At 64.7% G+C, this 110,005-nt stretch carries 115 protein-coding genes, 2 tRNA genes and 1 other RNA gene (1 of these 118 cut by a window edge); 44 read left to right on the top strand and 74 right to left on the bottom strand.

The features are described from left to right. The 6 genes from SPMU_RS15180 to SPMU_RS15155 all read right to left on the bottom strand — a co-directional run. On the bottom strand, positions 1-382 hold the 5' end (the start) of the coding sequence (locus SPMU_RS15180; RefSeq protein ID WP_088334963.1) for a DUF1800 domain-containing protein. The gene continues 1,058 nt to the left of window position 1, outside the view; only the first 382 of its 1,440 coding nucleotides appear in the window; its start codon is at positions 380-382; its stop codon lies off the left edge, out of view. An 88-nt stretch (positions 383-470) separates the two neighbouring features. Continuing rightward, positions 471-1,247 carry a metallophosphoesterase family protein gene (locus SPMU_RS15175; protein ID WP_088335157.1) on the bottom strand — a complete coding sequence of 259 codons (777 nt, stop codon included), beginning with the start codon at positions 1,245-1,247 and terminating at the stop codon, positions 471-473. A 62-nt stretch (positions 1,248-1,309) separates the two neighbouring features. Beyond that, on the bottom strand, positions 1,310-1,564 hold the full coding sequence (locus SPMU_RS15170) for a hypothetical protein (RefSeq protein ID WP_088334961.1): 255 nt from the start codon (positions 1,562-1,564) through the stop codon (positions 1,310-1,312). 69 nt (positions 1,565-1,633) lie between these two features. After that, positions 1,634-3,124, bottom strand: a complete 1,491-nt coding sequence (locus SPMU_RS15165; RefSeq protein WP_140418488.1) for an efflux transporter outer membrane subunit — start codon at positions 3,122-3,124, stop codon at positions 1,634-1,636. Positions 3,125-3,129: 5 nt separating this feature from the next. Beyond that, entirely contained in the window at positions 3,130-6,339 is a 3,210-nt protein-coding gene (locus SPMU_RS15160; protein ID WP_088334958.1) for an efflux RND transporter permease subunit, read from the bottom strand. Positions 6,340-6,345: 6 nt separating this feature from the next. Continuing rightward, complete coding sequence (locus SPMU_RS15155) at positions 6,346-7,548, bottom strand: efflux RND transporter periplasmic adaptor subunit (RefSeq protein ID WP_088334955.1); 1,203 nt, start codon at positions 7,546-7,548, stop codon at positions 6,346-6,348. Between the two features lie 154 nt (positions 7,549-7,702). Between SPMU_RS15155 and SPMU_RS15150 the strand changes: the two genes are divergently transcribed. After that, a complete protein-coding gene (locus SPMU_RS15150) occupies positions 7,703-8,260 on the top strand; it encodes a TetR/AcrR family transcriptional regulator (RefSeq protein ID WP_088334953.1) in 558 nt (185 codons plus the stop codon). Positions 8,261-8,281: 21 nt separating this feature from the next. Here SPMU_RS15150 and SPMU_RS15145 read toward each other — a convergent pair whose 3' ends face one another. Genes SPMU_RS15145 through otsB form a run of 4 tightly spaced genes read right to left on the bottom strand, consistent with a single transcriptional unit; the run spans position 8,282 to position 14,301 of the window. Then, positions 8,282-10,327: a TonB-dependent receptor gene (locus SPMU_RS15145; RefSeq protein ID WP_088334951.1), complete on the bottom strand. Its 2,046-nt coding sequence runs from the start codon at positions 10,325-10,327 to the stop codon at positions 8,282-8,284. A gap of 58 nt (positions 10,328-10,385) precedes the next feature. Next, positions 10,386-11,768, bottom strand: coding sequence for an alpha,alpha-trehalose-phosphate synthase (UDP-forming) (locus SPMU_RS15140; protein WP_088335153.1), 1,383 nt, complete (start codon positions 11,766-11,768; stop codon positions 10,386-10,388). Continuing rightward, positions 11,765-13,561, bottom strand: a complete 1,797-nt coding sequence (locus SPMU_RS15135) for a glycoside hydrolase family 15 protein (RefSeq protein WP_088334949.1) — start codon at positions 13,559-13,561, stop codon at positions 11,765-11,767. Before SPMU_RS15135 ends, SPMU_RS15140 begins: the two co-directional genes overlap by 4 nt. Further along, on the bottom strand, positions 13,558-14,301 hold the full coding sequence (otsB, locus tag SPMU_RS15130) for a trehalose-phosphatase (protein WP_088334947.1): 744 nt from the start codon (positions 14,299-14,301) through the stop codon (positions 13,558-13,560). The genes SPMU_RS15135 and otsB overlap by 4 nt, the downstream gene beginning before the upstream one ends. A gap of 110 nt (positions 14,302-14,411) precedes the next feature. Here otsB and SPMU_RS15125 point away from each other — a divergent pair, with 110 nt between their 5' ends. Further along, the gene (locus tag SPMU_RS15125) at positions 14,412-15,590 is read left to right on the top strand and encodes a vWA domain-containing protein (protein ID WP_088334945.1); all 1,179 of its coding nucleotides are present in this window, start codon (positions 14,412-14,414) and stop codon (positions 15,588-15,590) included. Between the two features lie 57 nt (positions 15,591-15,647). On the opposite strand, the gene SPMU_RS15120 is transcribed toward SPMU_RS15125, so the two are convergent. The 3 genes from SPMU_RS15120 to SPMU_RS15110 form a co-directional block, all read right to left on the bottom strand. After that, positions 15,648-16,358, bottom strand: a complete 711-nt coding sequence (locus SPMU_RS15120; protein WP_088335151.1) for a ribonuclease T2 — start codon at positions 16,356-16,358, stop codon at positions 15,648-15,650. 101 nt (positions 16,359-16,459) lie between these two features. Next, entirely contained in the window at positions 16,460-17,296 is an 837-nt protein-coding gene (nadC, locus tag SPMU_RS15115) for a carboxylating nicotinate-nucleotide diphosphorylase (RefSeq protein WP_088334943.1), read from the bottom strand. Beyond that, positions 17,293-17,796 carry an SH3 domain-containing protein gene (locus SPMU_RS15110; RefSeq protein WP_088334941.1) on the bottom strand — a complete coding sequence of 168 codons (504 nt, stop codon included), beginning with the start codon at positions 17,794-17,796 and terminating at the stop codon, positions 17,293-17,295. The genes nadC and SPMU_RS15110 overlap by 4 nt, the downstream gene beginning before the upstream one ends. Positions 17,797-17,887: 91 nt before the next feature. Here SPMU_RS15110 and SPMU_RS15105 point away from each other — a divergent pair, with 91 nt between their 5' ends. Together SPMU_RS15105 and SPMU_RS15100 are read left to right on the top strand one after the other, a co-directional pair. Next, positions 17,888-18,886, top strand: a complete 999-nt coding sequence (locus SPMU_RS15105) for a 2-hydroxyacid dehydrogenase (RefSeq protein ID WP_088335149.1) — start codon at positions 17,888-17,890, stop codon at positions 18,884-18,886. A gap of 88 nt (positions 18,887-18,974) precedes the next feature. Further along, the gene (locus SPMU_RS15100) at positions 18,975-19,169 is read left to right on the top strand and encodes a hypothetical protein (RefSeq protein WP_088335147.1); all 195 of its coding nucleotides are present in this window, start codon (positions 18,975-18,977) and stop codon (positions 19,167-19,169) included. A gap of 62 nt (positions 19,170-19,231) precedes the next feature. On the opposite strand, the gene SPMU_RS15095 is transcribed toward SPMU_RS15100, so the two are convergent. Both SPMU_RS15095 and SPMU_RS15090 read right to left on the bottom strand, forming a co-directional pair. Further along, entirely contained in the window at positions 19,232-20,635 is a 1,404-nt protein-coding gene (locus SPMU_RS15095) for an NAD(P)H-dependent flavin oxidoreductase (RefSeq protein ID WP_088335145.1), read from the bottom strand. 89 nt (positions 20,636-20,724) lie between these two features. Then, complete coding sequence (locus tag SPMU_RS15090; RefSeq protein ID WP_088334939.1) at positions 20,725-21,861, bottom strand: glycosyltransferase; 1,137 nt, start codon at positions 21,859-21,861, stop codon at positions 20,725-20,727. 281 nt (positions 21,862-22,142) lie between these two features. Between SPMU_RS15090 and SPMU_RS15085 the strand changes: the two genes are divergently transcribed. Then, positions 22,143-22,550, top strand: coding sequence for a DUF1801 domain-containing protein (locus SPMU_RS15085; protein WP_088334937.1), 408 nt, complete (start codon positions 22,143-22,145; stop codon positions 22,548-22,550). A 10-nt stretch (positions 22,551-22,560) separates the two neighbouring features. On the opposite strand, the gene SPMU_RS15080 is transcribed toward SPMU_RS15085, so the two are convergent. Genes SPMU_RS15080 through SPMU_RS15070 form a run of 3 tightly spaced genes read right to left on the bottom strand, consistent with a single transcriptional unit; the run spans position 22,561 to position 25,372 of the window. Further along, positions 22,561-23,691, bottom strand: a complete 1,131-nt coding sequence (locus SPMU_RS15080; protein ID WP_088334935.1) for a glycoside hydrolase family 130 protein — start codon at positions 23,689-23,691, stop codon at positions 22,561-22,563. Next, positions 23,688-24,461, bottom strand: coding sequence for an SDR family oxidoreductase (locus SPMU_RS15075; protein ID WP_088334933.1), 774 nt, complete (start codon positions 24,459-24,461; stop codon positions 23,688-23,690). The genes SPMU_RS15080 and SPMU_RS15075 overlap by 4 nt, the downstream gene beginning before the upstream one ends. Positions 24,462-24,496: 35 nt before the next feature. After that, a complete protein-coding gene (locus SPMU_RS15070) occupies positions 24,497-25,372 on the bottom strand; it encodes an alpha/beta fold hydrolase (protein WP_088335143.1) in 876 nt (291 codons plus the stop codon). A 37-nt stretch (positions 25,373-25,409) separates the two neighbouring features. Here SPMU_RS15070 and SPMU_RS15065 point away from each other — a divergent pair, with 37 nt between their 5' ends. The 8 genes from SPMU_RS15065 (at position 25,410) to SPMU_RS15030 (ending at position 33,012) form a co-directional block, all read left to right on the top strand. Beyond that, positions 25,410-26,768 carry a protein adenylyltransferase SelO family protein gene (locus tag SPMU_RS15065; RefSeq protein WP_088334931.1) on the top strand — a complete coding sequence of 453 codons (1,359 nt, stop codon included), beginning with the start codon at positions 25,410-25,412 and terminating at the stop codon, positions 26,766-26,768. A 58-nt stretch (positions 26,769-26,826) separates the two neighbouring features. Next, positions 26,827-28,236 (top strand): succinylglutamate-semialdehyde dehydrogenase, encoded by a 1,410-nt coding sequence (gene astD, locus SPMU_RS15060; protein WP_088334929.1) that lies wholly within the window; start codon positions 26,827-26,829, stop codon positions 28,234-28,236. 118 nt (positions 28,237-28,354) lie between these two features. Continuing rightward, positions 28,355-28,996 carry a hypothetical protein gene (locus SPMU_RS15055; RefSeq protein ID WP_088334927.1) on the top strand — a complete coding sequence of 214 codons (642 nt, stop codon included), beginning with the start codon at positions 28,355-28,357 and terminating at the stop codon, positions 28,994-28,996. An 84-nt stretch (positions 28,997-29,080) separates the two neighbouring features. Next, positions 29,081-29,872: a uroporphyrinogen-III C-methyltransferase gene (gene cobA, locus SPMU_RS15050; protein WP_088334925.1), complete on the top strand. Its 792-nt coding sequence runs from the start codon at positions 29,081-29,083 to the stop codon at positions 29,870-29,872. Then, positions 29,869-30,165 (top strand): DUF2849 domain-containing protein, encoded by a 297-nt coding sequence (locus tag SPMU_RS15045; RefSeq protein ID WP_088334923.1) that lies wholly within the window; start codon positions 29,869-29,871, stop codon positions 30,163-30,165. The genes cobA and SPMU_RS15045 overlap by 4 nt, the downstream gene beginning before the upstream one ends. 43 nt (positions 30,166-30,208) lie before the next feature. Then, positions 30,209-31,840 carry a nitrite/sulfite reductase gene (locus SPMU_RS15040; RefSeq protein ID WP_088334921.1) on the top strand — a complete coding sequence of 544 codons (1,632 nt, stop codon included), beginning with the start codon at positions 30,209-30,211 and terminating at the stop codon, positions 31,838-31,840. Continuing rightward, the gene (locus SPMU_RS15035) at positions 31,833-32,261 is read left to right on the top strand and encodes a DUF934 domain-containing protein (RefSeq protein ID WP_088334919.1); all 429 of its coding nucleotides are present in this window, start codon (positions 31,833-31,835) and stop codon (positions 32,259-32,261) included. The genes SPMU_RS15040 and SPMU_RS15035 overlap by 8 nt, the downstream gene beginning before the upstream one ends. Continuing rightward, positions 32,254-33,012: a phosphoadenylyl-sulfate reductase gene (locus tag SPMU_RS15030; protein ID WP_088334917.1), complete on the top strand. Its 759-nt coding sequence runs from the start codon at positions 32,254-32,256 to the stop codon at positions 33,010-33,012. The genes SPMU_RS15035 and SPMU_RS15030 overlap by 8 nt, the downstream gene beginning before the upstream one ends. A 278-nt stretch (positions 33,013-33,290) precedes the next feature. On the opposite strand, the gene SPMU_RS15025 is transcribed toward SPMU_RS15030, so the two are convergent. After that, a complete protein-coding gene (locus tag SPMU_RS15025) occupies positions 33,291-34,781 on the bottom strand; it encodes a replicative DNA helicase (RefSeq protein WP_088334915.1) in 1,491 nt (496 codons plus the stop codon). 98 nt (positions 34,782-34,879) lie between these two features. Between SPMU_RS15025 and SPMU_RS15020 the strand changes: the two genes are divergently transcribed. The 3 genes from SPMU_RS15020 to SPMU_RS15010 are packed head-to-tail and all read left to right on the top strand — an operon-like array spanning position 34,880 to position 36,496. After that, the gene (locus SPMU_RS15020; protein ID WP_088334913.1) at positions 34,880-35,362 is read left to right on the top strand and encodes a UPF0262 family protein; all 483 of its coding nucleotides are present in this window, start codon (positions 34,880-34,882) and stop codon (positions 35,360-35,362) included. Between the two features lie 7 nt (positions 35,363-35,369). After that, positions 35,370-36,044, top strand: a complete 675-nt coding sequence (locus SPMU_RS15015) for a GH25 family lysozyme (RefSeq protein ID WP_169715735.1) — start codon at positions 35,370-35,372, stop codon at positions 36,042-36,044. Continuing rightward, positions 36,041-36,496 carry a cytidine deaminase gene (locus SPMU_RS15010; RefSeq protein WP_088334909.1) on the top strand — a complete coding sequence of 152 codons (456 nt, stop codon included), beginning with the start codon at positions 36,041-36,043 and terminating at the stop codon, positions 36,494-36,496. The genes SPMU_RS15015 and SPMU_RS15010 overlap by 4 nt, the downstream gene beginning before the upstream one ends. A 242-nt stretch (positions 36,497-36,738) precedes the next feature. Here the strand turns inward: SPMU_RS15010 and SPMU_RS15005 are convergent, their stop codons facing one another. Continuing rightward, the gene (locus SPMU_RS15005; protein ID WP_088334907.1) at positions 36,739-37,518 is read right to left on the bottom strand and encodes an SDR family oxidoreductase; all 780 of its coding nucleotides are present in this window, start codon (positions 37,516-37,518) and stop codon (positions 36,739-36,741) included. 129 nt (positions 37,519-37,647) lie between these two features. On the opposite strand from SPMU_RS15005, the gene SPMU_RS15000 reads away from it, so the two are divergent. The 3 genes from SPMU_RS15000 (at position 37,648) to SPMU_RS14990 (ending at position 41,258) form a co-directional block, all read left to right on the top strand. Beyond that, the gene (locus tag SPMU_RS15000; protein ID WP_088334905.1) at positions 37,648-38,394 is read left to right on the top strand and encodes a helix-turn-helix transcriptional regulator; all 747 of its coding nucleotides are present in this window, start codon (positions 37,648-37,650) and stop codon (positions 38,392-38,394) included. Positions 38,395-38,430: 36 nt separating this feature from the next. Beyond that, a complete protein-coding gene (locus SPMU_RS14995) occupies positions 38,431-39,636 on the top strand; it encodes an acyl-CoA dehydrogenase family protein (RefSeq protein WP_342746451.1) in 1,206 nt (401 codons plus the stop codon). A 149-nt stretch (positions 39,637-39,785) separates the two neighbouring features. Beyond that, positions 39,786-41,258: a porin gene (locus SPMU_RS14990; RefSeq protein ID WP_088335139.1), complete on the top strand. Its 1,473-nt coding sequence runs from the start codon at positions 39,786-39,788 to the stop codon at positions 41,256-41,258. A 52-nt stretch (positions 41,259-41,310) separates the two neighbouring features. Here the strand turns inward: SPMU_RS14990 and SPMU_RS14985 are convergent, their stop codons facing one another. From SPMU_RS14985 to SPMU_RS14970, 4 genes are all read right to left on the bottom strand, one after another. After that, positions 41,311-42,057 carry an acyl-CoA dehydrogenase family protein gene (locus tag SPMU_RS14985; RefSeq protein WP_088334902.1) on the bottom strand — a complete coding sequence of 249 codons (747 nt, stop codon included), beginning with the start codon at positions 42,055-42,057 and terminating at the stop codon, positions 41,311-41,313. Next, positions 42,054-43,586: a fatty acid--CoA ligase gene (locus SPMU_RS14980; RefSeq protein WP_088334900.1), complete on the bottom strand. Its 1,533-nt coding sequence runs from the start codon at positions 43,584-43,586 to the stop codon at positions 42,054-42,056. The genes SPMU_RS14985 and SPMU_RS14980 overlap by 4 nt, the downstream gene beginning before the upstream one ends. A gap of 24 nt (positions 43,587-43,610) precedes the next feature. Then, the gene (locus SPMU_RS14975; RefSeq protein ID WP_245833386.1) at positions 43,611-46,148 is read right to left on the bottom strand and encodes a TonB-dependent receptor; all 2,538 of its coding nucleotides are present in this window, start codon (positions 46,146-46,148) and stop codon (positions 43,611-43,613) included. 91 nt (positions 46,149-46,239) lie between these two features. Continuing rightward, entirely contained in the window at positions 46,240-47,160 is a 921-nt protein-coding gene (locus SPMU_RS14970; protein WP_088334898.1) for an oxygenase MpaB family protein, read from the bottom strand. Between the two features lie 166 nt (positions 47,161-47,326). Here SPMU_RS14970 and SPMU_RS14965 point away from each other — a divergent pair, with 166 nt between their 5' ends. Then, positions 47,327-47,920, top strand: coding sequence for a CerR family C-terminal domain-containing protein (locus SPMU_RS14965; protein ID WP_169715734.1), 594 nt, complete (start codon positions 47,327-47,329; stop codon positions 47,918-47,920). 61 nt (positions 47,921-47,981) lie between these two features. Here the strand turns inward: SPMU_RS14965 and SPMU_RS14960 are convergent, their stop codons facing one another. The 8 genes from SPMU_RS14960 to SPMU_RS14925 all read right to left on the bottom strand — a co-directional run bounded on the left by SPMU_RS14960 (position 47,982) and on the right by SPMU_RS14925 (position 54,180). Continuing rightward, positions 47,982-48,785 carry an SDR family NAD(P)-dependent oxidoreductase gene (locus tag SPMU_RS14960; protein WP_088334893.1) on the bottom strand — a complete coding sequence of 268 codons (804 nt, stop codon included), beginning with the start codon at positions 48,783-48,785 and terminating at the stop codon, positions 47,982-47,984. A 10-nt stretch (positions 48,786-48,795) separates the two neighbouring features. After that, a complete protein-coding gene (locus SPMU_RS14955) occupies positions 48,796-49,992 on the bottom strand; it encodes a zinc-dependent alcohol dehydrogenase (protein WP_088334891.1) in 1,197 nt (398 codons plus the stop codon). Beyond that, on the bottom strand, positions 49,992-50,597 hold the full coding sequence (locus SPMU_RS14950) for an SRPBCC family protein (RefSeq protein WP_088334889.1): 606 nt from the start codon (positions 50,595-50,597) through the stop codon (positions 49,992-49,994). The genes SPMU_RS14955 and SPMU_RS14950 overlap by 1 nt, the downstream gene beginning before the upstream one ends. Positions 50,598-50,777: 180 nt before the next feature. Beyond that, entirely contained in the window at positions 50,778-51,206 is a 429-nt protein-coding gene (locus SPMU_RS14945) for a hypothetical protein (RefSeq protein WP_088334887.1), read from the bottom strand. Positions 51,207-51,486: 280 nt separating this feature from the next. After that, a complete protein-coding gene (locus tag SPMU_RS14940) occupies positions 51,487-52,404 on the bottom strand; it encodes a glycosyltransferase family 2 protein (RefSeq protein WP_088334885.1) in 918 nt (305 codons plus the stop codon). Further along, positions 52,401-53,267 carry a glycosyltransferase family 2 protein gene (locus SPMU_RS14935; RefSeq protein ID WP_088335135.1) on the bottom strand — a complete coding sequence of 289 codons (867 nt, stop codon included), beginning with the start codon at positions 53,265-53,267 and terminating at the stop codon, positions 52,401-52,403. The genes SPMU_RS14940 and SPMU_RS14935 overlap by 4 nt, the downstream gene beginning before the upstream one ends. Positions 53,268-53,272: 5 nt before the next feature. Further along, on the bottom strand, positions 53,273-53,824 hold the full coding sequence (locus SPMU_RS17565) for a CatB-related O-acetyltransferase (RefSeq protein ID WP_281250995.1): 552 nt from the start codon (positions 53,822-53,824) through the stop codon (positions 53,273-53,275). Between the two features lie 164 nt (positions 53,825-53,988). Then, the gene (locus tag SPMU_RS14925; RefSeq protein ID WP_088334881.1) at positions 53,989-54,180 is read right to left on the bottom strand and encodes a hypothetical protein; all 192 of its coding nucleotides are present in this window, start codon (positions 54,178-54,180) and stop codon (positions 53,989-53,991) included. A 51-nt stretch (positions 54,181-54,231) separates the two neighbouring features. Here SPMU_RS14925 and SPMU_RS14920 point away from each other — a divergent pair, with 51 nt between their 5' ends. Both SPMU_RS14920 and map read left to right on the top strand, forming a co-directional pair. Next, positions 54,232-55,041: a class I SAM-dependent methyltransferase gene (locus SPMU_RS14920; protein ID WP_088334879.1), complete on the top strand. Its 810-nt coding sequence runs from the start codon at positions 54,232-54,234 to the stop codon at positions 55,039-55,041. 14 nt (positions 55,042-55,055) lie between these two features. Continuing rightward, entirely contained in the window at positions 55,056-55,835 is a 780-nt protein-coding gene (gene map / locus SPMU_RS14915; protein ID WP_088334877.1) for a type I methionyl aminopeptidase, read from the top strand. A gap of 76 nt (positions 55,836-55,911) precedes the next feature. On the opposite strand, the gene phaR is transcribed toward map, so the two are convergent. Next, positions 55,912-56,451 carry a polyhydroxyalkanoate synthesis repressor PhaR gene (phaR, locus tag SPMU_RS14910; RefSeq protein WP_088334875.1) on the bottom strand — a complete coding sequence of 180 codons (540 nt, stop codon included), beginning with the start codon at positions 56,449-56,451 and terminating at the stop codon, positions 55,912-55,914. A 120-nt stretch (positions 56,452-56,571) separates the two neighbouring features. Between phaR and SPMU_RS14905 the strand changes: the two genes are divergently transcribed. Beyond that, positions 56,572-57,516: an alpha/beta hydrolase gene (locus SPMU_RS14905; RefSeq protein ID WP_245833384.1), complete on the top strand. Its 945-nt coding sequence runs from the start codon at positions 56,572-56,574 to the stop codon at positions 57,514-57,516. Here SPMU_RS14905 and alr read toward each other — a convergent pair whose 3' ends face one another. From alr to SPMU_RS14855, 10 genes are all read right to left on the bottom strand, one after another. Then, entirely contained in the window at positions 57,517-58,545 is a 1,029-nt protein-coding gene (gene alr, locus SPMU_RS14900) for an alanine racemase (RefSeq protein WP_088335133.1), read from the bottom strand. A 90-nt stretch (positions 58,546-58,635) separates the two neighbouring features. After that, positions 58,636-59,079, bottom strand: a complete 444-nt coding sequence (locus SPMU_RS14895) for a DUF3597 domain-containing protein (RefSeq protein ID WP_088335131.1) — start codon at positions 59,077-59,079, stop codon at positions 58,636-58,638. Positions 59,080-59,224: 145 nt separating this feature from the next. Continuing rightward, positions 59,225-59,683 (bottom strand): GreA/GreB family elongation factor, encoded by a 459-nt coding sequence (locus SPMU_RS14890; RefSeq protein ID WP_088334871.1) that lies wholly within the window; start codon positions 59,681-59,683, stop codon positions 59,225-59,227. After that, a complete protein-coding gene (gene mmsB, locus SPMU_RS14885) occupies positions 59,680-60,561 on the bottom strand; it encodes a 3-hydroxyisobutyrate dehydrogenase (protein WP_088334869.1) in 882 nt (293 codons plus the stop codon). The genes SPMU_RS14890 and mmsB overlap by 4 nt, the downstream gene beginning before the upstream one ends. 130 nt (positions 60,562-60,691) lie before the next feature. After that, positions 60,692-61,474, bottom strand: coding sequence for an enoyl-CoA hydratase-related protein (locus tag SPMU_RS14880; protein WP_088334867.1), 783 nt, complete (start codon positions 61,472-61,474; stop codon positions 60,692-60,694). 54 nt (positions 61,475-61,528) lie between these two features. Next, the gene (locus SPMU_RS14875) at positions 61,529-62,572 is read right to left on the bottom strand and encodes an enoyl-CoA hydratase/isomerase family protein (protein WP_088334865.1); all 1,044 of its coding nucleotides are present in this window, start codon (positions 62,570-62,572) and stop codon (positions 61,529-61,531) included. Between the two features lie 99 nt (positions 62,573-62,671). Further along, positions 62,672-63,817: an acyl-CoA dehydrogenase family protein gene (locus SPMU_RS14870; RefSeq protein ID WP_088334863.1), complete on the bottom strand. Its 1,146-nt coding sequence runs from the start codon at positions 63,815-63,817 to the stop codon at positions 62,672-62,674. 9 nt (positions 63,818-63,826) lie between these two features. Further along, entirely contained in the window at positions 63,827-64,678 is an 852-nt protein-coding gene (gene purU / locus SPMU_RS14865; protein WP_088335129.1) for a formyltetrahydrofolate deformylase, read from the bottom strand. 7 nt (positions 64,679-64,685) lie between these two features. Further along, complete coding sequence (locus SPMU_RS14860; protein WP_088334861.1) at positions 64,686-65,153, bottom strand: hypothetical protein; 468 nt, start codon at positions 65,151-65,153, stop codon at positions 64,686-64,688. 10 nt (positions 65,154-65,163) lie between these two features. Continuing rightward, a complete protein-coding gene (locus SPMU_RS14855; RefSeq protein WP_088334859.1) occupies positions 65,164-66,696 on the bottom strand; it encodes a CoA-acylating methylmalonate-semialdehyde dehydrogenase in 1,533 nt (510 codons plus the stop codon). Between the two features lie 125 nt (positions 66,697-66,821). Here SPMU_RS14855 and SPMU_RS16975 point away from each other — a divergent pair, with 125 nt between their 5' ends. After that, entirely contained in the window at positions 66,822-66,992 is a 171-nt protein-coding gene (locus SPMU_RS16975) for a hypothetical protein (protein WP_169715733.1), read from the top strand. A 6-nt stretch (positions 66,993-66,998) separates the two neighbouring features. On the opposite strand, the gene hemW is transcribed toward SPMU_RS16975, so the two are convergent. Further along, entirely contained in the window at positions 66,999-68,153 is a 1,155-nt protein-coding gene (gene hemW / locus SPMU_RS14850; protein ID WP_088334857.1) for a radical SAM family heme chaperone HemW, read from the bottom strand. A gap of 12 nt (positions 68,154-68,165) precedes the next feature. Here hemW and SPMU_RS14845 point away from each other — a divergent pair, with 12 nt between their 5' ends. Next, positions 68,166-68,729, top strand: a complete 564-nt coding sequence (locus tag SPMU_RS14845) for a CAP domain-containing protein (protein WP_088334855.1) — start codon at positions 68,166-68,168, stop codon at positions 68,727-68,729. Between the two features lie 22 nt (positions 68,730-68,751). On the opposite strand, the gene rdgB is transcribed toward SPMU_RS14845, so the two are convergent. Then, entirely contained in the window at positions 68,752-69,378 is a 627-nt protein-coding gene (gene rdgB, locus SPMU_RS14840; RefSeq protein WP_088334853.1) for an RdgB/HAM1 family non-canonical purine NTP pyrophosphatase, read from the bottom strand. Then, complete coding sequence (gene rph, locus SPMU_RS14835; protein ID WP_088334851.1) at positions 69,375-70,091, bottom strand: ribonuclease PH; 717 nt, start codon at positions 70,089-70,091, stop codon at positions 69,375-69,377. The genes rdgB and rph overlap by 4 nt, the downstream gene beginning before the upstream one ends. A gap of 168 nt (positions 70,092-70,259) precedes the next feature. Between rph and hrcA the strand changes: the two genes are divergently transcribed. Both hrcA and grpE read left to right on the top strand, forming a co-directional pair. Then, on the top strand, positions 70,260-71,303 hold the full coding sequence (gene hrcA / locus SPMU_RS14830) for a heat-inducible transcriptional repressor HrcA (protein ID WP_245833382.1): 1,044 nt from the start codon (positions 70,260-70,262) through the stop codon (positions 71,301-71,303). A 24-nt stretch (positions 71,304-71,327) separates the two neighbouring features. Further along, positions 71,328-71,885, top strand: a complete 558-nt coding sequence (grpE, locus tag SPMU_RS14825; protein ID WP_088335127.1) for a nucleotide exchange factor GrpE — start codon at positions 71,328-71,330, stop codon at positions 71,883-71,885. Positions 71,886-71,970: 85 nt separating this feature from the next. Here the strand turns inward: grpE and SPMU_RS14820 are convergent, their stop codons facing one another. The 8 genes from SPMU_RS14820 to ssrA all read right to left on the bottom strand — a co-directional run bounded on the left by SPMU_RS14820 (position 71,971) and on the right by ssrA (position 78,330). Then, positions 71,971-72,987 carry a 5-oxoprolinase subunit C family protein gene (locus tag SPMU_RS14820; RefSeq protein ID WP_088334847.1) on the bottom strand — a complete coding sequence of 339 codons (1,017 nt, stop codon included), beginning with the start codon at positions 72,985-72,987 and terminating at the stop codon, positions 71,971-71,973. Continuing rightward, positions 72,980-73,633 (bottom strand): 5-oxoprolinase subunit B family protein, encoded by a 654-nt coding sequence (locus SPMU_RS14815; RefSeq protein WP_211275826.1) that lies wholly within the window; start codon positions 73,631-73,633, stop codon positions 72,980-72,982. The genes SPMU_RS14820 and SPMU_RS14815 overlap by 8 nt, the downstream gene beginning before the upstream one ends. Positions 73,634-73,641: 8 nt before the next feature. Then, a complete protein-coding gene (locus tag SPMU_RS14810) occupies positions 73,642-74,409 on the bottom strand; it encodes a LamB/YcsF family protein (protein ID WP_088334843.1) in 768 nt (255 codons plus the stop codon). A gap of 48 nt (positions 74,410-74,457) precedes the next feature. After that, positions 74,458-75,213 (bottom strand): SDR family NAD(P)-dependent oxidoreductase, encoded by a 756-nt coding sequence (locus SPMU_RS14805; protein ID WP_088334841.1) that lies wholly within the window; start codon positions 75,211-75,213, stop codon positions 74,458-74,460. Between the two features lie 63 nt (positions 75,214-75,276). Further along, positions 75,277-75,351 (bottom strand) — tRNA-Glu (locus tag SPMU_RS14800). An 80-nt stretch (positions 75,352-75,431) separates the two neighbouring features. After that, complete coding sequence (gene recJ / locus SPMU_RS14795) at positions 75,432-77,177, bottom strand: single-stranded-DNA-specific exonuclease RecJ (protein WP_088334839.1); 1,746 nt, start codon at positions 77,175-77,177, stop codon at positions 75,432-75,434. A 4-nt stretch (positions 77,178-77,181) separates the two neighbouring features. After that, positions 77,182-77,862 carry a prolyl hydroxylase family protein gene (locus tag SPMU_RS14790; protein WP_088334837.1) on the bottom strand — a complete coding sequence of 227 codons (681 nt, stop codon included), beginning with the start codon at positions 77,860-77,862 and terminating at the stop codon, positions 77,182-77,184. A 118-nt stretch (positions 77,863-77,980) separates the two neighbouring features. Beyond that, positions 77,981-78,330, bottom strand: a transfer-messenger RNA (tmRNA) gene (gene ssrA / locus SPMU_RS14785). A gap of 43 nt (positions 78,331-78,373) precedes the next feature. Here ssrA and SPMU_RS14780 point away from each other — a divergent pair. Beyond that, positions 78,374-78,805: an RrF2 family transcriptional regulator gene (locus tag SPMU_RS14780; RefSeq protein ID WP_088334835.1), complete on the top strand. Its 432-nt coding sequence runs from the start codon at positions 78,374-78,376 to the stop codon at positions 78,803-78,805. 41 nt (positions 78,806-78,846) lie between these two features. Here SPMU_RS14780 and mscL read toward each other — a convergent pair whose 3' ends face one another. Continuing rightward, the gene (mscL, locus tag SPMU_RS14775) at positions 78,847-79,299 is read right to left on the bottom strand and encodes a large conductance mechanosensitive channel protein MscL (protein WP_088334833.1); all 453 of its coding nucleotides are present in this window, start codon (positions 79,297-79,299) and stop codon (positions 78,847-78,849) included. Positions 79,300-79,403: 104 nt separating this feature from the next. On the opposite strand from mscL, the gene SPMU_RS14770 reads away from it, so the two are divergent. The 7 genes from SPMU_RS14770 (at position 79,404) to SPMU_RS14740 (ending at position 85,459) form a co-directional block, all read left to right on the top strand. After that, positions 79,404-79,982 carry a LemA family protein gene (locus SPMU_RS14770; protein ID WP_088334831.1) on the top strand — a complete coding sequence of 193 codons (579 nt, stop codon included), beginning with the start codon at positions 79,404-79,406 and terminating at the stop codon, positions 79,980-79,982. 8 nt (positions 79,983-79,990) lie between these two features. Beyond that, the gene (locus SPMU_RS14765) at positions 79,991-80,914 is read left to right on the top strand and encodes a TPM domain-containing protein (RefSeq protein ID WP_088334829.1); all 924 of its coding nucleotides are present in this window, start codon (positions 79,991-79,993) and stop codon (positions 80,912-80,914) included. After that, positions 80,914-81,585, top strand: coding sequence for a TPM domain-containing protein (locus SPMU_RS14760; RefSeq protein WP_088334827.1), 672 nt, complete (start codon positions 80,914-80,916; stop codon positions 81,583-81,585). The genes SPMU_RS14765 and SPMU_RS14760 overlap by 1 nt, the downstream gene beginning before the upstream one ends. Next, on the top strand, positions 81,582-82,106 hold the full coding sequence (locus SPMU_RS14755; RefSeq protein WP_088334825.1) for an NUDIX hydrolase: 525 nt from the start codon (positions 81,582-81,584) through the stop codon (positions 82,104-82,106). The genes SPMU_RS14760 and SPMU_RS14755 overlap by 4 nt, the downstream gene beginning before the upstream one ends. A gap of 102 nt (positions 82,107-82,208) precedes the next feature. Continuing rightward, positions 82,209-83,546: a PQQ-dependent sugar dehydrogenase gene (locus SPMU_RS14750; RefSeq protein WP_088334823.1), complete on the top strand. Its 1,338-nt coding sequence runs from the start codon at positions 82,209-82,211 to the stop codon at positions 83,544-83,546. A 138-nt stretch (positions 83,547-83,684) separates the two neighbouring features. Then, entirely contained in the window at positions 83,685-84,998 is a 1,314-nt protein-coding gene (locus tag SPMU_RS14745; protein ID WP_088334820.1) for an alkaline phosphatase family protein, read from the top strand. Positions 84,999-85,009: 11 nt separating this feature from the next. Further along, on the top strand, positions 85,010-85,459 hold the full coding sequence (locus SPMU_RS14740; protein WP_088334818.1) for a MaoC family dehydratase: 450 nt from the start codon (positions 85,010-85,012) through the stop codon (positions 85,457-85,459). A 32-nt stretch (positions 85,460-85,491) separates the two neighbouring features. Here SPMU_RS14740 and SPMU_RS14735 read toward each other — a convergent pair whose 3' ends face one another. The 5 genes from SPMU_RS14735 to petA all read right to left on the bottom strand — a co-directional run bounded on the left by SPMU_RS14735 (position 85,492) and on the right by petA (position 89,710). Next, positions 85,492-86,154, bottom strand: a complete 663-nt coding sequence (locus SPMU_RS14735) for a peptidase (protein WP_088334816.1) — start codon at positions 86,152-86,154, stop codon at positions 85,492-85,494. A gap of 79 nt (positions 86,155-86,233) precedes the next feature. Beyond that, on the bottom strand, positions 86,234-86,818 hold the full coding sequence (locus SPMU_RS14730; RefSeq protein WP_088334814.1) for an adenine phosphoribosyltransferase: 585 nt from the start codon (positions 86,816-86,818) through the stop codon (positions 86,234-86,236). Between the two features lie 142 nt (positions 86,819-86,960). Further along, on the bottom strand, positions 86,961-87,803 hold the full coding sequence (locus SPMU_RS14725; RefSeq protein WP_088334812.1) for a cytochrome c1: 843 nt from the start codon (positions 87,801-87,803) through the stop codon (positions 86,961-86,963). A 24-nt stretch (positions 87,804-87,827) separates the two neighbouring features. Continuing rightward, entirely contained in the window at positions 87,828-89,114 is a 1,287-nt protein-coding gene (locus SPMU_RS14720) for a cytochrome b (RefSeq protein ID WP_088334810.1), read from the bottom strand. Between the two features lie 11 nt (positions 89,115-89,125). Next, positions 89,126-89,710 carry a ubiquinol-cytochrome c reductase iron-sulfur subunit gene (petA, locus tag SPMU_RS14715; protein ID WP_088334808.1) on the bottom strand — a complete coding sequence of 195 codons (585 nt, stop codon included), beginning with the start codon at positions 89,708-89,710 and terminating at the stop codon, positions 89,126-89,128. A 198-nt stretch (positions 89,711-89,908) separates the two neighbouring features. On the opposite strand from petA, the gene SPMU_RS14710 reads away from it, so the two are divergent. The 3 genes from SPMU_RS14710 to SPMU_RS14700 all read left to right on the top strand — a co-directional run bounded on the left by SPMU_RS14710 (position 89,909) and on the right by SPMU_RS14700 (position 91,869). Further along, positions 89,909-90,364 carry a tRNA (cytidine(34)-2'-O)-methyltransferase gene (locus SPMU_RS14710; RefSeq protein ID WP_088334807.1) on the top strand — a complete coding sequence of 152 codons (456 nt, stop codon included), beginning with the start codon at positions 89,909-89,911 and terminating at the stop codon, positions 90,362-90,364. A 78-nt stretch (positions 90,365-90,442) separates the two neighbouring features. Continuing rightward, on the top strand, positions 90,443-91,285 hold the full coding sequence (gene hemF / locus SPMU_RS14705) for an oxygen-dependent coproporphyrinogen oxidase (RefSeq protein WP_088334805.1): 843 nt from the start codon (positions 90,443-90,445) through the stop codon (positions 91,283-91,285). Then, positions 91,276-91,869 (top strand): GNAT family N-acetyltransferase, encoded by a 594-nt coding sequence (locus SPMU_RS14700; protein ID WP_088334803.1) that lies wholly within the window; start codon positions 91,276-91,278, stop codon positions 91,867-91,869. The genes hemF and SPMU_RS14700 overlap by 10 nt, the downstream gene beginning before the upstream one ends. Here the strand turns inward: SPMU_RS14700 and SPMU_RS14695 are convergent. Beyond that, positions 91,839-92,585 (bottom strand): hypothetical protein, encoded by a 747-nt coding sequence (locus tag SPMU_RS14695; RefSeq protein WP_088334801.1) that lies wholly within the window; start codon positions 92,583-92,585, stop codon positions 91,839-91,841. The genes SPMU_RS14700 and SPMU_RS14695 overlap by 31 nt on opposite strands. Further along, entirely contained in the window at positions 92,582-93,361 is a 780-nt protein-coding gene (locus tag SPMU_RS14690) for a hypothetical protein (RefSeq protein ID WP_088334799.1), read from the bottom strand. Before SPMU_RS14690 ends, SPMU_RS14695 begins: the two co-directional genes overlap by 4 nt. Before the next feature lie 131 nt (positions 93,362-93,492). On the opposite strand from SPMU_RS14690, the gene lipB reads away from it, so the two are divergent. The 3 genes from lipB (at position 93,493) to SPMU_RS14675 (ending at position 95,364) form a co-directional block, all read left to right on the top strand. After that, on the top strand, positions 93,493-94,137 hold the full coding sequence (gene lipB, locus SPMU_RS14685) for a lipoyl(octanoyl) transferase LipB (protein WP_088335125.1): 645 nt from the start codon (positions 93,493-93,495) through the stop codon (positions 94,135-94,137). Positions 94,138-94,237: 100 nt separating this feature from the next. Then, positions 94,238-94,492 carry a hypothetical protein gene (locus tag SPMU_RS14680; RefSeq protein ID WP_088334797.1) on the top strand — a complete coding sequence of 85 codons (255 nt, stop codon included), beginning with the start codon at positions 94,238-94,240 and terminating at the stop codon, positions 94,490-94,492. 167 nt (positions 94,493-94,659) lie between these two features. Beyond that, positions 94,660-95,364: a hypothetical protein gene (locus tag SPMU_RS14675; RefSeq protein ID WP_342746450.1), complete on the top strand. Its 705-nt coding sequence runs from the start codon at positions 94,660-94,662 to the stop codon at positions 95,362-95,364. Here the strand turns inward: SPMU_RS14675 and SPMU_RS14670 are convergent. The 4 genes from SPMU_RS14670 to SPMU_RS14655 all read right to left on the bottom strand — a co-directional run bounded on the left by SPMU_RS14670 (position 95,361) and on the right by SPMU_RS14655 (position 98,758). After that, positions 95,361-95,918 (bottom strand): asparaginase domain-containing protein, encoded by a 558-nt coding sequence (locus SPMU_RS14670; RefSeq protein ID WP_425442197.1) that lies wholly within the window; start codon positions 95,916-95,918, stop codon positions 95,361-95,363. The two genes, SPMU_RS14675 and SPMU_RS14670, sit on opposite strands and share 4 nt — an antisense overlap. A gap of 69 nt (positions 95,919-95,987) precedes the next feature. After that, a complete protein-coding gene (locus SPMU_RS14665) occupies positions 95,988-97,457 on the bottom strand; it encodes a flavin-containing monooxygenase (RefSeq protein WP_088334791.1) in 1,470 nt (489 codons plus the stop codon). 103 nt (positions 97,458-97,560) lie between these two features. After that, the gene (locus tag SPMU_RS16970; protein ID WP_169715732.1) at positions 97,561-97,728 is read right to left on the bottom strand and encodes a hypothetical protein; all 168 of its coding nucleotides are present in this window, start codon (positions 97,726-97,728) and stop codon (positions 97,561-97,563) included. A gap of 67 nt (positions 97,729-97,795) precedes the next feature. Further along, positions 97,796-98,758, bottom strand: coding sequence for a threonine ammonia-lyase (locus SPMU_RS14655; RefSeq protein WP_245833380.1), 963 nt, complete (start codon positions 98,756-98,758; stop codon positions 97,796-97,798). Positions 98,759-98,923: 165 nt separating this feature from the next. Between SPMU_RS14655 and SPMU_RS14650 the strand changes: the two genes are divergently transcribed. The 3 genes from SPMU_RS14650 to SPMU_RS14640 all read left to right on the top strand — a co-directional run bounded on the left by SPMU_RS14650 (position 98,924) and on the right by SPMU_RS14640 (position 102,034). Beyond that, entirely contained in the window at positions 98,924-100,156 is a 1,233-nt protein-coding gene (locus SPMU_RS14650) for a type III PLP-dependent enzyme (protein WP_088334785.1), read from the top strand. Between the two features lie 112 nt (positions 100,157-100,268). Next, entirely contained in the window at positions 100,269-101,348 is a 1,080-nt protein-coding gene (locus SPMU_RS14645; protein WP_076745423.1) for a 1,9-bis(guanidino)-5-aza-nonane synthase, read from the top strand. Positions 101,349-101,611: 263 nt separating this feature from the next. After that, a complete protein-coding gene (locus SPMU_RS14640) occupies positions 101,612-102,034 on the top strand; it encodes an MAPEG family protein (RefSeq protein ID WP_088334783.1) in 423 nt (140 codons plus the stop codon). Here the strand turns inward: SPMU_RS14640 and SPMU_RS14635 are convergent. The 8 genes from SPMU_RS14635 to SPMU_RS14600 form a co-directional block, all read right to left on the bottom strand. Continuing rightward, positions 102,031-102,615, bottom strand: a complete 585-nt coding sequence (locus SPMU_RS14635; RefSeq protein ID WP_169715731.1) for a GNAT family N-acetyltransferase — start codon at positions 102,613-102,615, stop codon at positions 102,031-102,033. The two genes, SPMU_RS14640 and SPMU_RS14635, sit on opposite strands and share 4 nt — an antisense overlap. Continuing rightward, positions 102,612-103,748 carry a calcium:cation antiporter gene (locus SPMU_RS14630; protein ID WP_088334781.1) on the bottom strand — a complete coding sequence of 379 codons (1,137 nt, stop codon included), beginning with the start codon at positions 103,746-103,748 and terminating at the stop codon, positions 102,612-102,614. The genes SPMU_RS14635 and SPMU_RS14630 overlap by 4 nt, the downstream gene beginning before the upstream one ends. A 131-nt stretch (positions 103,749-103,879) precedes the next feature. Further along, complete coding sequence (gene clpX, locus SPMU_RS14625) at positions 103,880-105,151, bottom strand: ATP-dependent Clp protease ATP-binding subunit ClpX (protein WP_088334779.1); 1,272 nt, start codon at positions 105,149-105,151, stop codon at positions 103,880-103,882. Between the two features lie 78 nt (positions 105,152-105,229). Further along, positions 105,230-105,919, bottom strand: a complete 690-nt coding sequence (locus tag SPMU_RS14620; RefSeq protein ID WP_281250994.1) for an ATP-dependent Clp protease proteolytic subunit — start codon at positions 105,917-105,919, stop codon at positions 105,230-105,232. Positions 105,920-105,990: 71 nt separating this feature from the next. Beyond that, the gene (locus SPMU_RS14615) at positions 105,991-106,782 is read right to left on the bottom strand and encodes a MipA/OmpV family protein (RefSeq protein ID WP_088334777.1); all 792 of its coding nucleotides are present in this window, start codon (positions 106,780-106,782) and stop codon (positions 105,991-105,993) included. Between the two features lie 43 nt (positions 106,783-106,825). Then, on the bottom strand, positions 106,826-107,755 hold the full coding sequence (locus tag SPMU_RS14610) for a glycosyltransferase family 2 protein (RefSeq protein WP_425442195.1): 930 nt from the start codon (positions 107,753-107,755) through the stop codon (positions 106,826-106,828). Positions 107,756-107,994: 239 nt separating this feature from the next. Next, positions 107,995-109,668: a trigger factor gene (gene tig / locus SPMU_RS14605; RefSeq protein WP_088334773.1), complete on the bottom strand. Its 1,674-nt coding sequence runs from the start codon at positions 109,666-109,668 to the stop codon at positions 107,995-107,997. A 62-nt stretch (positions 109,669-109,730) separates the two neighbouring features. Then, positions 109,731-109,815 (bottom strand) — tRNA-Leu (locus tag SPMU_RS14600). Positions 109,816-110,005 lie beyond the last annotated feature (190 nt).

Below are 110,005 nucleotides of genomic sequence, written 5' to 3'. Positions count from 1 at the left end.
AGGGTGTCCTGCTAACGAGTGCGGCTGCCACTCTTGCATTTACTGCATCGACATAGTGGAGCCGCAATGCACTACGGGCTCGCCTGCGCAGCGCCACTGCTGCATCGTCCCCAACCGCAACTGATGACGGCTCGGCTTGCCCAGAGACATCGGGCCGAAACTTGCTTGTTCTGACTGCTCGACCCTGAGCTTGGTAGTCGGCAATGTCGTTGAGGATCGCCGCGCTACCCGCAGCCTGCCGTAGTGGCGGCGGCTGCGGATCATAGGCAATCAGTTGAGCGGAAAGCCAATCACGCGCCGCCCCGGGAGCGTTCGCTATCTCCGGCTCGTCCGGCCGCGCGCCCAGGCCAAAGCGGTTTAGCGCGATCGATCGCTCACTCACTCAAGCCTCCATCGGCAGAGGAACTGGCTTTGCGGGCCTAGCTTTAACCGTAGGTCGACAGCGAAGCGCACTGATCATCGCCAATTACTTAAGAGAGGCCGGCGCGAGAGGTCCTGCTGATTTGATGCTTCGGCTCAGGTGACAAGGTACGCGCCAGTGTTTCGAACCGGCCGCCGTCGATTCGGATCTCATTGAATGCGGGCGGAGACATGCGGAGCCTCTTGGACAGGGTGCCGGCCCCAATCATCCGGACGGTCCAATCCCCCACCTGCACCGGCTTATCAAACGGATCATGAACATGCCCGGAAAGTATGGCATGAACGCCTGCGTCGGCTAACGCCGCCAGCGCTTTCTCGCCGTTACGCGTCTTGGCAGTACCGCGCGTCCCGCCTTCGATGAGGGGATGATGCCCCGCCACAAAGATCAAATTGCCCTTCGGCACGGCTTCGGCGAGGTCCAACGCGTCGCGGAGTGCTCCGGAACTCACATGGCCTTTCGACCAGTTCCAACGCCATTGCGCCCGGGCGGTGGTTTTCAGCGGGATGATCGAGACACCGGGCAGATCCAGGGTCCTCTCTATCAGCCGCTCGGCCGCACCATAGCGCTTGTAGGGACTGAGCAGGCGCCGCAACGGATCCCAATAATAGGGTAGGTCGTGATTGCCGACCTCGATTGTCACCGGCACTCCTAGCGACAGGAGCCACTTACCACCGGCATCAAACTCGCGCGGCTTGGCACGCATCGTGAGGTCACCGGTCATGATGACGGCGTCCGGCGCCTCATCAGCAACGCAGCGGGCGAACCAATCCAGCGCCTTCGGGTCTTCCGCTCCGAAGTGCACATCACTGACGTGAAATAGCTTCATCGACATGCCAACGCGCTGCCCGCAAGAAGGTTCGCGGGCAAGCACCGCTTCACAAAGCTGCCTTAGATGCGCCGATGCTTTCCACCGTAATGCGAGCCGATATATCCACCGATCCGCGCCATCTCCGCCGCGGCGTTACGCGCCGCCTCGGCAGCACATGGGAAGGGATCTCGTTCGGCCTGGCTTGCCCGCATCGCTACCCGTTCACACAATGTCTCGATATCTGCGCGGGTCAGCACGTTCTTTTCCCGGAGCAAGCAAAGCAAGCTTTGCAAGATCACCAGTGTTTCGTCGCCCGCGCGCTCTTTCGGCACCATCGGCTCTCTCCTCGTCCTATCTACGGGAGAGTATCCATTTCGTTCCCACTTGCAAGACCTTGCACTCGATCAGTTGAGCCCGCCCCCGAACGAGCGGTATAGTTCAACAAGATTATTCCCACGAGAGAGACGGGTGGCAATCAATTGCTGCTGCGCAGCATAAGCCGTGCGTTGAGCGTCAAGCGAGACCAGGAAGGAATCGATCCCTGCCTGGTAGCGTGCTTCAGAAAGCCGAGCCGCAACGCTGGCGGCTTCTGCGCGCGCGGTCTGCGCAGCGATCTGCTCATCGATCGTCCCACGCTGCGCCAAGGCATCAGAAACTTCACGAAACGCGGTCTGTACTGCACGTTCATACGTTGCCACCGCCACTTGCTGGGACGCTTTAGCGTACTCAAGGTTCGCGGCATTGCGCCCGCCGTCAAACAGCGGAAGCCCAATCGACGGGGCAGCATTGTAAGTGAAACTGCCGCCTGCGAAGAGGCCAGACAGGGCTGTCGAGATGGTACCAATCGTCGCGGTCAAAGAGATCCGTGGGAAGAACGCAGCGCGGGCCGCACCGATGTTGGCATTTTGCGCGATCAGTTGGTGCTCCGCCTGCAAGACGTCAGGCCGGCGCAACAGAATGTCGGACGAAAGATTACCCGGAAGCGCATCGCGGGTAACCGGCGCGGCACTGAGCCCCTGCGGTAAGAAGTTCGCTGGCACTGTCGCTCCAACCAGAAGGTTCAGCGCATTCTGATCCTGGGCCACGCGCGTCTGCAGCGTCGCGATATCGTTGCGGGCGGCCTGATAGTTCGTCTCCGCCTGCCGCGCTTCGAGCTCTGAAGCGACACCGATGCGGAACTGCGCCCGCGTAAGGTTCAGCGATTGCTCAAACGTCTTCAATGTCGCGCGACTGATACGAAGCTGCTCTTGGTCCGACGCCATGGTCAACCATGCGTTGGCGATCTCGGCAATAAGGCTGATGCGCGTCGCCCGCTGTGCTTCTTCGGTGGCGAAATATTGCTCCAGCGCCGCTTGAGACAGGTTACGCACGCGACCGAACAGATCGAGTTCGAACGCCGAAAAGCCAGCGTTGACCGAGTAGATCTCAAGGTTCGATGATCCGCCGCGTGCGCCGAGATTTCCAGGGCCCGCGCCGGCCCCCGCGCCAACCCCAGCTCCGCCGCCTATTGCCCCGGCTCCCGCCGCGCCGCCCCCCGCACCAAAGATATTGTTAGTAAAGGTACCAGAGCCGGAAACGGTCGTGCTTGGTACACGATCGGCGCGTTGGATTCGATATTGCGCGCGCGCCTGCAGCACGTTGCCGGCAGCAATCCGGAGGTTCCGATTGTTGGACAGGCCAGAATCAATCACCTGCTGGAGCCGCGGATCGAGGAAGAAATCACGCCAGCCAATCTGGCTGATATCCGGCGCGTCGCTGGCCGCCCGGGGATAGGTTCCCTCCTGCGGCAAGGCAGAAGGAACTGCGCCGATCGGGCGATCATAGTTCGGCGCCAGGTTACAGCCCGACAAGGCGGTCGCCATAGCCATCGCGGCCAGAATGGAACGGCTGTTCATTTCGATCATGCTCCTCGCGGCGCGGCAGGGCCGGCGCGCTCGCCGCCGCTCGCGTCATCAGGATCGCGCAGCGGCTCGTAGTTATTCTCGGTTTCCTCGTCTTCCCGCTCCTTGTCGTGACCGAACAGACGCGAGACCAAGACGAAGAACATCGGCACGAGGAAGATCGCCAGCACCGTTGCCGACAACATGCCGCCGACGACCGAACGACCGATCGCGTTCTGCCCACCGGCACCTGCACCGGTCGACAGCGCCAGCGGCAACACGCCGAAGACGAAAGCGAGGCTGGTCATCAGAATAGGGCGCAGTCGCAAACGCGCCGCTTCTACCGCAGCATCGAACGGCCGCATGCCCTCCACGATGCGTTCCTGTGCGAACTCGACGATGAGGATCGCGTTCTTAGCCGCCACCCCGATCGTCGTAATCAAGCCGACCTGAAGGTAGATGTCGTTGTTCAGCCCGGTCACCGTAGCCGCAAGAAGCGCGCCGATGACTCCAAGCGGCACCACCAGCATCACCGCCATCGGAACGGACCAGCTCTCATAAAGCGCCGCCAAGCAGAGGAACACGATGAGCAAGGAAAGGGCGTAAAGCGCCGGCGCCTGTCCTCCAGACAGCCGTTCTTCATACGAAAGGCCGGTCCACTGGAGACCCGTTCCCGGCGGAAGCTTGGCGTGCATCTCTTCGATGGCTTCCATCGCGCCGCCGGTGCTGACCCCCGCCCCGGGAGACCCCTGAAGCTGCATCGCAGGCTGCCCGTTATAGCGGGTCAGCTGAACCGGCGCATTCGCCCAAGAGATGGTGGAGAAGGCGGTGAACGGCACCATTTGCCCATCGGCGCCGCGCGCGTAGAAGCTTGCGAGGTCCTCGGGCTTCAGCCGGTACGGAGCGTCCGCCTGAACATAGACCCTCTTCACACGACCTCTATCGATGAAGTCGTTGATGTATGCGCCACCCCAAGCAGTCGAGATCGTCGAGTTGATTGAGGCAATATCGAGACCGAGCGCGCGCGCTTTGTCCTGATCGATCTCGATCTTCAGCTGCGGAGCATCTTCAAGGCTCAGCGGCCGCACTTGTGCCACCCGCGGCTCCTGCATCGCCATGCCCAGCAGCATATTGCGCGCCTGCGTCAGCCGTTCATGACCGATGCCGCCCGTATCGATGAGCTGAACGTCGAAGCCAGTCGCATTGCCGAGTTCCTGCACGGCGGGAGGAACCAACGCAAAGATCATGCCGTCCCGATACTGCGAAAAGGCACCCATGGCCCGCCCGACGAGAGACTGAGCGCCGTTCTCGGCCCCTTCCCGCTCGTCCCAAGGCTTGAGGCTCACGAAGGCCAAGCCCGCATTCTGCCCCTGTCCCGCGAAGCTGAACCCGTTGATCGTGAAGACTGATTGGACGCCGGGTTCTTTCAGGAAGTGACTGCGGATCAGATCAAGGCCCTTTTCGGTCCGCGCAGTGGTCGCGCCGGCAGGCCCCTGCACCAGCGCCACGACCGTGCCCTGGTCTTCATCGGGAAGAAAAGCCGTCGGGAGACGCATGAACAGGAACGCCATGCCGGCCACGATCAATGCGTAGATCAGCATCGAGCGCTTCCAGCTTCGCGCTGTCCGCCTGACGCCCTTCTCGTAGCGGATGGTACCCTTTTCAAAGGTGACGTTGAACCAGCGGAAGAACCGGGCGAAGATGCCGGTACCTTCATGCTTCGTGGTGTCGTGCGGCTTCAGGATCGTGGCGCAGAGCGCCGGCGTGAGGATCAACGCAACCAGCACGGACAGAATCATCGCCGATACGATCGTGATCGAGAACTGGCGATAGATCACGCCTGTCGACCCGCCGAAGAACGCCATCGGCAAGAACACCGCCGAAAGCACCATACCGATGCCGACGAGTGCGCTCGAAATCTCGTCCATCGACTTGCGCGCCGCGTCCCTCGGGCTCAGACCCTCCTCGACGATGAGGCGCTCGACGTTCTCCACCACGACGATTGCGTCGTCCACCAGCAATCCGATCGCCAGCACCATGCCAAACAAGGTCAAGGTGTTGATCGAATAGCCAGCGACCGCCATCACCGCAAACGTGCCGAGCAGCACCACGGGTACGGCAATCGTGGGGATGATGGTGGCGCGCCAGTTCTGCAGGAACAGGAACATGACAAGGAATACGAGCACCACGGCTTCGACGAGCGTGTGGACAACCTGCTCAACAGAAAGACGCACGAAAGGCGTCGTATCAAACGGATAAACTACCTTCACATCCGAAGGAAGCCCCTTAGCAATAGACTCGACCTCGGCCTTGACTGCATCAACAGTCGAAAGTGCGTTTGCGCCGGCCGCCAAGCGTACGCCGAAGCCCGACGCCGGCTTGCCATTGAAGAGCGAATCGAAGCCGTAGTTCTCGGCGCCAAGCTCCACACGTGCCACGTCACGCAGACGGACCACGGCACCGTCTACGTTGGTCTTCAGGCGAATGGCACCGAACTGTGCAGGCGTTTGCAGACGCGACTGCACGGACACGGTGGCGTTGAGCATCTGCTCCGAAGGCGCCGGCTGCGAGCCGATCTGACCAGCAGAGACCTGCGCGTTCTGCGCACGTACCGCAGCGGAGACATCAGCAATCGTCAGCTGATAGTTGTTGAGCTTAAGCGGATCGATCCAGATGCGCATCGCATACTGCGAGCCGAACACCTGAAGCTCACCCACACCGGTGACCCGGCTGACCGGATCCTGAAGACGCGCCACGACCATATCAGCAAGGTCCGTGGCGCTGTGCGAGCCATCCGCCGAGTACAGGCCGACGATAACAAGGAAACTGGCGGCAGATTTTTGAACTTGGATACCTTGCTGCTGCACCTCTTGAGGGAGCAGTGGAGTGGCCGCCTGCAACTTGTTCTGGACCTGCACCTGAGCAATGTCCGGGTCAGTGCCCTGCTCGAACGTCAGCGTGATGGTAAGTACGCCGGCTGAAGAAGACGAGGAGGAGAAATAGCGTAGATTATCGATCCCGCGGAGCTGCTGCTCGATGATCTGGGTGGTTGTGCGTTCGAGCGTTTGCGCGTCCGCGCCGGGGTAAATTGCCGTGATCGACACCGTGGGCGGCGCGATCTGTGGGAATTGAGCGACGGGGAGCGAACGGATCGCGATCACGCCCGCCAGCATCATGACGATCGCGATCACCCATGCGAAGATGGGCCGATCGATAAAGAAGCGTGCCATGTATGTTTACTTTGCTTGTGCCGAAGCGCCCTGCGGCGACTGGCCTTGGCCACCAGGCTGGGCAGGCTTGGCATTGGGCTTCCACGGCTGAGGCGTGACGGGCATGCCCGGGCGAAGCATGCTCCCTCCCTCGATGATCACGCGATCGCCCGGCTTCAGCCCGGCCGTGACTAGCCAATTATCGCCGATCGTCCGCGGTGCCGTAAGCGCGCGCTGTTCCACCTTGTTGCCCTGCCCTACGACCAGAACAGTGGGCTGACCCTTCTCATCCCGCTGAATGGCACGCTGCGGCACAAGCAGCGCATCAGGCTCAGTGCCTTCGACCAACTCGGCGCGAACGTACATCCCAGGTAAAAGCAAACCACGCGGATTATCGAAGATAGCGCGGATCGTCTGTGTGCCGGTGGCGGGATCCACGGTGACGTCTGCGAATTGCAACGTTCCCTCTACCGGGTAGATCGAGCCATCTTCAAGCCGCAGTCGAACACGAGCCGCTCCGCCGCCACGAGACAGATCGCCCGACGCAATCTGCTGACGAAGCCTCAGCAGATCTGCACTGGACTGCGGCACGTCGACGTAAATCGGGTCAAGACGTTGAATGGTGGTCAGCGGCGTTGCTTGACCTGATGTGACGAGCGCACCCGTCGTCGCGGCCGCGCGGCCGATGCGCCCGGAAATCGGCGCTCGGACGGTAGTACGCTCCAGGTCAATCTGCGCAGTTTGAAGCGCCGCCTGCTGCGCAGCAACATCGGCCTGTGCCTGCTGCGCCGAGGTGATCGAATTCTCATACTCCTGGCGAGAAATGGCGTTGATCTTCACCAGCTCACCATATCGCCGCTGAAGCGCGGCGCTCGAGGCGATCGCGGCACGTGCGCGGGCCAGTGATGCACGTGCGCTGGCGACCGCAGCACGATACGGCTGTTGGTCGATGCGATAGAGCGCCTGGCCGCGGCGCACCTGATCACCTTCACGGAACAGCCGCTCTAGAATCAGACCATTAACCTGCGGGCGCACTTCAGACGTTTCATAGGGGGTCGTCCGCCCCGGCAGCGTGGTCGTGAGCGTCACCGCCTGAGGCTGTACGCTTATGAACCCCACCGGCGGCGGCCCCGCCTGCTGCTGGCCCTGCTGCGTCTGATCACTATGGCCCCCGCATGCAGAAACAGAAGCCAGCAGGAGCGCAGAAAGCGCGACCCTCTTGAATGACATATGGTTCTCTGTGATAAGTGAGTGATCGTTCACTCACGTTTGCTGCTACTGCGAACGGGAGAGAGCGTCAAGTACAGGGAGAAGGATCATAGAGAGGTGCAGCGCTGCTCCAGTTGATGGCCGCGTCGGCCGGGCAAACGCACGGCGTGAAAACTTGATCCAGGCAGCGCGACAGGCGTTTGCTGCACACGGTTTTCACGGCACCGGCATTGCTCAGATCGCACAAGCCTCGGGCATCGCCGTCGGGCAGATTTATCGTGATTTCGCCAACAAGGAGGCGATTGTCGCGGCGATCGTGGAGCGCGACCTCGAAGAGTACCTTTCCGAGAGCGGATTATGCGCTGCGGGTGCGTCTGGCGATCCCAACGCGATACGGCGGTGGATTCGCGACTTTGTGGCGTGCGAGGAGCGACCCGAAGGCGGACGGCTGATTGCAGAGATCATGGCGGAAGCGTCGCGAAACGAGCGTATCGCCGAAATCACTCGCAACCTTCAGCAGCGATTGCGCCGTGAGCTTACCGCTGCTTTGCATCTGTTGGTACCAGTCTCTGGCGATCCGCAGCGGATGGATCGTGTGGCTGAGATGATCCAAACCATATCATCCGGCGTCTTTCACCGCCGTATCATCGATCCCGACGAGCCCTGCCCGGCGGTTATTGATACGCTAATGAGCTGTATCGACGCCGCCATCGATCAGCTTCGCGGTGAATAACGGAGCTGCGGCGACAACACATCAGCGCCGCACGCGTAGGCCAATCCAGAGAGTGCGCGGCGTCGCCCGTTCGATGACGTCAGCGCCGCTGATGCCTGCTTCTACGCGCTCGTCGAGAACATTTTCGCCTCGCGCTTCGATGGCGATACCGCGCGTGAGCGGGACGGCGAGATAAGCGTCCAACGTCGTCGCGGGAGCAAGTGACCGGATGTTTTGATCGTCCTCAAATTGCCGGGCGACGTGCCGCACAGTAGCAGAAGCGGCCCAATCCGCCTGTTGCCAGCCCAATGTTCCGGAGAGCTGGTCGACGGGCGTTTGCGCGGGTCGAAGACGATCAAGCGCTTCCGCGGCCCCAGACGCCTTCACTCGAGGATCCACGTGGCTCCACGAAGCAATTGCCATGATCGGACCGGAGTGCCAGCGGGCGTCCAGTTCCAAACCCCGGGACTCGATTTCGTCTAGGTTCTGCCTGATCCGGTAGCTACCGCTGACAAAGCCGACACCTGGAAAGGTACCCGGCCCCGCGCCGGCCGTGACGTTCGAAATCGCCCCCTGCAGTCGACTCCAGAAAACGGTCGCGTTAAGCGAGATAGTCGCAGCCGGCGCAATCGTCACGCCTCCGTCTACTCCGGTTAGCCGCTCTGGCGCCAGAAACGCGTTTGCCGCCGTTGCATCGGCCCCGACCCGGAATGGCCGGTATAGTTCGTTCAACGTTGGCAGGCGCCATCCCCAGTAGCCGCTCGCCCGAACGGTCAGCGCTTCTGCAGGATTGAACGCTGCTCCAACTCGGCCCGTCCACTCCGTGCCGTGACGATCAGCGAAGTTCGCGTCAGTGAGCGGCGCGCCCGTTGCGATCGTATATTCGCTCAGCCGGCCGCCGGCGACCCGCCAGCGATCTACGCGCCCGCCCAGCGTCCACGTCCAAGGGCCCGCCTCCACTGTCCCGTCGAAGAACAAGCCTGCCGTGCGACTGCTTCCTCCCGCGATCCGGCGCCGGGAGGGTAGACCGGCCACATAGGTGTAGTTCTCCTGTGTGCGACCTTCCAGATCTCGCAGATCTGCCCCGATCCGCGCATCACGTCCCGCACCGACTGGTGGCACAATCTCAAGCCGAACTCCGACGCCCGTGGCGGGCGTATTGTATTGATCAAGGCTCTGAGTAGCGCGGCTGCGATCAGCCGTGAGACTTGCAAACTGCGACGCGAACGTACGCGCTTGCAGATAAGCAAGCGCAGAAAAGCCCCACGCGCCGCGGCCGACGAGCCGAATACTCGCGTCGGCGCCTTCGCTACGGTTCGAAGTGAAGGCCGTTCCGCGATCGCGCTTGTCAGAGAAAGCGCTAACGTTCGCGTGAAGCTCGGTATCGGATGACACCTTCAATACGCCTCTTAACGCAGCTGACACTTGCTCGTAACCCGCCGGGCGATCTGCGGCTCCGCGTGAATTCGCTACAATCGGCACGAACCCGTCACCAGATGCATAAGCTGCGGACAACGTGGCGAATCCGGGGCCGGCGACTAGCGCGCCTGACGCTTGAGCATCAATGGCGTTCCGGCTCCCGTAAGCGGCGGTGCCAACAAAGCCAGGCTGCCCATGCGGGTCCGCGCTCTCCAACTCTACCGTGCCGGCTAGCGCGCCCGGACCGAAATAGCCGCTACCACCACCGCGCGTCACTCGAATGCGACCGAGCCGATCCGAGGCATAAGCGGGAAACGGCACCCAGCCACCAAATGGATCGGCTTGAGGAACCCCGTCTAGCACTAGCATGGCACGGCTGGACGCATTGCCGCCGATGCCACGAAGTGAGATGCCTTGGCTGGTCGGGTTGGCGGAACGAGAATCCGATCGGCGGAATTGCTGGAGGCCCGCCACGTCTGCCAAAATGCTTTCCAGTCGATCACTGGCGTTTGCCGCGATGCGTGCGGCATCGATCGTCACGACACTAGCGGCACGATCGCCTGGTCGGTCATCAAGGCCTCGGCCAGTGACGATGATTTCAGGAACGGTCTGCCCAAAGGCAGGGGTGGCGGCGAGCAAGGCTCCGAACGCGCCGAGTCGAAAGATCATGCGCTGTCTTGCCTATTACTCAATGCTTCGCGCAACCGATACTGCGTTCCGGCACGATCTATGCGGGCGCCACTTCAACCGCCGCCAGCGCGTCCGTGAAACGGCGTCTCCACCAAATCACGTCTTCGCAGCAGACGTCGTCATACATTTTACGCCAACGAGCGATCCGCTCGTCCCGCGGCATGGCCAGCGCTTGCTCGATCGCATCCGCCATTTCGTCAGGACTATAAGGGTTGATCAGCAATGCTTCGGCCAGCTGTTCCGCCGCGCCCGCGAATCGTGACAGCACCAAGACGCCGGGATCGTCTGGGTCCTGCGCCGCAACGAATTCCTTCGCGACGAGATTCATGCCGTCTCGCAACGGCGTCACGAGCGCGACACGGGCGGCGCGGTAGACGCCGGCAAGCACGTCGCGTGGTAGACCTCGATTGACGTAACGAAGGGGAACCCAATCGATCTCGGCGAAGGCGCCGTTGATTCGCCCCGACAGAGCGTCAAGCGTCCCCCGAATCTCCTGGTAACTTTGCACCGTCGCGCGCGAGGGCGGCGCAATTTGCAGGAGCGATACATTGGTCAGTTGATCAGGCCGCGTCTCAAGGAAGCGCTGATAGCCGTTGAAGCGCTCTTCGATGCCCTTTGAGTAATCGAGCCGGTCCACACCGACGATCAGGTTCCGCCCATGCACGCTCTCGATCATGCGATTGAGCGTCGCGACGGCTTTTTCGCCGTTTGCGGCAGCGATGAACTCTCGGGCGTCAATGCCGATCGGGCATGCAATCGCCTTTATGGTGCGTCCTCCGACGGTGACCTCGTCGTTCGGGCCGATTGTCCCGGCCATCTCGCGTTCCACGTAATCGTGGAACGTCTCGAGCCACTCCCGGGTTTGAAAGCCGACGACGTCGTAGGCAAACAGCGCCTCCACCAGGCGCCGGTGCTCCGGCAAGGCAATCAGCAGTCGCGTGGGCGGCCAAGGAATGTGGAGGAAGAAACCTAAGCGATTTCTGATTCCCTTCTGCCGCAGCATCCAGCCGAGCGGCACCATATGATAGTCGTGGACCCAGACCAGGTCTTCCGGTTCGATATGAGGACTGATGACTTCGCTGAAGAGGCGGTTGACCCGTTCGTAGCCGCCCTGAAAGTCTCGTTCGAACTCGGTCAGTCCAAGCCGGTAATGAAAAAGCGGCCAGAGCGTGCGATTTGCGTAACCGTCGTAATATTCCTCCACGTCCTGCTCAGGCAGATCGATTGTCGCCGAGGTGACGCCGTCATAGGTTTCGAAGCGAAGTTCGCCGGTTTCGCCCGTTTCACCGGACCAGCCAAACCATATCCCGTCCGCCTCTCGCAAGGCGGCCGTAAGAGCCACGGCGAGCCCCCCTTGGGCGCTTGGCTGTTGCGCCGTAGGCGCTGAGACCCTGTTCGATATCACGATCAGACGGCTCATCGTATGGCGCTCCACGGTTTGCTGAGCAGCACCGCGCAATTGATCACGCCCACCAGCGAATAGGTCTGAGGATAGTTGCCCCACAACTCGCCGGTCACGGGATCGATGTCTTCGGACAGCAGGCCAGCTGGGGTGCAGCGCGACAGCATCTCTTCAAATAACTCGCGCGCATCCGCATCACGGCCGGTGAAATGAAGAGCCTCGATCAGCCAAAAGGTGCACACATTGAACGCTGTATGCGGGAGACCGAAATCGTCCTCCGTCGCGTAGCGGAGCATGTGCGATCCGCGCCGCAACCCTCCTTCAACGGCGTCAAGCGTGGACCGAAAACGCGGATCGTCAGGCGCCAGGAAGCGCAAGTCGAGAAGTTGCAGAAGGCTGGCGTCCAGATCGTCGCCACCGAACGTTGCTGACATCCGCTGCGTTTCCGGGCGCCAAGCGGCTCCTTCGATCCTGGCCCGCATCTGGTCGGCGCGCTCACGCCAGAAGATGGCCCGTTCGAACAACCCGAGCGCCTGCGCAGCGTTCGCAAGCCGATCGCATGCAGCCCAGCACATCGCCGCGGAATATGTGTGGACATGACTCTTGGTCCGCAGTTCCCACAAGCCGGCGTCCGGCTTGTCGAACTTCTCCCAAGCGCGCTCTCCCACAGGCTCCAATGCTTCGAAATCATCTCTTCCCGCGACGCGTAACAGTCGATGATCGAAGAAAGCCTGCGCATTGGAAAGCACGATCTGCCCATAGGCATCGTGCTGGATCTGCTCATAAGCCTGATTGCCGACACGAACCGGCCCCATACCGCGATAGCCGTTGAGTGCTGGCGCCTCACGCTCAGTGAGGATCGCCTCCCCGCCTACCCCATAAAGCGGCTGGATATGGCCCTCCTTGGCGTTATCCACGATGTTGCGCAGATATTCGAGATAGCTTTCGAGAACGTCCAGAGCGCCGAGACGGTTAAGCGCCTGGACGGTGTAATAGGCGTCTCGCACCCAGCAATAGCGATAATCCCAGTTGCGCTGTGATCCGGCATGCTCGGGTATGGAGGTCGTCAGCGCCGCAACGATCGCCCCGGTTTCTTCATGCTGGCACAGCTTCAAGGTGATGGCGGAACGAATGACCGCTTCCTGCCACTCATGCGGCGTCGCCAAACTACGTGCCCAGTGCTGCCACTCCTCCACCGTCCTATCGAGCATATTCTCGAGCGACGCGGCGATATCGTCCGCAAAGCTCTCGTCAGGTCCAAAGAAGAAGTAGAGCGGGCGTTCGACACGAAACATGCGCTCGTCCTCGACCCAGCCCACGGGCGCCGTAGTGGACAGGCGCATGACGCCGTCGTCCAGCAGATAGCGGATGTGGTTTGAGCCGCGCGTGGTCTGTGCTTGCTTCTCGCCCCAATTGGTCGCGGGTCGAAGCCGAACACGCACGCGAGGGTTGCCCGCCACAGGACGCACAATGCGAACGAATGCTACCGGACGGTACTTGCGGCCGTTCCGTGCAAAGCGCGGACAGAAGTCGATCACTTCTATCGCGCTACCATTTTCGTCCTCGTGGCGAGTCACGAGCACGGGGGTGTTGCGCATGTAATATTGATCGGTCTTGCGCTGCCGATCGATGTCGATTTCCCAGAAACCGAACGCGTCCTCTCCGGCGGGCGGCTTGTCGTCAAGCAGCGAGCAGAACGCTGGATCTCCGTCCACGCGCGGCAAGCAACCCCAGACGAAGCGACCGGCGCGATCCACGAGCGCAGAAACCTGGCAGTTGCCGATTGGCCAAAGATCCATTGTCGCTGTCATGCCACTGCCCTTAACCATGTCCTTACCGCAGCCACGTCATCCAACCGGTAAGAGGCTGCGGTTTCTCTAATCGGCCCGACGAGGACTCCGACGCCGTTCAAACCTGCGACCGCCGCGAAGCCGGCTTCATCCGTCACGTCGTCGCCAACGAAGACCGGGATGCTACCCGCGAACGGCGGCTGCGCGAGCAGGGCGGATATGCCACTTCCCTTGTCATGACCCCCGGCCCGAAGCTCGACCATCATCTTGCCGGATTGAAGGACTAGACCGTCCGTTCCCGCATATCGTTCCGCTAGGCGGCGCGCTGCGGCGGCGTGATCCGGCGCCATACGGTAATGAACGGCAACGCCCAGGGACTTCACCTCGATCACCACCCCCTGCTCACCTCCGAATGCGGCGGCAAACGCCTGCTCCGCCTCGTCGAGAGCGGCCGGGCGAGCGGGCGTGATCCGCTCACCGGATAGCTGCAGCTCAGCCCCGTGGCTCCCCACAACCGCGATCCCCGTCGCTGATTTTCCAAGAAACCCCTCAATCTGAGCCACCGACCGTCCACTCACTAAGGCAAGACGGCCATCAAAGGTTCCAAGCAGGTGCTCCAACAGTGCGAGGAGTGCATGGTCCACCTCCACGGCATCGGGCCGGTCCACAAGGTCGACCAGCGTTCCATCGAAATCTAGCAGGAGACAGTGACCGGCCGCGGCCAGGGGCGGCGGCGGAGGGAGCGTGAGTGACGTGACCATATGCCCGGCTCTAGCGCCGGATCCTCCGCCAGTCAGCGTCTCGCGCGCTGGCGCCACGCCGCCAAGTCTGCCATCAGCGTGCGAAACACAGATGATGGGGCGGATGATCGATGTTCCTCAACTTCCTTGATGAGCTGCGCGTCGCAGGCATTCCCGCAAGCATGAAGGAGCATCTGCTCCTCCTTGAAGCGCTTCAGAAGGACGTCATCGATCGTACGCCCGAGGATTTTTATTATCTCTCGCGATCGGTGTACGTCAAAGATGAGGGCTTGCTCGATAAGTTTGACCAGGTGTTCGCCAAGGTATTCAAGGGTATCGAAACCAGCTTCGCCCAAGAAGGGGCGGAAATTCCTGAAGATTGGCTGAAGGCGGTAGCTGACAAGTTCCTTACGCCAGAGGAAATGGAAGCAATCAAATCCCTCGGCTCCTGGGATGAGATCATGGAGACGCTTAAGAAGCGCCTCGAAGAACAGCAAAAGCGGCATCAGGGCGGCAACAAGTGGATCGGCACAGGCGGCACGTCACCCTTTGGCAATGCCGGCTATAACCCTGAAGGCGTCCGGATCGGCGGCGAATCCAAGCAGAAGCGCGCGTTGAAGGTGTGGGATCAGCGCGAGTTCAAGAACCTCGACAGCACGCGGGAGCTTGGCACCCGCAATATCAAGATCGCGCTGCGGCGGCTTCGGAAGTTCGCCCGCGAAGGCGCCGCGGACGAGTTGGACATCGACGCCACTATCGACGGCACGGCGCGGCAGGGCTGGCTGGACGTCCACATGCGGCCGGAACGTCGCAATGCGGTCAAGCTGCTGCTGTTCCTTGACGTGGGCGGTTCCATGGATCCGTTCGTCAAACTCTGCGAGGAGCTTTTCTCAGCAGCGACGAGCGAGTTCAAGAACCTGGAGTTCTTCTACTTTCACAACTGCCCCTACGAAGGCGTCTGGAAAGACAACAAGCGCCGCTTTGCCGAGCGCACCCCCACCTGGGAGGTGCTTCACAAGTTTCCGCACGACTATAAGCTGGTATTTGTCGGCGATGCGTCGATGAGCCCTTATGAGATCACGCATCCTGGCGGCTCGGTTGAGCATTTCAACGAGGAGTCCGGCGCGGTTTGGATGCACCGTTTGACCACGACCTATCCGGCGGCGGTGTGGCTCAACCCGGTTGCCCAGGCACAATGGGGCTATTCGCAGTCGGTGAAAGTCATTCGTGAGTTAATGAACGACCGAATGTACCCGCTCACCTTAACGGGATTGGACGATGCAATGCGCGAATTGACGCGCAAGAGATGATGGAGTGGAACCAGGCCGGTGTGAAAGCCTGGCGCCATTACCGCTCCGTCACATGCATCAACGCGGGCCGCGCCAGATCCGGACGCGTGCGTTCGCTTTAACGCCACCCTGATGGGCCGGACAACGGGCGTATTGAAGACGCTTGTTCATACAGATCCAAACCTCGTCCAACCAACCTTGGCGATCCGTGGTGATCTTCATCATGTCGGCGCGCATGCCGGGGTTCACGCGAGCAAAAGCGGCCGCGAACTTGCCCGCTGAGAGAGGCCGGCGCGAGAGCGAAACCATATCTGGATAGCGAAGCCTGCCATAAAGGCCTGTCGCTTTGGCAAAGTAGCTGTCCGGCGTCTCGCCTGCCATGCAGGTGCCGTGCTTCGCCCACTCGTGCTGAAGCAACTGCGCCGAAGGCGTAGAGCATATGTTCGCCCGAACCGTACGCTCCGGAAGAAGCGACGTGGACTTACAATATTGTGGCCACTCCTTTCCGATACCGTCCGGCCAAAGCCCGTGCAGAACGAATCCGAAACGGTTTCTGCCGCCGCACTGAAAGCGTGATCGCGCCGCCCGATCTGGTTGGCGGCAATATTGCGGCGACCAGCTGATCGCGAGCGTATAGTGCCCAATCGGGAGCAGCCGTTGCGGTTCACGCTCACTTGGCAAGTCAGGCCGGACCTGAAGCATGCTGGCGTCTGGCACAGCGCATTGATACGCCTGCGCCGTCGCGACGCCCGGAACGACCGCGAGTGCCAGCCCGAACCATCGTATCATCAACATCACTCCGTGCTTTTAACCGGCCAAAGCGCAGTTGCGCGCTTTCGTCCGCCTTGTTTCAACATTAGTCGCCCGCTCTGGAGACTGACGATCAGCGTTCATGCGAGCGCGAAATCAAGGCCGATGTCCGCGGCCGGCGCGGATTGGGTAAGGCGGCCGACACTGATGAAGTTCACGCCGGTTTCCGCAATGTCGCGGATCGTATCGAGCGAGACACCTCCCGATGCCTCCGTCGGGACACGGTCCTCAATCAAGGCGAGCGCCTCGCGGAGCATAGCCGGCGGCATATTATCCAGCAGAAGACGCGTCGCGCCCGCGAGCAGCGCAGGTTCGATCTGGTCCGTTCGATCCACCTCGACGATGATCTCGGCGATGCCGGCCGCGCGGGCCCGACGTACCGCTTCCGCCACATCGCCCGCGATCGCGACATGATTATCCTTGATCATCGCCGCGTCCCACAGACCCATGCGATGGTTTTGCGCACCGCCCGTGCGCGTGGCATATTTTTCCAGCAAACGAAGGCCTGGAAGCGTCTTGCGCGTATCGAGCAGAACCGCGCCAGTACCGGCGATGCGATCGACGTAAAGGCTCGTCATCGTGGCGATGCCGGACAGGTGCTGAACGGTGTTCAAGGCGGAACGCTCGGCTGTCAGCAGCGCGCGAGCCTGACCCGCGATCCGCATCAGCGCTGTACGCGGCGCAACGCGAGCACCCTCCTTCACGAGCAGCTCCACGGTGGCTGCAGAGTCCAGATGGCGAAAAAATGCCGCGGCGATCTCCAGCCCGGCCACGGTGATCGGGTCACGCGTCACCATCACAGCGTTGAAACGAGCTTCCGCCGGGATCACCGCCTCGGAGGTGACGTCTACGCCCGAGCCCAGATCCTCGCGCAGCGTTGCCGACACAAAGGCCTGGATATCAAAATCCTGGATCACGGCAACGACTCCTCTGGCGAAACGCCCCACAGCCGACTTGCCTCAACGTAGCCTGCTTGCCCCCGAATATCGAAGCGGCACCAGCCGCGCGCGCACTGGCTGATGCGGCCGACCACGCCCGGCTCCGCACGCCAGAGCACCCGCGCACCGAAAGAAGGCCGCTCGCGAAGCTCAGTCACACCGCCTTGGACGATCCCCGTCCGCGTGCTGCTGATCAGAGTGCCAAGAAACCAACCCTGCTCTCCGGCCGGGTCCTCCACCTTGCGCCATTCCTTGAAGACATCAACCACGCGAACCGGAAGGTCCGGGCGTACGTAAAGCCATGTTGCCGGATACGACCGGCCGGGCCCGGAGCGCATCCGCGCCTTTCCGGCGCTGATCGATGCGAAATAGGGAGGTTTCGGCCTCTCTTTACCGGTTTGCGCAGCGACATCACCCGTCATCAACGCGACAAGAACGGCAATTGTCGTCACCCCCGCCGTCCACTGCCGCATCATCATCCCCCGTCTGCCACACCTCCCTCTAGCCGCGTGGAAGGCCTTGCTTCAACCGGTCGTTGACGCTGATGCGCAGCTTCGCCACATCGCGGCCATGGTCGACGCCCGCAAATGTCCCAATCCCCGGGTTATTGTGACCCGCGAACTGCCGAACGCCACCATGGATCGGTTGGAGGCGCTGTTCGATACGGTAAACAACCGCGCGGACCTGGCCATGTCGCGGGAGCAGCTTGCCGAAGCGATGGCGTACTGCGACGTGCTGGTTCCAACCGTGGTCGACGCGATCGACGCCGAACTTATCGCGGCCGCAGGCGATCGACTTAAGCTGATCGCCAATTTCGGCGCTGGCGTAAACCATATCGATTTGAAGGCCGCGAGAGCCCGCGGGATCATTGTCACCAACACGCCGGGGGTGCTCACCGAAGACACCGCCGACATGACCATGGCGCTGATCGTTTCTGTTCCGCGCAGGCTCGCGGAGGGTGAGAAGCTCGTCCGATCGGGAGAATGGAAGGGGTGGAGCCCCGGCGGAATGCTGGGGCATCGCATCGGCGGCAAGGCTCTCGGCATCGTCGGCATGGGGCGAATCGGCCAAGCGGTGGCGCGCCGGGCGCGCGCTTTCGGCCTGTCGATTCATTATCACAATCGCCATCGCCTGCCGAAGGTGGTCGAGGCCGAGCTACAAGCGCAGTGGCATCCCAATCTGGATGAGATGCTGGCCAACGTTGACATCCTGACCATCCATACGCCGCGCAATGCGGACAGCGAGAATTTGATCAGCGCGGAGCGGATCGGGTTGTTGCGCCCGCACGTGTACCTGATCAACGCCAGCCGTGGCGGTATCGTCGACGAGGACGCGATGATCGAGGCGCTGGAGGCGGGGAGCCTCGCCGGCGCTGGGCTCGACGTGTGGACGCACGAGCCGATGATCGATCCACGGCTGCTCGCCCTGCCGAACGTCGTCATGACGCCGCACATGGGATCGGCGACGTTCGAGGGGCGGCTCGCCACCGGCGAAAGGGTCATGACGAACATCCGCATGTGGGCTGACGGCCATCGCCCGCCGGATCAGGTGCTCGAAGGCTGGATCTGACGCCCGAAGTGTAAGGTTGCGTTTCCTGTCGGAACGGTACCCAGTGAAGCCGGATTATCCGATCGTTCAACCGATTGGAGTTTGCGAAATGAAGAAGGCAGTTCTTCTGCTGATGCTTGGCGTCACTGCAGTATCTACCTCGGCCTGTTCCACGCTTCGCGGCGCGGCGATCGGCGGTGCGGGGGGTGCAGGCGTGGCGGCGGTGACGGGCGGCAGCGTTGAGAAAGGCGCCGCGGTCGGCGGAGCCGGTGGCGCGGTCGTCGGCACAATCGTCGACAACTGAGCGAGCCGCGACGGGTGCCGCCCGCCAAGCCGAAAAGGCGTGGCGAGCGGCACCGCCGCTGATCAGTCGCCGGTCAGAATGCGGTCAACGAGCTGCTTCACCGTCGGTACGAAGCCGTTTGAATAGAATGGATCGCGCTTGAAGTTGTACGCGGCGTGGCCGGCGAACATCAGGTTCGCCTCCGTATCGCCGCCGTGCGCGATATCCTGCAGCGTCTTCTGAATGCAGAAGCTGCGCGGATCCGCCAGACGGCCAGTCGAATTGGTCTCCGTATCCGCCCAGCTCGAGAACAGGCACTGGCTGAGGCAGCCCATGCAATCGGCCTGGTCCTTGCGGATTTCGGCCTTCTCCTGCGGGCTGACGAACACCAGGGTGTTGTCCGGGGTCTTCAGCGCGTCGGTGAAGCCGTGGCCGAACCATTCACGCGCGCGAAGCAAATCGTTGCGAGTGACCCAGAAGTTTTTGCCCTTCACGCCCACGTCCAACTGGAAGACGTGATCGCCCGCCTCTTGTGTGGAAAAAGCGATCTGCCGCTCGGAACGCGCCTCAAGACTGCGCAGGAACGGGTTACGCACGGCGGAGGAATAGAAACCCGTCGGTGAGAAGCGATGCAGGAGGACGTCGCCCTCCTCGATCGTCATCAACCGCTCCTTCCACTCCTGCGGAATCGGGCTTTCCTGCGTGAGCAGCGGGCGCGTGCCATATTGGAAGGCGATGGCGCCAAGCTCGGGATTGTCGATCCAGTGGTTCCAGTCACGCAGATACCAGACGCCGCCGGCCATGATGATCGGAGTGGTATCGGGGATACCGCCCTCGCGCATCGTCTCGCGCAGCGCTTTCACGCGCGGATACGGATCCTCGGGCTTCAGCGGATCCTCGGCGTTAGACAGGCCATTGTGCCCGCCGGCCAGCCACGGATCCTCATACACGACCGCGCCGAGCAGATCGGCGACCTTCGAATAGGCACGCTTCCAAAGCGCGCGGAAGGCGCGACCGGAGGAGACGATCGGCAGATAATTGACGTTGTAGGAGGCCGCGATCTCACTCAGCTTGTACGGCATGCCCGCACCGCAGGTAACGCCGGCGACCAGCCCGCGCGTGCGCTCGAGCACGCCCTGGAGCACGCGCTGCGCGCCGCCCATTTCCCACAAAACGTTGATGTTGATCGCGCCCTTGCCGCCGGCGATCTCCCAGGCACGCTGGACCTGCTGGACGGCGCCTTCGATAGCATAGGCGATCAGCTCTTCATGGCGTTCGCGCCGGGTCAGGGCATGATACACCTGCGGCACGATCTTGCCCTCGGCGTCGTAGCTGTCCGCATTAACGGCGCTGACTGTGCCGATACCGCCAGCCGCGGCCCATGCGCCGGCCGAGGCATGGTTCGTTGCCGCAACGCCTTTTCCGCCTTCCACCAGCGGCCAGACTTCGCGGCCGTTGTAGACGATGGGCTGCAGCCCCTTGAACACGGCAGATGCCACGGCTTTGTTTTACCTCCAATGACACGGATAAGGCGCCCTAGCGAGAAAGGTTGCGTCGGGCGAGAAAATTACGTGGATCAGGAAAGCGCCCCCGGGCGCGCCATCGCCGCTTCGTACAGCGCAGCATAACGCGAGATCATGCGCCGCTCGTCATATTCCGCCTCAGCCTTGCGCCGGTTGGCCTCACCGACAGTGCGGCGGAGCTCCGGATCGGCGATCAGCTTCTGCATCGCGTCGCGCAGGCGAACCTCGCCGTGATATTCGGTGATGAACGGTGCGTTTTCGGCCGACACCATGGTGGGAACGTCGCCAACCGGCGGCGCGACGACCGGCAGCCCGGCGGCCATCGCCTCCACCACCGAAATGGGAAACTGCTCTGACCGCGACGAAAGCGCGAGCAGGTCGAAATGGCCGAGAAAACGATACGGCCGATCCAGGAAGCCTGGAAGGACCAACTGATCGTCGATCCCCATCGCCAGTGCCGCTTGCTCGATCGCAGCGCGCTCCGGACCTTCGCCGACGATTACCAACCGGAACCGACCGGACAAACCGCCTGCTGCGCGAACGAGTGCCGGCAGATCCTTGACGGCGCGCAATCCGGCAACCGTTCCGATCACCGTCTCCTTGGGCTTGCGCACGAAGCCTGGGATCGCCTTGGGCTCCGGCTTGCCGGCATACAGGCCCGTGGCGATACCGTTGATGATACGGTGAACCTTCGCCCGCGGCTGCTTCCATGTTTCCAGCGCGATCCGCTCCAGCGTGGTGGAGGGCACGGCAAGACCATGCGCCGCGCTGAGCGCCAGCCGGCGATAGAGGTTGCGTTCGCGCTTGAGCCCGCCAGCCTCATCCTCGTTGAAGCCATCTTCGTGATGCACGACCGGCGGCACGCCGCGGCCGAACACCCGGCGCGCCATGACGCCGTCGATCGCGCCCCAATTGTAGGTCAGCACCAGATCGAAGCGTCGCATGAACCGCGCGAGGGCATCGTACCGGGCAACCGAAGGGCGGCCCTGGAGCGGCGGGGGATCCTGCGCAATCTCGTATTTGATGCCCTTGGCGATCCGCTCACGCGCGCCATAACGACCGGGCATGCCCGACACGATCGTGTGCCGCGCGCGATCGCCGAAGGCGTTCATCAGCCGCGTGGCGCGCGCTTCCTTTCCGCCCAGATCGAAGGTGGAATGGAGGTGGAGGATGTTGATGGGCTGGGGCATCAGATCGACGACTTTGCTCGCGAATGTTGAGAAAGTTGAGACACTGGCGCGATCGCGCGGCGTGGCGAAAGTTCACAAAGATCGCGCTTATAAAGAACGTTTTCGCGGTGCGAAGTTTCGGAACTGACGGGTGTTGGGCGCTGGTCGATCATGGGCACGCCCATGACACAGATCGGGCGGCGTAGGACAGAGCGGCTGGGCTCCGCCACTGGGCTCAGGCGGGGCGATGTCGCTGGACGGTGCGCCAGCCATCGATCACAACGCGGACCGGAGGTGATGCCATGGCCGAGGTGAAGCTGTTGTCGGGCGGCAATCCGCAGATTCCCAAAGGCGACGGTGATGGGCCGGTGCAGGCCTATATCGATGCCATGCCGGGGTGGAAGCGGCGGGTGGGTGTGGCGCTTGCAGCGGCGATCGAGCGCGCGGTTCCGGGGACGGCGAAGGCGGTCAAGTGGAACACGCCGTTCTTCGGCGTCGAAGGCCAGGGCTGGTTCACCGCATTTCACTGTTTCGACAAATATGTGAAGGTCACCTTCTTCCAGGGTGCCTCGCTCGACCCCGTTCCGCCTGGCAAGTCCAAGCAGGACAATGTCCGCTATCTCGACATCCGCGAAACGGATGAGATGGACCTGGCGCAGATCGAGCGCTGGATGAAACAGGCCAGCACGCTGCCGGGCGAGCGCCTGTAGTCGCAGGGGATCAGACCCGGATCGCGCTCTTGGGCATGTGGGTGATGCGGCAGGCGAGGTCCGCCTCCCCGCTTGCCACGATCCAATGGTCGTCAGCATCCACGATGCCGGTCGTGAAGACGACATTGTCGAGGTACATCTGGTCCTTCAGTGGCTCGGTGAGCGCCGGATTGGGCTCGAGCAGCGGCTGATGCTGGGTGGCGATCGTGCGCCAGGGCTCGTCCTTGTCGAGCAGGGTCCAATAAGTGCGGTAGATACCGACGACCCCGGATGGTTCGACGCCGTGCCACAAGGTGAGCCAGCCTTCGCGGCCATCTACCGTGGTCAGCACCGGCTGCGCGCCGCCGCCGATGCGCGCCGTCGCGGTGGTCGCGGCATGGGGGCGGACGCCGGGATGGTCGCTCGGCTTCCAATGGAGCGCGTCAGGCGACGAGGCAAGGTTGATCGAGGGGCCGGCGCGCCATTCGCTGCTTGGTGGATAGGCGAAGTACAGATCGCCGAGCGGACGGGTCTGCGCCCAATATTTGCCGCCGATCAGCCCCTCGAAGATCAGCATGTCCTTGTTCTGATGATCAAGGACGATGCCTTGAAGCTGCCAGTCCAGCGCGTCCGTGCTGGTATATAGCGTGGTCGAGTGGCGTTCCGGGCTGACCGAGCAGGTCGTCATCAGGAAGCGGTCGCCGACGCGGCTGATGCGTGCGTCCTCCACGCCATAATTCTGGTAACTGGCCCGCGGCGCGATCGCGCGGTCGTAATGAACCGCCTCTACCCGGCGCCCCTCGGGATCAAGCTCGACCGGGAGCAGCCAGGACAAGGAGGTCAGCGCCATCACCTTCCACCCGCCGCCGCGCATCATGAACTTGCGCGGATCGGCGGTGTCGACGAGCTGAAGTGGCCATGGATCGAGCCGATACCCAGCCTCCTCCCAGCGGATCGCCCGCACATGACCGTCGCGAATGGGCGTGCGCAACGCCTCGGCAATCCGCACCATCAGAAGGAGGTTGCCGTTCGGCAGCCGGGTCATCCCCGGATTGAAGGCGCCCAGAACATAGGTGTCCTCATCGATATGCCCCGCGAGCGGCGAGCGGGACAGATCGACATCGTGCGGCGTGAAGACGAGGTGATCGAGCGGAAAGGTCATTCCTGATCCTGCATGCGCGGCGAAATGGTAACTTGCTGCACAACGGCGCGGCGCGGCTGGGTCAGCAGGTAATGCACACCGACCGCGATGTCCTCGGCGCGGAGCATTTCCTCCTTGTTGATCCGTTCGGCCTGTTCCTCGTTGGTGCCCTCCACCATGTCGCTGCCGGTGAGGCCCGGTTCGACGAGCGAGACGCGTACGCCCTTCTTGCCGAGCTCGCGGCGGAGCGCGATGGCGAAACCCTGGATGCCGTATTTGATCCCGGCATAGACGGTGGAACCGGGACCGAGGACATAGGCGCTCATCGAGCCGACCAGGACGATGTCGCCCTGCCCCTTTGCATCCTCGCCATAGGCGCCCATCGCCTTGGTGGCCGCTTGCGCGGAGAGCAGATAGGCAGTGAAGTTGCTGCCGATGGTATAGCGCAGGTCAGCCTCGCTCATTTCGGACAAGCCTTCGGCGCCGCGGGCTGCGTTAATCACGGCGACGTCCAGCCCACCGAGGTACGCGGTTGCCGCATCGAACAGGCGAGCGACGTTGCTTTCTTCCGCCAGATCGATGGACATGCCGTCGCCCTCGCCCACTTCTCGAATGCGCGTCAGCGCATCTTCGAGATGCTGCTCGTCCCGCCCACAGATGAAGACCTTGGCACCCTCGCTCGCGAGCAGCACCGCGATCGCGCGGCCGATACCGGTCGTGCCGCCAGTGACCAGCACACGGCGGCCGGCGAGCGGAGTCGTGGCGGTGTGCGCGTCGGATTGATCAGTCATGAAGGCTCCTCTTGGGCAGGAGTTGCCTTGACGCCTCAGGCGCTTGCCGGTTCCGCGGCGGCGCGGGCGAGCAGCCGGTCGATCGCGCCCTGCACCCCCGGCTCGGCAAGTGTCGGGGCATGGCCGATGCCCGGCAGCGTGATCAGCTCCGCATGGGGAAGCGCAGCGATCATGCGCTCAGCCACATCTGCGCGCAGAATGTCGGACCTTCCGCCCCGCACCACCAGCACCGGCGCGCTGCCCAGCGCCGCCATGGCGGGCCACATGTCCGGGCCGGCCTGATTGCCCGGAGCGCGGAAAGGCTCGGCGATCTTCAAATCATAGTCGATCACGATGCGACCGGCATTGTTGAGCCGGTACAGCCGCTTGGCCATCGCGAGCCAATCCTCGAAATTCCAGTCGGGATAGATGTCGGCATGCGCCTCCTGGATCGCGCGGGCGGCGTGCATCCAGGTGGGCCAGGTGCTGGAGCGGCTGACGTGGCCGCGCACGCGGGCGAGACCGGCGGGATCGATTTCGGGGCCCACATCATTCAGGAGAGCGCCGGCGATCCGCCCAGGCAACATGCCCGCGAGCAGCATGGCGACGATGCCGCCCAGCGACGTGCCGATCGCGATGAAGCGATTGACCTGCTGATCCGCCAGCAAGGCCGCAATATCCTGCGCATAGGTTAGCGGGACATAGCTCATCGGATCCTTGGCATAGGCGCTTTCGCCGCGACCCCGGAGATCAACCGCCAGCACGCGGTGGCGGCCGGCGATCCGCCGCGCCAGCACATCATAATCACGCGCGTTGCGCGTCAGCCCGGGAAGGCAAAGGACAGGAAGCGCGCCGGGCTCGCCGGGATAATCGCGCGCGTGCAGCCGCAAACCGTCGTTCGACCACCAATAAACATCTTTCCAGGCGGTCATGCTTGCACCTTCGCTCACCCGGGTCCCATATCGACGCATGGCCTTCGACCCGCAAGCGTACCGACCCGAGACGAGCCTCCTCGCGCTTGGGGATGCATTCTACGATCAGGTGGAGGGCGCGGCCTTTCCACAAACGATCATCCGGTTCCTCAACGAGCGCGCGGCGACGCAGATCGGCCTCGGCGGAATGGACGACGGCCTGTGGACGGAACATTTCGGCCTTTTCAAGCCGTTGCCCGGCTCACTCACCCATCCGCTGGCGCTGCGCTATCACGGGCATCAGTTCCGCACCTACAATCCTGACATCGGCGACGGGCGCGGGTTCACCTTTGCGCAGCTTCGCGACGACAAGGGCCGGCTGATGGATCTTGGCACCAAGGGATCGGGGAAGACGCCGTGGAGCCGATTCGGCGATGGCCGCCTCACGCTGAAGGGCGGGGTGCGCGAAGTGCTGGCGAGCGAGATGCTGGAGGCGCTAAACGTGCCGACATCGCGCAGCTTCTCGCTGATCGAGACCGGCGAAGCGCTGCACCGCGAGGACGAGCCCTCCCCTACCCGCTCCGCCGTGCTGGTGCGGCTGAGCCATAGCCACATCCGGATCGGCACGTTTCAGCGGCTGGCCTTCGGGCGGGAGGCGGACGCCATGCGCCGGCTGGTCCGCTATGTCATGGCGAACCTCTACGGCGAGGACAGCGACGATCCCGTGCGGCTGCTGGAGCTGGTGGTCGAGCGCACTGCGCGGCTTGCCGCGTCGTACATGGCCGCTGGCTTCGTCCACGGCGTGCTCAATTCGGACAATATCAACATCACCGGCGAGAGCTTCGATTATGGCCCCTGGCGGTTCACGCCGACGTGGGAGCCGGCCTTTGTCGCGGCGTATTTCGACCACAACGGCATTTACGCCTTTGGTCGGCAGCCCGAGGCGATCCATTGGGACGTGATGCAGCTGGCGTCGTCGCTGCGCCTGTTGACCGATGCCGACCCGCTGATCGCCGCGCTGGACCAGTTTGCCCCGGCGTATCAGCCGGCCATCACCGATGCGTTCCTTTGGCGATTGGGCCGGGCGAGCGTCTCGCCGGAGGCGGACCGCGCGCTGGTGCAGGCAACCGAGCGCGCGCTTCGGGAAACCGGCACGGGCATCGACCGCTTTTTCTTCGATGCCTTCGGCCAGCCGCTGCCAGACGGCTATGCGCCGGCATGGGACGAGGCGCGGGCACTGCTCGCCGCCGCGCCGCTACGCGCCGAGCGCTCGCATCCTTATTGGGCGGGCGAGCCGTGCGCGATGCTGATCGAGGAGGTCGAGGCGATCTGGTCGGCGATCAGGGACCAGGACGATTGGGCACCGTTCAACGCCAAGATCGCTGCGATCCGGAACATGGGCGAGGCACTTCGCTGAACTTGTTTCGGCCGGCCGAATTCCCATAAGGCCGGAATACGATTATTGAGGGCAATACGTGAGCGAAATCATCTCCTTCGAGCCCGCGACCGGCGCCGAACTGTGGCGCGGGGCGATCGGAGACGTGGATGCGGAAGTGGCCGCTGCGCGCGGCGGCTGGGCGGCCTGGGCGGCGCGCCCGCTCACCTATCGTATCGAGACGATGCGCCGGTTCGCGAATGTCATTCGCTCGCGGCAGGATGATTTCGCGGACCTGATCGCACGCGAGACCGGCAAGCCGCTGTGGGAAGCGCGCACCGAAGTCGACACCGTGATCGGCAAGGTGGACATTTCCGTCTCCGCTTATGCCGACCGTACGGCACAGCGCCGGCTCGACGCACCGATGGGATCGCGCATGGCGCTTCGCCACAAGCCACATGGCGTGCTGGCGGTGCTGGGACCGTACAATTTCCCGGCGCATCTGCCCAACGGGCACATCGTCCCGGCCCTGATCGCGGGCAATGCGGTGGTCTTCAAGCCATCGGAGAAAACGCCCGCCAGCGGCGCCTTTCTGGTCGATTGCTACCGCGCGGCTGGTGTGCCGGAAGAGTGCATCCGCCTGGTGATCGGCGGCCCCGAGGAAGGCCGGGCGCTGGCCGGGCATGACGGGATCGACGGGCTGCTCTTTACCGGGTCCGCCCGCACGGGCATCGCGCTGAACCGCGCGTTTGCCGAGAAGCCGGAGAAGATCCTGGCGCTGGAGATGGGCGGCAACAACCCCATCGTGGTGTGGGACACGCCGGATCTCTACACGGCGGCCGTCATTATCCTCCAATCGGCCTTCACCAGCGCTGGCCAGCGGTGCACCGCGGCGCGGCGGCTGATCGTCGATGAAAAGCTCTATGCGCCCTTGATCGAGCAATTGAACGGGCTGCTCCAGCGCCTGATCGTCGGCGCGCCGCATGATGACCCGGCGCCCTTCATGGGCCCGGTGATCGACAATGAAGCGGCCGACCAACTGACCGAGAGCTTCCTTGCGCTGCTGATGCGCGGCGGGCGGCCGATCCGCCATCTGGAGCAACCAGTACCGGACCGGCCATTCCTGTTGCCGGGCATTATCGACATGACGGCGGCCAGCGAGCGACCGGACCTGGAATTGTTCGGGCCGATCTTGCAGGTGGTGCGGACCAACACCTTTGACGAGGCGATCGCCGAGGCGAACAACACGCGCTACGGCTTGTCGGCATCGCTGATCAGTCAGACGCCGGCCTTGTACGACCGCTTCTGGGCAGGCGCGCGGGCGGGCATCGTCAACTGGAACCGGCCAACCAACGGCGCCTCCTCCTCCGCGCCGTTCGGCGGCATCGGCTGGTCAGGCAACCATCGCCCCAGCGCGTATTATGCGGCGGATTATTGCGCCTATCCCGTGGTGTCCAACGAAGCGGATGCGGCGCGGGCCTCGATCGGCATCGGTTTGCGCAACGCGTGAGCGGGGCGGCGGCGGGGCATGGCGCTGCCGCCGCCACGCCTGGGATCGAGCGGGCGCGAGGAACGTGAGAACAGCTGCCGCGACGAAACTTCCTGTCGACGCGCATGGTTGTGCGGGGATGCGAACATTCGTCTCCGCTCTCACCCTGAGCATCGCGCTGGTTGCCTGCTCCCCCGATCCCGATCCCGATCCCGATACGCCGAACGCGGCGCAGGCGCCGGAAGTGGTTCAGAGTGTACCTGAACCGGATGCGTCCGCGATGCCGGAGCAATCGCGCTCGCCAGCCGCGTCGACCCCATCACCAACGCCGACAACTGCGCCCTCCCCCGGCAAGGTCCTGGCGCTGGAGGGGCTGGGTGACCTACGCATCGGCGCTGCGCTCCCACGCGGCGGCAGTTGGGCGGAGCGCGGCGCGCAGATCGATGGCGATTGCCGCACGGTTAGTTCGCCGAGCTACCCCGGCGTGTATGCGATCGTGACGGACGGCAAGGTCCGGCGGATCACCATTGGCGAGCGATCGGACGTCAAGCTGGTCGAGGGCATCGGCGTTGGCGCAAGCGAGCGCGACGTGGTGCGCGCCTTTGGCGGTTTCCGGGCGGAACCGCACGAATATGTCGCCGCGCCGGCCAAATATCTGACGGCCCCCAATGCGGCCGGCGGCGATCCCGCGCTGCGCTTCGAGATCGGGCAGGACCGCAAGGTAAGCCTGATCCACGTCGGGACGATGCCGGCGCTCGGCTATGTCGAGGGCTGCGCGTAAGTTCCCCTAACGGCATAGCTATCCTACGGCATCGGCAAGCATCGCTCGGTTGATGCCGGGGGGCCGCGGCGCCATCTTTCGATCATGACGAGCCTTCTCGATCCCGACGCGCGTGGCCGCGTTATCCTTGTCGGCGCTGGCCCCGGAGACCCGGGGCTGCTGACGGTACGCGCCGTGGCGGCGCTGAAAGCCGCCGACGTGGTCGTCCACGATGGCCTGATCGATCCGCGCGTGCTGGAAATCGCGCCGGCGGAGGCGCATCGCATCTCGGTCGCCAAGCGGCGGGCGCGGCATACCTTGCCGCAGGACGCGATCAACGCGCTGATCGTGGCGCATGTGCGCGCGGGCAGCGTGGTGGTGCGGCTGAAGGGCGGCGACCCGTTCATCTTCGGGCGTGGCGGCGAGGAAGTGGAGGCGGTGCGCGCCGCTGGGCTGCCCGTCGAGGTGATCCCCGGCGTATCGGCGGCGCTTGGCTGCGCAGCGGAGGCGATGCTGCCGCTGACGCATCGCGATCATTCCAGCGCGGTGAGCTTCGTTGCCGGCCAGTGCAAGGGGCTGACCGAACAGGATTGGTCGGGGCTTGCCGGCCAGGGGCGTACCTTGGTGATCTACATGGGCGTCGCGACGGCGGACGCGATTGCAGACAAATTGATGGCCGATGGCGTCGCGCCCGATATGCCGGTCGCGGTGCTGGAAAAGGGCACCTGCCCCGGTCATCGTGCGCTGAAGACGCTGCTGGCGGATCTTGGCCCCATGGTGGGCCGCGAAAAGGTGGCCAGCCCGGCGATCATCGTCGTTGGCGAGGTGGTCGAATTATCAGACGCGGAGGATAAATTGGTGGCTTGGGCACGGGCGGCGGAGAGCATGAACGGATGAAATTGCTGACGGGAAATGATCTGGTGACGGGCGATGTCACGTGGTGGACCGGCAACGGCTGGTCCCGCCATGTCGAGGATGCCGCCGACGTGGGCGATCTTGGCGAAGCGATCGCCAAGGCCGAGGAAGGCGCCCGCCGGGTCAACGTGCCCTATGTGATCGATGCCGTGGCGACGCCCGAGGGGCCGCGGCCGGCGCATATCAAGGATCGCATCCGCGCGCTCGGCCCCACCGTTCGCCCGGACCTGACGCTGAAGCCGGCTGATCCCGATGCGGGCAGCTGGGTGATTTGACCTTCGATCTCGCCGGCAACCGGCGAGGGCCAGGAAGCATACGATGTATCAATATGACCAATATGACCAGTCGATGGTGGACGCCCGGGTCGAGGAATTCCGCGACCAGGTGAAGCGGCGCCTCGCCGGCCAGATGACCGAGGACCGGTTCAAGCCGCTCAGGCTGATGAACGGCCTGTATCTCCAGCTGCACGCCTATATGCTGCGCGTCGCGGTGCCTTATGGCACGCTGAGCAGCCGGCAGATGCGGATGCTGGGGCATGTCGCGCGTAAATATGACCGCGGCTATGGCCATTTCACCACGCGCCAGAACCTCCAGTTCAACTGGATCAAGCTGGAGGATGCGCCGGACATCCTCGCGGAGCTGGCGACGGTGGAGATGCATGCCATCCAGACCAGCGGCAATTGCATCCGCAACATCTCGTCGGACCAGTTCGCCGGTGCCGCCGCGGACGAGGTTACCGATCCGCGCCCCTGGGCCGAGCTGCTGCGCCAGTGGAGCACCTTCCACCCCGAATTCACGTACCTGCCGCGCAAGTTCAAGATCGCTGTCATTGCGGCGGCGGAGGATCGCGCGGCGATGCGGCTGCACGATATCGGCATCGAGCTGCTGAAGAAGGACGGCGTGCTGGGCGCCAAGATCTTCGTTGGCGGGGGCATGGGGCGGACGCCGATGATCTCGCACGAGATCCGCGACTTCGTGACCGCGGACGAGTTGCTGAGCTATCTCGAGGCGTGCCTGCGCGTCTACAATCGCTATGGCCGGCGCGACAATATCTACAAGGCACGGATCAAGATCCTGCTGCACGAGCTGGGGCCCGACGAATATCGCCGCCAGGTCGAGGAGGAATTCGCCCAGGTGAAGACGCTGGGCATCGATCCGCCAGTCGCTGAGCTGGAGCGGATCAGCGCCTTCTTCGCGCCACCGGCATTCGAGAGCGGGCTGAGCGAGGACCTGGATCGCAGCGATCCCGATTTCGCCGTCTGGCTCGACCAGAATGTGAAGCCCCACAAGCAAGCGGGCTATGCGATCGTCAACATCTCGCTGAAGCCGGTTGGGGGCATCCCGGGCGACGCCTCGGCCGACCAGATCGACGTGATGGCGGACCTTGGCGAGCGGTACTCGTTCGACGAGCTGCGCGTCACGCATGCGCAGAACATCGTGCTGCCGCATGTGCGCAAGGCGGACCTCTACGCGGTGTGGCAGGCGCTGACCGAGGCGGGGCTCGCGGAGGCGAACCTCGATCTCATCAGCGACATCATCGCCTGCCCTGGCCTTGATTATTGCAGCCTCGCCAATGCGCGCTCGATCCCGCTGGCGCAGAAGATCGCGGAGCGCTTCCGCGATCTCGACCGGCAGCGTGACCTCGGCGAATTGAAGCTCAAGATCTCGGGCTGCATCAATGCGTGCGGCCACCACCATGCCGGGCACATCGGCATCCTGGGGGTCGATAAGAAGGGCAAGGAGAACTACCAGCTCTCGCTCGGCGGATCGGGCGCGGAGGACGTGAGCCTCGCCAAGATCACTGGACCCGGCTTTGACGAGGATGGTGTGGTGGACGCGATCGAGCGCGTCACGGACCGTTTCGTGCAGGTGCGCGAACCGGGTGAGCGCTTCCTCGACACCTATCGCCGTGTCGGCTTCGAGACGTTCAAGGAGGCGATCTATGGATAATCTTCTGCGCTTCCGCGACGACGAGGCGCATGACGAGCCGGCGATCACGCTGGACTCGTTTCTCGACGGGCAGACCAATGCCGGCGCCGTGCGGCTGGAGGCGGGGGACGATGCGCGTGCGCTGCTGCCCTCGCTCGAGCAACTGGCGCTGGTGGAAGTGAGCTTCCCCAGCTTCCGCGACGGGCGCGGCTATTCCGCGGCGCGGATCCTGCGCGAGGGCGGCTATACCGGGGAGTTGCGGGCAGCGGGCGACGTGCTGGTCGATCAGATCCCGCACATGCGCCGGTGCGGCTTCGACAGCTTCGCGCCCGAGGCGCCGGTTGACGCGGAGACGCTGAAGCGCAGCCTCGATCGCTACGATCACCCCTACCAGCGCGCTGCGGACGCCGCGACGCCCATATGGAAGTTACGTCATGGCTAACGCCGCACGCCGCCTCGACATGATCGACGTCGCACCCGCGTTCACCAGCGGGGATGCGGCGGCGATGGAGGCGCGCTTTGCCGGCGTTTCGACACAGGACATGCTCGCCGAGCTGCTCGCCGGCGAGCTCAAGGGCCGCATCGCGGCGGTTTCTTCCTTCGGCACTGAGTCCGCCGTGCTGCTGCACATGGTGGCACAGGTTGACCGGGACGTGCCCGTCATCTTCACCAACACGCAGAAGATGTTCGGCGAAACACTTGAATACCGGGATGAATTGTCCGAGCGGCTCGGGCTGACGGACCTGCGCGTGTTTCGGCCCGATCCGCGCATCCTGGCCGCCAAGGACACGACGGGGCTGCGCTGGTCCTATGATCCCGATGGCTGCTGCGAGATCCGAAAGGTGGAGCCGCTGCGCCGGGCGTTGCTGCCGTTCGATGCGTGGATTTCCGGACGCAAGGGCTTTCAGTCCTCAACGCGCGCCGCGCTGCCGCGGTTTGAAGTGGATGAGGGACGGCTGAAGCTGAACCCGCTGGCCGATTGGAACAAGGAGCGGCTGGAGACCTATTTCGCGGTGCATGAGCTCCCGCGGCATCCGCTGGAGACGAACGGCTATCCCTCGATCGGGTGCAAGCCCTGCACGTCCAAGGTGCTGCCGGGCGAAGACCCGCGCGCCGGGCGCTGGCGCGGGTGGGAAAAAGTGGAATGCGGCATTCATGTTCCGGAGAAGCCGGGTGAAGAGCCGGCGTTCTGAGGCGTTGCGTGTGCTGGCTTGGCGGACGCTAATTAGAAGCTTCGTGTGAGGCGCTTAGCGTCATGCCAAACTTGTTCCGGTAATCAGGGTGCCGCGCACCTTCTGCACGGTTGAGTCCGCGGAGCACTGGACCCCGGCACAGGGCCGGGGTGACGGATCGTTAGTGGCGCGGTCACCTGCTACAATGAGCGCCATCGCCCGTGGCGCCATGGATCCCGGATCAAGTCCGGGATGACGCAGTGCGTGGCTAGGCCTCGCGATCACCGCGCAGGCAGCCCTCAATATCCCGCGTAATCGCTGAAGCGCGTTACTGACGGATCGAACTTCATCGTCACCTTGCCGGTGGCGCCGTGACGCTGCTTGGCGATGATCAGCTCGGCGAGGCCGAACACGCGCTCCATGTCGCTTGCCCATTGCGCGTGATCCTCGAAAATCTTGGCGGCGTCGCCTTCGGTGGGGCGCTTGGGCTCCTTCGCAGCGACGTAATAATCCTCGCGGAACACGAACCAGACCATGTCGGCGTCCTGCTCGATCGAGCCGGATTCGCGAAGATCCGAGAGCTGCGGGCGCTTGTCCTCGCGCTGCTCCACCGCACGGCTGAGCTGCGAGAGGGCGAGCACGGGCACGTGGAGGTCCTTGGCGAGTGTCTTCAGGCCGCGGCTGATTTCGGAGATTTCCTGCACGCGATTGCCGTCGCTGGCCTTGCCACTGCCTGAGAGGAGCTGGAGATAATCGACGATAACCAGGCCGATTTCATTGTTGTGACGGCGCTGGAGCCGGCGCACGCGGGTGTGCAACGCGCTGATCGACAGGCCGCCGGTGTCATCGATGAACAGGGGCAGCGTCTCGAGATCGGCGGCGGCGGCGGCGAGCTGGTGGAATTCCGCGCGGCTGATGTCGCCGCGGCGTAGCTTTTCCGAGGTGATGCGCGCCTGCTCCGCCAGGATACGCGTCGCCAGCTGGTCGGCGGACATTTCGAGGCTGAAGAACGCGACCTTCGCACCGATCGACTCGCTGGGCGCGATGCCCGCCTTCATGTCCATCATCCAGCGCTGCGCCGCGTTGAAGGCGATGTTTGTCGCCAGCGAGGTCTTGCCCATGCCCGGACGCCCGGCGAGGATCATCAAGTCCGAGCGGTGCATGCCGCCGATGCGCGCGTTGACGGTATCGAAGCCGGTGGTGATGCCCGATACCTTGCCGCCAGAGTTAAGCGCGGTTTCCGCCATCTTCAGCGCAACCTTGGTGGCCTGCGCGAAGCTCTTGATCGCATTCTCGGTCGTGCCGTCGGCGGCGACCTTGAACAATTCCTCTTCGGCCAGCTCGATCTGCGCGCGTGGGTTCACCTCCTCGGAGGTGTCCATTGCGCGGTCGACCAGGGTGCGACCGACGGTGACCAGCGAGCGGAGCATCGCAAGGTCGTAGATCTGCTGGGCGAACTGGCGCGCGCCGATGAGGCCGGCGCCTGAGCCGGTAAGCTGCGCGAGATACGCCGGACCGCCCAGCTCGCGCATCCCCTCGTCCGCGTCGAACATCGGGCGCAGCGTGACCGGGGTCGCCAGCATATCGTTGGAGCGCAGCGTCTTGATCGCGGCAAAGATGCGGCCGTGTACCGGCTCGAAGAAATGCGCGGGATCGAGCCGGTCGACGATATCGTCGGCGAGCCGATTGTCGATCATCATCGCGCCCAACAGCGCGGCTTCCGCCTCGACGTTGCGGGGCAGCTGAACGGGTTCGGCCGGGGCCGGTTGCGGGAATGCCAGAGTCGCCATGATTGGGGCCTTGTACCGCCCGCCGCGCCAAACGGGAACCGGCAGGGCTGTGGATTACGAGAATTGTCCCGGCGGGCTTTGGCCTCTATCGCAATTAGATGGCCGATCCGCGGATTATCGACATTGAACTGGACGAACGCACCATCCTGTGGCGCTCGGCCGATGTCGAGCAGGAGCGCCGAATTGCGATCTTCGACCTGATCGAAGGAAACCACTTCGCGCCGCAGCGGCAGCATCCGGACGGCTATGCCGGACCATATCGGCTGGCGCTTTCCGTCGAGGAAGGCCGGCTAATCATGCAGATCAAGCGTGAGGACGGGTCGCCATTGGAAGCGCTGATCCTGGGCATGGGTCGGTTCCGGCGGCCGATCCGCGATTATTTCGCGATCTGTGACAGCTACTTCCAGGCGATCCGGCAGGCGACTCCGCAGCAGATCGAGACGATCGACATGGCGCGCCGCGGCGTTCATAACGAGGCCGCCGAGCTGCTGATCGAGCGGCTCAAGGGCAAGATCGAGCTCGATTTCGACACCGCCCGACGGCTGTTCACGCTGATCTGCGTCCTCCATATCAAAGGCTGATTGTTACGTGTTTTCGGCGAGGCGTTTCCTCCTGATCATTGCCGTGCTCGCCGTGCTGGGCGCCTTTGCGTGGCGCGAGGCGGTGCGCTGGCGCCCGGCGAGCGAGACGTTCGCGGTGCAGGGCGTCGACGTTGGCGAAGCGAACGGCCCGGTGGAATGGAAGGTCGTGGCGGGCGCCGGTGCGGACTTCGCTTATGCCAACGCCACCTACGGCGCGCGCCGGCGGGACCGACGCTTTGAGGAAAACTGGCAGAACATGGCCGCCGCGGGCCTGCGGCGCGGCGCCGTTCACGTCTGGTCGCTGTGCGAGCCGGGCGTGGACCAGGCCAATGCATTCAACACGATGGTCCCGCGCGAGGACGATGCGCTGCCGGTGGTGATCGACTTCGATTACGCGGAAGGCTGCGGCACCCGGCCCGAGCGGCAGGCGCTGATCGATGACGTGAAGCACGCGGCGACGCTGATCGAGGCACATACAGGCAAGCCGGTGCTGCTGCGGGTGTCGCGCGCGTTCGAGGATGATTACGAACTGAGCGGCGCCGTGCCCCGCCCGATCTGGGCCACCGGCAATTTCTTCAAGCCCTACTATGCCGCGCGCCCGTGGCGCATGTGGCGGGCGAGCAACATCCACCGGATCGACGGGATCGTTGGGCCGGTGAACTGGAACGTGGCAGCATCATGAACGACGAGACGACCCGATTGATCGCCCTTGCCCGCACGGCGGCGGCCAACGCTCACGCGCCTTATTCCGGCTTCGGCGTGGGTGCGGCCGTGCTGCTGTCCGATGGATCGGTGGTGCATGGCGCCAATTTCGAGAATGCGAGCTACGGCCTTTCGCTCTGCGCCGAGACGGTGGCGCTGGCGACCGTCAACGCGCAGGGACGGCTGGCCGATGTGGTCGCGATCGGCGTGGTCGGCGGGATGATCCGCGACGGGGCGATCGCCGGCGAAGAGGTGGTGCGACCGTGCGGGCGGTGCCGGCAAGTGATCAACGAGGCGGCGCAGATCGGCGGACGCGACATCCGGGTGCATTGCGCCGGCGCGGAGGGCGAGGCGGTGACCAGCTATCTTCTGTCGCAGCTGCTTCCGGATGCCTTTGGGCCGGCGGATCTGGGGATCGGCGCGAAGAAGTAGGTCATTTGCCTCCCTCGGCGAAACGAGGGCTTCTGCGAAGATCATCCCAATCGCGTGCGTCACCCCGGCCTGTGCCGGGTCCAGGGTTCCGCACACCTACAGGCCTGAGGTTTGCGGAACCCTGGATGCCGGGACAAGCCCGGCATGACGAAGAGGGTCGCACGAAGGTTCCGATGGCGGCGGGCTGCGCGTTGAATCACGTGAGCCCACCCGTGGCCTGCGCGCCGCCGCTTCCCTTCGGATCAGCCGAGCGCGTTGGCGCTCGCATCACCCACGTCGTTGCCGCCATCCACGTTCAGGATCGTGCCGGTAACATATTTGGCGGCCGGGCTGGACAGCCATAGCGCCGCCTCTGCAACATCCGCCTTGGTGCCGTAATCGCGCAGCGCCAGCCGGTTCTTGATCTGCTGCTCGCGCGCCGGGTCGCCACCTAGGCGCTTCATGCCTTCGGTGTCGCCGATCGGACCGGGCGAAATGGCGTTCACGCGGATGCCGGCGGGGCCCCATTCGAGCGCGAGGCATTTGGTGACCATGTTGACGCCGGCCTTCGCGGCGCAAGCATGGATCTGGAACGCGGACGGATGCACCGCCTGCCCGGCCGTGATCGCGATCAGCGAGGCGCCTGGCTTGGTGAGGTGATCGAAGCTCGCGCGAAAAACGTTGAACGTGCCGAGCAGATCGATGTCCACGACCGTCTTGAAGGCATTCGCGGACAGCTTGACGGCCGGCGCCAGGAAGTTGCCGGCAGCGCCCGACACCAGCACGTCGACCGAGCCGAACTTGCCAGTCGCCTCGGCATAAGCGGCTTCCAGACCTTCATAGTCGCGCACGTCACACGAAATGCCGATCGCTTCGGCACCCGTTTCGCGAATGCCGGCAGCCGCGGCCTCTATCTTGTCCGCGCTGCGGCTCAGCACCGTCACCTTGGCGCCGGCACGCGCGAAACCGTGGGCGATTTCCAGATTGATCCCGCTTGATGCGCCAGCGACGAACACGTGCTTGCCTGCATAATCTGCGCTCATGCCTCTCCCTTTCGTACCATAACTATAGTTACGGCGTGTGGATGGCGCGATCTGGCGCACAAGGCAAGAGGCGGCCTTGTCGTGAGGTGGGGTGGCGGCTAGCGCTCCTTTCCGGGAGCGGGAGCACAGATGCAGTCTTTGGAGCGGGCAGCCCTGTCATGGGACGATGTGGACGCGCTGGCCGCTCAAGTGGTCGCAGCGGGTGCGCGCGCAAAGCTGCCCTTCGTGGCGGCCCAAAGCGACCTGGGCGATCCGTCGCCGATGGCCGATCGCTATGGGCGCGCTTATGCCGAGCGGATGCCATGGGTGGGATCGACATCCGAATATTGGCGCAACCGCAGCCTCGCATTGCGATCGACGTTCCTCCACGCGGCGCGCATCTTCGCCGAGCCGATCTGGTATGCCGACGGGCAGCTGGGATCGTGGCGCGCGACGAGTGCGCTGAGCGGGATCGATTGCTCGCACATCCAGGCAGAGTTCGGCTTCAGCGCTGCGCTGATCACGCCGGTTCACCTGTCAGGCGGACAGGTGGGCGCCGTCGTGTGGGTAGCCGTGGAGCCGATCGACATTGCCGCGATCTTCGCACGTCATGCCGAACCGATGTTCTCGCTCGCCTATCGGTTTCTCGCTGCGCATACCGAATTAACGACGCGCCGGGCACGAACGCCGCCAGGACAGCTGTCGGCGCGTGAGGCACAATGCGTGCGTTGGGCCGCAGCGGGGAAGACCAATGCGGAGATCGGCACGATCCTCTCGCTTTCGGTTTCGACGGTCCGGTTCCACCTGCGCAATGCCGCGGAGAAGCTGGGGGCGACGACGCGCGCGCGGATGATCCAGATCGCGACCGGGCACGGCTTCCTCGGGCCACACGCCTGAAGAGGGGCCTCTTCGGAAACCTGACAATAGCGTCAGGTGCGCCGCCCGGCGCCCAAGCGCACGGTGATCGACATGGAGAGCCTGAACAGCGCAGAAGCGCACGCCTTTCGTGAAGAGGTGCGCCAGTTCCTATCCGACAAGCTGACGCCCGAACTGCGTCGTGGCGCGCGGCGGGGGACGAGCGTGTTCCTCCACCCGGATATTGCCGACGCATGGCAACGCATCCTGCACGCGCAAGGCTGGGCCGCGCCCGACTGGCCGGTAGAATATGGCGGTACCGGCTGGAACGAGATCCAGCGCTACATCTGGGCAGAGGAATATGCCCGCGCGCATGCACCCGGCCTGTCGCCGATGGGGCTGAAGATGGTCGCGCCGGTGATCATGCATTACGGTTCGCCCGAGCAGAAAGCGACGCTGCTGCCGCGCATCCTGTCGGGCGAGGATCGCTGGTGCCAGGGCTATTCCGAGCCTGGCTCGGGATCGGACCTCGCCTCGCTCAAGCTGCGGGCAGTGCGCGAGCCTGCCCTCGGGGAGGCGGGGGGCGATCATTATGTGCTGAACGGCTCCAAGATCTGGACCACGCATGCGCATTTCGCCAATCGCATGTTCTGCCTTGTGCGCACCAGCACCGAGGGACGACCGCAGACCGGCATCACCTTCCTGTTGCTGGAGATGAACACGCCGGGGATCACCGTGTCGCCGATCCACACGCTGGCGGGCGAGCATGAATTCAATCAGGTGTTCTTCGACGATGTCCGCGTGCCCGTGAGCGGCCGGCTGGGCGAGGAGAATGACGGCTGGACGGTCGCCAAGCATCTGCTGACGTTCGAGCGCGGTGGCCGGTACGCGCCCGGCCTGGCGGCCTCGCTCGACATGGTGCGGGAGGCCGCCGACGCGACCGGGTGGCTGGCGCATGAGGGCAATCGCGAGCGGCTGGCGCGCGAGGCGATCGCGATTGATGCGCTTCGCGCGATCGAACTCGCCAGCCTGGAAGGCGGCGGGCCGAGCGATGCCGTGCGACCGTCGATGCTGAAGGTGCTGGGCACCGAAGCCTCGCAGCGGATCGATCTACTCGCGCTGGAGATCGCGGCCGAATGGGAGGGGTCGCTGGACAATGCGCCCGATGCGATCGCCGTGGCGATGCCCAAATATCTGAACAACCGGGCTGCCAGCATCTATGCCGGCTCCAACGAGATCCAGCGTGATCTGATTGCCCGCGTGGTGGTCGACCAGGCGGCTTAGCGCCGACGCGCTCCAGACCTCCAGACACGCGGCCCGGCGGGCCCACCACGCTGATTTGCGTGCTGCGGCAATCGGGCATAGGGCCGTGCCTCTTGGGAGCAGCAGAGGTTGCGGCGCGGCTTCGCGCCGCGTGCGTTGAGGATCGGATGATGCGGCACCGCCTGCGGATCGCGGCCATGATGCTGGGCACAGCGGCGCTGCCCATCCCGGCGCAGGGCCAGACGGTGCAGGAGCTTCAGCAGCAAATCGACGAGCTGAAAGCGCAGCTGCGCGAGTTGATTGCGCTGCAGAAAGCCAGTTCGGCCAGTGCCCGTGCCACTGAAACGGCCGCTAACCCGGCTGCCCCTGATGCATTAACGGTAGACCGCTCCCCTACTCCATCGGTGCAGAGCGCAGATGTCGGGGCGGCAGCGCCTGCCGCCACACCGTCGCCGTCTGTCGCCGTGGCGGCTACCGGCCGCGCCAAGAAGCGCCCCTGGTTCACGCAAATTGGCCTGCGCGGCTATACCCAGCTTCGGCTCAACGAGATCATCTCGGGCGATGCAACCGCACCCGCCGGGCAATCACGGTTGCGATCACCCGGCGACAGCGGCATCACCGATCAAGGCAATTTCACCTTCCGGCGGATCCGGCTGGTCTTCTCCGGAAACGTCACCGATGACGTTGCCTTCTACTTCCAGCCGGACTTCGCGAGCGCGGTCAGCAATCAGTCCGGCGGCGAGCGCCGCGAGGGCTTTGCACAATTGCGCGACGCCTATGTGGATTGGTTTCCCGACCGCGACCGGCGGTTTCGCCTGCGCTTCGGCCAATCCAAGGTGCCGTTCGGCTGGGAGAACATGCAATCTTCCTCCAGCCGACTGACGCTTGATCGCTCGGACGGGATCAACAGCGCCATTCCCTCCGAGCGGGATGTCGGGATCGTTGGCTATTACACTCCGCAGGCCGTGCAGCAGGTCTGGGATCGACTGGCGGATGACGGGCAAAAGCTGTTTGGCAATTATGGTGCTTTTGGCCTCGGCGTCTTCAACGGCCAGGGCGTCAATCGTCCCGAGCGCAACAACGGCCTGATGACCGTCGCGATGGGCACGTGGCCGTTCGAACTGGATGGACTGGGCAGCGCATTCCGCGGGCAAGTGCTGGAGCTTGGCGGCGCGGTGATGCGCAACCGCGTTCGGCCGGAGGTGCGGACCGGCGGTGTCAGCATCGAGAGCTTTCCCGATGATCGCGTGGGCATTCATGCGATCCTCTATCCTCAGCCGTTCGGCGTACAGGCGGAATGGAACTGGGGCCGCGGCCCGGAATATGATCCGCTGACGGGAGCGATCGAAACACGTGGGCTCAGCGGCGGCTATGTGCAGGGGATGGCACGGGTGAGAAGCGGCCCGCTTGGCCCCTTCATGCCCTATGTACGCTGGCAGCGGTATCGCGGCGGGTGGAAGGCGATTACCAACGCGCCTCGGCTAGCAACGGACGAGTGGGAGATCGGCGTGGAATTTCAGCCGATCGAGCCGCTGGAGTTGACGATCGCTTATGCCGACATGACGCGGCGCGAGGCCGACGAACGACTGATCGGCCGAGCGGAGGGCCATCTGATCCGCACGCAATTGCAGTGGAATTATTGAGCAATGCTCCCGGTCCGGCCGACCTGAAGCATGCCGGCCGGTGACCCAAAGGCTACGCCGCGTACCGGCGCAGGTGCGCCCGCGCGGTGCCGTCGCCCTGGGCCAGCGTGCGGGCACGGCGGAAGTAGCCGCCGAGGCGCAGCTCTGCCGTGAGGCCCATCGCACCGTGGATCTGCACGGCGCCCTCGCCCACCTGGCGCGCGGCGTCGTCGCACACCACCCGCGCGGCAGAGACGGCGCGTGGGCGCGCGGCCTCATCCCCGTCGCACGCCGTGATCGCAATGTCGGTGATCGCGTCCGCCTGCTCCAGGAGCATCGCCATGTCGGCCATGCGGTGGCGCAGCGCCTGAAAGGAGCCGATCGCCACGCCGAACTGCTTGCGTTCCTTAGAGAACAAAGCAGCGTCGCGCAGCATGGTGCGGCTGAGCCCGACGATTTCCGCACAATGCAGCACCGTCAGCGCGTCCTCGGCCCACTCGCGCTCCACGGTACTCGTGGCCAGCGCCAGCACGGCTGCGGGCGCATCGGCGCGCGGCCCCGCATCGCCCCGCGCGCCAAGCCGGGCCGCCACCCAATGTTCGGCCCAAGGCAGCACGACATTCGCCCGGCCGAGCGCCGCGGCGACAACGGCCGCGTCGCGCAAATCGGTGCCGAGCCCCTCTTCCTCTGCCGGAACCCCGAGCGCGCCCAGGCCACTAGTCTCCACTGCGATGGCCCAATCCGCGCCAGCACCGGGCAACGACGCGTCGAGCGACTCGGCCAGCATCCGCTGCTCGTCGGTTCGTGCAAAAGCGGTCAATTTACTCTCCGTTCGTGTCCTGCCCAGAAGGGCTCGCGCAAGGTGCGCCGCAAGATCTTGCCCGAAGGGTTGCGCGGCAGCGCGTCGATGAACTCGACGCTCTTCGGACACTTGAAACCAGCGATCCGCTCACGGGCATGGGTGATGATCGCGGCTTCGTCGCACGAAGCGCCGGACTTCAGCACCACCATGGCCTTCACCGCCTCGCCCCATTTTGGGTCGGGCACGCCGATCACGGCGACGTCTGCCACCGCGGGATGACTATAGATCGCGCTTTCCACCTCCGCCGGATAGACGTTCTCGGCACCGCTGATGATCATGTCCTTGATGCGATCCTGAATGAAGAGATAGCCTTCCTCGTCCAGGATGCCGGCATCGCCGGTGCGCAGCCACCCGTCGCCGATCAGCGCCTTTGCCGTTTCCTCCGGCTTGTTCCAGTAACCGCGCGTGTTGTTGGGGCTGCGGATCGCCACCTCGCCGATCTGGCCGTGCGGCAGTTCGTTGCCATTCTCATCAATGATCTTGAGCTCGACGCCGGGTAGCGCCTTGCCCGCCGCCGTCATCTTGTGCTCGCGGCCCGGCATATGATCTTCGGGGGGCATCGCGACGATCGAACCCCATGTCTCCGTCATGCCATAGACCTGCACGAAGCCGCAGCCGATCCGCTCCACCGCCTGCTGCAGCAGCGGCAACGGGATCGGACTAGCGCCGTAGGACAGCGTCTCGATGGAGGAGAAGTCGGCCGTTGCTGCCTTGGGATGCTGGAGCATCAGGCCGATCGCGGCGGGCACCAGGAACAAGCGCCGCACCTTGTGCGCGGCGATCGCGTCCATGAGGTCGCCGGCATCATATTCGGCGTGGATGATCAGCTCCTGGCCGCTGTTCACCGCGCCAAGCGCAACGCCGACGCCCCCAATGTGGCCATATGGCATGGCGATGATGGTGGCGTCGCCGGGATCGGCGAGCAGCCATTCAATCTTTGCGTCGATCTGGTTCTGGCGCTGGCGAATGCCGTTCGCGTGACTAAGCATCACACCCTTGGGCGCGCCCGTCGTTCCAGACGTGTAGAGCTTAAGGACAACATCGTCCTCCGTCACCGATACCGGCGGCGGCGTATCGCTTTGCCGATCGCGCCACCGCGCGAAAGCTTCGTCCATGACGACGACCTGCGCGGCGGCGAACGAACGCTCGAACGCCGGCTCAACGAACAGCACGGCAGCGGCGGAATCGCTGAGGATACCGTCCACCTCCGCGGGAGCGAGGCGCCAGATGACCGGCACCAGCACCATGCCAGCGCGTGCAGTGCCGAGCGCCAGTTCCACTGCCCAGTCACTGTTCTTGCCGAGATAGGCGACCCGATCACCCTTCTTCATGCCCATCGCCAGGAGGCCGTTGGCAATCTGAGTCACGTGACGATCGAAGGTCGCATAATCGGTGACCCGATCCTCGAACCGAAGCGCCACCTGGTGCGGCCGTTCCGCCGCATGCCGGAACAGCGCTTCGCCAAAGGTCGTCGGCAAGTCAGTCATGCTGGTATCCGCTCCTCTTCGTCGTCAGAACCGGAAGGTCGCAGTGGCGCCATAGGTGCGCACCTGTCCGGGGAAGCGAACCACGATGTTCGCGTTGCTGGCGACGGCATTCCAGTAATATTCGTTGAACAGGTTGCGCCCCCAGACATTCAGCGCCCAACTTTCGTCCGCGGCCTTCACGCCAAGGCCGGCGTTCACCACCGTATAGGGTTTGATGTCGTATAGCGGGAATACTTCAAAGATCGTCGTCTGGCGCGATTGCCAGCGCACGTTGGCGTTGGCCGTGAGGCTGAGTGCATCATTGACCGGCTGATCAAAGAGCGCCGTGCCCGACAGCGTCCATTCCGGGCTATAGATGAAGCGTGCACCGTCGAAATTCTGCGGCCGACCGGCAGCATTGGTGCCGACATAACCGTTGATCCGCGTCTTCAGCCAAAGCGCGTTTGCCATCAGCGTCAGCGGACGCGCCGGGCGGACGGTTAGTTCACCTTCCACACCATAAGCTTCGGACTTCGGGATATTGTCCAGCCGGGCCAGCGCGACATAGATCGGATCAGCGAAATATGCGCTGATCTGCTTGTCCTTGTAATCATAATAGAAGCCGGCGACGTTCAGCTGTACCTTGCGATCCAGCAGGCCGAGCTTCGCGCCGATTTCATACGCGGTCAGCTGTTCCTGGCGCGCCGGCAGGTTTTGTGCCGCGTTGCTGGCCGCGTTGATCGGCGACGTGCCCGATTTGTAGCCGCGCGAGATCGACGCGTAGATCAGCGTCGTCGAATTGGGCGTGATGTCCAGCGAACCGCGCCAGGCGAAATTGTCCTCGGCAAGCCGCGAGTTGACCACGCCGAAGCTGTTCGTGGCTGGATTGAAGGTGTTGCAATCGTTCGGCCCGATCGGCGCGGCAAGCGGCCCGGTGGGGTTGAACAGCTGCTGGTACAGGCCGCGATTGAACAGGTTGATGTTGGTCTGCATGCTTCCGTTGAAGTCACGCGAGCAGCCGGTGAAGCGCTGGACATCCTTTGTGTAACGCGCGCCCAGCGTCAGCTTTAGCAGATCCGAGAATGCGTAGTCGCCGTTGGCGAAGACGCTCCACGTCCGCGTGTCGAATGCGCCCTCGTCGCGATAGGTGCGGAAGGTAGTGGCAGCGTCGGCCAGCGTGTAGCCAAAGGTGTTGATCGGCGAATTGATGAGCTGCGCGGTTGCAAAGCGGAGCAGTGCCGAGTTCGCGTTCTGACCCAGCAGCGTCCGATTAGTGTCGGCGATCGTGTCCTTGGCGTAATAGCCACCGACCAGCCAGTTATAGCCCGGCCCGTCGCCTTCGACCCGCAGTTCCTGCGCGAAGCTCTTGATCTTGCCCGCGGCTTCCTGGATCAGCACTTCGTTGGGGATGCCGGACCAGTCGAACGTCGCGCGGCGCCGGTATTCGTTATAGCCGGTCAGCGATACGGCCCGAACGTTATCCGCCAGGTCGAGCTGGATACGTCCCTTCAGCCCCAAGAAGTGATTGTTCTCGGCAAGCGGATCCTTGAGCCCTGCACCGCGGCCGATGTCCGCCGAGCGGCCCGCATAAGGCGCCCAATCGGCCTGGCTGCCGCTCGTCGGGCGGTTTGCCGCAATGTAGGCCGCGGCGCCGGGCGCGTTGAAGTTGCTCGACGCGCCGCCCGAGCCAGGCGTCGTCGCCGGCGTGAAACCGATCGCCTGCCCGGCGACCGTATCGGACTTGTTGACCCAATAGGTGGCGGAAAGATCAATCTCGAACGGCCCCGGCTGAAGCGCGAGCGAGCCGCGAAGACCATAACGCTTCACGCGGCCGAGGCGCTCGTTCGGGCGGCTGTTGCTGATCTGCCAGCCATCGTTGCTGAGATCGACGCGATAGCCGATGCGGGCCTGGATCCCCTCTGCAATCGGGCCGGTGACATAGCCGCCGACGTTGAACGTCTCGTAATTGCCGATGTCGACGCTCATCGCGCCAGAGGCATCTTCGCTCGGCTTGCCCGTCACGAAGTTGATGAGGCCTGCGGTGGTGTTGCGGCCATAGAGCGTGCCTTGCGGCCCCTTCAGTACTTCGACGCGCTCGATATCGATCAACGGGCCGGTGTTCATGATGGGATAGGCGTAGGAGACCTCATCGACATAGGTGCCGACAGTCGACTGCGCGGACAGGTTGATCGAATTGAAGCCGATGCCGCGCAGCGTGTACGTCGGCACGCCCTGATAGCTTTGCGCAACGGTGAAGCTGGGCACGACGGCGGCAAGATCGCGCACGTTCTGGACGCGCAGCTCCTGCAGCGTTTCGGATTCCAGTGCCTGCACGGAAATGCCGACCCGGTTGATCGACTCCGCGCGGCGCTGCGCGGTGACAACGATCTCGCCAAGCGCTGCGTCGTCGCGCGCTGTCTGCTGGGCCGGCGCGGCGGCGGTGCCTGCCGCTGTCGGTTCCGCAACCGGAGCATCGACCTGACCAGCAACAGCATCCTGCGCGTGAGCCGTGCCGGCGATCACAACCGCAAGCAAGCTTGCGCCGACTTTGAGCCCGACACGCATACGACCGATCTTGGCCATAAGTCCCCTCCGATTTGTTTGCACAGCACCCTGCTTGGGTGTCTTGATTGCGCTTCCTCTAGCAGCGCGGGTCAGGCGCGCTCCCTGACACCTATGTCAGGCTCGCGGTTTGCACCGCGCGCAGCTTCGCGCTGCTGCCCAGAAGGCGCCGCTGCTTGGCCGGCGACAGCCACGCGAATTCGCCGGGCAGGCCGAGGCGCTGCGCCGCCTGCCACGCGGGCGAATGACGCGTCCGCACCTTGTCGGCCAGCTTGCCCGCGGTGCGCAGCAGCAGCTTGTCCGTGACCGTGAGGTCGAATTCCGCGCCAAGCTCAAGCCGCTGACGAACGGCGTCCGGCAGCAGCGATATGGCGGCACGAGCGAGCGCCCGGTGGAGGACTTTCGGCACCGCGGGCGCCGCCTTGCCGGACTGAATGATCGCCAGGAACTCGAGATTGATGGGGTGCGGCTCGAATCGAGGAAGCAGCGCATCGAGCATGGCGAAGAAGTCGGCGTCGCTCGTCAGCGGATTTTCCACGCCGTAAAGCCGCGCAATCGGCTCGCCATCGCGATAGTATGCGCGCCGATTCTCTTCGCTGACTGGCGCCACGAAGCGATGATACGCCTCGAGAAAGCCGTAGGTGGCGGTCGCGCTCACCCAGTCGAGCAGCTCGGGATCAAGCGCGCGATATGCCTCGCCGCTTGGTGTCTCGCCTACCACCTTGCGATGCATGCGATTGACGCCGCCGATGATGCGCCGGGCCGCGCTGGCCGGCCCGAAAACCCCCGCCATGGCCGCGATGCCGGTGCGTTTCGACCGCCCGATCGGATCGAGCTTATAGGTCGAATGATCCCAGACGCCCGATCGGATCCGGGCGTCGGCAAATTCCAGCAGAACCGCCGCCACGCCGCCGATCGCGATGGCGATCGGGTTCTTGAACACGCGCCATTGCGGCGAAGACGGTGGGGCCAGCCCGGGCTCTCCGACGGGGCGGAGATAGTCGACCTGATATCCCTTGAACTCTGCGGACATCGCACCCTCTCCAATTCCGATCGATTGATAGGAGTTGGTGTATGCGGGCCTAGACTGTTCCGCAAGTTCCCAGTCTTCTATGCGCCGGGCGGTGACGGATGGATCGCCCCCTCAGAAAAGCAACGCGCGCGGGCCGTATCGCAGCAGTGCCGAAACGCGGCAGCGGTTGATCGACGCCGCGCTGTCGCTGTTCGGGGGCAACGGCTTCGAAGCGACAAGTACGCGGGACATCGCGGCGCGCACGGGAGTGGCGCTGCCGGCCATTGCCTATCATTTCGGCGGCAAGGAGGGATTGTACCGAGCCTGCGCCGAGCACGTCGTGGAACGGTACCGCGAAAGGATGCGCGCCGGCGTGGGCACCGGCAACCTGCAGATGCCGGACACGCCGGATGCTGCGCGCGCCCTGCTTCGCCAGGTGACGGAGATGCTGGGTGCCATGCTGCTCGACAGCGAGCAGAGCGACGCGTGGCTGACGTTTATGATCCGCGAGATGAACAATGCCGGCCCGGCACACGATCTGCTCTACCGTGATCTATGGGAGCCAGGCCTCGCCCTCGTCGCCACGCTTGTCGCGGCGGCACGCGGACGGGCCGCCGCGCAGGGCGAGGACAAACTGGAAGCGCTTATGCTGTTATCCAGCTTCAGCGCCTTCAGCACATCACGCCGCGTGGCGCTTGATTTCGGCGGCTGGCAGTCGATCGACCAGCCACTGGTCTCCGCCATGCTGGCGCGGCTGGAGGAGCGTATCAACGCCCTTTGAACACGCGATGGGTCTTGGGAGCGCCCGCCCCCGCTACCGGGAGCGAGCGTCCTCGCCTCAGCTATTTCTCGACTTCGCCGGACTCTTCTTTACCTGAGCCGGGCTCGGCCATGCCACGGTGCAGCTGCGCCAGCACCGCCTGCGGCACGACGCCGGACGCGAGCACCTGAAGCTTGTTGGCAAGCCCGGAGACGATGTGCCCCTTGCCTGCCATCAACGCGTCCCACCCATCCTGAGCGACCTTTTCGGGATCGGCCTTCTTGCTCTGCCCGACAGACGTGTCGAGCATGTCGGCGCGCGCGAAGAACTCGGTTTCCGTTGCCCCCGGCATCAGGGTAGTCAACGTGACGCCATCCACGTCCTTCAACTCGTTGCGAAGCGCTTCGGTGAAATTGTCGATGAATGCTTTTGTGGCATTGTAGATCGCATTGAAGCTGCCTGGGATGTAGCCGACGATCGAACCGGTCACGAGCACCTTGCCCGCATTACGCGCCACCATGCCCTTCAGGGCCTTTTGCAACAGATAAACCGTGCCGGTGACATTCGTGTCGATCGAGTGCCGCCAGTCGGCAACGCTTTCGTCGAGAAAGGGGCCGCCCTTGCTGATCGCGGCATTCGCGCACACCAGGTCGAGCGGGCGATCACCTGCCGCCGCCAGCAGCCGGTCAACACCGTCGATCGTGGAAAGATCGGCCTCCAGCGGCTGAACATTCGTGCCGAACTGCTCGAGGTCGCGCGCTGCCGCTTCGATCAACTGCTCGTCCGCCACGACGATGAGATCATATCCCTCGCGCGCCGCAATGGTTGCTAATTCAAAGCCGATGCCAGTGGACGCGCCGGTTACGATGCCGAATTTGTTAGCCATCTGGCTCTCCTCAAATATCAAGTTCGACGCGATCGAAGCCCGGCTTCAACACCACCTTGGTCGCCTCGTTCTGCTTGTCATGGAATATACGGTAGCCGTCCGGCGCGTTTTCGAGCGGCAAGGTGTGGCTGATCAGGAAGGTCGTATCGATCTTCTCTTCCATGATCGCGTTCAGAAGGCCCGGCAGATAGTGCTGCACATGGGTCTGCCCGGTCTTGAGTGTCAGCCCCTTCTGCATGAAGGCGCCAAGAGGAAATTTGTCGACAAAACCACCATAGACCGCCGGCATCGAAACGCGCCCGCCCTTCCGGCACGCGAGGATCGCCTGGCGAATGGAATGGGGCCGATCGGTGCCGAGGAAGGTCGAGGCCTTGATCTGATCGATGACGTTATCGACGAAGAGCCCGTGCGCCTCCAGCCCTACAGCATCGATGCAGGCATCCGGGCCAATGCCGCCCGTCATCTCCATCAGCGCTTCGTAGGTCGCACTTTCCTCGAAGTTGATCGTCTCCGCACCGAACTGCCGGGCCAGTTCAAGGCGACGCGGGAAGTGATCAATAGCGATCACGCGTTCTGCGCCCATCAGGAAAGCAGACTGGACCGCAAAGAGGCCGACTGGCCCACAGCCCCAGACGGCGACGGTATCGCCCGGCTCGATCTCGGCATTCTCCGCCGCCATCCAGCCGGTGGGCAGAATATCCGACAGGAACAGGACCTTCTCGTCCTCAATGCCGTCGGGGATCACGATCGGTCCGACGTCGCTGAACGGGACGCGGACATATTCCGCTTGCCCGCCGGAATAACCGCCGGTCATGTGACTGTAGCCGAACAGACCGGCCATCGGCTGCCCGTAAAGCGTCTGAGCGATATCCTGGTTATCCGCCGGCAACCCGTTGTCGCAGGCGGAATATTGGTGCTTCCCGCAATGATAGCAGGAGCCGCAGGAGATGGTGAAAGGAACAACGACGCGCTGCCCCTTCTTCAGCGTTGACTTGCCCCCGACTTCGACGACCTCACCCATGAATTCGTGGCCGAGGATATCTCCGGCCTGCATCGTGGGGATGTATCCATCGTAAAGGTGAAGATCCGAGCCGCAGATCGCGGTAGACGTGATCTTGATAATGGCGTCGCGCGGATTGAGGATTTCGGGATCGTCCACGGTATCGACGCGCACGTCATGCTTGCCGTGCCAGGTGAGCGCTCGCATCAGTTCTTCCCTTCTTCCAGAAGGCGGCGGTTACGCGCGCCGGTGGCCACCTCGCCGGTCTCCATGAGTTGCTTGAAACGGCGCAGATCGCGGCGAGCCTGAATGGCCGGTTCCCGCTGGAACATCTTGGCAATCACCTTTCCGATGATCCCGGCGGGAGGGTCGTAAAGGATCGTTGCCGTGACGATCGTGCCGCGGCCGCCTTGCGCGTCCTTGAAGGCGATGCTGCCGCTGTTGGGCACATCGGCCCCTTCCTCGGACGTCCAGGCGATATACTCACCCTCCCGCTCCTCGGTGACCACGGCGGTCCATTCGACATGCGAGCCGCCCGGCGCCTTCACCGTCCAATGCGAACGGCGCGCGTCGCGCAACTCGATCCGTTCGACATTATCCATGAAGCTCGGCAGATTGGTGAAATCCCGCCAGAAAGCGTAGAGTTCGGCGCGGGGCCGATTGATCGTCACCGTGCGGCCGATCAGTTCATCCGGGTCACCGTCAGTTGGCGAACCATATTCGCGAGCGGCAGTTGCGGCAGCCGCGGAGCCGTGTTTGGACGTGGAGAGCGGCGCATCATCTGCGCGCGCCGGATCGATCGTCTCGGCCATCTCATCCTCCTGGTGAATGGCCTGTCAACGATGCGTGTCGCCTGCGCGTTCCGGTCTATGTTGTGCAAGTTGCGATCGGGGCGAGATATTTCCTGGCTGGCTCGCGACAAATAGCGGCGTGCGACACCTGCCTGCGCAGTCCCTTGGGCGCCCCGGCCGTTCCCGAGAAGAAGCGCCTGATCAGCGACGCCGGCGGTTGCTGCGATCGCGGCTCGTAGACGCGGCGATGCTCGCCATCATGGTTTCGTACTGACCCACCGTGAAGCCGGCGTCGAAGAACGCACGCAGTTCACTCGCCGGCACCTGGAAGCTGTGATGCCATGCCAGAACGGCGATGCGGCGAAGGGCCTCGAGCTTGCCGTCGGCCAGCCGAGGATTGCTCTGCCGGAAGAGCGTCGCCATCGCGGTCGATAACCGTCCAGGTGCCCGAAGCGATGACAGGCTGTCGTTGCGCGCGAGCGCGACAACCGACCATTCGAGCGCGCTCAAGCGACCGGCAGCCGAATTGCTCTCGTCTGCTGCGGTGGTGACTGGATCTGCCAATGGCGCCGACAGCGTGGTGGTTGCGGGGAGGCTCCCCTGCAGTGGGTCAAAGTTCAGATACGCCATGCTGCTCCCTTTCTCTCGCACGCACGCCTTCGAACGGGATCGCATCGAGCGACCGACCGCGGAAACGCACGCGTTCATTCTACTTGGCGGGAGATGCTGATGACCTGGGTCAGCTCACTCTTGGAACCTTGATTCCATCAGAGGAGCGGCAAGCACCAACCGCTTTGTGTACCGCTCGTTATAATCAGCAGCTTGCCGGTCGTCAACGACATTTTGTACCGTCCGGTACGCTATGCACAAAATAGCGCCAGAGAGCAAGGTTGCGCCGTGAGGGCCTTCGTCAAAGCCAGCTGGGCTGACCGCGTTGATTGCGGACCCCGGCCCACCAGCCTGCCATGGCATTCTTCCATTGCTGCATGGCCCCCCGCCGCCCGAAGCGCGCCCAGGCGAGAATGAAGGCGAGCGGCGCCGCCACGATCAGCCGCGCAGGCGCCGTGTCCCGGACCACGTGAAGCTTGTTTCGTTCATCCAGGTAGACCGGCAAGCGGGGTCGCGCATGGACGTGGGCGGCCGATCCGGTGGTGGAGCCTTGGCCGTGACAGACACGGGCGCCCGGCGCAAAGCCCAGCCGCATTCCGCGTGATCGGGCGCGAAGACACCATTCGATCTCCTCCGCATAGAGGAAATAATCGTCGCGCATCGGCCCAGCCGCCTCAAGAAAGGAGCGCCCGACCAACATGCACGCGCCGAGAAGATAGTTCATCTGCGCCTCGACCTGCTGCGGATCGACCGGCGCAGCAAGCGGCGTACCGAACCCGATCGATTCAGCGCGCGCCAGCCACATATTCCAGCGCCCGCCATAGGCCTGGATGACCCCGTTCGGATGATAGAGGATGCCGCCGGCCGCATCGCAGGTGCCGCGCTGCAATCGGGCAACCAATGCCTGCAACGCGTCCGGCTCCGGGCAGGTGTCCGGGTTCAGGATCCACCACGCTTCGGCGTCGGGCCGAGCGGCCATGCAGGCGTTGACCCCGCCGGCGTACCCAAGATTCGTTGTCTGACGGAGCAACGTCACCGGCTGCCCGCCCGGCAACGTGGTGGGAAGCGTCGCCGCCAGCAGCTCTCGCGCTTCCTGCCCGCCGTTTTCGCACAGGATCACTTCGAAACCGGTGAAGGTGGATTGCGCCAGCGCGTCGAGACAGCGCCCGATCAGTCGCGGATCACGGAAGGAGACGATGCAGATGACAACGCACGTCACACGCGCGCTCCGACCAGCCGCAGCATGCCGTCCCCGAACCGCCAGAGCCGCAGGCGCGCCAGGGTCGCTGCCCCGCGGGCGCGCTCAATCCCGCCGGCCAGGGTCGGACTGACTACGATTCGCGGCAGGTGAACCAGGATCGAGAGCGGCATCGCCGCCGTCGCCAGAAGCCAGCGGAGCCGACCGACGGGGCTCATCAGCGTGTTGGCATAAAGCTCTGCGTTCAAACGACGCCACTTCATCAGCAGCGCTCCCCAATCCTCCCGCGCCGGATGCGCGACCCGCGCGGCGGGCGCATAGCCCAGCCGATAGCCGAGCGAGCGCGCACGCAGGCACCAATCGCGATCTTCCGACATGCCGACATGAAACGGGCCAGCGGCGACATATACGTCGCGCCGGCAAAAGAGGTTCGCCGTAACCGAAAAGCCTTCGCGCTCGACATAGCGGCGATTGTTGAAGGCGAAGACCGCTTCATACGCTTCAGCGCCCGATTTCGCGTCTCCCGAGAAGAGAAGGGTCACCGCGCCGCCGGCGAGATCGTACAGCTCCAGGCCGGCCAATCCGGCAGCCAACCAGCCACGATCCGGAACACAGTCCGCATCCGTGAAGGCGAGAACCGGGCCGCGCGCGACCGCCACGGCCGCATTACGGGCCGGGCCGGCGCCCTGCTCCGGCGCAAGCACCAAGCGGGCGCGATCGCCAACGACGGCGCGCACTGCCGCTTCGCCGCACGGGCTCATATTGTCCGCTACCACGATCTCGTAGCGGCTGCGTGGCACGGACTGCACGGACAGCGCGGCCAGGCAACGATCCAGTCCAGAGAGATCGTTATAGTGCGGGACAATGACGCTGATGTCGGCCATGACAATCAGGCCGCCGCGGCAAAGCCGGTCCACTCCCGCAGCGACCCGCTGGTAGGGTGGAAGGCGAGCGCGGGGTTTTCCTTCACCAGCGCGCGCAGCCCGGCGAGGTCGAGTTCCCACCAGCGGCTCTGTTCCAGCGCTGCCTGCACGTCCCTTGGGAAGCGCTCGCGCAGCACTCGGGCCGGGTTGCCGGCCACCACCGCATAGCGCGGAACGTCACGGGTGACGATCGCCCCCGCCCCGATGATGCTACCACGGCCAATTCGACGACAGCCGGGCAGGATGATGGCGTGGTGCCCGATCCAAACATCATCCTCGATCACCTGCGGATCATCGTAATGGATATCGGCGTCCACCACGCCGAACTTACGTTCGTACAAGGCGGGGTGCGTGGTGATCGCCCCGAATGGATGGTTGATCGGCGCGGAGCGGACGGTTTTCGCGATCGAGCAGTACCGGCCGATGATTAGCGGCCCAGGCATACGCCACTGATCAAAGCAGCCGTAGCTGTACAGGCCGACGTCGATCCGACGCCGCTCGCGAAACCATCGGCGCAACGGCAGGCTGCGGAATGGATCACGGTGCCAGCGCCAGATCCTCGCCCGTTCGATGGCCCGTGATGCGACGCCCAACATTGCCACCCCCGACTGTTTGTCTCGCAGCTAGGAATAGCGGAAACAGCAGAAGCGGCGCGACTAGCGCGTTCGGAATGGACCCAATTTCATGCGCGCAGCGCCAGCGCGCCCAGCACCAGCGCTGCTGCGATCGCGGCCACCTGCGCCGTGCGCCAGTCGACCACCCCGACCGCGTCGGGATCATGCCGCCGGGTCCGCCGGCTGTCTCCCCACGCTGCCCCTGCCGCCGCCATCGCGCAGGATGCCGCTGCCCCGAGCAGCACCGCTTGCGTTGCCATCCGTCTGCCTCCAAACCGAGCGTAATGAACTTGCCCTCAGGGAGAGAGATAATGCGCACCATCGGCATTGCGACCATCTTGCTCGCGAGCGCTGCGGCCGTCACGGCTCAGCCCGCGGCTCAGCAACAAGTGCGGCCATCGGCGGAAATTACGGCGGCCGTGCGCAGTGCACAGCGCAGCGACGTCAACCGGCAGCGCGACGATTACCGCCATCCTGCCGACACGCTCGCCTTTTTCGGTGTAAAATCAACCGATACGATCGTTGAGTTCAGCCCCGGCAGCGGCTGGTACACCGAGATCCTCGCACCTCTGGTAAAGGGCAAGGGCCGCTATGTCGCGCTGGTCAACACGCGCGGGGTGCCCGGCGCGGAAAAGATGCTCGCCGCCAAGCAGGCCTGGTTCGGCGCCACAACGGTGGCCACCGTTGACGGCGCAACCGGCACAAGCACAGTGCCTGCGGGCAGCGCCGATGTCGTGCTGACGTTCCGCAACGTCCACAATTTGCTGATGAACGAGGATCCGGCAGTGGCCGGGCGGGCCTTTGCCGCGTTCTTCACGATGCTGAAGCCGGGCGGCACGCTGGGCGTTGTTGATCACCGCCTGCCGGAGGAGATGGACTCGGCGCTCGAAAAGAAGAGCGGCTATATCAAGCGCTCCACCGTCCTGCGGCTCGCCCAGGCGGCCGGGTTCAAGCTGGCCGGCGAGAGCGCGGTCAACGCAAACCCGAAGGACACCCACGATCACCCCGAAGGCGTGTGGACCTTGCCCCCCACCTTTGCGCTGAAGGACGCAGACCGCAGCAAATATGCCGCGATCGGTGAAAGCGACCGCTTAACTCTGAAGTTCGTGAAGCCGAAGTAAGAGATCGACCGACGATGGTGAAAACGCCCGACGAAATCGCCCTGATGCGGGAGTCCGGCGGGTTGCTCGCGTCCGTCTTCGAGATGCTGGATCGACAGCAACTCGCCGGCATGTCGACGCTTGCGGTGAACGATCTCGTCGAGCGTTTCATCACCACCGATCTGGGCGCACGCCCCGCCAGCAAGGGCCAATATGGCTTCGCCTATGTGCTCAACTGCTCGATAAACCATGTCGTGTGCCACGGTGTCCCCAACGCGGATGAGATCATCCGCGACGGGGACATCATCAATCTGGACATCACGCTGGAAAAGAACGGCTTCATCGCCGACTCCAGCAAGACCTATCTGGTTGGCGATACGTCACCAGCGGCCCGGCGGCTGGTTCGGGTGGCCCAAGAAGCCATGTGGAAGGGGATCCGCCAGGTTCGCCCCGGTGCGCACGTTGGCGATATCGGCGCCGCAATCGATCGTCACGCCAAGAAGAACGGGTATTCGGTCGTGCGGGAGTTTTGCGGGCACGGGATCGGCCGCGAAATGCATGAAGAGCCGCAGGTGCTGAACTTCGGCAAGCCGGGCACCGGGCCGATGCTGCGCGAAGGCATGACCTTCACGGTCGAGCCGATGGTCAATCAGGGCAGCCGCAAGGTCTCCACCGAGGACGATGGGTGGACGGTGGTGACGAACGATCGGAAACTGTCCGCGCAGTTCGAGCACACCGTGGCAGTGACGAGCGACGGGGTGGAAGTGCTGACCCTGCGCAGCGACGAGCGACCCGCGGCGGCCATGCGGGGCTGATCTGGGTGGACCGGTAATTAGCCCCGGCGACGACCGCCGTGCTGGGGTGCAACGAAACGGCTGAACGCACGCTCGTTCAGCCCGCCAGCTTGTCCACCTTGTCCTGCAACTTGGCGAGTTCAGCCTTCAACGCAGCGATTTCGTCATCCTTGCTGGCAATCGGCGACGTTGCCGGCTTGAAGGCACTGGTGGCAGCCTCGAACATCGCCATGTTTCGCTTCGCCATTTCAGCGAAAGGCGAACCCGCGAACGCACCTTCGACGGCGGACTTGAACTGCGCCTGGTTACGACGGAAGCTGTCCATTGAGGCTTCGAGGTAGCCGGGCACCATCGCCTGCATCGAATCGCCGTACATGGCGATCAATTGGCGAAGGAAGTTCACCGGCAGCATGGGCTGATCCCCGCGGCCTTCTTCCTCCATGATGATCTGGGTCAAGATGCTGTGCGTAATGTCTTCGTCGGTCTTGGCGTCGACGACCTTGAATTCACGTCCTTCGCGCGTCATCGCGGCAAGGTGCTCAAGGGTGATGTATGACGAGCTTTCGGTATTGTAGAGACGGCGATTGGCGTATTTCTTGATGATGATCGCGCCCTCTCCATTGTGCTGTTTTTTCATCGCGATGCCCCGCTTATGACGTCATACCGCGCTACAGCATCTATTATGGCGCCGCAACACGGCCCGCGCCCCCTTCCTCTGTTCCTGGATATGCTGCGCGACGAAACCGCAGCATCTTCCATGCGGAGATCGCAGGCGCTTGCCGGCCTTCGTCGCTATCAGGAAGAGCCCCGGGTGAAGCGCCGATTGGCCAAGGCAGTTCGGCGTCAAGGGCGGGCGCGACTGCGTGATTATGGTGGGATCGGGCGCCCGGTGCTGTTTGTCCCGTCGCTGATCAACCCGCCTTACATTCTTGACCTGATGCCCGGCCGATCACTGATGCGGTGGATCGCGGAACAGGGCTTCCATGCTTTGCTGCTCGACTGGGGGGAACCGCAGGCGGAGGATCATGCGCTCGGTGTTCGCGGCCATGTTGAACGCATATTGATGCCGCTGATGCGCCGTCTCGAGGAACCGCCGGTGCTGGTGGGCTATTGCCTCGGCGGCACGATGAGCATTGCAGCGGCCATGGGCGCTCCCTCTGCCGGCGTTGCGGCAATCGCCGCACCATGGCGCTTCGACGGCTATGGCGAAGCGCGTACAAACATGGCGGCGCTTTGGGACGCCGCACAGCCCGCATGCGAGCAACTCGGGCTGGTGCCTATGGAAGTGCTGCAGACCGGTTTCTGGAAGCTCGATCCGGCACGGACTATCGCAAAGTACGAGGCGTTCGCCGGCATGGACGACGAGGCGGCGGCCATGTTCGTCGCCATGGAGGATTGGGCGAACCGCGGCGCCCCGCTCACCTATGCCGCGGGCGCGGAATTGTTCACGCAATTGCTGCTGGCGAACGCGCCCGGCACCGGGACGTGGGAGGTGGCCGGCCGGACGATCGATCCTGCGACGCTCCCCTGCCCAGCGGTCGAATTCGTGTCCTTGGGCGACAGAATCGTGCCGGCCGCCACTGCGATGGGGCTCGACAACCGGCATGATCTGGGCGCGGGCCATGTCGGCATGATCATCGGCAGCCGTGCGAGAGAGCAATTATGGGAGCCCCTACGCGATTGGCTGAACGCCCTGCCTTGATCAGGACCAGATACGATCAAACCGTCGCCCAAGGCCGGTAAGCAGCTCATATTGCGACACGTCCGACGCGGCGGACGCATGCGCCAGGTCGGAGTCGAAGGAGATCCAGTCGCCCTCCGACACATCAAGGCTGGTGACATCCACCGCCGTCAGATCCATCGACACCCGGCCGATCACCGGCACGGCCACGTCGCCGACGAACGCGGTGCCGCAGTTGGAAAACGCCCGGCGATATCCGTCCGCATAACCAAGGTTCACGACGGCAACGCTGCTGTCGCGCTTGGCCGTCCAGGTCAGGTTATACCCGACCCGTCCCCCGGCCGGCACCTCGCGGCGTTGCAGCACCTCGGCCTGGATGGTCGCCACCGGGCGGATCAGCCCGCTCAATCTGGGGCAGGGCACACCGCCGTACAGCGCGATCCCGGGCCGGGTGAGATCGAAGGCGTAGTCGCTGCCCAGCGCAACTCCCGCCGAGTTCGCCAGGCTCACGCGCCGCGCACCCGACCGGTCGGCGATCGATCGCAAGGCAGCACGTTGGCGCTCATTGATCGACGCCCCCGCCTCCTCCGCCGAGGCAAGATGGCTCATCAGCGTTTCGACCTGAAGCCCGTCCAGCAGACCCGAGGCAATGTCGTCCGGCGCCACGCCAAGACGGTTCATCCCCGTGTCGACCATGACGTCGCAGGCCCCCATCCCGGCTTCCCGCCAGCGCTGGATCTGCGCCGGCGTACTCAGAACGGGGCGCGCGGCGATGCGCGTCGCAATCGGCATGTCCGCCGCGCGGACACCGTGCAGCACGGAGAGGGACAGGTCAGGGCGCGCCAGCGCTGCCGCCTCCGCCCAGGTCGCCACGAAGAAATCCCGGCAGCCGGCGTCGGCCAGTCGTTTGACGACCGCCGTTGCACCCAGTCCGTATCCGTCTGCCTTCACGGCAGCGCCGCACGCTGCACAGCCGCTCATGCGCGCCAGCGTGCGCCAATTCTCCACAAGCGCGGCGCCGTCGAGCCGCAATCGATTGGGTGCGTTCATCCGCAGCCGGATAGCGGCGGCGCGGTCCTTGCGCCACCGTATCGCCGCCATGCCGCTCGCGGTGGCGGCGGCAGGGATGCAGTGCGCTCGTCAGTCCTTCAGGCCGGCCGGCACGATGCCGCCGTTCTTTTCCAACTCGCGCATCACGGCCTTGTGGAGCCAGATGTTCATTTCGGCCGACCCGTCCTTCGCGCCGGTGTAGCCGAGCTCGGTGGCCAGTTCCTTGCGGTTGGCGAGACTTGAATCGATGTTCAGCAGCTTCATCAGGTCAACGATCGAGGTACGCCAGTTCAGCGCCTGCCCTTGCTTGGCGGCGAGATCCGACAGCACCTTCTCCACGTCCACCGGTGTTGGCGCCTGCTGAGGTGCGGCCGCGGGTGCCTGGGCAGGTGTTGGAGCCGCGGGAGCCGGCGCCGGCCTCGGAGCGGTACTGGGCGCTGGCGCCGCCTGGGGCGCTGGCTTGCCCGAGAACTGCCCGCCGAGGGGACCGCGGTCGCCGAAGACCGCTTTCTTGATCGCGCCAAAGATGCTCACGCCGTTACTCCGATTGTAGTTGGTCAACGCCAAACGCCACACCGGGCGGTTGGTGCCGACGAAGCGGAGCATCGCCACGGGCAGTATCGAGGCCGGGAATTGCTAAGCACGCATCTGCCGGCGGCCAATCGCCTGCGGGAGCGGCTCAGACGCGGCCGATCTCGACAATCTCGATGGCGTCCTCCCGGCCGTTGAACGCGACCCGCTCGCCCTTGCCAGCGCCCATCATCGCGCGGGCGAGCGGCGCGGAGAAAGCAATCAGCCGGGCGGCGGGATCGGCCTCGTCATCGCCAACGATGCCGATCTCCTGCTCCTTGCCATTGAGGCGAAAGCGCACGCGGCTGCCGAAGGCGATCTCGTCGGCGGGCGGCACCGGCGCGAGGATCGCCGTGGCGCGCCGCGTCTTCCAGTAGCGCAGCTGGCGGGCGATGTCTTCGCGCGCGAGCTCGTCCGCACCGGGAAGCTCGGCCTCCAGTGCGGCGATCCGCTCGTCTATCAACACGCGGCCACGCTCGGTGACGAGATTCGGCCCCGATGGCAGCGGCAGTTCGAACCGCGGCTCCTTGTGTTCCTCGTCACTCTCGCGGCGGAAGGCGACGCTCATGACTTGCCTTGGGACGTCTTGATGATGGCGGAGAAATCGAGATTGCCATGCTCCGCGGCGAACGCCTCGTAGAGCTCGGTCGCGCGAGTGCCGAGCGGCAGGTTGGCGCCAGCTTCGGCCGCCGCCGCCATGGCGAGGCGCAGGTCCTTCAGCATCAGCGCGGCGGCGAACCCGCCCTGATAATCGCGGTCGGCGGGGCTCTCCGGCCCAACGCCGGGCAGCGGACAATAGCTGGTCATCGACCAGCTCTGGCCAGTCGCTTTGCTGGAAATGTCGTAGAACACCTGCGGATCGAGCCCGAGCTTCTCGGCAAGCGCAAAACCTTCGCAGGTCGCGATCATCGTGCCGGCGAGGATGAGGTTGTTGCACATCTTCACTGCCTGCCCCGCGCCGCTGGCGCCGGCGTGAATCACGGCCTTCCCCATATCTTCAAGGAAAGGCTGCGCGGCAGCGAAGCCGGCCTCGGTGCCGCCGACCATGAAGGTGAGCGTGCCACCGTTCGCCGCAGCGATGCCGCCGGAAACGGGCGCGTCGACCGCTTCCAGCCCCTTGGCTTGCGCGTCACTGGCCAGTTGGCGCGCGGTGGCGACGTCGATGGTCGAGCAATCGATGAGAATGGCGCCGGGCTCCGCCTTGCCGAACACGGCTTCGGCATAGACCTGTGCGACATGCTGGCCCGCGGGAAGCATGGTGATGATCGCTTCGGCGCCCTCGACCGCTTCCGCGGCGCCGGCAACCGGCAAGCAGCCGGCCTTTTTCGCGCGATCGAGCGCGTCCGCGCTCAGATCGAAGGCACGCACGTCATGCCCCGCCTTGGCGAGGTTCGCAGCCATCCCCCCACCCATGTTGCCGAGACCAATGAAAGCGACGCGTGCCATGCCAAACTCCTAATCTTCAACCTGCCCTCCCGTGTGCGGAAGAGACCGGGAGAGAGCTTGCCGATCCGCCACCATGCTGCAGACAGGCCCTCCCCCCCAACCCCTCCTGCAGGCAGGAGGGGAACGTGTGTTACCGGCCCTTCCAGACGCCGGGGCGCTTTTCGATAAAGGCGACCATCCCCTCGGCCTTGTCCTCCGTCGCGGTCAGGATCTGGAATAGACGGCGCTCGGTCAGAATGCCTTGCGCCAGGTTGGTCTCAAAGGCGGCGTTGACCATTTCCTTGTTCACCATCGCAGCCATGGGAGGCATCGAAGCGATCAACTCGGCGGTCTTCAGCGTCTCTTCAAGGAGCGAGGCGAGCGGCACGACCTTGGCGACGAGACCCGAGCGCTCCGCTTCGGCGGCGTCCATCATCCGGCCGGTGAGGCACATTTCCATCGCCTTGGCCTTGCCGATCGCGCGGGTCAGCCGCTGCGAGCCGCCCATGCCCGGCGCGACGCCAAGCTTGATCTCGGGCTGGCCAAACTTCGCGGTGTCAGCGGCGTAAATGAAGTCGGCCATCATCGCGAGTTCGCAGCCGCCGCCCAGCGCGAAGCCGTTGACTGCCGCGATCCACGGCTTGCGCGTGGCGACCACGCCGGTCTGCCAGCCGGCAAAGAAATCCTGCAGGAAGAAATCGGCGGCCGCCATGTCGGCCATCTGCTTGATGTCCGCGCCGGCGGCGAACGCCTTCTCGCCCGAGCCGGTGAGGACGAGGCAACGCTGGCTGTCGTCCTTGTCATACTTGCCGAACGCCGACGACAGATCGGCGAGCACGTCGCTGTTCAGCGCGTTCAGCGACTGCGGGCGGTTGAGCGTGACGAGCGTGACGGCGCCGCGCTGCTCGACGAGGATGTTGGCGTAATCGGTCATCGGTCTCTCCCTTCGTCGCCGCGGACATGGCCCGGCGTGACGGTGTGTTGTGGATCAGGCGGGCGTCCAGGCTTCATGGTCCGGCAGCGGCGCGAAGATCTGATCGATCACATGATCGCTGACGCCTTCGGGCGTTGCCGGATCCCATTTGGGCGCATTGTCCTTGTCAACGATCACCGCACGCACGCCCTCGAGGAAGTCGTGGCGCTGCACGACGCGGGCGCCGACGGCATATTCCTGGCGCATCTCGTCAGCGAAGCTCGCCATGCCCTTGCCGTCACGGAGCAGACGCAGGCTGACCTTCATCGTCTGCGGCGACTTGGTGCGCAGGGTCGCAAGCGTCGTCGCGGCGAAATCGCTGCCGTCGGCTTCCAGCGCGGCGAACACGTCCTCGAGCGCGTCGGAGGCGAATAGCCGGTCGATCTCGGCGCGGTGCTCGATCAGTGCAGCCCGGCCGGGCTCAGTCGAGAGCGCAGCCAGCGTCTCGGCGATGGCGGTGGGATCGGCGGTGATGCGGGCTTTCGCCTCCTCAACCTGCGACGCCGGCATGTAATGTGAGGCGAGGCCTAGCGCGAAGGTCTCCGCGCCGTCGAGTCGGTGGCCGGTGAGCGCCAGATATTGCCCGATCCGGCCCGGTAGGCGCGAGAGATACCAGCCGCCGCCCACATCCGGGAACAGGCCGATGCCCGTTTCGGGCATGGCGAACTTCGCGTTTTCGGTCGCGACGCGGTAGCGGCACGGCTGCGAAATGCCGACGCCGCCGCCCATGGTGATGCCGTCCATGAAGGCTACCGTGTCCTTCGCATAGGTGAAGAGGCGGTGGTTCATGCGGTATTCGGTGTGGAAGAATTCGCGTGCCTCGACGCCGTCCTTCGCGCCGCTATCGGCGAGCATGCGAATGTCGCCGCCGGCGCAGAAGCCACGCCCCTCGGCATGGTCGATGATGATGGCGCGCACGCCATCGTCGCCGCGCCAGGTTTCCAGCGCGTCGAGCACGGCGACGCACATCGGCGTGGTGAGCGCGTGGATCGCCTTCGGGCGGTTCAGCCCGATGCGGCCGATCGGGCCGTCGACGAAGGTCAGAACGTCACTGGTCATCCGCAAAATTCCCGAAACTTGTGCATGTGAGAGAGAAGATAAAGACGATCGTTTCGCTTCCGATCCTATCTTCTCTCATCTTTGCCGCGTGTAGGACAGTTACTGGCGCGTCAGTTCGCGGCCGACGATCATCCGCATCACCTGGTTGGTGCCTTCCAAGATCGAATGCACGCGCAGATCGCGCCAGAAGCGCTCGATCGGGTAATCCATGAGATAACCGTAGCCGCCGTGCAGCTGCAGCGCGCGATCGACCACCGAGGATCCGGTGTCGGTCGCCAGCCGCTTGGCCATGGCGGCAAAGCGCGTCTTGTCGGGCGCGTTCGCTGTCACCTTCGCGGCGGCGACGTAGAGGAGGTAGCGCGCGGCCTGGAGCTCGGTATCCATGTCGGCCAGCGTGAACTGGGTGTTCTGGAAATCGGCGATGCGCTGGCCGAATTGCTGCCGATCCTTGGTGTAGGCGATCGCCTCGTCGAGGCAGCGCTGCGCCCCGCCGAGCGAGCAGGCGCCGATGTTGAGGCGGCCGCCGTCAAGGCCCATCATGGCGAAGCGGAAGCCTTCGCCCTCCTGCCCGACGCGGTTGGCCACCGGCACCTTCACATTGTCGAACAGCACTTGGCGCGTGGGCTGTGCGTGCCACCCCAGCTTGCGTTCATTGGCGCCGAAGGAGACGCCGGGCATGTCCTTGTCGATGACGAGGCACGAGATGCCCTTGGGCCCTTCCGCGCCGGTGCGCACCATGGTGACGTAGACTTCGTTCTCCCCGGCGCCGGAGATGAACTGCTTGGTGCCGTTGACGATGTAATGATCGCCTTCGAGCCGCGCGCTGGTCTTCAGCGCCGCCGCGTCCGAGCCCGAGCCCGGCTCGGTCAGGCAATAGCTGGCGATCCGCTCCATGGTGACAAGGTCGGGGAGATAGCGGCCCTTCAGATCGTCCGAGCCGAAGCGGTCGATCATCCACGATGCCATATTATGGATCGAGATGAAGGCTGACGTGGCGGGGCAGCCATAAGCCATGGCTTCCATGATCAGCGCGGCTTCGAGCCGGCCCAGGTTAATCCCGCCGCTTTCCTCGCTGACGTAGATCGCGGCGAAGCCGAGCTCGGCAGCGGCCTTGATCGTGTCGCGCGGGAAGATGTGCTTTTCGTCCCATTCCGCCGCGAAGGGCGTGATGCGATCGGCGGTAAAACGGCGGGCGAGCTCCTGGATCTCGCGCTGGTCATCGGTGAGGTCGAATTGGTCGGTCATGGGGCTGCTCTAGCGAAAGACGACGGTGCGCGCACCATTGGCAAGAACGCGCCGCTCGGCGATCCAGCGCACGGCGCGGGCAAGAACCTGCGCCTCGATGTCGCGGCCAATCGCGATCAGTTCGTTCACGGTCGCACGATGGTCGACGCGCTCGGCGGCCTGTTCGATGATCGGCCCCTCGTCGAGGTCGGTGGTGACGAAATGGGCGGTGGCGCCGATCAGCTTCACGCCGCGGGCATGCGCCTGGTGATAGGGTTTCGCGCCCTTGAAGCTGGGCAAGAAGCTGTGGTGGATGTTGACGCAGCGGCCCTCGACGGCGGCGACCAGCTCGGGCGAGAGCACCTGCATGTAGCGGGCGAGCACCAGCAGATCCGCGCCGCTATCCTCCATCACGCGCAGCAACGCGGCCTCCTGATCGGCGCGGTTGGCGGCGGAGACGGGCAAATGATGGAACGGCACATTGTGCCATTCGGCGAGGCCGCGCAGCACCTCATGGTTCGAGACGACCGCGACCGGATCAATCGGGAGCGCGCCGATCGACCAGCGGTGGAGCAGATCGTTCAGGCAATGCGAGGTGGTGGAGCACGCGATCACCACCTTGGGGCGATGGTCGCCCGGCACCAATGTCCAGTCGAAGCCGAACTGCGCGGCGACGTCGCTGAGGCGATCGCGCATGTCGGGGCCGGTGAACACCAGCCGCATGAAGAAGCGGCCGGTATCGAGGTCGGCATATTGCTGGCTGTCGAGGATGAAGCCGCCGGCCTCCGCCAGCCGCCCCGTCACCGCGGCGACGATGCCGCGGCGATCGTGGCAGGAAAAGGTGAGGATCCAGCTTTGCTCGGGTGCGACGGGTTCGGTCATCAGGGGATCAGGCATCGCAGCGCGTGTAGCGAAGCCTTTCGCCCTCGGCCACGCGCACCAATACGCGGCCGTTCTCTTCCAGGATGAGCGGGGTTTCCTGCGTCCACTCCTGCCCCTCGCCGGTGAACGCTAGGCTGGCGCGAAGCTCGGTTGGGGATAACGCCTCCAGCCGCGCGATGGCGGCGCGCGATTCGTAAAAGGTCAGGCGATCGGGCGTGACGGTCATCAGCCCCTTGTTGTCGCCCATAGTCGAGGTGCAGTCCGCCGGGACGAGACCCCAGCGGCCGAGGAAGGCGGACGGGATCCGCCTGTCCGCCACCGGCTCCGGCGTGCTGGCGGCGTTCGCCACCACGTCCGCCGTATTCGCGCCGGCGGCTAAGGCGCCGTCGTTGACGGCCGCCTCGCTTTGCTGCTCGGGCGCATTGCACGCCGCGAGCATCAGGAACGCGGCCGCGACGGTCAGCCTGCGGTGCATGCGGCGCGCCTCAACCCATCGTCGGGATGACGAACGCGTCCTGGATCCGGCTGGGGCCGCCATCCTCGCTGCCGCGCGGCAGATCGACCGTGCCATCCGGCCAGCGCTGCGTGATCGTCTTCACCTTCGTCCAGAACTTCACGCCTTCCATGCCGTGCTGGTTGGTGTCGCCGAACGCCGAGCGCTTCCAGCCGCCAAAGGTGTGATAAGCGACCGGGACCGGGATCGGCACGTTGATCCCCACCATGCCGACATTGACGCGCGCGGCGAATTCGCGCGCGGCATGGCCATTTCGGGTGAAGATCGCGACGCCGTTGCCGTATTGGTGCTCGCTCGGCAGGCGAAGCGCGGTCTCGAAATCAGGCGCGCGGACGATCTGCAGCACCGGGCCGAAGATCTCTTCCTTGTAGCTCTGCATGTCCGGCGTGACATGGTCGAACAGCGACGGGCCGATGAAGAAGCCTTCCTCATGCCCCTGCAGCTTGAAGCCGCGGCCATCGACCACCAGCTCTGCGCCCTCGTCGATGCCGGTCTGAATCCAGTTCTCCACGCGCTGCTTGTGCGCGGCGTTCACCACCGGGCCATAATGCGCCTCCGCATCGGTGGAGACGCCGACGCGCAACGCCTCGATCGCCGGCAGCAGCTTTTCACGCAGCGCCACTGCGGTCTTCTCGCCGACCGGCACGACGACGGGGAGCGCCATGCAGCGCTCGCCAGCGGAGCCGAAGGCCGCGCCGGAGAGATCGGCGACGACCTGATCGAGATCGGCATCGGGCATGACGATGCCGTGGTTCTTCGCACCGCCCATCGCCTGCACGCGCTTTCCCGCCGCGACGCCGCGATTGTAGACGTAATGCGCGATGTCGCTGCTGCCGACGAAGCTGACCGCTGAGATTGCCGGGTGATCGAGGATCGCGTCGACCATCTCCTTGTCGCCCTGCACGACCTGGAGGATGCCCTCGGGCAGCCCCGCCTCGCGGAACAGCTCGGCGAGGCGGACGGGCACGCTGGGATCGCGCTCGGACGGCTTCAGGATGAAGGCGTTGCCGGTGGCGATCGCGACGCCGCTCATCCACAGCGGGATCATGGCGGGGAAGTTGAACGGCGTGATGCCGGCGCCGATGCCGAGCGGCTGGCGCATGGAATAGACATCGATGCCGGGGCCGGCGCCTTGGGTATATTCGCCCTTCAGGATATGCGGGATGCCGCAGCAGAATTCGATGACCTCAAGGCCGCGCTGAATGTCGCCCTTCGAATCGGCGATCACCTTGCCGTGCTCGGACGAGAGGAGATGCGCGAGCTCGTCCATGTTCGCTTCGACCAGCGCCTTGAACGCGAACATCACGCGGGCGCGGCGCTGCGGATTGGTGGCGGCCCATGCGGGCTGCGCGGCCTGCGCCGCAGCGATGGCGCGGTCGAGCTCGGCCTGGCTGCCGAGCCGCACCTGCGCCTGCACCTGGCCGGTGTTGGGATCGTAAACGTCGGACACACGCCCGCCCGCCGTGCCCTGATGGCCGACGATGTGATGATCGATGACGCGCATGCTGCCTCTCCGTTACTCTGGCCTGCGCGCCTTTAGCCGCCAGCCGTTCGTTGTCACAAGTCCGCGCACGTCCGGTTGACCCGAGCGGCAGGGCGGACGACGCCGCAGAGCATGGGAGAAAAGCGATGACTGACCACCCACCGCCACCGGGCGACGATCGCCCGCCGGGCATGCCGCACCCGGATGACCCCGCGATCTTCGTGGACAAGCCGGAGCGCGATCCCGAGAGCGGGCGGCACCTGATCTTCGTCGCCATCGCGCTGATCACGATGGTGGTTGTCTGGTGGGGAATCTAAGCCGCGTTAGGCGGGGACGCCGACGCGTACTACCTCCGGCAGAATAGCGTCGAGCAGCAGCATTCCGGCCTCCGTCACGCGGAGGCGATCGCCCTCGCGCACGATCAGATCGGGCAATCGGGCGATTGCCCGTTCATCGACCAGCCCGTGAACGTCAGTCTCGCCCAGTTGCGCGATCCTGCCGAGATCCACGCCTTCGCGCAGGCGCAGGCCCATCAGCAGTGCCTCTGACGCCTGCGTTTCCGGCGCGAGCGGCTCCTCCGCCTCGAGCCCGTGGCCGTTGCGTTCGACAGCGGCGAGCCAGTTTTCCGGCTTCTTTCGGCGCACGGTGGCGAGCCCGCCGCGGCGACCGTGCGCGCCTGGGCCGACGCCGGCGTAGGTCTGATAGCGCCAGTATGCGAGATTGTGCCGGCTCTCCGCGCCGGGCCGGGCGTGATTGCTGATCTCATACGCCGGGAGGCCGGCAGCGGCGGTGATCGCGCGGGTTGCCTCGAACAGATCGGCGGCGGCGTCGCCATCGGGGATGGTGAGCCGACCGGCTGCCGCTTCGGTATGGAAGCGCGTGCCGGGCTCGATGGTGAGTTGGTAGAGTGACAGATGCTCGGTGCCGAACGCGAGCGCGCGCTCCAGCTCCGCGGTCCACGCCGCCAGCGGCTGGTCGGGACGGGCGTAGATCAGGTCAAAGCTGACGCGCGGGAACACGCGTTGCGCGATGGCGAGCGCGGCGAGGCTCTCGTCCACGTCATGCGCGCGGCCGAGGAAGCGGAGCGCGTCATTGTCTAGCGCCTGAAGGCCGAGCGAAACCCGGTTCACGCCGGCCGCCGCGAGATCGGCGAAGCACGCGGCCTCGACGGAGGATGGATTCGCCTCCAGCGTGATCTCGATGCCCGGCGCGAAGCCCCAGTGGCGCTCCGCGGCGTCAAGCACCGCCGCGACCGTCTCGGGCGGCATCAGCGAGGGCGTGCCGCCACCGAAGAAGATCGAGGTCAGCTGGTGGCCGGGCAACACCGACGCCTCGTGCGCGAGGTCCGCGAGGAGCGAGTCGCGCCAGATCTCCTGATCCACGCTGGCGCGGACGTGGCTGTTGAAATCGCAATAGGGGCATTTCGAGACGCAGAACGGCCAGTGGACGTAGAGTGCCAGAGGATTGTCGGGGATCATGATGATGCCGATATGGCGACGATGACGCTCAGACGCCACCTCCTCGCCCTTGCCCTTTTGCTATCCGGTTGCGCGCAGGGGCCCGAGCGGGTGGTGGAGCAAAGCGCGTCGGATGTGCCGGCACCGCGCGGCTCCACCTTGCTGCGGCAAGTGATGGTGGAGGGGCATAACCGCGTGCGGGCCGAGGCGGGCGTGCCGCCGCTGCAATGGGACGAAGCGCTGGTCGTATCGGCGCGCGCTTATGCCGAGGAGATGGCGCGCACGCGGCGCTTCGCGCATGCCGATCAGCCGCATGGGCCGACGCGCGAGGGCGAAAACTTGTGGACGGGAACGCGCAGCGCCTATCGCTATGAGGAGATGCTGGGCCATTGGGCGGCGGAGGGGCGCGACTTCGTCAACGGCGTCACGCCCGCCTTCAGCCGCACCGGCAAGTGGCAGGACGTGTCGCATTACACCCAGATGATCTGGCGCAAGACGACGCGGGTGGGCTGCGCCATGGCATCCAACCGGCGCGACGATTATCTGGTGTGCCGGTACAGCCCGAGCGGCAATGTGGTGGGCGAGCGGACGCTCTGAGGCAGCCCGCTCGCCAGCCTAGTTAAAAGACCGCTGCAACCAGCTGGTTGAATGCGTCGGCACGGTGGCTGATGCGGTGCTTTTCGTCCTGGTCCATTTCGCCGAACGTTTCGTCGCGGCCGTTGGGCAGGAACATCGGATCATAGCCAAAGCCCTTGTCGCCGCGCGGCGGCCACACCAGCGTGCCGTCTACCCGGCCTTCGAACCATTCGACATGCCCGTCGGGCCACGCCAGCGCCAGAGCGCAGACGAAGTGCGCGTCGCGCGACGCGTCCTCGATTGCGGCAACCTTGTCGTTCACCAGCTGCATGGCGAGGCCGAAATCCTTGCTCTCGCCCGCCCAGCGCGCGGAGAAGATGCCGGGATCGCCGCCAAGTGCCTCGACGCACAGGCCGCTATCATCGGCGAGCGCGGGCAGGCCCGAGAGATCCGCAGCCGCACGCGCCTTCAGTTCGGCGTTCATGACGAAGGTGGTGCCGGTTTCCTCTGGCTCGGGCAGGTCGAGCTCCTTGGCGGAGACGACATCCAATCCATGCCCTTCGAGCAAGGCCGCAATCTCGCGCACCTTGCCGGGATTGTGGCTGGCGATCACCAGCTTTCCCGGCTGAAGCTTGCGGATCGCCTGCGGCTGATCGCCTTCGCCGCTCATGCGCGGATCGCCCGTTCCTGCGCGGCGAAGATGTCGGTGCAGCCGATGCGGGCGAGGCGAAGGAGGCGCAGCAGCGCTTCCTCGTCATAAGTCGCGTGTTCGGCGGTCGCCTGAGCTTCGGCGATGTGGCCGTTTTCGAGCAGCACGAAATTGGCGTCGGCGTCGGCGTTCGAATCCTCGTCATAGTCGAGGTCGAGCACTGGATTACCCTGGAAGATGCCGCAGCTTACCGCCGCAACCTTCTGCGAGATCGGGTCCTTCTCGATCTTGCCGGCCTGCATCAGGCCGTTCACGGCCAGCCGCAGCGCGACCCAGGCGCCCGAGATCGAGGCGGTACGCGTGCCGCCATCGGCCTGGATCACGTCGCAATCCAGCACGATCTGCCGCTCGCCCAGCGCGGTCATATCGGTGACGGGCCGCAAGGAACGGCCGATAAGCCGCTGGATTTCCTGCGTGCGACCGGATTGCTTGCCCTTCGCCGCTTCACGATTGCTTCGCGTGTGGGTGGCGCGGGGCAGCATGCCATATTCCGCCGTCACCCAGCCCTGCCCCTTGCCGCGCAGGAACGGCGGCACGCGCTCCTCGATACTGGCGGTGACGAGCACCTTGGTGTCGCCAAAGCCGATCAGCACCGAGCCTTCGGCGTGGCGGGTGAAGTTCGGCTCAATGGTGATGGCGCGCATCTGATCGGGCGCACGGCCGCTGGGACGCATGGGATGATAACTCCTGAAGCCGCTCGGCGGGAACCGGAAAGCGCCACGCACTTTCTTGCAGGCGCGTGGCAATCCTCCGGATGGCACCCCGGCGAGTAGCGTTGATTTATGCCGGCCGTAGCCGCTGGACGATTGCCGCGCCAGTATGCGCAGCCTAGATTCGAAACCGTGACCGCTTCCCCGCCGATTACCGAATTGTCCGATCGGGCGCGCGACATCTTCCGCCGCGTGGTGGATGGCTATCTCGAAAGCGGCCATCCCGTCGGATCCAAGACGCTGGCGCAAGCGGGGCTGAACCTCTCGCCCGCGTCGATCCGCAGCGTGCTGGCGCAGCTGGAGGACGCCGGGCTGCTGGCTGCGCCGCACACGTCAGCGGGCCGGATGCCGACCGATCTTGGCCTTAGGCTGTTCGTCGACGGGATGATGCAGGCGCTGGAGCCCTCCGCCGAGGAGCGCGCGACGATCGAATCGCGTGCGGGGCTCGGCGGACCGGTGGAAGAAGCGCTCGCCGCCACCACGGCGGCGTTATCCGGCCTTTCCGCGTGCGCGGGGCTGGTGATGGTGCCCAAGCATGAGCAAGTGCTGCGATCGATCGGCTTCGTGCCGCTCTCGCACGGGCAGGCGCTTGCCGTGCTGGTGAGCGAGGACGGCGGGGTCGAGAACCGCGTGGTGGATCTGCCGCCCGGGGTCGGGCCGGCCGCCTTGATCGAAGCGGGCAATTACATGTCGGCCACCCTCTCCGGCCTGACGCTTGCGGCAGCGCGGGCGCGGATCGACCACGAAATGGCGCAGGGCCGCGCCGCAGTGGACAGCGCCGCGCGCGCCCTGATCGAGCGCGGCATCGCGGTGTGGAGCGAGGATGGCGAGCGGCGGCCGGTGCTGATCGTGCGGGGACAGGCGCGCCTGCTCGATGATGCGGCCACGGCGGATCTCGACCGGGTGCGCGACCTGCTCGATGACCTGGACGGGAAGCAGGAAGTCGCCGCGCTGCTCGATTCGGCCAGGGCCGGCGACGCGACCCGCATCTTCATCGGCGCGGAGAACAAATTGTTCTCGCTTTCCGGCTCCTCCGTGATCGCCAAGCCCTTTCGCGGCACCGATGGCCGCGTGGTCGGCGTGGTGGGCGTGATCGGGCCGACCCGGTTGAACTACGCCCGCGTCGTGCCCATGGTGGATTTCACTGCCGCAACGCTCGCCCGCCTGATGGGTTGAGCGGCCAGCAAAGACAGGGACATGATGACCGATACCGAAGCGAACACCCCCGGAACCGACAACGGCGAGGACCTGCGCGAAGAAACCGCTGCCGCCGCCCCCGAGGTCGCCGAACATGATCGCGTGACCGCGCTGGAAAACCAGCTAGCCGAGGCCAAGCAGCAGACGCTGTACGCCCAGGCCGAGATCCAGAACGTCCGCCGGCGTGCGGAGAAGGACGCCGCCGACGCGCGCGCCTATGCCGCCACGGCGTTTGCGCGCGACGTGCTGAGCGTGAACGACAATCTGGAGCGCGCCCTCGCCGCAATCCCTGCCGAGCTTCGCGAAGACGAGAAGTTCAAGGGGCTGGTCACCGGCCTGGAAGCAACCGGCCGCGAGCTGACCAGCGTGTTTCAGCGCCATGGGCTGACGAAGATCGAAGCCATGGGCCAGCCGCTTGATCCCAATCGCCACCAGGCGATGGTGGAAATGCCTTCGGACGAAGAGCCCGGCACGATTGTGCAGGAGATGCAGTCCGGTTGGATGATCCGTGACCGCCTGCTGCGCCCGTCGCTCGTTGGGGTAGCCAAGAAGCCGAGCTGAGCGTGAAACGCTTGCGCGCCTGGGGCCGCTGAACGGGTTGTCACTCGTTTGCGGCTTCAGGTGCGCGCGTGTCGCGCTCCACTGATCAGCGCTGCGGTGGGTATTTCGGGCCGCGTGGGCGGGTAACGACCACGCCATCCACCAGATTGGCCATCATCAGCGGTGGCCGCGGGCGGCATCCCGCTTTCACCCGGCTCAGCCATTGTGTTGTTTGGCGATGGGCGGCGCGGGTCTGCGCAATCGCCTCTGCTTCGTCGATCATCTCGAGCCGGATGGTGGCGCCGGCAGGCAATTGCGCGACGCGGTCGATGTCGGGATCGATGACGACGGCGATGCGCGGGTAGCCGCCGGTGGTTTGATGGTCGGCCGTGAGCAGGCTCATGCGCCCGTCCCCGTCGATCTGCAGTGCGCCGCGCACCGCGGGCTCGCTGGGCATATCGATCCGCAGCGGTGGCAGCAGCGGCCCATCGAGGACCATGCCCATACGATCGAAGCGCGAACTCGCCGCGAAGGTAGCGGTGGTAAGACTGACTTGCGCATCGGCCGAAAAGAAGCGCTGCTGCGGCCCGGGGATGGCGCGCGCGACGGTGATCGGGCCGGGATCGGGCGGCTGCGGGATCGCGACCGAGGCGAGATCGCTTCGCGGCTCGCGTACGACCAGCGTGGTACCAGCCTCGATCCTGCCGCCGCCAAGACCAGCGATCAGGTGGGTAGACCGGCTACCCAGCCATTCCGGCACATCGATCCGTCCCGCCACGGCGAGATAGCCCCAGTTGTCGCCGGCCGCGCGGATGCGGCAGCGCGCGCCCGGCTGGAGCGTCACGACGCACCATCCGCCGATCTCGACGCCGTTCACATCCGCAGACGCCGCACCCGTAATGGCCGCCGCGAGCGGCTCGCCTTCGGCAACCAGCGTCAGCCCGCCGAGCGAGAACTCGACGGCCGTACCGTGCCCTCCTGCCGCGCTGACCGCCGCCGCAAAGGCACGCCGATCGACCGGGCCAGATGGCGGGACGCCGAACCGGCGCCAGCCCGGGCGACCGGCATCCTGGATGCTGGTAAGCGGGCCGGCCGCCTCGATCCGGAGGCGCGCGTCACGCATGAAGATCGGCCAGACCGATACGGGTGAAGCGAACCTTGTCGCCGGGCTCGAACAGGAAGGGGCGCTCCGACGCAACGTCGAGCACACGCACCGGCGTGCGCCCGATCACCCACCACCCCGTCGGCATTTCCAGCGTGGTGATCAGGCATTGCGGGCCTGCCACCATCACGCTGCCGACCGGGTGCCCGCGCACGGCGGCTGCCTTGCGCGGCAGTTGCAGTTTGCCCGGCACGCCGCCGAGATAGGCGTAGCCGGGGGCAAAGCCGTACATGAAGACGCGATAGTCGCCGGCGAGATGCGCTGCGATGACGGCTTCCGGCGAGATACCCAATGTTGCCGCCACCTGCGTGATGTCGGGCGCCGCGTCTCCTTCGTAGCAAACCGGGATGACGTGGGTGGTTGTTGGCAGAAGATCGGCCGTGCTGGTGTCCAGCGCCCGCAGGTGGTTCGTTACTTCGGCATGATCGCTGGTTAGCGGGTCGAACACGATCAGCAGGCTTGTGTACGCGGGCACCGTTTCGACCAGCCACGCGGGTCGGTCTGCCGCCAAGGCATGATCCAGCGCCACCACGCGCGCAAACACGGCTTCGCTGATCTCGCCGCCGAAATCCGCCAGCAGAGCGTCGCTGCCAGCGGCGCGAAACACCGGCCCGTTCATGCGGGGGCGATGAATGGCGCGATCGTCAGCCCCTGCCCCTCCAGCGCCGATCGCACGCGGGCCGCCATGGCGACGGCCGCAGGATTATCACCGTGCACGCAGATCGAGTCGGCAGCCAGGCGGATCGATCCGCCGTCGAGCGTCGGCATGGCGCCCGTATCGAAAAAGGCCAGTAGGCGCGCCGCGGCAGCTTCGGCATCGTGGATGACCGCGCCCGGTGCGCTGCGCGGAGCCAGCTGGCCGGATGCGAGATAGCCGCGGTCGGCGTAGATTTCGCTGAACACGCGCAAGCCGGCGTGTGCCGCCGCTTTCTCGAGCTGCGTACCGGAAATGGCGAGGATCGCGAGGTTTGGGTCGACTGCGCGCACCGATCGTACGATCGCCTCGGCAACGTCAATTTCTGCCGCGGCGACATTGGCGAGGGCACCGTGGGGCTTCACATAGCGGACGGGGTGATCGGCGAGCGCCGCGATCGCCAGCAACGCGCCGGTCTGCGCAGCGACGAACCGCTCCACCTCCGCGCCGCTCGCTGGCATGCGGCGGCGACCGAAACCGGCTAGATCGGGGTAGCTGGGGTGGGCGCCGACAACCACGCCGCTTTCGCGGGCGAGCGAGATCGTGCGGAACATCGTCTCAGGGTCGCTGGCATGGCCGCCGCACGCGACATTGGCGCTGGAAACGAGCGCAAACATCGCGGCGTCGTCGCCCATGGTCCAGGGGCCGAAGCCCTCACCCAGATCAGCGTTGAGGTCGATCGTTGCCACTGGTCTTGCCTATCGGCGCTCGCCCTTCTTGTCCAAGCGCCGCCGCGCTTAGAGCGATTGGCCGTCGTCTATATCGATGACCGATCCCGTCACCATCGCGCTGGCATCCGAGGCGAAGTAGAGCAGCTGCGGGTCGAGCACGTCGATCGGCATGAAGCGGCGGCGATGCCAGCCGGCGATCTGCTTGGCGCCGCCCTCGCTCTCGAACCAGTCACCGGCGATCTCGGTCTGGATGTAGCCGGGCTGGATCACGTTCACGTTGATCCCCTGCCGTACCCATTCGCGCGCCAGGTTGCGGCCCAGATGCGCAACGGCGGCCTTGGAGGCGGCATAGGCGCTGTCGCCGTGGCCGGTGACGTGCGCGGTGATGGAGCCGACGAGGACGACTCGCCCGCGGCCGCTCTCGCGTGAGCCAGCGGCGATCATCCGCCGGGCGCCTTCGCGCGCCGTCAGCAGCACGCCGGTGAAGTTCGTGTCGATCGTCTGGCGCAGCTTGGCCGGCTCGACATCGACCGTGCGGCCGCCGTTCGCGACCCCGGCGTTGGCGATGACGGTGTCCACGGTGCCGAAATGCGCCTCGGCGGCATTAAAAGCGGCGGCGATGGAATGTTCGTCGGTCACGTCGATGGCGACCGGCAGCGCCTTGTCACCCAGCCGCGCGGCAAGCGCCTCGACCCGGTCGACGCGGCGCGCGCCGATCACGACCTGCGCGCCGGCTGCGACAAAGATCTCTGCGAAGTGAGCGCCAAGGCCGGAGGAGGCGCCGGTGATGAGCGCCGTGCGCCCGCCAAGATCGAAAGCCACGCATCCTCCCCGATTGCCCGTTCTTGCGCCCTGTGGCGCCGAACGGTGCGATCGGGCGAATGCTGGTGACCCCTACGGGAATCGAACCCGTGTTTCAGCCGTGAAAGGGCCGCGTCCTAACCGCTAGACGAAGGGGCCAGCGGGGGGTCAGCTAGATGGGGGAATGCCGTCTGTCAATCGCCTGTCACGGCATATCGCATGAAAGCCGATCAACCCGCTCAATCCGCCCATGCCGCATCGTCGATGTGAAGCTCGGCCGCCGGGCGCTGCGCCCAGTCATCGATCTTGGCGCGGCCGGCGAGCCAGAGCTTGCGATGCGGCGCGGCACCGAGCAGCGCAGCACCGAGCGGCGTATCGGCCGAGCGGAACGCCATCGCCTTCAGGCTGCGCCCGTCATCGCCAGCGACTATCGCGCGAATGTGGCCGTTGCCGACCACATCGACCTTGATCGGCCGCACCGGCCCGATCGCGACACGCGGGCTCGGCCAACCCACGCCATAGGGCCCGCCGGTCTCCATTGCGGTGACGAGATCCGGCGTGACGCCGCCCGGCGCATGGACCGAATCGACCAGCAACGCACGGTCCGCCACCGCCGCCGTCACGCGATCGCCGAGCAATTCCTCGACGAAATCGGCGAAGGCTGGCACGTTTTCGGCCGCAATGGTGAGCCCGGCGGCCATCGCGTGACCGCCGCCAGCCGCCAGCAACCCCGCCTCTTTCGCCGCCAGAACGGCCTGCCCCAGATCGACGCCGGCAATCGAACGGCCGGAGCCTTTGCCAACGCCCTCGGCATCGATCGCGATCACGATGGCGGGCTGGCCAAGCTTTTCCTTGAGGCGCCCTGCGACGATGCCGATCACGCCAGGATGCCACGCCTGCCCCGCGACCACGGTGACGCGGCGGCCCGAGGCGCAGGTCGCCTCCGCTTCGGCCTGAACCGCCGCTTCGATCGCGCGGCGCTCCTCGTTCAGTCGGTCGAGCTCCGCCGCGATGCTCCGCGCCTCGGCCGGATCGCGTGTGGTGAGCAGGCGGAGGCCCAAGTCGGCGCGCCCGACGCGCCCGCCAGCATTGATGCGCGGGCCCAGCGCGAACCCCAGGTCGGTGGCGGTTGGCGCACGCGTCAGTCGCGAGGCTTCGATCAGCGCGGCGAGGCCGACGTTGCGCCGTGCCGCCATCACCTTCAGCCCCTGCGCCACGAACGCGCGGTTCAGCCCTCGCAGCTGCGCGACATCTGCCACCGTGCCGAGCGCCACCAGATCGAGCAGATCGAGGAGCTTCGGCTCGGGCCGCGCGGCAAAGAAGCCACGGCGGCGCAGCGTGCGCAGCAAGGCGGCGCCAAGCAGAAAGGCGACCCCGACGGCGGCCAGATGCCCGTGGGCGGCGCCTTCTCCCTCATCGAGGCGGTTGGGGTTCACCACCGCATGCGCCAGGGGCAATTCGCTGGCGCATTGGTGATGATCGACGACGATCACGTCGACCGGCGCGGCATGAGCGGCGGCGAGCGCATCGAATGCCTGGGCGCCGCAATCCACCGTCACGATCAGCGACGCGCCCTCGCGCGCGAGCCGCGTCATGGCAGCGGCGGTCGGACCATACCCTTCGAGCAGGCGATCGGGGATGTAGCCGCGCGCTTCGAGACCAAGCTCACGCAGCAGCAGGATCATCAACGCCGCTGAGGTGGCACCATCGACGTCATAGTCGCCGAAGATCGCGACGTTCTCGCCGCGCTGCACCGCGTCGGCCAGGCGATCGGCGGCGGCGTCCATGTCGCGGAACGTCGAGGGATCGGGCATGAAGGCGCGGATCGACGGGCTGCGATGATCGTCGAGCGCGTCGGGCGTGCAGCCGCGGGCGAGCAACAATTGCGTGACCAGATCGTGCGGCGCCAGATTGTCGGAGGCGGTGGCGCGCCATCGCCACGGCTGGCCAAGGATCGACCGCTCCACCCCCAAGACATGCATCATCTCGTCACGTCCGCGGGGTCCAGGGCGCTTCCCGAAACCACTTGGTGATGATGTACTTCACGCCTTCGGACACCGCGGTGCCTTCGTGCAGCGTGGCGGTGTTCGGGCTGCCATCCGGCTTCATGTTGTTCCAGGCGAGCAGCGTGCCACGTTTCGGCTTCACGCGCACGCCCGCCTGCGGAAACCAGGTCGCCCCGCCCTCCTCGACATCGTTGAGGAAGATCATCGCGGTCCACACACGTTGACCGCCGGACGCCTTCATCGACGGCCAGTAGCTCTCGCCCTCGTGAAAGTAATCGTGATGCGCCTTGAAATACTGCCCCGGCGCGTACCGCTGACCCTGCATCGTCTCGCCCCAAGCAGGGTCCAGCCCGAGCAGGTGCGCGAGCCCTTCATCGATCGGCTGGATCTCCGGCGCGCGGCGGTTCATGTCGCAGCTTTCGGAGGTGCGGAACGACGTGTCCCCGTGATCCGACAGCAGGGTCGAGGGACGGCGGTTTGCATCGATCATCGCGACCAGCCGCGTGCACGTGGCCACATCGAGATAGGCCGGGATCTTCCACGCGGCCGCCTGTTCGGTGGGAAGCTTGATCGCGCGGGGATCGGCGTCCAGCCGAGCGGCAACGGAGTTGCCGATCCGGGCGCGATGGTCGGATGGATGACCGGGAACGCTGGTAATCGCCATGACGCCCCTATTTGCGCGGGCCAAACCCGAAGGCAAGAGTCCCCCATCGGGGCCCCACCGCAACACGATTTCATGCTGAGGTGGGGAGCTTCTGTTGCCCGGCGCTCCCCGTGCCGCTGGAATCCGCTTCTGTTGCCCGGTGCGGTCCAACCGCGCTATTTTAGAGTAACCTTAGGCCGTTAAGCCTTAGGGTTACGCCGCAATCGCGAGTGCTTCGTTATCGTTGGCACTTGTGTATAGGCCGTCACGGTGGTCCCATTCCGAGCAAAAGCCAGCGCTTTTCAACACACGTCGATCCTGGTTCGGCCCCGTCAACGAAACTGCTGAAAGCAGTTGCGATGGTGGAGCCGCCGGGTACTGCCCCCGGGTCCGCTGTGCCTATTTTTCACCGGCGTTTATCGCCATAGCCGTGGGGCAAGCCCCGCGAGCCCGACCGATATAGGGAAGCGGATCGAAAGTTGGAAGAGGCGCCTTTCAGTCGCCATAATGCGGGTGCATATAACAGAGTATCATGCTTACCCAGCGTTCCCGTTATGCCCTCCGCTCGATGATCTTCCTTGCCACCATGCCTGCTGGTGGCCCGCCGATCCCGATGAACCGGATCGCGGTTGAGGCGAATGTCCCGCGCAAGTTCCTGGAACTGATCCTGGCGGATCTGCGCGATGCCGGGCTGCTGCATAGCCAGCGCGGCAAGATGGGCGGCTATGTTCTCTCGCGGCCCGCCCATCTGATTTCACTGGGCGAAGTGATCCGCGTGATTGAGGGGCCGCTGGCGCTCGTCCCGTGCGTGAGCCGCACTGCCTATCGCCCCTGCAAGGACTGCAAGAGCGAGGCGGATTGTGCGATCCGCCAGGCGATGGCGCGCGTGCGTGACGAAACGGCGCGGATCCTGGACGGCACCAGCCTCGCCGATGCCACGGCAGAGGAAATGGCGGCCGCTTAGGCGGTTCGCCGTCCGGCGAGGGCGGGACGGCAGCTTTTGCATCAAACCCTTGGCCGCGCTTTCAGCTCGTCGCGGATCTCGCGCAGCAACGCGACATCGGTAGGCTCTGCCTTCGGCTCCTCTGCCGCCTGGGCCTTTTCGCGCTCGAACAGTGCCACGGCGCGGTTGATTGTGCGCACGAGCATGAAGATGATGAAGGCGACGATGACGAAATTGACCGCTTGGGTCGCAAATGCGCCATAGCCGAGCAACGGCACGCCGGCTTTCTTCAACGCTGCGTAATCGGTTGACCCCTGAAGCGCCGCCGGCACCGCGCCCAGCACCACGAAATAGCTGGAGAAATCCAGGCCGCCCAGGATCCGCCCGATTATCGGCATCAGCACGTCCTCGGTGAGCGAGGTCACGATCCGGCTGAACGCGCCGCCGATGATCACCGCCACGGCCAGATCGAGCACGTTGCCGCGCGCTATGAACGCCCTGAATTCCTTGAGCATCGCGATGTCCCCGTTTTTCCCACGGAGGTTAATCGTCGATTGCCCCTTCGCCAAGCGTTCCGGCTGTCCTATATCCGTGACACAGTTACTGGAGAGCCAAGCCCATGACGTTTCGCCCTGTCGTCCTCCTTGCACTGTCTGCCAGCGTTGCGGGCTGCGGGATCAACAGCGTTCCGACGGCCGAGGAAAATGCCAAGGCGCGCTGGGCTGACGTGCAGAACTATTATCAGCGCCGGGCGGACCTGATCCCGAACCTCGTGTCGACCGTGAAGGCAGCCGGCGCGCAGGAGAAGGAAATCCTGACTGAGGTGACGCAGGCACGAGCGTCGGCCACTCAAGTTCAGGTGTCGGGTGAGGACCTGGCGGATCCTGCCAAGATGCAGGCGTATCAGCGCGCGCAGGCGGGGCTCACGCTATCGCTGCAACGATTGCAGGAAGCGTATCCCGAGCTGAAGAGCCAGTCGAACTATACCACGCTGATGAGCCAGTTGGAGAGCACGGAAAACCGGATCACCATCGCCCGCAACGACTATAATTCGGCCGTTCAGGCGTATAACACGCGCATCCGCACCTTCCCGGATGCGATCGGCGCGCGGGTCTTCTACGGTGCCAAGCCGATGGTGCCGTTCCAGGCGACGACACCGGGCGCGGAGACGGCGCCGAAGGTCGACTTCGGCGGCTGATCATCAGGATGATCGCACCATCAGCTGCCGGCCGCAGGCATGTCGGAGGGCAGCTTCGCTCGTTGTGGGCGTGGGCCATTGCCTTGCCGGTGGCATTGCTCCTGCTGCTGGCGCTGTTCACGCCGGCGCCTGCCAGCGCGCAGACGTTCCCGAAATTCACGGGGTTCGTCGTCGACGCGGCGGATATTCTGCCGCCGCAGGTGGAAGCGCAGCTGACCCAGAAGCTGGATGCGATGCAGCGGGACACCAAGCGGCAATTGATCGTCGCCACGGTGCCCAGCCTGCAGGATTATCCCATCGAGGAATATGGCTACAAGCTCGGGCGCGCCTGGGGCGTCGGGCTGGCGGACGTGAATAACGGTGCGATTCTCCTGGTTGCCCCGAATGAGCGCAAGGTGCGCGTCGAAGTCGGCTATGGCCTCGAGCCGATCCTGACCGATGCGCTTTCCAGCGTGATCATCAATCAGGTGATCCTTCCGCGCTTCAAGGCCGGCGACATGCCAGGCGGCGTCGTTGCGGGAGCCGATGCGCTGGAGGCTCAGCTACGCGCCTCCCCTGAGGAGGCGCAGGCGCGCCTCGACGCGGCCATCAAGCAATTCGATGCCACGCGGGCCGGCCCACGCCGCAGCGGCGGCGGCTTTCCGCTCGGCCTCGTTTTCTGGGGCATGGTTGCGTTGTTCGTCCTGCTTTCACTCGGGCGTCGCGGCGGTGCGAGGGGTCAACGATACCGCGGCGGCGGTGGCAGCGGGATCGGGTCCGTGGTTCTCTGGAACATCGCGGCCAACGTGGCGAGCGCGGCGCTGAACAGTCGAAACGGCGGTGGCGGCGACTGGGGCGGCGGATCTGGCGGCGGCGGCGGCTGGGGCGGCGGTGGCTTTGGCGGCGGCGGGGGTGGATCGTTCGGCGGCGGCGGCGCGTCGGGGAGTTGGTGATGCGGCTGTCCGGTGAGGATCATGCAAAGGTCACTGCTGCGGTGGCCGCGGCAGAACGCAACACGGTTGGCGAGATCGTCACGATCGTCGCGCGCCGATCCGACGCGTATCATGATGTCGGGCTGCATTGGGCCGTGCTCGCGATGCTGCTCGTGCTCGCGCTTTTGGCGACCTTCCCCGGCGCGATCGACGCCATTCACCTGCTGAGCGGTGATCCGTGGAACGAGCATGTGTCCACCGGAACGGCGCTGACGGTGGCCACATTCCTGGCGGCCGCGACGTATCTACTGGTCCGCTACCTGCTCGCCATTCCGGCGCTGCGCATGGCATTGACGCCCGGCGCCACGAAGACCCGCCGGGTTCATGCCCGTGCGCTGACGCTGTTCCGCGCTTCGGCCGAACACCGCACCGCGGCTGCCACGGGCGTGCTCCTGTACCTCAGCCTCGATGAACACCGGGCCGAAATCGTAGCGGATGCCGGCATCCACAGTCGCGTGTCCGCGGATGTGTGGGGGCATGCGATGGCGGTGTTGCTCGAAGCGGTGAAGGACGAGCGGCCCGGCGACGGCATGGCCGCCGCGGTAGCGGAGATCGGCGTCGTGCTCGCCGAACACTTTCCCCGCACCGGCAGCAATCCCAACGAGCTGCCCGACCGATTGATCGAGCTATGACGGACGACAGCACGCCAGAGACGATATGGGAGGGCCGCTTCATCAAGATGGTGAAGCAGGGCAAATGGGAATATGCCTCGCGCTGCCGGGGGATCGGAGCAGCGGTCATCGTCGCCATCACCGATGACGACGAAGTGATCCTGGTCGAGCAATATCGCGTGCCACTGGGCCGTACGTGCCTCGAATTGCCGGCCGGACTGATCGGCGACGTGGAGGCTGGCGAGCCGCTGGTCGAGGCTGCCCGGCGTGAGCTGGAGGAAGAAACCGGCTATCGCGCCGGCGTGATCGAGCCGCTCGGTTTTTTCCATTCCTCTCCCGGCATGGTGAGCGAAGGCTTCACGCTGGTGCGCGCGCGCGAGCTGGTGAAGGTTGGCCCCGGCGGCGGGGACGCGGAGGAGGACATCACCGTTCACGTCGTCCCCCGCGCTATGCTCACCGCGTTTGTTGCGCAGAAGCGCGCCGACGGCGCGGCGATGGACGTCAAGCTTCTGCTGCTGCTGGCGGACACGTTGCTGGCCTGATCAGGCGTTGCTCGTGCAGGCTTGCACGTTCCTGCGCGCGCGCGGCCTCAGGCGCCCTTAACCACCCTTCCCCCCACGGCCTCGCGCGTCTATCTCGTCTCCATGCGCAAACACATTCTGATCGTGCTGGGCTTGGTTGTCCTCGCGGGCATCGGCATCTTCACCTGGCTGGGCTGGCCAGACAAGGCCCGCGTCGATGTTGCGGAGGTGACCGGCCAGCGGCCGAGGATCACCGAGCCGCGCAGCCAGATGATCCCGACGGTCAAGGTTGCCGATGCCGTTGGCTGGCCTGCCGGCGCGAAGCCGCAGGCCGCCGCCGGGCTGACCGTCTCGCGCTTTGCCGAGGGCTTGGATCATCCCCGCTGGATGTACCGTTTGCCCAATGGTGACGTGCTTGTTGCCGAAACGAACTCCCCGCCACGTGGGCGCAGCTTCGTGGATCAGGTGATGCGCTATCTGATGGGCCGCGCAGGCGCCGGGGTTCCTTCGGCCAACCGGATCACGCTGCTCCGCGATGCGGATGGCAACGGCGAAGCGGAGTTCCGCTCCGTGTTCATGACCGGGCTCAACTCACCGTTCGGCATGACGCTGTTCGACGGACAGCTTTATATCGCCAACACCGACGCACTGGTTCGCGTGCCCTATACGGAGGGCGCGACCAAGATCGACGCCAAGCCGGAAGTGGTGATCACCTTGCCGGGCGGCGAGAACCATTGGGCGCGCAACGTGATCGCTGCCGAGGACGGCCGCACATTGTACGTTTCGGTCGGCTCCGCTTCGAACATCGCCGAAAAGGGTCTCGATCTGGAGCGCAAGCGCGCCAACATCCTTCAGGTCTGGCCCAAGGAAAAGACGTCGCGTGTCTATGCCGCTGGCCTGCGCAATCCCAACGGCATGGCGATCAACCCGCAGTCGAAGCAGCTGTGGACGGTGGTCAACGAGCGCGACATGCTGGGTTCCGATATTGTCCCCGACTATTTGACCGCGATCGAACTGGGCGATCACTTCGGCTGGCCGTGGTATTATTGGGGCGGCTATCCCGACAAGCGCGTGGAGCCGGCCAATCCGCAGCTGCAGCAATATTCGAAGCGGCCGGACTATGCCTTGGGACCGCATGTCGCCGCATTGGGTCTCACCTTCGCCGGTGACGTCAATCTTGGGCAGCGCTATGCCCATGGCGCTTTCATTGGCGAGCATGGCTCGTGGAACCGCGTGCCGCCATCGGGCTACAAGGTCACCTTCGTTCCCTTCACCGACAAGGGCTGGCCGGCGCCCGGCGCAAAGCCGATCGATGTGCTGACCGGCTTCCTCAACGCCAAGGGCGAAGCGCAGGGCCGGCCGGTTGGCGTGATTGGCGATCGCACGGGCGCGATGCTCGTCGCCGATGACGTTGGCAACGTGATCTGGCGCGTGGCCGCCGCGCGCACACCGGCCCGGTGAGGGCGCGGCTGAAATCATCGACACGAGCGCACGGCTCGGCCACCAGGGGCCCTGACGTGCGCTTGTTATTCCCTGACGGGCCGGGCTGTAAGCAATCAGACTGGCGACAGCGACGCGTCTGATCGCTACCGCAACCGGATGCTTCGCCAACTGATTCCCGCCCTTGCCGCGGTATCCTCCCTGGCCGTCTCTCTGGCTGGGTGCGCGTACCCCGGGACACCCTCCGCCCTTCCGGCCGCAACTGCGCCCGCGCCGCTGGCCGCGGTCTCGGCACCCAATGAGGCGCGTACCCCAGTCACCATCCTCGTCGGGATTGACGGGTTTCGCCCGGATTACCTTGATCGGGGGATCACGCCGAACCTCTCCCGGCTGGCGGCTGAAGGCGTGACCGGGCCGATGCGGCCCTCCTTTCCATCCAAAACGTATCCCAACCATTGGACGCTGGTGACCGGCCTTCGCCCGGATCGGCACGGGATCACGGCAAACATGATGGAGGATCCCGCGCGGCCGGGCGAGGTCTTCACCATGGCGACCGACGATCCCTTCTGGTGGAACGCTGCGCCGCCGATCTGGGTGACGGCGGAACAGGCGGGGATCAGGACCGCGTCGATGTTCTGGCCCGGCTCCACCGTTGCCTGGGGTGGGACGCGCGGCGCCGAATGGCCGAACCTGCTGACTGGGGGCGTGCGGCCAAGCGACTGGCAGGCATTCAGCCAGCAGATGCCCGGCGAGAACCGCGTTCGGCAGGTGATCGACTGGATGCGGCGCCCGGCAGGCATCCGACCCCGCTTCGTGACCACCTACTTCGACGTGGTGGACACCGAAGGGCACCGCGGTGGGCCCGACGCTGCGGGCGTGCAAACGGCCGTGGCGGAAGTCGATCGGCAGATCGGAGCGCTGATGATGGGCCTCGCCGAATTGGGCCAGCCTGCCAACCTGATCATTGTTTCCGATCATGGCATGGCCGCCACGTCAAGCGAGCGCGTGGTTGCGCTTGATCGCGTTGTCCCCCCGACTGACGCGCGCATTGTCGAAAGCGGCCCCTATGCGACGTTCTCGCCGCTGCCTGGGCGCGAAGCAGCCGTCGCGTCCGCCTTGCTGAAGCAGCACCCCCACATGGAATGCTGGCGCAAGGAGAGTATCCCGGCGCGCTTCCACTATGGTCGCAACGTCCGCATCCCGGCGTTCCTCTGCCTCGCCGAGCCGGGCTGGGAGCTGATGAAGACCGCGCCCGCCCAAGCCTTTGCGCGCGGCAACCACGGCTTTGACCCGCTGCACCCCAGCATGCGCGCGCTCTTTATCGGCAATGGCCCGTCGTTCGCCCGTGGCCGGCGCCTGCCGGTGTTCGACAACGTTGCGGTCGCGCCGCTTCTGCGCACGTTGCTCGGCCTGCCGGGTGATCCTACGCTGGACGGGACGGACGCGGTATTTCGTCCCGTGCTCCGCGAATAACAGGAGAGCGCATGCAATATTTCGAAGACATCGCGGTGGGGGCGAAGGCGAGCTTCGGCAGCTACAAGGTCACGCGGGAGGAAGTCATGGACTTCGCGTCGCGCTATGACCCGCAGCCGTTTCACCTTTCGGACGATGCCGCCGCACGGACACACTTCGGGCGGATATCCGCCAGTGGTTGGCACACCTGCGCGATGGTCATGTCAATGATCGTCGAGAACCTGAAGAACAACAAGCAGGCCGGCCTCGGCTCTCCAGGTGTCGATGAGCTGCGCTGGCTGAAGCCCGTTTACCCCGGCGACACGCTACGCTGCGAAACCGAAGTGATCGAAAAACGCCAGTCGCAATCCCGGCCGGAGATGGGCATCTTCAAGAGCCGGATGACGGTCTACAATCAGGATGACGTGGCCGTCATGTCCATGGTGTCGAACGGCCTGATTGCGACCCGCCCTACCGGCTGATCAGCCGAGACGATTCGTCGCGACGGCGCCCATCACCGCGGACGTTCATTTCCCCGAGGCTCGGCCCCGCGACCACCGCCGCGGTTCAGGCCAGGCCCGCGCATGCCCTGACCTCGGTTCATGCCGGGATTGCGCGTAACGCCTGGGTCGCGGTTCTGCCGCGGGGTCCGTATGCCATCGGCGCGATTGTCCCGCCGCAGCTCGCGCCAATCCTGCCGTACATCGCGGCGGAACTCGCGCCGCGCGTCGCGCCGGCCTTGGCGGAATTGCTCGCGATTGATCGTGCCATCGCGGTAGCCCTGACGGTTTTCTCGCAAGTCCCCGCGCAAGTCCCGCCGCTCCGCGCGGTAATCCCGGCGGAAGTCGTTCCAGTTCGCGCGGGCGCCTGGCCGATTCCAGCCGGGACGTCCCTGCCAATAGCGGCGCTGCGTATCGTTCCAGCGGAACGGGCGGCGGTAGCGATCGTACACGAAGACCCCGGTACCGGGATAATAGAAGTCGTTATACCAGCCGAACGGGCCGCCCAGGCCGGGCGCATAACCACCGAAGTCCCCACCAGCGTAATAAGGATCGGCGTAATAGCCGGAGCCATAGCCGAGCGATGCCCCGCCATAGCCGTAGCCGTCGGTGCAGCCGGCCGCACCGAAAGCCAGGCCGCTAATTAACGCCACCAGTCCGAACCGCTTGAAACTCATGTTCCCACTCCCACACGCCGGAGAACGGCAGAATACGCGCCGCAATGAAGTCGAAACGAGGTTAATAGAGCGCGGTTCCTTAATGGCCCGGGAACGAAATCAAGGCGCTGACATCCACGCCGTCGTCACGTAGCAACTTCGCGCCGCCAAGATCGGGCAGATCGACCAGGAACTGGGCTTGGCTGACGGACGCGCCAGCCTTTCGCAGCAGCCTGATGGCGGCGCGGGCGGTGCCGCCGGTGGCGATCAGATCATCGACCAACAGGACGCGGGCACCGGGAGCCAAGGCATCAGCATGCATGGCGATACGATCCTGCCCGTATTCCAGCGCATAATCCTCCGCGATCGTTGCGCCGGGCAGTTTGCCGTCTTTCCGGATCAGCAGCACGCCAGCTTTCAGCGGTGACGCGAGCGCCGCTGCAAAGAGGAAGCCGCGCGCCTCGATACCGGCCACCAGATCGATCGGTCCATGCGTCGCATCAGCCATGCGCGCGATGCTCGCCGCGAACCCGGCGGGGTTGAGCAGCAAGGTGGTGATGTCGCGAAAGAGGATGCCGGGCTTGGGGAAATCCGGGATCGTTCGGATCAATGCCTTGAGATCGTCATTGGCATTCGCGTTGCTGACGCTTCCCGGTTCCGGCGTATCGCTGTGGGTGGTGGTCATGGAGAGGCACATGCCCGCCGCGTCGGGGCCTCGCAAGCGGGTTGACCGGGCCACCCCTGCACCTGCCCCACAAAGAAGAAGGCCCCGCTCGCGTCATGCGAGCAGGGCCCCTCCTGTTCAGTTCATCTTGCGATGGGGCGGCTCAGTGCTTCACGCCGCGCCACACGTTGCGATAGGTACCGATTGTCAGGAAGACGAAGATGATCAGGAAGATCACCGATGCGAAGCCGGCGCCGTGCCGCGTTTCGAGGTTCGGCTCGGCCGTCCAGGTGAGGAACGCCGCGACGTCCTTCGCCATCTGGTCACGCGTCGACTTCGTGCCGTCCTCGTAGGTCACCTGCCCATCCGAGGTGATCGGCGGCGGCATGGCGATGTTGAGGTTCGGGAAGTACGGATTGTAGTACAGGCCCTGCGGCGTCTTCGCGTCCGGGAACTTGCGCAGCAATTCCGCCGGCTGGTTCTGATATCCCGTCAGCAAAGATGCGACGTAGTTCGGGCCATCGTGCCGCGCCTTGGCGATCAGCGAAAGGTCTGGCGGCAACGCGTTGTTGTTGGCAGCGCGCGCGGCGACTTCATTCGCATAGGGGCTCGGGAAGCGATCCGATGCGACGTTCTTGCGAGTCGCGGCCTCGCCGGTGTCCGGATTCACGCCCGGCTGCTCGATCGGCCACGCCTGAGCGAGCGCCTTCACCTGGCCTTCCGAATAGCCGATCTGCTCCAGATCGCGGAACGAGACGTAGCGCAGGCTGTGACAGGCGGCGCAAACCTCCTGATAGACCTTCAAGCCGCGCTGCAGCTGCTGGCGATCGAACTTGCCGAACATACCGGCCGAGGAAAGCTCCGCGTCCTTCGGGTGCAAGTGGAACTCATGTTCCGCGGTTTCCGGAGCCGGATCGGAAATCGCTGTCGAGATCGTCCCGAACAGCGAAATGCCGAGGACGAACACGAAAGCCGCGCCGACCAGGAGTGCGATGGTACGAACCATTATCTTGTTATTCCCCTGTACGGCTCAGTGCGCCAGCGCGGTCTGGGCGGGCGATGTGCCGCCATGCTTGGCGAGCACCGCTTCGGTGATCGAGTTCGGCAACGGGCGCGGACGCTCCGAGCGCGACACGATCGGCAGGATGATCAGGAAGTGCGCGAAGTAATAAGCCGTCGCGAGCTGCCCAATGATGACGTTGCGTGCCGTCGCTTCCGCGCCGCCGATATAGCCGAGCACCAGTACGTCGAGCGCCAGCACGATCAGGAACCAGCGATACGTCGGGCGATAGTTGGCCGAACGAACCGGCGAGCTATCGAGCCACGGCAGGAAGAACAGCAGGAGGATCGAGCCGAACATCGCCAGCACGCCCCACAGCTTGCCCGTCAGGATGAAGTCCGCGGTGAAGCTCTTCAGGATCGCGTAGAACGGCAGGAAGTACCATTCCGGAACGATGTGCGCCGGCGTCGAGAGCGGGTTCGCCTCGATGTAATTGTCGGGGTGCCCGAGCAGGTTCGGCGAGAAGAACACCAGCGCGGCGAAGATCAGGAAGAACACGGCCACGCCGACGCCGTCCTTGGCGGTGTAATAGGGGTGGAACGGCACCGTGTCCTGCTCACCCTTTACGTCCACGCCGGTTGGGTTGTTCGAACCCGGGATGTGCAGCGCCCAAATGTGCAGGACGATGACGCCCGCGATCACGAACGGCAGCAGATAGTGAAGCGAGAAGAAGCGGTTCAGCGCGGCGTTGTCCGGCGCATAGCCGCCCAGCAGCAGCACGCGGATCGGCTCGCCGACCAGCGGAATGGCCGAGAAGAAGCCGGTGATCACCTGCGCACCCCAGAAGCTCATCTGCCCCCAGGGAAGAACGTATCCCATGAAGGCAGTTGCCATCATGAGCAGGAAGATCACGACGCCGAGCAGCCACACCATCTCGCGCGGCGCCTTGTACGACCCGTAATAAAGGCCGCGTGCGATGTGGATGTACACCACGGCGAGGAACATCGAGGCGCCGTTCGCGTGCGCATAACGCAGGAACCAGCCGGCGTTCACGTCGCGCATGATGCTTTCGACCGAGGCGAAGGCGACCAGCGAATTGGCGCCATAGTGCATCGCCAGGACGATGCCGGTAACGATCTGCACCACCAGCGCAAGGCCGGCGAGCACGCCGAAGTTCCAGAAATAGTTCAGGTTGCGCGGCACGGGATAGCCAGCGCCAACGGCGTTATAAACGAGACGCGGCAGCGGCAGCTTCTCGTCGAGCCACCGCATCAGCGGCTGCTTCGGCTCGTAATGATTGGCCCAGGGAAAGCTCATCTGTCGCTACCTTAACCGATCGTCACGACTGTGTCGGACGTGAATGCATAATCGGGAACGACCAGGTTGGTCGGTGCGGGGCCCGAGCGAATACGGCCTGCGGTGTCATAGGCAGAGCCATGGCAGGGGCAGAAATAGCCGCCGAACGGCCCTTTATTCTCACCCTCGCCGGCGCCTAGCGGCACGCAGCCGAGATGGGTGCAAACACCCAGCGTGATCAGCCAATTCTTCTTGCCGGCCTTGGTGCGGTCGTCGAGCGACTGCGGATCGCGCAGCGAGCTTACCGCGACAGCGTCGGCCTCAGCGATTTCCTTGGGCGTCAGATTGCGCACGAACAGCGGCTGCTTGCGGAACGTGGACTTGATCGCCTGCCCCGGCTCGATCTTGCTGATATCGACCTCGGTCGTGGACAGCGCGAGCACGTCGGCCGACGGATTCATCTGATTGATGAGCGGCAGAACAACAACGCCTGCGCCAACACCAGCCCAGGCGACCGCGGCGATATTGATAAAATCGCGGCGACGGGGATCATGCCCGTCCTCGTCATGTCGGGCAGGATAATCGCCCGGAGTAATCGTGTTGTCGACCGTCGCCATTCACCAACCCTTGTCCAACCGGCCCCGGCGGGGAGCGCAAATGGAAAGAGCCTCCCCCGACGCCCGCCTGAAAACCCCATCGACCCGCGGGGTGGGCGGTTGATAGCTGCGCACCCTGCCCCTGCCAATGGTGATTTTTGCCTCGGTTCATCAAGCCTTCATCGTGTCAGCGTCGACCAACGGGGCTAAGGAAGAGGAATGCGCATCGCCCTGTTCGAGCCGGACATCGCCGGAAACGTCGGCACCATCCTGCGTACCGCGGCATGTTTTGGCGTGGCGGTGGACCTGATCGAGCCGATGGGCTTCCCCTGGAGCGACCGCGCGCTGCGCCGCTCGGGCATGGATTATGCAGGAGTTGCGCAGGTCGTGCGCCATGCGGACTGGGCCGCCTTCAACACCGCACGGCAAGGAAGGCTGATTCTGGCTACGACGCGCGGCGCGGTTGATTTGTGGGAGGCACGCTTCGAATCCGACGACATCCTGCTGTTCGGAAGCGAAAGCGCAGGCGTGCCGGATCACGTACACGCGGCTGCGGATCTGGCGGTGCGGATTCCGCTGCAGCCGGGCCTGCGCTCCCTCAATGTCGCTGTCAGCGCCGGCATCATCCTGGCCGAATCACTTCGCCAGACGAGCAACCCGGCGCCCCCGCCGTGACAGAGCCGTGCGTCCGTGGGCGGCACGGCGTCTCCTGGCACCTCGACAGGTCGGCCCACCCACACGTATCAGCCACCGATGCACATGCTCGATAACGAACAAGCCGCCGCCCGCGCATGGTTTGAGGAACTTCGCGACCTCATCTGCGCCGAGTTCGAAGCGATCGAGCGTGAGGCCGGCTCCGATGCCGCCTTCGATTACACCGCGTGGGATCGCCATGATTCGTCCGGCGCGCCCGGCGGTGGCGGGGTTCGCGGCGTAATGAAGGGGCGCGTGTTCGAGAAGGTTGGCGTCAACGTCTCCACGGTCGGCGGCAAATTCGACGGCGAATTCGGCAAGACGATCCACGGCGCGTCGGAAGATCCCACCTTCTTTGCCACGGGCATCAGCCTGGTTGCCCATATGGCCAATCCGCATGTGCCGGCCGTGCACATGAACACGCGCTTCCTGGTGACTACCAAACGCTGGTTCGGCGGCGGCGCAGACCTGAACCCGCCGCTTCCGATCGAGGAGGACACCGCAGACTTTCACGCGTGCCTGAAGGCCGCCTGCGACGGGCACGATCCGGCCGATTACGACCGTTTCAAGCAATGGGCCGATGACTATTTCTACATCCCCCATCGCAAGGTTCATCGCGGGGTCGGCGGTATCTTCTACGACCATCTTGAAGGCGATTTCGCCGCAAACTTCGGCTTCACGCAGGATGTCGGCCGCGCCTTCCTAGAGGTTTACCCTCGAATCGTGCGCCGCCGGATGAATGCCCCGTTTTCGGACGCGGAGATTGCCCAGCGAAACGCGTGGCGCGGGCGCTATGCGGAATTCAACCTGGTCTACGATCGCGGGACATTGTTCGGCTTGAAGACGGGCGGAAACATCGATGCCATCCTGATGAGCCTCCCGCCCGTCGCCACATGGGCCTGATCGCCGTTCCGGACGACCACGTGGCGACGATCGTCACCACGCTGGAGATGACTGGCAAGCCGCCGCTACGGCCGCTGCCCCCGTCTCCCTTTCGGCTGGTTCGCTGGGCAAAACCGACCGCGGAGGCATACCGGACGCTCTTTCGCCGCGTGGGTGCGCCCTGGTTGTGGTTCTCCCGCCTGGCCATGGCCGAGGACGCACTGCTCCCGATCATTCGCGATCCAGCGATCGAGATATATGCCGCGATCGACCGGATGGGCATCGAAGTCGGCATGTTAGAGCTCGACTTTCGGCATCACGGCGGGTGCGAATTATCGTATTTCGGCCTCATCCCGGAGCTTGCCGGCCGCGGACACGGACGGTGGCTGATGAGCGAAGCCATGGCACGCAGCTGGCGCCCGGGAATTGGCCGCGTGACGGTGAACACATGTACGCTGGATCACCCGTCCGCGCTGAACTTCTACCGAGCACAGGGCTTTGTCGCGATCAAGCGGACCGTCGAAACCTTTGCCGATCCGCGCCTCGCGGGATTGTTGCCGGCCGAAACCGCGCCTCACGTGCCGCTGTTGGCGAACCGGCGGTAAACCGCGACCCCGACCAGCAGCAATCCGAGGTTATAGAAAGTGCCGGCTGCGGCGAGCAGCGCGGCCACCAGAGCGATCAGGAACGGATTGTCATGCTCCGGCTGCCGCAGCCAGCTGTCGAATGAAAAAAGCGGGCTAACCGCCAGCCATTGCATCAGAAACAGCGACACGACGGCCCCTAGTGTCGCCCAGGCAACCGTATTGGTCAGCCGCCAGCTTCGGCCAAGTGCGCGGGCGGCGCTCTGTCCGGGTTCGGCGGCAACCACCGGCACGGCCGCGATCAACCGCGCCTGGATATAAAGCCCAGGCAGCACGAACAGCCACAGCCCCATGCCAACCGGGATCGCGACAAGAAGGTTGAGCAGCACGAACCGCCCCAGGCGCCGCAGGGCAACGATCAGGCTGTCACCGACCGTGAGACGGCCCGGTGCGATCAGCAGCATCGCAATGGCGGCCAGCCCCACCATGCCGACCACATCGGCCAGCAGATACCACAAGGCATTTCCTTGCCCCCAGGTGGACACCGCTGCCATCCACTGGGCCATCGCTGCCTCGTCCGACGGCTGAGCCGGAAGCGGCGGCATGGAATCGCAGAGAAGCTGGACGGCGAAGGCGGGCAGGAACACCAACGCCCCTGCCAAGGCGAGAACGAGATTAGCCTCCCGGCGAAAGACGGCCCAGCCGTCCGCCAGCAGGCGTGCAAAGGTAATGGTCATGCCGCGTCGTGCGCTTCTCGCGCGGCGAGGTAAAGCTGCGCGGCGAACACCATCTGTAAAATGCTGAACAGCGCCGTCACCACCGCCGTGACAGCGGCAATCACCAGCGAGACGATCACCGGGCTGTCCGCTCCGGCCAGCAGGCGCGCGACGACCCCGACCACCGATGTGGCTGCCATGAGCACCACAAGAAAAACGAGCCCATAGAGGATCAGGACGCCCATCAGCTTCAGGCTGCTACCCCGGGTAAGCGCGAACGAGCGCCTGATCGCACCCGCGCCGCGGCGCTCGTTCACGATCACTGCGCTCAGCGGCAGCAGCCTCGCCGCTGCCCACAACATCACCGGCATCAAGACGATAAAGTACAGCAAACCAGCGCCTAACAGCGGCATGTTCACGCCGTCTGGAACCCCGCCCGCGCGTGCTTGCGCCACATCAAAGCCGGCCAGCCCGATCAGAACCGCACCGGGGATCATCGCCACGGCGAACAGAAGGCCGATCAGCAGCGACACGCCGATGAACGGGCCAAGCCGCCGCCGCCCGATGGCGAGTGCCGCCCCCTGATCAACCGCAGGATCACTCGCCACCGCCGTCATCGCGATCGCGCTGATCGTGGCGGCGATAAAGACAAGGAGCGAGGCGGCAAACTTCGTTGACCGCAAGGCGAAGGACGTGTCGCTTATCGCCTCAAGCCCGGCCTGTGCGACAGGCGGCAGGATCAGCAAGATCACCGCGAGCGACAATAAAATGCCGAGCCGCCCGGAGATCACGGCCATTGCGCGGTCCCAGACCAATCCCATGCTGATCATAACCGCCCTGCCCCTTGCATCATGTCTGAAACGCTAGCCGATCGGGCGACCGCTTGCCAATCGCATCGGTGGTGCGCATCTGGCGGGGCGTGATCGACATGCAAGACATCGAATGGCGGGTGACGCCCGGCCTGACGGATTATGCAACCGCGCTACGGCAAATGGAGGAGCGTGCCGCTGGTGTTGCGGCCGGTTCCGAACATGAACTCGTTTGGCTCCTCGAACACCCCCCGGTCTATACCGCGGGCACGAGCGCCGACGAGGCGGAGCTGATCGACCCGCGCTTTCCCGTTGTCCAGGCCGGACGCGGCGGCCGGTACACCTATCATGGTCCCGGCCAGCGCATCGGCTATCTCGTGCTCAACCTGGCGAACCGCGGACGCGATGTTCGCTGCTTCGTGCACGCCCTCGAGGGCTGGGTGATCGCGGCGCTGGCCGAGATGGGCATCGCCGCGTTCCGGGCACCCGGCCGCATCGGGATCTGGACCCACGACCAGTCTGGCGCCGAGGCGAAGATCGGCGCGATCGGCGTGCGCGTGCGCCGTTGGATCACGATGCACGGCTTCTCGGTGAACCTTTCGCCGGACCTCGCGCACTTCGGCGGCATCGTGCCTTGCGGCATCGCCGAATACCCGGTGACCAGCGCCGAGGCGCTCGGCGCTGCCCATGCTTTTGAAACCTTTGACGCGGCGCTGGCGTTAACGGCCAACGCTTTCCTCGAAAGTCTTACTTGTGCGCGTTAAAACGAGGCTTGAGGGGGCGGCGTTCTGTGACTAATATCCACTCTGATTTGGGTATTAAGGATCCGTCCGCCGTCCAAATCCACTATCTAGGGAGCTTTCCATGCGTGCTATCTCGAAGATCCTGACTGGTTCGGCCATTGCCGCAGCCGCGCTCGCCGTCTCGGCTTGCGGCTCGCAGACCGAAACCACGGTCGACAACACCACCATCACCGACATGAACGCGACCGAAGGTCTCGACACCATGACCGACAACATGACGGCGGTTGATGGCGCCATGAACGGCGGCATGATGGCAAACGACACCATGATGACCAACGACATGATGATGACGAACACCACCACCAACGCGATGTAATCTTCGCGTCGAAGACGGTGTTTTTGGAGGCCGCCCAGGCAACTGGGCGGCCTTCCTCATGTCTGCACAGCCGGCAATCGTCCGATTGTTCGTCCGGCATGACGAACGGTGTTGGAGGATCGCGAAGAAAGGCGTATGAATCCCGCACGTTGCGTTTGGGGGAAATCATGCGGATGGTTGGGTTTCGGATCGTCGGGCTAGGCTTGGCAGCGGCCGTGATGATGGGAGCTGCGCCCGCTTCGGCTCAATTCTTCATGAAGTCCAAGGACCTGTCGGGTTCGGTTGTTCGCGGGGATGAAGCCGGCATCGCCCAGCCCCTTCCCGGCGCGACCGAGAAAGAGCTGAAGGCCGGCCTCACTTGGACGCTGCGCGCCGCGCTCAATGTCGCCGCGCTGCAATGCCAGTTCGAGCCGACGCTGCTTGCGGTCGACAATTACAATGCCGTGCTGACCGATCATCGTGCGGAGCTGAAGGAAAGCTATGATGCGCTGACCGCGTATTTCAAGCGCACCAATCCGACCGTGAAGGCCAGCCAGACGGCGCTCGATCAGTTCGGCACCAGAACCTATTCCAGCTTCAACGCGGTCGCGTCGCAGTTTAATTTCTGCCAGACGGCGGGAAACATCGGCCGCGCTGCTCTTTACACTCCGCGCGGTAGCTTCGGCACCCTGGCGCAGGAGCGTATGCGCGAGCTGCGGAACAGCCTGTCGCCATGGGGCGAGCAGCAGTTTGCGCGCTGGTTCCACCCGGAATCGCGGGTACCGCGCCTCGATAAGATCTGTTGGTCCAACAAAGGCGAGTGGCAGTCCAAGAAGTGCGGCGCGCTCGACTTTCCGCCGCCGATCAGCGTGGTCAGTCTCGCGCAGCGCTAATCCCCAGCGGCGGGCCTGAAGACACGGCCCGCCGTTCCCCACCCGGCGACCGCCCGGCCCTGTCCGTCGACCGCCACAAAGGCGTTGGCAGCCCGGTCCTTTCGAACGCGCAAGCCATCGAAGATCGTGCCATTCATCGCGATCCAGACGCCTGGCGCCGCCACCTGAGCGGTAGCGATCGCCATACCAAGATTGAAGGCGGCGTCGCTTTCCGCAAAGCGCGCCGGGGACAAGGCGCCGACGAGAACGATCGTTTTGCCCGGCACCGCGGGAGCGAGCGCTTGCGCCGTGTGGGCCATGGTGTCGGTGCCGTGCGTGATGATGATGCGCTGTTCCGGCGCCTCCGCCGCGGTCCGCGCGATCACCGCACGGTCCTCGTCCGTAAGCTCCAGACTGTCCTTCCGCATCACCTCGGCCACACGGTACGGCAGGGTGACCTGCGCTGTCCTGAGCACCCGATCAACGACACTCTCGCCAATCTGGTAGGTGCTCAGGGCATCGAAATAGAGTTTGTCGATCGTCCCACCGGTGGTGAGAATCAGCACATCGGCCACGACGCCGCTCCTTCTTGTCGCCAAGACGCGCGCCATAGCTTGTTCGTGGCCGAGGGGAAGAGACGAAGCCTACGCCGCGGCGCGCACACGGCCCGCAGGGTTGGAGAATTCCAGGCTGTCGTCCACCGAGCCGAACCGCAGCGCCATGACGTCCAGGGCGTAATTCTGATTGAGGCGCCAGGGCTTCCTGTTTCCCTGCTTGGGCAAGCGGTCGGCGACCCGCTCGATATAACCCGAGCTGAAGTCCACGAAGGGCTCGGCGCTGATCGGCTCGTCGCCCACCCGCGGCGTCACTTGGCGCATGCCCCGTTTCTTCATCGTGTTGAGGAGCCGGCACAGATACATGGCGACGAGATCCGCCTTCAGCGTCCAGGATGCGTTCGTGTAGCCGAAGGTGAACGCCAGATTGGGGATGTCTGAGAACATCATTCCCTTATATTGCAGGGCCTTGGCGAGGCTCTTTCGCTCACCATCGACGATTGGATCGATCCCGCTCAGCAGCTTCACCTCGAGCCCGGTCGCCGTGACGATCACGTCCGCCGGCAGCTCCTGCCCTGACGCGAGCGCTATCCCACCTTGCGTGAACCGCTCGATCGTGTCCGTGACTACCGCCGCTTTCCCGGCCTTGATCGTGTCGAACAGGTCGGCATCGGGCACCAGGCACAGCCGCTGATCCCACGGATTGTAACGTGGGGTGAAGTGCGTCGCGACGTCATAGTCGGGGCCGAGATGCTCGCGGACCTGGTCCAGCAGCTTCTGCTTCACCTTCTCGGGCTTCTTGCGGGTCATGCGGTAGAAGATCATCCCGAAGATGACGTTCTTCCACCGGGTCAGGCCATAGGCCGCCTTGCTCGGCAGCTTTGCGCGCAGCCAATTGGCTACCGCATCCTGCCCGGGGCGTGAGACTACATAAGTGGGGGAGCGCTGAAGCATCGTCACGCTCGCCGCGGTCTTCGCCATCTCGGGAACGAGGGTGACGGCGGTCGCGCCGCTGCCGATCACGACGACGCGCTTGCCCGCGTAATCCAGGTCTTCCGGCCAGAACTGCGGATGCACGATCCGTCCGGCGAACTCCTCCTGGCCGGGAAAGTGCGGGGCGTGGCCGCGCTCGTAATCATAATAGCCCGAGCACATGTGAAGAAAGGAGCAGGTGAACGAGGTTTCCCCGTCAAGGCCGGCGACCGTCACCGTCCAGCGGGCGTCGGGCGTCGACCATTCCAGACCGGTCACGCGGTGCCCGAAGCGGATGTGGCGATCGATCCCGCCCTCGCGCGCGGTGTCTTCGATATATTCCTTGATCGAGGGCCCGTCGGCGATCGCCTTCGCCTTGGTCCAGGGCCGAAAATTATAGCCCAGCGTATGCATGTCGCTGTCGGAACGGATGCCGGGGTAGCGGAAGAGATCCCATGTCCCCCCGATCGCCTGCCGTGCCTCAAGGATCAGGTAGCTGCGATCGGGACAGCGCTGTTGCAAATGGTGCGCAGCCCCCACCCCCGACAGCCCGGCCCCGACGATGATAACGTCGACATGCTCGCTCATGGACGATCCTCTCTTTGCGCCGAGTTTAGCGCATCGGAAGAAGTCGCGAAAGAACCTAACTTACCGGCTTGTCAGTAAACGTCAGCAGAGCGGAGCCGGCGAATCACAGCGTCCAGATGAGGACATTGCCGACCAGCACGAAAGCCATGACGATCATCAGCCAGCCGCGTTTGGCATCACGCCGCGTCCGGATCAGCCAGCCGCCGCCCAGCAAACAGGCGAATGCCGCCAGCATGGCAACGGCAGGAGCGGCGCTGGCGATGGCGTTCATGCCGGCGCCCTTAGCCTCCCGCACGCAGCGGGCAAAGGGGTGCGACCTGCCATCCGCGCGCGCCTGATCATCGAGCGATCGTCCGGGCATAAGCGTCGATGTCGACGTTGCCTCCCGAAAGAATAACCACCATTCTCGGCATGGGTGCGACCTTACCCGCCAGCACGGCAGCGAGCCCGACAGCCCCGCCGGGCTCAACGACCAATCGCAGGCGTTCCGCGGCCCAGCGCTGCGCCGCTGCGACCTCAGCTTCCGACACGGCCACTCCCGTCGCGTCGCGGCGCGACAGCACGTCGAAAGTGAGCGGCGAGACTTGCTTGGTCATCAGCGCGTCGCAACTCGTGTGCGGGGGCGCATCTTCCACCGGGAGGATCCAGCTTGCCTCCAGGCTCCGCCGCATGTCGTCCCACCCCTCCGGCTCGACTACGGTGATCGCCGCATCGGGAAGCGCCAGTGCGACGCCGGCCGCAAGGCCGCCTCCCCCGCATGGGATAATGACATTGCTAGGCTCTGGCTGATCCATCGCGGCCAATTGCGCGGCGACCTCGACTCCTGCCGAGCCCTGGCCCTCGATGATCCATGCATCGTCGAAGCTGGGAACCAGCGTGGCGCCCCTCGCCTTGGCAAGCTGCGCCGCGATCTGCTCACGCGATTGTGCTTGCCGGTCGTAGCTCACCACTTCGGCGCCCAGGGCCAAGGTGCCTTCCACCTTCGCGCGCGGTGCATCCGCGGGCATGACGATGACGGCAGGCATCCCGAGTCTTTTCGCCGCCCACGCGACTCCCTGCGCGTGATTGCCGCTCGAGAACGCAACCACGCCGCGCAACCGTGCGTTATGATCAAGTGCGGTCAATCGGTGCCAAGCACCGCGGATCTTAAAGGCCCCGATCGGCTGCAGTGATTCCGCCTTGAAGGCGATGGGTACGCCTCTGATTTCCCGCATGAAAACGGGGGTTGGGGGAAGGATGGCGGCCACCTTAGCAGCTGCGTCGCGCACACCGGCGCGGGTGGGTTGTCGCAAAATTGTCACGTTTCGTCTTTGCCGCAAATTTGAGCCCGCGAAAACACACTTTACACGGGGGGTAAGCGACCTTAAGTGCCCGCCTCCGCTGCCCCATGGGACTTCCACCGCAAGGCAGTGTTTTCGTCAACTGAAGACCGGGGGCTTGCCTCCTGGCATTGGAGGTCCCTTGAATTGCACCAGGATCATCGCGCGCTGGGGCTAGCGCCCCTCTCGACCGTTGCTCGTACCTCTGTTTCGGGCGCCATCGACATCGCACAGGGTAAGCCGGTTCAGCCGGTCACGCTCGTGCGTCCGCACGCCGCGGCACGCGCCGCTCGGTTCTTCGTGGAGAAGTTTCCGGGTCGGTCGATGTATGCCGTGAAGGCCAACCCCTCACCCGAACTCATCCAGATCCTCTGGGACAACGGCATCACGCATTTCGATGTCGCGTCGATTGCGGAAGTGCGGCTTGTTGCGCGCACGCTTCCCGACGCCACCTTGTGCTTCATGCACCCGGTGAAGGCCGAGGAAGCGATCGCCGAGGCGTATTTCACGCACGGCGTGCGCACGTTCAGCCTCGATTCGCTCGACGAGCTCGAGAAGATCATGCGCGCCACCCGCAGCGCGGCGGACCTGACGCTCTGCGTCCGGCTGCGTGTGTCGTCGGAACATTCGAAGCTCAGCCTTGCGTCGAAGTTCGGCGTCGCGCCGCATGAAGCAAAGCCTTTGCTGTTCGCTGCCCGTCAGGCAGCCGATGCTTTGGGCATCTGCTTCCATGTCGGCAGCCAGGCGATGACGCCCGAGGCCTATGCGGACGCGATGGAGCGGGTGCGCGCCGCGATCGTGGACGCCGCTGTGACGGTAGACGTGATCGACGTGGGTGGCGGTTTCCCGTCGTCCTACCCGGACATGGCACCGCCGCCGCTGGAGCGTTATTTCGAGACGATCCACCGTGCGTTCGAAAGCCTGCCGATCAGCTATTCGGCGGAGCTGTGGGCAGAGCCGGGCCGTGCGCTGTGCGCGGAGTACAGCAGCGTCGTCGTGCGCGTCGAAAAGCGCCGTGGCAACGAACTGTACATCAACGACGGCGCATATGGCGCGCTGTTCGATGCGGCGCACATCGGCTGGCGCTTCCCCGTAACGCTGCTGCGTGAGCCGCAGTCGACCGTGCGCGACCATCCGTTCTCGTTCTACGGCCCGACCTGCGACGACCTCGACCATATGGCAGGCCCGTTCCTGCTGCCGGCGGACGTCCAGGCCGGTGACTATGTCGAGATCGGCATGCTCGGCGCCTATGGCTCGGCGATGCGCACGGCCTTCAATGGCTTCGGATCGGACGAGACGGTGATCGTCGAGGATGAGCCGATGGTCTCGCTGTACACCGAGGTGGAACGCGAAGCCGCGTCCAACGTCGTAAAGCTGTAACTCACTACCTACATTGTAATCGGACGGCGGTGCCCCTCGGGGGTGCCGCCGGCCTGACGGGTTAGCGCGTCCCCTTCAGAACGACTGTGCAATCATGCGAGAAGCAACCCACATGACTGACACCCTCACGAAGACCGCGGCCGCGAACGGCCCGATCAATGACACCCGCAAGGCGGAACTGCTGTCCAAGCAGGTGAAGCATATCGACATCCGCTCATTCGACGCGCGTCCGATCGTGGACGCGATGAGCGACATGAGCTTCACCAGCCGCGACCTCGGCCGTGCGACCAAGATCTACAACGAGATGCTGGCTGACAAGGACTGCACCGTCGTGCTGGTGATCGCCGGCTCGACCTCGGCCGGCGGCTGCATGGACCTGTATGCCGAGCTGGTCCGCTCGAACATGGTCGATTGCATCGTCGCCACCGGCGCGACCATCGTCGACATGGATTTCTTCGAAGGCCTCGGTCACAAGCACTTCCAGGCGCTTGAGATCCCTGACGACGACACGCTGCGTTCGCTCTACATCGACCGGATCTACGACACCTATATCGATGAGGAAGCGCTTCAGAACGTCGACCACACGATCTTCGAGATCGCCGAGACGCTGGAAGCCAAGCCCTACAGCTCGCGCGCGTTCATTCGCGAAATGGGCAAGTATCTCGTCGAGCATGGCAAAAAGGAGAACAGCCTCGTCAAGCTCGCGTACGAGCATGACGTGCCGATCTTCTGCCCGGCGTTCGTCGACAGCTCGGCCGGCTTCGGCTTGGTGAAGCACCAGGTCGATCGCGCCAAGGCGGGCAAGCCATACATGGTGCTCGACGCGATCGCCGACTTCCGCGAGCTCACGCAGATCAAGATCGAGGCCGGCACCACCGGGCTCCTGATGATCGGCGGCGGTGTGCCGAAGAACTTCATCCAGGACACGGTCGTCTGCGCCGAGATCCTCGGCCACGATGACGTCGCGGTCCACAAATATGCCGTGCAGATCACCGTTGCCGACGTGCGCGACGGTGCCTGCTCCTCCTCGACGCTGCAGGAAGCGGCGTCGTGGGGCAAGGTGAACACGGGCATCGAGCAGATGGTGTTTGCGGAAGCCGGGTCGGTGATGCCGCTGCTAGCGTCCGATGCCTACCATCGCGGCCACTGGAAGGACCGTGCGAAGCGCGGCTGGGCGAAGCTGTTCGCCTGATCGCTTCCACGCGGATCGCTAACGGCCCTCTCCCGGCACCTCGTTTATCGAAGGTGCCGGGGGAGGGCTTCGTGTATCTGCGGACATCTGGCTGACAGGCGCAGCGGGCCCGTTGGCGCGGTTTTCGGTCACCTCATTCCGTTTGCCCGGAGTTTGCCGAGCGGCATGCCTCGGCGAGACCGCTTGTGATCCGTACCGCGACGAGCTTGCTGCGACCGAGATTACGGGTTCATACCGGTTGCATATCGTTCTAGCGTGCCGGCATGAAGCTTCTTCAGCCCGCCGCTGTCCTGATCGCCTGGACGGTTGTCATGCTCGGCTGGATGCTGGCGACGCGTCTTCCCGCCTTGCGCGAGGCGGGGATCAAGATGAGCAGCCTTGTCGGCACCAAGGCGTCTGACGCCGACCGTTCGCTGCCGGCATCGGCGCAGTGGAAGGCGCACAACTACAATCACCTGCTGGAGCAGCCGACGCTATTCTATGCCGTATGCGGCGTGCTGGCTTTGGCCGGCGCAGGAAACGAGGCGAGCGCCGTCGGGTTCGCATGGGCATATGTGGCATTGCGCGTCGCGCACAGCCTGGTTCAAGCAACCATCAACAAGGTGAAGCCACGCTTCATCCTGTTCATCGCCTCAAGCGGATGCCTGATCGCGCTTACCGCAATAGCGCTGCTTCGCGTCTTCTAGTCCGGCGGGCGCAGCATCGACCAGAACCTCGGCCCATCCAGGCCGACCCGCCACTCGTCCGTCACCGCGAAGCCGCGGCGTTGATACAGACCGATGTTCTGTTCGGTTGCTGTCTCAAGATAGGTCGGGAAACGCCCCGCGACGCGTGACAGGCCGGCACGGATCACCTGGCCTCCCAGCCCCCTGCCCTGCGCCGCCGGGTCGCAGCCGGCGACATGGAGGTACCAGAAATCGCCGTTGGGCATATGCGCATCAATGGCTTTCGACAGCGCCAATGCGCGCGGCAAGCCCGAGCCCAGCGCGCGCCACATGGGCCACGCCCGGCGAATCATAGTCAGCGGGCCGGTACTTGCCTGCCCGGGGCCACGCCACAGCGTCGCGGCCTCTCCGCCATCAGTGATCAACCGCATTCCAGCCTGATCCGCGTCGAACAACAAGGCGAATAGCCGCGGCAAGCGTCGCTCGCGATCCGCTCGGTCGGGATAGATCCAGGACATGGCGGGATCGTCGGCAAAGGCGCGTGCCAGCACCGCCGCGATGCGTGCGCGATCCGCGCCGCCGGCGGTGCGCACGCTGCTCACGGCACGATGGTCGTGAACAGATAAGCTGCGAAGATCACCAGATGCACGGCGCCTCCCAAGATGGTCGTTCGTCCAGTCCCGAGTGAAAGCGTGATCGTGAAAAGCGTGAGAATCAAGAGCGTGATGCTTTTCGCACCGATGCCGAGCGCCAGTGGCAAATCGAGCATGAGGGAGACGACGGCGACCGAGGGGATCGTCAGCCCGATGCTGGCCAATGCCGAGCCGAGCGCCAGGTTGAGGCTGGTCTGGAGCCGATTGCGCTTGGCCGCGCGATAGGCGGCCAAGCTCTCCGGCGCCAGAACGAGTGCCGCGATGACGATGCCAACAACGGCAAGCGGCAGGCCGGCGTTTGATACCGCCCGTTCCACCGCCGGCGAGAGGCCCTCGGCCAGCAGCACCACGCCGACCAGCGCCACAGCGAGGAAAATCAGCGCCGTCGCGGCCGTGGCGCGGGTGGGCGGCTCGGGCAGGATATCGGGCAGCAGATCCTGGTCCGGCAGGAAGTAATCGCGATGGCGAACGGTCTGCACCAACACGAACATGAGATAGAGAAACAGGGATACGACCGCGACAAAAATCAGCTGAACCGGCGCATAGATCGGTCCGGCCACGCTGGTCACATAGTTTGGCAGGACGAGCGATAGCACCACCAACGCGGTCAGCACCGCCAGCATGGCGCTGACGCCGCGCAGCGTGAAGCGTTGTTCGCCATGCCGCAGCCCGCCTGCCATCAGGCACAGCCCAACGATGCCGTTGAGAATGATCATGATCGCGGCGAACACCGTATCGCGCGCCAGCGTCGATGCCTCGCCAGATTCGGACAGCATCAGGCTGACGATCAGCGAGACTTCGATCACCGTGACCGCGATGGCGAGGATCAGGGTGCCAAACGGTTCTCCCACGCGGTGCGCCACCACCTCTGCGTGATGAACGGCGGCGAGAACGGCGCCGATCAGGATCGCCGAAGCGCTGACGACTCCCAAGACCCCAAACGTGTACAGGGACACGCCAACGGCGAGCGCCGCAAGCAAGGGGAACAACAGCGTATAGGCCGGGAGATCAACCCGCTCGAGCAATTTGCGCCTGCTAGCCGGCGGCACGACGGCATCAACATTGTCGGGCTGCTCGGTCATTCCATCTCCCTGGCTGGTCATCAGGTTCGCTCACCAAAAATCATCGTGCCTGGCGGATCGGCCCGCCACCGCAAAAAGAAACGGGCGCCGATCGCTCGGCGCCCGTCCTCAAACATCAGAGAATGATTGGATCAGGCAGCAGCGTCGCTGCCGGTCTTCTTCTTCTCGGTATAGACGCGGATCGGCTCCTTGCGGCCCTCCACCACGTCCTTGTCGATCATCACTTCATCCACCGAGTCCATGCCCGGCAGTTCGAACATCGTGTCGAGCAGGATCGCTTCCAGGATCGAGCGAAGGCCGCGTGCGCCGGTCTTGCGCTCAATCGCCTTCTTGGCGATCGTGACCAGTGCGTCGTCGGTGAAGCCCAGCTTCACTTCCTCCATCTCGAACAGCTTCTGGTACTGCTTGACCAGCGCGTTCTTCGGCTCACTCAGGATCTTTACCAGCGCGGTGACGTCGAGATCCTCGAGCGTTGCGATCACGGGCAGACGGCCGACGAACTCGGGGATGAGGCCAAACTTCAGCAGATCCTCCGGCTCGGTCGAACGCAGGACCTCGCCGGTACGGCGCTCTTCCGGCGAAGCGACATAGGCGCCGAAGCCGATCGACTTACCCTGGAGACGATCGCCGATGATCTTCTCGAGGCCTGAAAAGGCACCGCCGCAGATGAACAGGATGTTCGTGGTGTCGACCTGCAGGAATTCCTGCTGCGGATGCTTGCGCCCGCCCTGCGGCGGCACGGAGGCGGTGGTGCCCTCCATCAGCTTCAGCAGCGCCTGCTGCACGCCTTCGCCCGACACGTCGCGCGTGATCGAGGGATTCTCGGCCTTGCGGCTGATCTTGTCGATCTCGTCGATGTAGACGATGCCGCGCTGCGCCCGCTCGACATTATAGTCGGACGCCTGGAGCAGCTTGAGGATGATGTTCTCGACATCCTCGCCGACATAGCCCGCCTCGGTCAGCGTCGTTGCGTCGGCCATGGTGAACGGCACGTCGAGGATGCGCGCCAGCGTTTGCGCCAGCAGCGTCTTGCCGCAGCCGGTCGGCCCGACAAGCAGGATGTTCGACTTTGCCAGTTCCACGTCCGCGCCCTTGGCGCCGTGGTTCAGCCGCTTGTAGTGGTTGTGCACCGCGACCGAGAGCACGCGCTTGGCCTGCTTCTGCCCGATGACGTAATCGTCGAGAACGTCGCAGATCTCCTGCGGCGTGGGTACGCCGCCGTCCTTCTTGGATACCAGTGCCGACTTTGTTTCTTCACGGATGATGTCGTTGCACAGCTCTACGCATTCGTCGCAGATGAACACGGTCGGTCCTGCGATGAGCTTGCGAACCTCGTGCTGCGACTTGCCGCAGAACGAGCAATAGAGCGTGCTCTTCGAGTCACCGCCGCTGAGCTTGGTCATTCAATCACATCCTTTTCGGCCGGGCATGGTAACCCGGCCGGTCACGATCCGGCAATGCCGGAAAAAGGCTAACGCCGATCAGGCCGCCGCTGCCACATCGTCGGCCGGGGCGGGCCGTTTGTCGAAAACCTCGTCGATCAGGCCGAATTCCTTGGCCTCGTCGCTGCTCATGAACTTGTCACGATCCATTGCGTTTTCAATGACCTCGATCGGCTTGCCGGTATATTTGGCGTACAATTCGTTCATCCGGCTGCGGATGCGAAGGATCTCGCGCGCCTGGATCTCGATGTCGCTAGCCATGCCCTGCGCGCCGCCCGACGGCTGGTGGATCATGATCCTTGCATTGGTGAGCGCCACACGCATCCCGGGCTCGCCCGCCGATAGGAGGAAGCTGCCCATCGAGGCAGCCTGCCCGATGCACACCGTGCCGACGCGCGGGCGAATGTAGTTCATCGTGTCATGGATCGCCATGCCCGCCGTGACGACACCGCCCGGCGAGTTGATGTACATGAAGATGTCCTTCTTCGGGTTCTCCGATTCAAGGAACAGCAACTGGGCGGTGATCAGGCTCGCCATGCCGTCCTCCACGCCGCCCGTCACGAACACGATCCGCTCGCGCAACAGGCGGCTGAAGATGTCGAACGAGCGCTCGCCGCGGTTCGACTGTTCAATGACGATGGGAACGAGGCCGGCCTGCGTCTGCTGCATACCGACTCCGGCGCGCGCCAAGGCGCCTGCGAAGTCGCCGGTCTCGAACGGATTGTGCATGGAATTTTCTCTCTTATGCGTCAGGAGCACCTATGTCGCGCGCAGGCGGCGGGACTTCAAGTGCTGCCGGCTTAGTTGGCGCGGCCAAAGAATGTATAGCTTAGTGCAAGGCCGCCCGACCATTGATTGCGCGAGCCGTAGCGCCGAACCACGGGAGAATCTGCAGCGTCGTCCACCAGCCGATCGTATTTGGCGTATGTGCTGACGCCCCAGTGCCGGCTCAGCTGTTTGAGATAGCTGGCCGTGGCCCCAACCGCGTGGACACCGCCCGACGGCCGGTACGCAGCCAGCCCTGATGTTCCAACCGACTCGACCGGTACGCCAAAATAAGCGCGCTGGTATTTGCCGTTCGAATAGGTGACGCGCGGGCCGATCGCGAACAGCCACTCGTCGGCATCACGGGCGACGTAATCCAGGCTTGCGACGCCGATCAGGCCCTTGTGCCCGCCAATGCCTTGCCGCAGCTCGACACGGCCCCGCATCGGCAGCGCCGACGCGGTATATTGCGCAAAGCCACCCGCCTCGACGGTGAACCCCACCTTGGGAACACCCGGCACGTCGCGCGTCCGGCGCGAGCCTTCCAAGTTGACCGCGGGACCGACGGCGAAGCCGCTGTTCTGGACGATTGACGTGCTGGAGCTTTCGTCCGCCGCTTCGAACTGGAACACCTGGTCGCCACGAACCCGGCTGAAATCCAGGAACGGGCGGACAACAACGCCCTTAGCTCCGGGAAAGCGCGGTACGAGCTGCGGCCCGGCGGCGATCCGCGTGCGGCGCGGTGCCTCCTGAGCAGCAACCCCCGTTGCACAGGTTGCACCCAGGACGAAAAAAGCCGTCGCGCGGCCGAAAAGCAAAATCGCCATAGGAGCAAAGCTTAGGGTAGTTCCACTGCCGTAGCCAGCGCCATTACAAAGCGGAGGGTGCCGGGTGCGCCAAATAGGCCAGACGACGCACCTCGCGCCGTCCCCGCACCACCGTATCAAGGATCAGCCCCGCGAAACCTGACAGAGCTGCCAGGATGGTGAGCCCGGTTACCAGGATCGCAGTGGGAAAGCGCGGCACCAGACCGGTCTGGGCGTAGGTGATGGCAAGCGGCATCGCGAGCACGATCGCCAGCGCCAATAACGCGATCCCGAAGGCACCGAAGAACCACAATGGCCGCTCGATGCGATAAAGCGTCGCGATCGTCCCCAGGATTCTCCATCCATCACGGTACGTGCTGAGCTTGGACACCGACCCTTCCGGACGCGCGAAATACGGCGTTTCGATCTCACCGACCGGCATCTTGAGTTCCAGCGCGTGAACCGAGATTTCGGTCTCGATCTCAAAACCCACCGACAGCACGGGGAAGCTCTTCACGAACCGTCGCGAAAATACCCGGTAACCGCTCAGAATGTCGGTGAAACTGCGCCCGAAAAGCCGGGTGAGCATGCCGGTAAGCATGGCATTGCCCAAGCGGTGCCCGCGCCGATAAGCCGCCGCCGCTTCGCCGATGCGGCTGCCCACCACCATGTCGAGGTTTTCTCCCAACATCCGTGCGACAAGGACCGGGGCCGACGCGGCGTCATAGGTCGCGTCGCCATCAGCCATGACGTAAATGTCCGCATCAATGTCCGCGAACATGCGGCGAACCACGGCGCCCTTGCCCTGAATGCGCTCGGTACGAACGATCGCGCCCGCCGCGCGCGCGACCTCGACGGTGCGGTCGCCCGAGTTGTTGTCGTAAACGTAGATGGTGGCGCTGGGCAGCGCCGCGCGAAAGCCGGCCACCGTCTGCGCGATCGCCGCTTCCTCATTGTAGCAGGGCAGCAGAACGGCGATCACTGGTTCAGGCAAGCTGTTCATCCTTGGTCACCCGTGCTCATGCCGGAGTCCACCGGGCCGCGTCCCTCCTAGCAGCAGGTTCTTGCGGAAGGGTGGACGCCGGAACAAGTCCCCTATGCCGCGAGCAAGGCTCACCACCCCAGAAACACGTCACCCCGGACCTGACCCCAGGGCGCCGCTACTTCTTCGGCGATGCGAAGGCAGCGGCGCCCCGGCTCAAGACCGGGGCGACAGATTTTGCGGGAAAGCTTTTATGCGTCGTCGGTCTTCGGCGCAGCCTTCTTGGCGGGTGCCTTCTTCGCAGGCTTCTCGTCCGCTCCAGCCGGAACCTCCGCGCCTTCGTCCGAAGTTGCGGCCTTGGCCTTCTTCGCGGCCGGCTTCTTCGCCGGCGCAGCGGCTTCTTCGCTGGCCTCGTCCGACGCTTCGACCGCCTTCTTCTTCGCAGCCTTCTTGGCCGGCTTCACTTCTTCGCCCTCGGCAGGAGCAGCGGCGTCTTCAGCCGGTGCGTCGCCGGCTTCCTTCTTTGCCGACGCCTTCTTCTGCTTGGGCTTGTGGTTGTCGTGATCGTGGTGGTGCGTGCCGGTCGCGAAGCCGTCCTCGCTCTCGATCGCTGCTTCCAGTTCCTCGCGCGTCGTCTCGCGCTCGGTCACTTCCGCCTTGTCGAACAGGAGGTCGACGACCTTGTCCTCATACAGCGGCGCACGCAGCTGAGCAGCCGCCATCGGCTCCTGCTGGATGTACTGAATGAAGCGCTGCTGGTCCTCACCGCGATACTGCTGCGCAGCCTGCGCGATCAGGCGGTTCATTTCCTGGCTCGTGACTTCCACGCCGTTCGCCTGGCCGATCTCGCTCAGCAGCAGGCCGAGACGGACGCGGCGCTCGGCTATCTTGCGATAGTCGTCGCGCTCCTTCTCCATCTCCTCCATGGCCGCCTGCGGATCCGGCTCATGGGTCGCCTCATGTTCCAGCTGCTGCCAAATCTGCGAGAACTCGGCCTCGACCATCGACGGCGGCACTTCGAAATCGTGGCCGGCGGCGAGTTGGTCGAGCAGCTTGCGCTTCATGTGAGTGCGGGTGAGGTTGTTCAGCTCGCTCTCGACCTGGCTGCGGATCAGGCCACGCAGCTGCTCCAGGCTCTCAAGGCCGAGGTTCTTTGCGAGATCCTCGTCGACCTTCGCTTCACCGGCAGTCTTCACGGACTTAATGGTGAGATCAAAGGTCGCGTCCTGGCCAGCCAGCTCCTTGGCCTGATAATCCTCAGGGAAGCTCACGGTGATCTGGCGCTCCTCGCCAGCCTTGGCACCGACGACCTGATCCTCGAAGCCCGGGATCAGCCGGCCGGAGCCGAGCTCCACCGCCATGTCGGTGCCGGTGCCGCCTTCAAAGGCCACGCCGTCCATCGTCTTGCCGACGAAGTCCATGGTGACGAGATCGCCGTTCTGCGCGGCATAGCCTTCGTCGGTGTCGTCCCAGCTCTTGGTCTGGTCCGCAAACTTCTGGAGCTGTTCGTCGATCACCTCGTCGGCGGCCGGCACCACGAGCTTTTCGAGCTTCAGGCCATCGATCGCCGGCGCCGGCACCTGCGGCAGCACTTCGAGCTCGATCTTCAGCTCGGCGTCCTTGCCCGGCTCATACCCGTCGGTCAGCGCAACGGACGGCTGGACGGCGGGACGAAGCTGCTTTTCGGCGAGCAGCGCCTGGATGCTTTCCTGGATCGACGTGTTGAGCGCCTCCTGCATCAGCGACGGGCCGTGCATCTTGCGCACCAGATTCGCCGGGACCTTGCCCGGGCGGAAGCCGGGCATCCGCACCTGCGGCGCGACACGCGCCAGTTCGGCATCGACGCGGGACTCGATGTCCTTGGCCGGAATGGTCAGCGTGTAGGCGCGCTTCAGGCCCTCGTTCAACGTCTCGACAGTCTGCATCTTCGTGCCTTCAACTGAAATTTCGTGGATGGTGCCTGTCCGCGGGCACGCCGCGGATAAACTGGTGCGGGCGAAGGGACTCGAACCCCCACATCTTGCGATACTGGAACCTAAATCCAGCGCGTCTACCAGTTCCGCCACGCCCGCATTAGGCACCGCCGGTCGCGGGCCTCTATACCGCGCGGCGGCTCCCCGCAAGCATTGGCAGCAACCCGGACGCATGATCGCGCGTTATTGCGGCTGAAGAGGACAAACCGACCATGGCCACCACGCCCCCGCCCGAACAGCCGATGCAGCCCAGCCAGCCGGCGCAGCCCACCACCCCGCCCCCGGAAGT

Origin of the sequence: Sphingomonas mucosissima (genome assembly GCF_002197665.1) — a bacterium.
Taxonomy (GTDB): Bacteria; Pseudomonadota; Alphaproteobacteria; order Sphingomonadales; family Sphingomonadaceae; genus Sphingomonas; species Sphingomonas mucosissima.
Note: the sequence above shows the minus strand (reverse complement) of the source record. Positions and strands in the feature narration are given on the sequence as shown.

Excerpts from the sequence above, each read along its gene's own strand:
- SPMU_RS15175 (WP_088335157.1), bottom strand. The coding sequence starts at position 1,247 with ATGAAGCTATTTCACGTCAGTGATGTGCACTTCGGAGCGGAAGACCCG.
- SPMU_RS15170 (WP_088334961.1), bottom strand. The coding sequence starts at position 1,564 with ATGGTGCCGAAAGAGCGCGCGGGCGACGAAACACTGGTGATCTTGCAA.
- SPMU_RS15165 (WP_140418488.1), bottom strand. The coding sequence starts at position 3,124 with ATGAACAGCCGTTCCATTCTGGCCGCGATGGCTATGGCGACCGCCTTG.
- SPMU_RS15160 (WP_088334958.1), bottom strand. The coding sequence starts at position 6,339 with ATGGCACGCTTCTTTATCGATCGGCCCATCTTCGCATGGGTGATCGCG.
- SPMU_RS15155 (WP_088334955.1), bottom strand. The coding sequence starts at position 7,548 with ATGTCATTCAAGAGGGTCGCGCTTTCTGCGCTCCTGCTGGCTTCTGTT.
- SPMU_RS15145 (WP_088334951.1), bottom strand. The coding sequence starts at position 10,327 with ATGATCTTTCGACTCGGCGCGTTCGGAGCCTTGCTCGCCGCCACCCCT.
- SPMU_RS15140 (WP_088335153.1), bottom strand. The coding sequence starts at position 11,768 with ATGAGCCGTCTGATCGTGATATCGAACAGGGTCTCAGCGCCTACGGCG.
- SPMU_RS15135 (WP_088334949.1), bottom strand. The coding sequence starts at position 13,561 with ATGACAGCGACAATGGATCTTTGGCCAATCGGCAACTGCCAGGTTTCT.
- otsB (WP_088334947.1), bottom strand. The coding sequence starts at position 14,301 with ATGGTCACGTCACTCACGCTCCCTCCGCCGCCGCCCCTGGCCGCGGCC.
- SPMU_RS15125 (WP_088334945.1), top strand. The coding sequence starts at position 14,412 with ATGTTCCTCAACTTCCTTGATGAGCTGCGCGTCGCAGGCATTCCCGCA.
- SPMU_RS15120 (WP_088335151.1), bottom strand. The coding sequence starts at position 16,358 with ATGATACGATGGTTCGGGCTGGCACTCGCGGTCGTTCCGGGCGTCGCG.
- SPMU_RS15110 (WP_088334941.1), bottom strand. The coding sequence starts at position 17,796 with ATGATGATGCGGCAGTGGACGGCGGGGGTGACGACAATTGCCGTTCTT.
- SPMU_RS15105 (WP_088335149.1), top strand. The coding sequence starts at position 17,888 with ATGGTCGACGCCCGCAAATGTCCCAATCCCCGGGTTATTGTGACCCGC.
- SPMU_RS15100 (WP_088335147.1), top strand. The coding sequence starts at position 18,975 with ATGAAGAAGGCAGTTCTTCTGCTGATGCTTGGCGTCACTGCAGTATCT.
- SPMU_RS15090 (WP_088334939.1), bottom strand. The coding sequence starts at position 21,861 with ATGCCCCAGCCCATCAACATCCTCCACCTCCATTCCACCTTCGATCTG.
- SPMU_RS15085 (WP_088334937.1), top strand. The coding sequence starts at position 22,143 with ATGGCCGAGGTGAAGCTGTTGTCGGGCGGCAATCCGCAGATTCCCAAA.
- SPMU_RS15080 (WP_088334935.1), bottom strand. The coding sequence starts at position 23,691 with ATGACCTTTCCGCTCGATCACCTCGTCTTCACGCCGCACGATGTCGAT.
- SPMU_RS15075 (WP_088334933.1), bottom strand. The coding sequence starts at position 24,461 with ATGACTGATCAATCCGACGCGCACACCGCCACGACTCCGCTCGCCGGC.
- SPMU_RS15070 (WP_088335143.1), bottom strand. The coding sequence starts at position 25,372 with ATGACCGCCTGGAAAGATGTTTATTGGTGGTCGAACGACGGTTTGCGG.
- SPMU_RS15065 (WP_088334931.1), top strand. The coding sequence starts at position 25,410 with ATGGCCTTCGACCCGCAAGCGTACCGACCCGAGACGAGCCTCCTCGCG.
- SPMU_RS15055 (WP_088334927.1), top strand. The coding sequence starts at position 28,355 with ATGCGAACATTCGTCTCCGCTCTCACCCTGAGCATCGCGCTGGTTGCC.
- cobA (WP_088334925.1), top strand. The coding sequence starts at position 29,081 with ATGACGAGCCTTCTCGATCCCGACGCGCGTGGCCGCGTTATCCTTGTC.
- SPMU_RS15045 (WP_088334923.1), top strand. The coding sequence starts at position 29,869 with ATGAAATTGCTGACGGGAAATGATCTGGTGACGGGCGATGTCACGTGG.
- SPMU_RS15040 (WP_088334921.1), top strand. The coding sequence starts at position 30,209 with ATGTATCAATATGACCAATATGACCAGTCGATGGTGGACGCCCGGGTC.
- SPMU_RS15035 (WP_088334919.1), top strand. The coding sequence starts at position 31,833 with ATGGATAATCTTCTGCGCTTCCGCGACGACGAGGCGCATGACGAGCCG.
- SPMU_RS15030 (WP_088334917.1), top strand. The coding sequence starts at position 32,254 with ATGGCTAACGCCGCACGCCGCCTCGACATGATCGACGTCGCACCCGCG.
- SPMU_RS15025 (WP_088334915.1), bottom strand. The coding sequence starts at position 34,781 with ATGGCGACTCTGGCATTCCCGCAACCGGCCCCGGCCGAACCCGTTCAG.
- SPMU_RS15020 (WP_088334913.1), top strand. The coding sequence starts at position 34,880 with ATGGCCGATCCGCGGATTATCGACATTGAACTGGACGAACGCACCATC.
- SPMU_RS15010 (WP_088334909.1), top strand. The coding sequence starts at position 36,041 with ATGAACGACGAGACGACCCGATTGATCGCCCTTGCCCGCACGGCGGCG.
- SPMU_RS15005 (WP_088334907.1), bottom strand. The coding sequence starts at position 37,518 with ATGAGCGCAGATTATGCAGGCAAGCACGTGTTCGTCGCTGGCGCATCA.
- SPMU_RS15000 (WP_088334905.1), top strand. The coding sequence starts at position 37,648 with ATGCAGTCTTTGGAGCGGGCAGCCCTGTCATGGGACGATGTGGACGCG.
- SPMU_RS14990 (WP_088335139.1), top strand. The coding sequence starts at position 39,786 with ATGCGGCACCGCCTGCGGATCGCGGCCATGATGCTGGGCACAGCGGCG.
- SPMU_RS14980 (WP_088334900.1), bottom strand. The coding sequence starts at position 43,586 with ATGACTGACTTGCCGACGACCTTTGGCGAAGCGCTGTTCCGGCATGCG.
- SPMU_RS14975 (WP_245833386.1), bottom strand. The coding sequence starts at position 46,148 with ATGGCCAAGATCGGTCGTATGCGTGTCGGGCTCAAAGTCGGCGCAAGC.
- SPMU_RS14970 (WP_088334898.1), bottom strand. The coding sequence starts at position 47,160 with ATGTCCGCAGAGTTCAAGGGATATCAGGTCGACTATCTCCGCCCCGTC.
- SPMU_RS14960 (WP_088334893.1), bottom strand. The coding sequence starts at position 48,785 with ATGGCTAACAAATTCGGCATCGTAACCGGCGCGTCCACTGGCATCGGC.
- SPMU_RS14955 (WP_088334891.1), bottom strand. The coding sequence starts at position 49,992 with ATGCGAGCGCTCACCTGGCACGGCAAGCATGACGTGCGCGTCGATACC.
- SPMU_RS14950 (WP_088334889.1), bottom strand. The coding sequence starts at position 50,597 with ATGGCCGAGACGATCGATCCGGCGCGCGCAGATGATGCGCCGCTCTCC.
- SPMU_RS14945 (WP_088334887.1), bottom strand. The coding sequence starts at position 51,206 with ATGGCGTATCTGAACTTTGACCCACTGCAGGGGAGCCTCCCCGCAACC.
- SPMU_RS14935 (WP_088335135.1), bottom strand. The coding sequence starts at position 53,267 with ATGGCCGACATCAGCGTCATTGTCCCGCACTATAACGATCTCTCTGGA.
- SPMU_RS14925 (WP_088334881.1), bottom strand. The coding sequence starts at position 54,180 with ATGGCAACGCAAGCGGTGCTGCTCGGGGCAGCGGCATCCTGCGCGATG.
- SPMU_RS14920 (WP_088334879.1), top strand. The coding sequence starts at position 54,232 with ATGCGCACCATCGGCATTGCGACCATCTTGCTCGCGAGCGCTGCGGCC.
- map (WP_088334877.1), top strand. The coding sequence starts at position 55,056 with ATGGTGAAAACGCCCGACGAAATCGCCCTGATGCGGGAGTCCGGCGGG.
- phaR (WP_088334875.1), bottom strand. The coding sequence starts at position 56,451 with ATGAAAAAACAGCACAATGGAGAGGGCGCGATCATCATCAAGAAATAC.
- SPMU_RS14905 (WP_245833384.1), top strand. The coding sequence starts at position 56,572 with ATGCGGAGATCGCAGGCGCTTGCCGGCCTTCGTCGCTATCAGGAAGAG.
- alr (WP_088335133.1), bottom strand. The coding sequence starts at position 58,545 with ATGAACGCACCCAATCGATTGCGGCTCGACGGCGCCGCGCTTGTGGAG.
- SPMU_RS14890 (WP_088334871.1), bottom strand. The coding sequence starts at position 59,683 with ATGAGCGTCGCCTTCCGCCGCGAGAGTGACGAGGAACACAAGGAGCCG.
- mmsB (WP_088334869.1), bottom strand. The coding sequence starts at position 60,561 with ATGGCACGCGTCGCTTTCATTGGTCTCGGCAACATGGGTGGGGGGATG.
- SPMU_RS14880 (WP_088334867.1), bottom strand. The coding sequence starts at position 61,474 with ATGACCGATTACGCCAACATCCTCGTCGAGCAGCGCGGCGCCGTCACG.
- SPMU_RS14875 (WP_088334865.1), bottom strand. The coding sequence starts at position 62,572 with ATGACCAGTGACGTTCTGACCTTCGTCGACGGCCCGATCGGCCGCATC.
- SPMU_RS14870 (WP_088334863.1), bottom strand. The coding sequence starts at position 63,817 with ATGACCGACCAATTCGACCTCACCGATGACCAGCGCGAGATCCAGGAG.
- purU (WP_088335129.1), bottom strand. The coding sequence starts at position 64,678 with ATGACCGAACCCGTCGCACCCGAGCAAAGCTGGATCCTCACCTTTTCC.
- SPMU_RS14860 (WP_088334861.1), bottom strand. The coding sequence starts at position 65,153 with ATGCACCGCAGGCTGACCGTCGCGGCCGCGTTCCTGATGCTCGCGGCG.
- SPMU_RS14855 (WP_088334859.1), bottom strand. The coding sequence starts at position 66,696 with ATGCGCGTCATCGATCATCACATCGTCGGCCATCAGGGCACGGCGGGC.
- SPMU_RS16975 (WP_169715733.1), top strand. The coding sequence starts at position 66,822 with ATGACTGACCACCCACCGCCACCGGGCGACGATCGCCCGCCGGGCATG.
- hemW (WP_088334857.1), bottom strand. The coding sequence starts at position 68,153 with ATGATCCCCGACAATCCTCTGGCACTCTACGTCCACTGGCCGTTCTGC.
- SPMU_RS14845 (WP_088334855.1), top strand. The coding sequence starts at position 68,166 with ATGGCGACGATGACGCTCAGACGCCACCTCCTCGCCCTTGCCCTTTTG.
- rdgB (WP_088334853.1), bottom strand. The coding sequence starts at position 69,378 with ATGAGCGGCGAAGGCGATCAGCCGCAGGCGATCCGCAAGCTTCAGCCG.
- rph (WP_088334851.1), bottom strand. The coding sequence starts at position 70,091 with ATGCGTCCCAGCGGCCGTGCGCCCGATCAGATGCGCGCCATCACCATT.
- grpE (WP_088335127.1), top strand. The coding sequence starts at position 71,328 with ATGACCGATACCGAAGCGAACACCCCCGGAACCGACAACGGCGAGGAC.
- SPMU_RS14820 (WP_088334847.1), bottom strand. The coding sequence starts at position 72,987 with ATGCGTGACGCGCGCCTCCGGATCGAGGCGGCCGGCCCGCTTACCAGC.
- recJ (WP_088334839.1), bottom strand. The coding sequence starts at position 77,177 with ATGATGCATGTCTTGGGGGTGGAGCGGTCGATCCTTGGCCAGCCGTGG.
- SPMU_RS14790 (WP_088334837.1), bottom strand. The coding sequence starts at position 77,862 with ATGGCGATTACCAGCGTTCCCGGTCATCCATCCGACCATCGCGCCCGG.
- SPMU_RS14780 (WP_088334835.1), top strand. The coding sequence starts at position 78,374 with ATGCTTACCCAGCGTTCCCGTTATGCCCTCCGCTCGATGATCTTCCTT.
- mscL (WP_088334833.1), bottom strand. The coding sequence starts at position 79,299 with ATGCTCAAGGAATTCAGGGCGTTCATAGCGCGCGGCAACGTGCTCGAT.
- SPMU_RS14770 (WP_088334831.1), top strand. The coding sequence starts at position 79,404 with ATGACGTTTCGCCCTGTCGTCCTCCTTGCACTGTCTGCCAGCGTTGCG.
- SPMU_RS14765 (WP_088334829.1), top strand. The coding sequence starts at position 79,991 with ATGATCGCACCATCAGCTGCCGGCCGCAGGCATGTCGGAGGGCAGCTT.
- SPMU_RS14760 (WP_088334827.1), top strand. The coding sequence starts at position 80,914 with ATGCGGCTGTCCGGTGAGGATCATGCAAAGGTCACTGCTGCGGTGGCC.
- SPMU_RS14755 (WP_088334825.1), top strand. The coding sequence starts at position 81,582 with ATGACGGACGACAGCACGCCAGAGACGATATGGGAGGGCCGCTTCATC.
- SPMU_RS14750 (WP_088334823.1), top strand. The coding sequence starts at position 82,209 with ATGCGCAAACACATTCTGATCGTGCTGGGCTTGGTTGTCCTCGCGGGC.
- SPMU_RS14745 (WP_088334820.1), top strand. The coding sequence starts at position 83,685 with ATGCTTCGCCAACTGATTCCCGCCCTTGCCGCGGTATCCTCCCTGGCC.
- SPMU_RS14740 (WP_088334818.1), top strand. The coding sequence starts at position 85,010 with ATGCAATATTTCGAAGACATCGCGGTGGGGGCGAAGGCGAGCTTCGGC.
- SPMU_RS14735 (WP_088334816.1), bottom strand. The coding sequence starts at position 86,154 with ATGAGTTTCAAGCGGTTCGGACTGGTGGCGTTAATTAGCGGCCTGGCT.
- SPMU_RS14730 (WP_088334814.1), bottom strand. The coding sequence starts at position 86,818 with ATGACCACCACCCACAGCGATACGCCGGAACCGGGAAGCGTCAGCAAC.
- SPMU_RS14725 (WP_088334812.1), bottom strand. The coding sequence starts at position 87,803 with ATGGTTCGTACCATCGCACTCCTGGTCGGCGCGGCTTTCGTGTTCGTC.
- SPMU_RS14720 (WP_088334810.1), bottom strand. The coding sequence starts at position 89,114 with ATGAGCTTTCCCTGGGCCAATCATTACGAGCCGAAGCAGCCGCTGATG.
- petA (WP_088334808.1), bottom strand. The coding sequence starts at position 89,710 with ATGGCGACGGTCGACAACACGATTACTCCGGGCGATTATCCTGCCCGA.
- SPMU_RS14710 (WP_088334807.1), top strand. The coding sequence starts at position 89,909 with ATGCGCATCGCCCTGTTCGAGCCGGACATCGCCGGAAACGTCGGCACC.
- hemF (WP_088334805.1), top strand. The coding sequence starts at position 90,443 with ATGCACATGCTCGATAACGAACAAGCCGCCGCCCGCGCATGGTTTGAG.
- SPMU_RS14700 (WP_088334803.1), top strand. The coding sequence starts at position 91,276 with ATGGGCCTGATCGCCGTTCCGGACGACCACGTGGCGACGATCGTCACC.
- SPMU_RS14695 (WP_088334801.1), bottom strand. The coding sequence starts at position 92,585 with ATGACCATTACCTTTGCACGCCTGCTGGCGGACGGCTGGGCCGTCTTT.
- SPMU_RS14690 (WP_088334799.1), bottom strand. The coding sequence starts at position 93,361 with ATGGCCGTGATCTCCGGGCGGCTCGGCATTTTATTGTCGCTCGCGGTG.
- lipB (WP_088335125.1), top strand. The coding sequence starts at position 93,493 with ATGCAAGACATCGAATGGCGGGTGACGCCCGGCCTGACGGATTATGCA.
- SPMU_RS14680 (WP_088334797.1), top strand. The coding sequence starts at position 94,238 with ATGCGTGCTATCTCGAAGATCCTGACTGGTTCGGCCATTGCCGCAGCC.
- SPMU_RS14675 (WP_342746450.1), top strand. The coding sequence starts at position 94,660 with ATGCGGATGGTTGGGTTTCGGATCGTCGGGCTAGGCTTGGCAGCGGCC.
- SPMU_RS14665 (WP_088334791.1), bottom strand. The coding sequence starts at position 97,457 with ATGAGCGAGCATGTCGACGTTATCATCGTCGGGGCCGGGCTGTCGGGG.
- SPMU_RS16970 (WP_169715732.1), bottom strand. The coding sequence starts at position 97,728 with ATGAACGCCATCGCCAGCGCCGCTCCTGCCGTTGCCATGCTGGCGGCA.
- SPMU_RS14645 (WP_076745423.1), top strand. The coding sequence starts at position 100,269 with ATGACTGACACCCTCACGAAGACCGCGGCCGCGAACGGCCCGATCAAT.
- SPMU_RS14640 (WP_088334783.1), top strand. The coding sequence starts at position 101,612 with ATGAAGCTTCTTCAGCCCGCCGCTGTCCTGATCGCCTGGACGGTTGTC.
- SPMU_RS14630 (WP_088334781.1), bottom strand. The coding sequence starts at position 103,748 with ATGACCGAGCAGCCCGACAATGTTGATGCCGTCGTGCCGCCGGCTAGC.
- clpX (WP_088334779.1), bottom strand. The coding sequence starts at position 105,151 with ATGACCAAGCTCAGCGGCGGTGACTCGAAGAGCACGCTCTATTGCTCG.
- SPMU_RS14620 (WP_281250994.1), bottom strand. The coding sequence starts at position 105,919 with ATGCACAATCCGTTCGAGACCGGCGACTTCGCAGGCGCCTTGGCGCGC.
- SPMU_RS14615 (WP_088334777.1), bottom strand. The coding sequence starts at position 106,782 with ATGGCGATTTTGCTTTTCGGCCGCGCGACGGCTTTTTTCGTCCTGGGT.
- tig (WP_088334773.1), bottom strand. The coding sequence starts at position 109,668 with ATGCAGACTGTCGAGACGTTGAACGAGGGCCTGAAGCGCGCCTACACG.